Genomic DNA, 115,343 nt, shown 5'->3' on the forward strand with positions numbered 1-115,343 from the left:
ACCCGAACAGTGCGCCGTCCTGGAACAGCACTCCGAACAGCGTGCGGATCTCGTAGAGCTCCTTGGCCGAACACTGCAGGATGTCGGTGCCGTCGATGACGATCGAGCCGCGCTCGGGCCGCAACAGGCCGATCAGCGACTTCAGGAACACCGACTTGCCGGTACCGGACGGTCCCAGCAGGACGCTGACCTCTCCGGCGGGAATGGTCAGCGAGACGTCTTCCCAGATTCGTGCCGATCCGAAGGACTTCGTCAGATCCTGCACTTCGATGGCGACACCCATTGGTGGTCCTTCCGCAACGTCTGGTCGTAGCCACGTCTCCCCTGTGGCTTGGGCCACTGTAGCGCACCGGTGCGGCCCACATCGCCGGTCCGCCTCACTCCGCGGGCGTCCAATTACCGTGGAAACCCATCGGCACCCGCTGCGGCAAGTGCACGGTGGCCACCTGCTCACAGGTTGCGGCGTCCAGGATCAGTAATTGGCCCTCGTCAGCGCCGCGATGGTGGCCCATTCCGATCAGAATGCCGTCATCCTCGTCGCGACCGCCGGGGCGCGGCACGAACGACATCTCGCCGAGCACCAGCTCAGGGTCGAGCGGCGCGGTGATGCTCGAGCCGGTGGCGTAGTCCTGTTTGTAGAGCGTGGTCGACATCTCCGACTGGCCGCCGCCGACGAACCCGCCGTCGATCCCGACGGTGTAGCCGAAGCGGTGTTTGGCGCCCAGCAGCGCCTCGTTGATCCGGGGAAACTCCTGCGGGCGGTCGTCGCGGGCCTCGGTGCTCACCGCGCCGGTGTCCAGGTTGATCGTCCACCGGTGCAGGACGGGCGGGGCGTCACCGGGCCCGCGCCGGTCGGCGTCGAAGACCTTCGCGTAGCGCACCACGTCGAGCACCAACAGTTCCTGGCCGGTCGCCGAGACGTCGGAGTAGGCGTTGAGCGGGTGGAAGACGTAACACGGTTCGATGTCGAACCAGCGCACCGTCGGCTCCCCCTCGCGCGGCATCACCCCGATGCGCGCGGGATAGCCGGGGTTCCACCCGTACGGCAGCCCGGCCGGGGGCCGGCTGTCGCGGTTGACCATCGCGGTGAGGGGGCTCGGCATCCGGACCTTGCCCACCAGGCTGTTCAGCACCAAACGAGCCGGCGCGCTGAGCCAGCGGGGCAGGTTCATCGGCAACACCTGGATCGGGTCGAAGGTGACCGGCAGGTCGTAGACCACCACGTACTTCTCGGTCAGCGAGAAGTCGTGCATCATCGGCGCACCGGTCACCTCGATGTCGACGGTGCGACGAGCCCGCCCGGTGTTGTCGATCACGGAGTACTGGACGCGGTTGCCCCGGGCGAACGAGTACGACACGGCGTGCAGTTCGCCGGTGGCCGGATCGCGGTGCGGGTGCGCGGTGTAGCCGCCCGTCAGCGTGCCGTCAAAGTCGCAGGTGCCCACCGTGTCGAGCTCGTCGGTGAGTTCGTAGTTGGCGACGCCGCCTTCCACCAGCGCCAGTGTCTTGCCGGCATGGCCGAGCACGTTGGTGTTGGGCCCGACGGACTGCATCCCGGCCCGGACGTCGATCCGCGCCGGCAACGGTTCGCCCAGCGCGGCGCAGACCGCCGGGGTGCGCACCCAGCGGTTGCGGTACCAGTGGGCCCGGCCGTCGCCCAGCGCCACGCCGTGCACCATCGGGTCGCCGGTGAACCAGTGGTAGGTGGTCGGATCGACCTCGGCGACGGGATTGGGTCCGTTGCGCAGGTAGCGGCCGTCGAGGTAGTCGGGGATCTGCCCGGTGACCCGCAGGTCGGTGGCGGTGATTTCGGCGTCCACCGGCGCCAGAAAGCCTTCCAGGTACGGGTTCGCCGCGGGCACCGCCTCGCCGGTGGACTTGATGACCATGAACACTCCTATAACAATGTTATTTCAACGTTATAGCTACCGTACGTCAGCTGTGCGACGATGACAACCGTGACTTCGCAGCCCGATCACAGCGTGCGCGACGACCTGCTGAACGCCGCGCTGGGACTGCTCGACGAGCACGGGCCCGACGCGCTGCAGACCCGCAAGATCGCGGCCGCGGCAAGCACATCGACGATGGCGGTCTACACCCACTTCGGCGGCATGGCCCAACTGATCGCGGCGATCGCCGAGGAGGGGCTGCGCCGGTTCGACGCGGCGCTGAGTCTCCCGGAGACCGACGATCCAGTGGCGGACCTGCTGGCCACCGGCATCGCTTACCGGGAATTCGCGATCGGCCGCCCGCACCTCTACCGACTGATGTTCGGCAGCACCAGCGCACACGGCATCAACGCGCCGACGCAGAACATGCTGACGTTGGGCCTGGCCGAGATCGACGTCCACTTCCCCAGCTTCGCCCACCTGGTGCGCGGCGTACACCGTTCTATGCAGGCCGGCCGGATCGCGCTGGGCTCGAACGACGCAGACGCCGACGGCTCGGATGCTCACGTGGTGGCGATTGCGGCGCAGTTCTGGACGATGATGCACGGCTTCGTGATGCTGGAGCTGGCCGGGTTCTTCGGCGGGACGGGCGCGTCGGTGGCCGCGGCGGGACCGGTACTGCGGCCGATGGCCACCGGCCTGCTGGTCGCCCTCGGCGACACCCCCGAGCGGGTGGCGCAGTCACTGGCTGCGGTGACCGCCCGGCCCTGAACAGCCGAAACCCCCGGACCTCGCGGGTTCCGGGGGTTTGGGCTGTAGTACGAACTACTTGACGGTGACGGTGGCGCCGGCAGCCTCGAGCTTGGTCTTGGCCTCCTCGGCAGCCTCCTTGGCGACCTTCTCCAGCAGCGGCTTGGGAGCACCGTCGACCAGGTCCTTGGCCTCCTTGAGGCCCAGGCCGGACACGATCTCCCGGACCACCTTGATGACGCCGATCTTCTTGTCGCCGGCGGCCTCCAGGATGACGTCGAACTCGGACTGCTCCTCGGCGGCCTCGGCGGCAGCCGGGGCAGCGCCACCGGCAGCGGCGACGGCGACCGGAGCAGCAGCGGTGACCTCGAAGGTCTCCTCGAACTGCTTCACGAACTCCGACAGCTCCAGCAGGGTCATCTCTTTGAAGACGTCGAGCAGCTCTTCGGTGGACATTTTGGCCATGATTTCGGTCCTTTCTGATTCCGGTTAAGGAAGTCGGGGTTGGGGTTATGCCGGGTTATTCGGCAGCCTCGGCCGGAGCCTCGGCGGTGTCGGCGGAAGCCTCGGCGTCGGCCGGGGCCTCGGTCGCTGCGGGAGCCTCGGCAACCGGCGCCTCGGCGGCAGCGGGAGCGTCGGCCGGTTTCTTCTCCTGCAGCGCAGCGGCCAGGCGGGCCAGCTGCGAGGCCGGAGCGGCGAACAGGCCGGCCGCCTTGGACAGGTTGCCCTTCATGGCACCCGCCAGCTTGGCCAGCAGCACCTCGCGCGACTCCAGGTCGGCGATGCGCTCCACCTCGGCCACGGTCAGCGCGTGGCCGTCCATGTAGCCGCCCTTGATGACCAACGCCTTGTGGTCCTTGGCGAACTTCTTGATGGCCTTGGCGGCGTCGACCGGCTCGCCCCGGACGAACGCGATCGCCGTCGGGCCGACGAACAGCTCGTCGAGGCCCTCGATACCGGCCTCGGATGCAGCGCGCTTGACCAGTGTGTTCTTGGCCACCGTGTAGGTGGCCGAGCCGCCGAGGGAACGCCGCAGCTCCGCCAGGTTCGCAACGGTCAGACCGCGGTACTCGGTGATCACGGTGGCGGTCGAGTCGTTGAACTGCTCGACGATGTCCGCGACGGCGGCGGTCTTGTCAGCCCGCGCCATGCATACCTCCTCGGGGTCGCTGTAAGTGTCCGTGCGATCCGCCTCGGAAACCGCCCCGGAAACGACGAACGCCCCGGCGCAGGAAGCGGTCGGGGCGTCACAACTACGTGCCGGCGGGGCCGGTGCCTCGTCCTCCTGCGTGGGCCGCCGGGATGTTCCCGGACCTTCAACCGATTGCTCGGTGACCGACGGTCTTCGGTGGATCGGCACACACCATAGCGCGACCGGTGGCGATCAGCCAAAACGGCCCTCGCCGGTTACGTGCCCGCGACGACCACCACGACGAGCGCTGCCCCCAGCAGCGCCACCCGCACCCAGTGCAGCCGGTCCCAGCGCGCCGCCAGCGGGCGCGGCACCTCACCGGCGGCGATGCGGTTGTTGATCGGCACCAGCATCGTCACCGACAGCAGCGCGACGACCGCCATCAGGCCCGCCCCGGCACCGATCAGCCAACGCTGCGGGCCGGCGCCGAGGGCAGCGGCGATCACCAGCAGCGCCAGCGTGCCCAGGTACCAGAACGGCATCACCCGCCCCAGCAACCGAGCACTCGCGCTGCGAGCGGCCCGAAACGCCTCCTCGGGCAGGCGCCCGACGATCGGGTTGAAGAACGCCGCCACCGCGAACTCCGAGCCGGCCAGGGCACCTACCACCGCTACCGCAACGATTCCGATCATCATCGCATCGACTATGGGCGGTATGCTGACAAAAAACAAGGTACTGACAAATTAGTCACTATAGGAGCCGCTGGTGGCGGTATCGAAGAAAGAAATCGGCGAGTGCCCGATCGACGCCGCGCTGTCGGTCATCGACGGCCGCTGGAAGGGCACCATCCTGTGGCGACTGGCCGACGGGCCGATGCGCACCGCGGAATTGCGGCGCAGCATTCCGGGCATCACCGAGCGGATGCTCATCCGCCACCTGCACGAACTGGTGGACGACGGCATCATCGACCGCCACGACGCCGGCACGGTGCCGCCGTGTGTGCATTATTCGATCTCCGCCTACGGCGCGACGCTGGCCCCGGTGCTGCAGGCGCTCTGCGACTGGGGACGCAGGCACCTGGCTCGTTGATGCTGCACCCAGGGCGCACCGCACTCGCAGTTCGTCGCCCTAGGCTCAGCATCAACGCGGAGTAGCCAGCATCAACGCAGGGTGGCCAGCGCCGCCGCGCCCACCAGCCCGGCGTCGCCACCAAGTTCGGCGGGCACCACTCGCAGCCCGGTCAGAAAGTCCAGCCGGGCGTGCTCGGCCAGCGCGGCCCGCAGCGGATCGAACAGCAGCGCACCGGATTTCGCGACGCCGCCGCCGATCACCACCAGATTCAGATCGCACACGGCGGCCACCGAGGCGATCATCGCCGCCAGCGCATCGGCGCCGCGCCGGAATGCGCGCAGCGCCACCGGGTCACCGGCCTCGGCAGCGGCACCGAGCGCTTTGGCATCAGCGTCGGGACCCATCGGGCTCCACCCGTTGGTCAGCGCCCAGCGCACCATCGACGGCCCGGAGGAGATGGTCTCCACACAGCCGCGCCCGCCACACCGGCACGGTTGGCCGCCGGGGTCGACGACGACGTGCCCGACGTGCCCGGCGTTGCCGGTGCGGCCGTGAAACGGTGCGCCGTCGAGCACCAGACCGCCACCCACCCCGGTGGAGACCACCATGCCGAGCATCGACCGGGTGCCGCGCCCGGCGCCGTGCCGGTGTTCGCCCAGCGCCATGCAGACGCCGTCGCCGCCCAACACCACCGGTACTCCCGGCACCGCTTCGGCCACCCGGTCACGCAGGCCGAACCCCCGCCAACCGGGAATGTTGATCGGGCTGACCGTGCCGGCGTTGACGTCCACCGGTCCGGCCGAGCCGATCCCGACCGCGCCCACCCGCCCGCCGGCCTTCGCCAGGACGTCGTCGAGCAGCTCGGCCACCACCGCCCACACCACCTCGGCGTCCTGGTCGCCGCGGGTGGGCCGAACCGCGGTGTAGGTCAGGGCTCCGTCGGCGTCGACCAGGCCGGCGGCGATCTTGGTGCCGCCGACGTCGAGTGCCAGCACGGCGGCCATCAGTCGAGCCCGCTCGTGCCGGGCGCCAGCACCACCAGCCGCACCGCCGGTGAGTACACCAGCGCGCCCGCCCCGCCGACCCGTACCAGCGCCCACCACGTCCCGGGCGGTGCCCATACCGGCGGGCGCAGCGTGAACTCGACGTCAACGCTGCCGCGAGCCGGGACCACCGCACCCACCGCAGCCGGCCCCGACCATTCCCAGGTGCCCCACGGGCTGATCAGATGCGCCTCCACCGGCAGATCGGCGTGCGCGTCGGTGCCGACGGTGACACGCAGTCGCGCGGATTGCCCGGCGCTGACCTCGACCGCGCCGGGCCCGTCGATGGACAGCAGCCGGTCGGCGCCGGGATCGCCGACGCGCACCACCGCGATGTCCTCCACCGGCTGGCGCCAGGACGGCGGTACGTCACCGGTGAGGTCGAGGCGGGCGCGGATCGGGTAGAGCCCGGGCGGGGCGTCGGCCGGCACCGTCAGCCCTATCGGGACGCCGGTATACCCCCCGGCATCCACCTGCACCGGATGCCCGGCCCGCGCTGCCTTCCAGCCCGCCGGACACGCCAGCGTCACCGCACCGGCCAGTTCCGCATCGATGCTGTCGCTGGCCACGGTGAGGTCCAGGCTCAACTGCGCACCCGGGTCGGCGTCGAGCCGGTGTGGATGCAGCGCCGGGGTCACCGGCATGCCGCCCAGCGGCGCCGGCCCGCGGTTGTGCAGCCAGTAGCGGGCGTACAGCGGCTGGGCGGTCTCGGCCTCGGGCGCCAACGGGCCGGCGGCACCCAGGCGTTCGACGTCGAGCCGGGCGGTGACGGTGGCGATCTCGTAGCCGTGCAACCGCTGCGGGTCCGGGTGCTCGCGGGCCTGCTCCAGCAGGTCGGCGCGACCCAGCACGCTCACCGTCCCGACATCGCTGCGCAGTGTCACGGCGGCATCGGCGCCGCGCGTCTCCACCAGCCGCAGCGTGATGGTCCTGGGGTCGACGGGTTGTGCGCTGGCCCGTGCGGTCGGGTTGCCGGCGGCTTTGAGCGCGCCCAGGCCGACCGCGCCGGCGGAGTCGATGCGCAATAGCGAGCCTGTCGCCGGCAGCGCCCCGGAGCCCTCGGTCACCGGGACGGCCAGCAGCGGGTCGGCGAACTCCGCGCTGCGCGCCGGGATGCCGGCTTGGCGCCAGTCGCCGTCACCGGCCACCAGGGCGTAGTCGAAGGTGTGCGTCCAGTGCATCAGCTGGAAGGCGCTGCCGTCGGGTGCGGTCCGTCGCGGCTGGTCTTCCCAGGCCGCCGACGGCCAGCTGGTGCAGGATCGCAGCAGTGCGGTGTGCAGCGTGCCGGCGGTGTCGACGGCGAAGCTGGGCACGCCGCGGTTGATCAGCGCGACGGTGCGCGCCTCGAACGGCTCCAGGTCAGCGCGGGCGCTCTGTTCGACGCTGATCTCGTTGTCGGCCAGTTCCTCGGTGACCCGGGCGATCTCCGAGGCCAGTGCGGCCTCGTCACCGGCGGCGATCACCAGTACCGGCAGGGCACGCGGACCGGTCAGGTCGGCTCCGGGCACCCAGACCTCCGCGAGCGGTTTGGCCGCGGGCACCCAGACCCGGGCCCGGCCGTGCCGCTGCAGCTGGCGGTCCAGGTCGGCGGCGTAGGCCGGATCGGCGGCATCCAGCACCGTCCGGGTGAAGGCGTTGCAGTCCGGCCCACCGAGGCTGATCCGGATGTCGGGCAGGTTGGAGTCGACGTCGAGGTCGCCGTAGCGGGACCCGGCCGCCGAGCAGCTGGCGGTGACACCGGCGCGCACCAGCGCCACCAGCAGCTCCCGCGGTGCCGCACGGTCGTCCGGAGTGACGATCTCGGCCACCGAGACCGCCCTGCTGCCGTCACCAACACGGATGCGGACCGTCGCCGACAGCCCGAACCAGCGGTTGGCCGGGGTGTCGAGGGTCCGCGGGAACTGCGCGGTGTCCACCGAGCGTCCGGTGGGCTCGTGCAACAGCGCGAAGCCGCGGCCGATCACGGCGTCGGCCACCTCGGCGACCGGCATCGCACCGGGAACCGGGCACGGCCAGCGCAACCGCAGCAGGTGATCGGCGCCGGTGAACTCGTCGATGGTGGTGGAGCATTCCACCCGGTCCACGCCGTGCCACAGCGTCAGGGTCTGGGTGTAGGCCAGCACATCCCGGATCCGCCCCGAGACGACCAGCCGCTCCCCCAGCGGGCCGCGGTAGGCCTGCACGGTGACGGCGGTGGCCACCGCCGAGGTGAACAGGTTGCCGCTGGGCACCAGATGCCACGGCCCCTCACCGGATTGCGGGTGTTTGGGGTATTCGTCGTAGACGGCCAGCTGGTTGCCCAGCCCGCCTTCGATGATCATTTCGCGCCCGTCGCAGCGCCACGAGGTGATGCCGCCGCCGCGGCCGGGGTCGGCGGTCAGCCGGTGGTGCTCGTTGGAGATCCGGGTGCCGGGCATCGGGGCCCAGCCCTGCGGGCCCGCGTCGGGGATCAGCCGGTAGGCCTGCCAGCCCAGCGACGGCACGTCGCGAGCCAGCCAGCTCACGGATCGGCCGCCGTGCTCGACGTGGGCGGGCAGTTCGGTGCCGTCGGAATCGAATACCCGCACACCGGCCGCCGGCGGCGGGTCCAGGCGCACGGTGACCACGTCGGTGCGGTCGGCAGCCACCGGGTTCCACACCACCGTGGTCTGGCCGGCCCCGGAACCGGCGTCGACCAAGCCCGATAGCATCGCCAGCGCGGCGTCGCGGGCATCGGCACCCAACTGCCAGGCGTCGCGCCAGCCGGTCAGCAGATCCAGGTACACCTGGTCGGCCTCCGACCCGGTGATCGCGTCGTGGTGGGCGCCGTAACACAGCTGCGCCCACGCCTTGGCCAGCGCCGCCTCCGGGTAGCCGGCCCCGGTCAGTGCCGAGGCGAACACCCCGAAGGTTTCGGCGGACAGCAGCGCCCGCTCGGCCGCCCGGTTGGCCTGCTTGGTGTCGATGTAGGAGACGTGGCAGCCGGTGTAGATCGGGTTCATGTCGCGGGTCTGCGGGGATGGGCTCTCGCCGCGCTCGGCCAGTTCGGCGCTTACCGCGGCGAAGAATTCGCGCGGCAGCCCGCAGACGAACTTCGGCCAGGTGTAGCGGGCGTTCCAGTCCCGGTGGATCTGCACCACCCAGCGGTTGGGCGGGGTGAAGTCGGTCCCCACCGGCAGCAGCACGTTGCGGGTGGCGGCAACCTTCTTCATCTCGAGGAACAGCTGGTACACCTCGTCCTCGGCGTCGGCCAGCGTCTCCCGAGCGTCCATCCACCAGCCCGCGGCGTAATGGGCGGGCATGTAGTGGGTCAGCAGGCCGCGTCCGGACGGTGAGATCCATTCGAACTCGGAGGCGAACTGCATCCGGCTCGGATCCCCGCCGCCAGCCATCGGCCCCCACTGGTGAAACGGCCCGCGCGCCCACGCACTGGAGGTCAGCCCGGTGTCGGCGACCATCCCGGGGAACTGCGGGTCGTGGCCGAACACGTCGAGCTGCCAGGCCGTAGCGGGATCGGCTCCCATGATGTCGCGCTGAAAACCCATCCCGGCCACCAGGTTCCGGATCGTCGTCTCGGCGTCGGTGAGGTTGGTCGAGGGCTCGTTGTAGGTGCCGCCCATCACCTCGACACGGCCCTGGGCCAGCAGCCGGCGCAGTTCGGCGCGGTCGGCCGGGTGGGTGTCCCAGTACGGCTTGAGGTAGTCGACCTCGGCCATGACGAACTTGTACTCGGGGTGCTCGCTTGCCCAGTCCAGGTGGTCGCGCACCAGGTTGATGCCGTTGGTCTGGCGGCACGCGCCCAGCGGATGCTCGGTCCACGCGCTGGTGTAGTTGGCCTGGGTGTTCCACCACACCGGGTCGTAGTGGAAGTGCCCGACCATGAACATCGTCCAGCCCGGCTCGGCCACGGTGAAGGTGAAACCGGTGCCGTTGGCCCGCGCGGCGCGCTGCCGGCCCGGCACCGGGTCTGCGACGGTCACCGGCACCTCGACGACGCCGCTGCCCGGCTCGGCGACGGCTTCCCCTACTAGGCCGTCACCGTCCACCCGCACCGGTGTCGGCGCGGTGGCACCGGTGTACTCGACCCGGACCAGCTGCACGGGGGCGTCGACCGGCCCGACGAACTTCTCGGTCGATTCGACGTCGAGGATCCGCATTCCCCAAACGTACGGATGCGCTGCCCACCGAGCGGAGTCTTTCGGCGACCGCTTGTTCTGGAGTGCACGCGTGGGAATTGTCCGACCCGGCTGGCAGGCTCGGATCATGCCCGTTTCACGTGACCTGTTGGCCGACCAGCTCGACTGGCACTGGCAGAACCAGCTGCGCCCGCGGCTGGACGGCCTCACCGATGACGAGTACCTGTGGGAGGCGGTGACCGGCTGCTGGTCCGTTCGCCGCGACGGCATCGACTTTGCGTTGCCGCCGCCCGAGCCGGCGCCGTTCACCACCATCGCCTGGCGGATGGCGCACGTCATCGTCGGCGTGTTCGCCATGCGCAACCATCACCACTTCGGCGGGCCGCCGGCCGATTACCAGAGCTGGCCTTATGCCCTCGATGCCGCCACCGCGCTGCGCCAGCTCGACGACGCCTACGCGGGCTGGCTCGCCGGGGTACGTGGCCTCGATGAGTCCGCGTTGGACCGGCCCATCGGCGCCGCGGAGGGGCCGTGGGCCGACCGCACCATGGCGGAGCTGGTCTTGCACATCAACCGCGAAGTCATCCATCACGGCGCCGAAATCGCGTGCCTGCGCGACCTGTACGCGCACCGACTCGATCGAAAGGACTAGACCATGCCCGGGCTTGCACCACCGGTGACCGACGAACGCGACGCCCTGCGCCAATTCGTGGCCTATCACCAAAGCGCCTACTTCGCGGTGGCCTACGGCCTCACCGATGAGCAGGCCCGTGCCACCCCGACCGCCAGTTCCCTGTCGATCGGCGCGTTGATCAAGCACGCCACCGGGATGCAACGCAGCTGGATGTCCCGCGTCGCCGCCGCGCCGGCCGCACCGGCCGCGGACAGCCGACCGGGCGAGCAGAGGGCCCGCGAATACCAGGACCAGTACGTACTGCGCCAGGACGAAAGCCTGGCCGGGGCACTGGAGGCGTTCGCGGCGCAAAACGCCGAGACGCTGCGCCTGTTGGAGTCCGCCGACCTCGACGCCGCGGTGCCGGTGCCGCGCGACGCACCGTGGTTCCCCGCCGACGTCGACGCGTGGACGGTGCGCTGGGTGTTCCACCACGTGATCAACGAGCTGGCGCGGCACGCCGGGCACGCCGACATCATCCGGGAAAGCATCGACGATGCCACCATGTACGAACTGATCGCCGGGTTCGAGGGCTGGGAACCGACCGCATGGCTGACCCCCTGGCGACCAGGCGCCACGGCGTAGCACGGTGCGCTGGCGGAGAACTTCCGCCGGTGATTTGGCAGACTGCAGCAATGAGTTCGACCCCACCCCGCCAGGTGGCCCGGCTGGACCGGGTGCCACTGCCGGTCGAGGCCGCCCGCATCGGCGCCACCGGGTGGCAGCTCACCCGCGCCGCCACCCGGGTCTTCACCCGGCTGCTCGAGCCGGGCCCCATCCAGCAGAAGGTGATCCGGGAACTGCCGCAGACCTTCGCCGACCTGGGACCCACCTACGTCAAGTTCGGCCAGATCATCGCCTCGAGCCCCGGGGCGTTCGGCGAGCCGCTGTCGCGCGAATTCCGCGGCCTGCTGGACTCGGTTCCCCCGGCCGACCCGGCAGCGGTGCACAAGCTGCTTGTCGAAGAACTGGGCGCCGAACCGCAGCAGCTGTTCGCGAAGTTCGACGAGACCCCGATCGCGTCGGCGTCCATCGCCCAGGTCCACTTCGCCACACTGCACAGCGGCGAGGACGTCGTCGTCAAGATCCAGCGCCCGGGCATCCGCCGCCGGGTGGCCGCCGACCTGCAGATCCTCAAACGGTTCGCGCAACTCGTCGAGCTGGCCAAGCTGGGCCGCCGACTGTCGGCGCAGGACGTCGTCGCCGACTTCTCCGACAACCTCGCCGAGGAGCTGGACTTCCGCATCGAGGCGCAGTCCATGCAGACCTGGGTGTCGCACCTGCACGCCTCACCGCTGGGCCGCAACATCAAGGTGCCCGACGTGCACTGGGACTTCACCAGCGAGCGGGTGCTCACCATGGAGCGGGTCTCCGGCGTGCGCATCGACGACGCCCCGGCCATCCGCAAGGCCGGCTTCGACGGCGTGGAGTTGGTCAAGGCGCTGCTGTTCTCCACCTTCGAGGGCGGGCTGCGACACGGCCTGTTCCACGGTGACCTGCACGCCGGCAACCTGCTCGTCGACGACCAGGGGCGCGTGGTATTCCTGGACTTCGGGATCATGGGCCGCATCGACCCGCGCACCCGGTGGCTGCTGCGCGAACTGGTGTATGCGCTGCTGGTCAAAAAGGACCACGCCGCGGCCGGCAAGATCGTGGTGCTGATGGGCGCGGTCGGCACGATGAAGCCCGAGGCGCAGGCCGCCAAGGATCTGGAGGCGTTCTCCACCCCGTTGACCATGAAGACCCTCGGCGACCTGTCTTACGCCGAGATCGGCCGGCAACTCGGCGCGCTGGCCGACGCCTACGACGTCAAGCTGCCACGCGAGCTGGTGTTGATCGGCAAGCAGTTCCTCTATGTGGAGCGCTACATGAAGCTGCTGGCGCCGCGCTGGCAGATGATGTCCGATCCACAACTGACCGGCTACTTCGCCAACTTCATGGTCGACGTCAGCCGTGAACACAACGAAGCACCGGAGGTGTAGCCGTGGAGGTGCGCAGCGGCACCGCTCGCTCCGGCGAACTGGAGATCTTCTACGAGGACATGGGCAGCCCGGACGACCCGCCGGTGCTGCTGGTGATGGGCCTGGGGGCGCAGCTGCTGCTGTGGCGCACCGGCTTCTGCGAGAAGCTGGTAGCCCAGGGGCTGCGGGTGATCCGCTACGACAACCGGGATGTGGGTCTTTCCAGCAAGTTGGGCCGCAAGCATGCCCGCGGCGCACTGGTGCCCCGGATGGCGCGATTCTGGCTGGGCAAGCCCGGCTCAGCGGTCTACACCCTGGAGGACATGGCCGACGACGCCGCCGCGCTGCTGGATCACCTGGGCATCGACAGGGCTCACGTGGTCGGCGCCTCGATGGGCGGAATGATCGCCCAGGTGTTCGCGGCCCGGTTCGCCGAGCGGACCCGGTCGCTGGGCGTGATCTTCTCCAGCAACAACCGCCGGTTCCTGCCCCCGCCGGCGCCGCGCGCGTTGCTGGCGCTGCTGTCCGGGCCACCGCCGGACTCGCCGCGGGAGGTGATCATCGACAACGCGGTGCGGGCCAGCCGGATCATCGGCAGCCCCGGCTACCCGACCCCGGAGGAGCAGTTGCGGGCCAATGTCATCGAGGCCTACGAACGCAGCTACTACCCGTGGGGCATCGCCCGCCAGTTCGGCGCCATTCTGGCCAGCGGGAGCCTGGCCGCCTACAACCAACTGATCACCGCGCCGACGGTGGTCATCCACGGCCTGGCCGACAAGTTGATGCGGCCATCGGGCGGGCGGGCGATCGCCGATGCCATCGACCGGGCCCGGCTGGTGCTGTTCGAAGGCATGGGACATGACCTTCCCGAGGAGCTGTGGGATCCGGTGATCACCGAGTTGACCACCACGTTTGCCGCCGGCCACTAGCTAATTGTTGTCCGGCTAACACCAGACGGTACGATGTCGGGGCCTCCTCCTATCCCCCAGAAGATCGTGAGTAAACCGAACCATGCCGAAATTGGAACCCAAGTACGAAGAACTGCAGTCGATCTACGACATCTCCAATGAGTTCTTCGAGTTGTTCCTGGGCCCGACCATGGGCTACACCTGCGGGTACTACGAACGTGCCGACACCACCCGCGACGAGGCCCAGATCGCCAAGTTCGACCTGGCGTTGGGCAAACTGGATCTGCGTCCGGGCATGACATTGCTCGACGTCGGCTGCGGCTGGGGGGGCGGCATGCAGCGGGCGTTGGAGAAGTTCGACGTCAACGTCATCGGGCTCACGCTGTCGGAGGAGCAGCGCGAGTACGCCATCAAGAAACTGTCGCAGGCGGAGACCAACCGCGACTTCGAGGTGCGGCTGCAGGGGTGGGAGGAGTTCACCGACAAGGTGGACCGGATCGTGTCGATCGGCTCATTCGAGCACTACGGCCGCAAGCGCTGGCCGGACTTCTTCGAGATCACCTACAACGCGCTGCCCGACGGCGGCCGGATGCTGCTGCACACCATCACCGCCATCAGCGGCCAGGACGAAGCGCAGCGCAAGGGCATCCCGCTGACCATGGACCTGGCCAAGTTCACCTTGTTCATCATGAAGGAGATCTTCCCGGGCGGTCAGCTGCCGTCGGCGGAGATGCCGCGGCTCTACGCCGCCGAGGCCGGGTTCCGTTGCACCCGCGACGACGAGATCGGGCCCAACTACGCGCCGACCCTTCGCGACTGGGCCGAGGCGTTGGCCGCCCGCAAGGAAGAGGCCTTGGCCCTGCAGGGCCAGGAGGTCTACGACCGCTACGAAAAGTACCTCAACGGCTGCATCAAGCTGTTCCGCGAGGGCTACAACAGCGTCCACCAGTACACGCTGGAGAAATAGCGGGGGATCCGCCTGCCGTGGGGGCTACGGCTTGGCTACATTTCACGTCAACCGATTCACCCTCAACCCGCTAAGCTGCAACAGTTGACCGGCACGGACCAGACGGCAACCGCCAGGTCCGGTCACGACGGGTTACATCAGGAAGGCAACCAGTCACAAATGGTGGACAAACAGATGGTGGACAAGGCCAAACGCGCCGCGGGGATGCGTCCGAAGTTCGAGAACATCCAGGCCCACTACGACCTGTCCGACGACTTCTTCGCGCTATTCCAGGACCCGAGCCGGACCTACAGCTGCGCGTACTTCGAGCCGCCGGGCATCTCGTTGGAGGAGGCGCAGGTCGCCAAGGTCGACCTGAACCTGGACAAGCTGAACCTGCGGCCCGGGATGACGCTGCTCGACATCGGCTGCGGCTGGGGCGGGACCATGAAGCGCGCCGTCGAGAAGTACGACGTCAACGTGATCGGGCTGACGCTGAGCAAAAACCAGCACGTCTACTCCCAGCGCCTGCTCGACGAGATCGACACCGAGCGTTCCCGCCGGGTGCTGCTGCAGGGCTGGGAGGAGTTCAACGAGCCGGTGGATCGGATCGTCTCGATCGAGGCGTTCGAGCATTTCGGCTTCGAGAACTATGACGACTTCTTCAAGAATTGTTTCGAGATCATGCCGGCCGACGGCCGGATGGCCATCCAGAGCAGTGTCAGCTTCCATCCGTATGACCTCAACGCGCGCGGCAAGAAGCTGACGTTCGAGACGGCCCGGTTCATCAAGTTCATCCTCACCGAGATCTTCCCGGGCGGGCGGCTGCCCACCACCGACATGATGGTGGAGCACGGCGAGAAGGCCGGTTTCACTGTGCCCGAAGCGCTTTCACTCCGGTCGCACTACATCAAGACCCTGCGGATCTGGGGTGACGCGCTGGAGGCGCACCACGACGAAGCGGTCGCGATCCAGTCCGAAGAGGTCTACCAGCGCTACATGAAGTATCTGCGTGGCTGCGAGTACTACTTCACCGACGAGGCCCTGGACGTCAGCCTGGTCAGCTACGTCAAGCAAGCGGCCTGAGCCAGATCACGTAGAAAAGCCCCCGTCACGCGCAAGCGGGCGGGGGCTTTTCCAGTGCGTGCCTACTCAGCCGTGAAGTTGCGGGTGACGGCCGGGTCCACCGGAATGCCGGGGCCGGTCGTCGTCGAGATCACGATCTTCTTGAGGTAACGGCCCTTCGACGACGACGGCTTGAGCCGCAGCACCTCATCGAGGGCGGCGCCGTAGTTCTCCGCCAGCTTGGACTCGTCAAACGAGGCCTTGCCGATGACGAAGTGCAGGTTGGCCTGCTTGTCCACCCGGAAGTTGATCTTGCCGCCCTTGATGTCGGAGACGGCCTTGGCGACGTCGGGGGTGACGGTGCCGGTCTTGGGGTTGGGCATCAGGCCGCGCGGGCCCAGCACGCGGGCGATGCGACCGACCTTGGCCATCTGGTCGGGGGTGGCGATCGCGGCGTCGAAGTCGAGGAAACCACCCTGGATCTTCTCGATCAGGTCGTCGCTACCGACCACGTCGGCGCCGGCGGCGGTGGCCTGCTCGGCCTTCTCGCCGACCGCGAACACCGCGACCCGGGCGGTCTTACCGGTGCCGTGCGGCAGGTTCACGGTGCCGCGGACCATCTGGTCGGCCTTACGCGGGTCCACGCCGAGCCGGATGGCCACCTCGACGGTGGCGTCCTGCTTGGTCGACGACGTCTCCTTGGCCAGCTTGGCGGCCTGCAACGGGGTGTAGAGGTTGTCGCGGTCCACCTTCTCGGCGGCGGCGCGGTAGACCTTGCTGTTCTTGCTCATCGGTTATCCAATCTCGTGGTTGGTTGTGGTTTGCGGGCCGAAGCTGGCCCTCCCACGTACTTGTTTCTCGCCGAATGCTCCCTCGCATTCCCTCGCTGGGGCTCGTTCCTCGCCCCGCTCGGTCGTGCTCGGTCGATTCGTCGAGGGGTACTACTCGACGGTGATGCCCATGGAGCGGGCGGTGCCGGCGATGATCTTGGCTCCGGCCTCGACGTCGTTGGCGTTGAGGTCGGCCTTCTTGGTCTCGGCGATCTCGCGGACCTGGTCCCAGCTCACCTTGGCGACCTTCGTTTTGTGCGGCTCGGCCGAACCCTTGGCGATGCCGGCAGCCTTGAGCAGCAACCGGGCGGCCGGCGGGGTCTTGAGCGCGAAGGTGAAGCTGCGGTCCTCGTAGACGGTGATCTCCACCGGGACGACGTTGCCGCGCTGGTTCTCCGTGGCGGCGTTGTACGCCTTGCAGAACTCCATGATGTTGACGCCGTGCTGACCGAGCGCGGGTCCCACCGGCGGCGCGGGATTGGCCTGGCCGGCTTCGATCTGCAGCTTGATCAGACCGACGACCTTCTTCTTCGGGGCCATGAGTGTTGGTGTTCCTTTCGCTACTACTTAGATCTTGGAGACCTGGTTGAAGGTCAGTTCCACAGGTGTCTCGCGACCGAAGATGGACACCAGCACCTTGAGCTTCTGCTGCTCGGCGTTGACCTCGGAAATCGAGGCGGGCAGCGTCGCGAACGGGCCGTCCATGACGGTGACCGACTCGCCGACCTCGTAGTCGACCTCGATGACCGGCCGCTCCAGACCGCCGTCGTGCGTGGTCGCCGTGGCCGCCGCGGCGCCGCGCCCCTGCTTCTTGGCCGCGCCCTGCGGCAGCAGGAACTTGACCACGTCGTCCAGCGGCAGCGAGGTCGGGCGCGACGTGGCGCCGACGAACCCGGTGACACCCGGGGTGTTGCGCACCGCCGACCAGGAGTCGTCGGTCAGGTCCATCCGTACCAGGATGTAGCCCGGCAGCACCTTGCGGTTGACCTGCTTGCGCTGGCCGTTCTTGATCTCGGTGACCTCTTCGGTGGGCACCTCCACCTGGAAGATGTAGTCGCCGACGTCGAGGTTCTGCACGCGGGTCTCGAGGTTGGCCTTCACCTTGTTCTCGTAGCCGGCGTAGGAGTGGATGACGTACCAGTCGCCCGGCTTGGTGCGCAGCTCCGCCTTCAGGGCCGCCGCGGGGTCGAGCTCCTCCGCCGGCTCGGCTTCGGCCGGCTCGGCTTCGGCCGGCTCGGCGCCCTCCGCGGTCTCAGCGGCGTCAGCAGCCGCAACGGTCTCTTCAGCCGGGGCCTCGGCAGGCGCCTCGGTCGTCTCCGCCACGTCGACCGGCTCGCCCGCGGGCGTATCGCCGTCGAAGGTAGTCACGGTTGTCAGTCCTTCCCTAATTACTTCACTCGCCGAACACCAGCAGGATCAGCTTGGCGAATCCGTAGTCCGCCCCGGCGACCAGAGCCACCATGAAGACCAGGAACGCCAGCACCACCGCGGTGTAGGTGACCATCTGCTTGCGGTTCGGCCAGATCACCTTGCGAAGCTCGCCGACGACCTGCTTGAGATAGTTCAAAACGAAAACGAACGGATTGCGCGACGGCCCGTCCGCCTTCTTCTTGGCCTTCTTGGCCTTCTTGACGCCGGTGTCGTCCGTGCCCAGCTCCGTCGCCGTCGACTCCGGCTCGGCGGCGTCGCCATCGGCGGCCCCACGGCGCCGGGAGCGCTTACCGGTGGGCCGCAGCGGCACGCCGACCTGCATGCTCGCCACGGCCGTGCGACCGCGGCCGGTGGAGTCGGCCTCGCTGTCGCCGCCGGCTGCGGCGTCGGGACGGTCGAGCTCGTCGGTCACCGCATGCTCCTTCGTTCTTCTCGCTTACGTATTGCCGTACCGTGCCCGGCAGTGTCCAGTGTCCACTGTCCACCATGGCACGTCAGCAGGGGCGACAGGACTTGAACCTGCAACCTGCGGTTTTGGAGACCGCTGCTCTGCCAGTTGAGCTACGCCCCTTCGCGGTTGGCAGGCCAACCTGCGCGTTCCGAGCTTCACCTGTGCACCGTGTCCGGCCCACACAATTCGCGCGCTCCCCGTTCGCTCACGGAAAGCGCGCTAGTGCTGGGAAAACCCCGAGATTCGAGTGTACCTCGCCGCCCGGGTCAGTTACTAATCAGGCTGTTCGGCGAGGCTCACCGGAGTCGGCCCGAAGGGACGGCGGAGGTGAGCCGAAGCCGGGACAGCCGCAACTAATCAGGCCGTTCGGACGACCTGACCGGATTCGGCGTCCCACTTCAGGCTGACCGAATCGTCGCCCTCATGGCCCATCATCGTGGTGAACGCCTCCAACACGACGTCGCCGTCGGGGTCGGTCAAGATGTTGCGGGTGGTGACGATGTCAGCGCCGAAGCGTTCGTTGACCGACGCGATCTCCATCCGGGCGTAGAGGACGTCGCCGGCCTTGATCGGCCGGTGGAAGGTGAACCCCTGGTCGACCTGCACCATCTGCATGGTGGTGTAGCCGGTGTCGACGTTGCGGAAGAAGTCCGACTGCACCAGCTTGGCCAGGATCGCCACATAGGTCAGCGGCGCCAGCAGCGCGTCGTAGCCCAGTTCGGCCGCCGCCTTCTCGTCGTAGCAGGCGGGGTCCTCGGCCTTGATCGCGTTGGCGAACTCGCGGATCTTCTCGCGGCCCACCACGAACGGCTCGGGGTAGCGCCAGATCAGCCCTCGGATGTCGGTTTTAATCGCCATCGTTTTCCCCTAGGCGAGCTTCGCCGAGGCGACCGCCCGTCCGAAGATCTTCTTGTCCGCGTTGGTGCTGGCAGTGGCGGTCAGCGCGACCGTCACCGACTTCGTTTCGGGGTCGACCGACTTCACCCGGCCGCTGAAGGTGATCTCGGCGCCCTTGCCGTCGTTGGGCACCGGCACCACGGAGGTGAAGCGGACGTTGTACTCGGTCACCGCGCCCGGGTCACCCACCCAGGCGGTGACGTAGCCGCCGCCGAGACCCATGGTCAGCATGCCGTGGGCGATCGCGGTGTCCAGGCCGACCTGCTGGGCGATCTCGTCGTCCCAGTGGATCGGGTTCAGGTCGCCGGATACGCCGGCGTAGTTCACCAGGTCCTGCCGGGTGAGCGGGATGACCCGTTCCGGCAGCTGATCGCCGACCTTGACCGAACTGAACTCACGCAACGCCATCGGTGAAACCCTTTTCTCCCTCGCCGGCGCGGCCCGCCAGCGTCGTGTATGTCTCCTGCACGGTCTCACCGGCAGCGTTGGTGACCACCTGCCTGGTCATGATGATGTCGGTGCCGTGTGCGCGGCGAACCGATTCGACCGAGACGTCGCAGTAGAGCCGATCGCCTTCCTTGATCGGCTGGTGAAACTCCAGCTTCTGGTCGACCTGGACGATCTGGGCGTCATCGACGGCGACACCGACGTGCTCGAAGAACGACGAGATCGCCTTGTGCCCGAACACCGAGATGTAGGTCAGCGGGGCTACCAGGCCCTCGTAGCCGAGGCCCGCGGCCGCCCGCAGGTCGAAACTGGCCGGGTCCACGGCCTTGACCGCGCGAGCGTATTCACGGATCTTCTCCCGCTCCACCTCGTAGTGGTCGGGGTAGCGGTAGTGCGCCCCGGCGAGGCGCTCGGCCAACGACACGGTTCGCGCTACCTAGCGTGATTCGCGGTGAGACTGGTGCTTGCCGCAGTTGGGGCAGAACTTCTTCAGCTCCAGCCGGTCGGGGTCGTTGCGGCGGTTCTTCTTGGTGATGTAGTTGCGGTGCTTGCACACCTCACAGGCCAAGGTGATCTTCGGCCGCACATCGGTGCTGGAGGCCACGTCAGCTGCCCTCTTTCGTCTGTTGTTGCGCTGGTTGTCGTTGTAGCGATGGCCGGACTTGAACCGGCGACCTAACGATTATGAGTCGTTCGCTCTAACCAACTGAGCTACATCGCCGCGGGTAATACACCTGCCAGCAGGCCCGGCGTCCACCGAGCCCCCTAACGGAATCGAACCGTTGACCTTTTCCTTACCATGGAAACGCTCTGCCGACTGAGCTAAGGGGGCCTCGCCCACGGCGGCGTTGCGGCGCCGTAAGCCTGTAGAAGGTTACAACCTCGGCCATGAGGTCACCAAACCGCAGTGGCCGGTAGCCCCTGCGCCCGGCTCCGCCGCAGTTGCAATCGACTGCTTTAGGGTGGAGGGCGTGCCCGAATCCGACAGGCTGTATTTCCGCCAGTTGCTCTCCGGACGCGATTTCGCGGTCGGGGACCCGATGGCCGCCCAGATGCGCAATTTCGCGTACCTGATCGGTGACCGGCAGACCGGCGACGCCGTGGTAGTCGACCCGGCCTACGCCGCCGGCGACCTGCTCGACACGGTGGAGACCGACGACATGCGGCTGTCGGGGGTGCTGGTGACCCATCACCATCCCGATCACGTGGGCGGCTCGATGATGGGCTTCGAACTGAAGGGCCTCGCCGAGCTGCTGGAGCGGGTCAGCGTCCCGGTTCACGTGAACACCCATGAGGCCCAGTGGGTTTCGCGGATCACCGGGATTGCGATGGCGGACCTGACCTCGCATGAACACGGCGACAAGGTCAGTGTCGGCGACATCGAGATCGAGCTGCTGCACACCCCCGGGCACACCCCGGGCAGTCAGTGTTTCCTGCTCGGGTCCGGTCGAGAAGGCCGGCTGGTCGCCGGGGACACGTTGTTCCTGGACGGCTGCGGGCGCACCGATTTCCCGGGCGGGGACTCCGATGAGATGTATCGCAGCCTGCAGCAGCTGGCCGCCCTGCCCGGCGACCCGACGGTGTTTCCCGGCCATTGGTATTCCGCTGACCCGAGCGCCGCACTCTCGGAGGTGAAGCGATCCAACTACGTGTTTCGCGCCGACAGCCTGGACCGGTGGCGCATGCTGATGGGCGGATGAGGGGATAGCCGATGGGATCAGTAGAGGATCGCTGGTACGACATCACGCATGCGGGGCCGGAGGCGTGGCTGGCGTTTGCCGCGTGGCTGGCGATCGGGATCACCGTGCTGGCGCTGATCTACCTGAACCGACAGCTGCAGCGCAACCGGCGGGCGGCCGCCGAGCAGACCCGCCCGCACGTGGCGATGTTCATGGAGCCGCACGCCGCGGACTGGCACGTCATCGAGCTGGTGGTGCGCAACTTCGGCAAGACCGCCGCCTACGACATCGGGTTCTCGTTCGTCCAGCCGCCCACGGTGGCGCGCTACGAGACGGCCTCGGACGGCTACGCCGACGTGGTGGCCTTGCAGTTGCCCGAGGAGCTGACGGTGCTGGCGCCCAACCAGGAGTGGCGCACGGTGTGGGACTCGGCGATCGACCGGGCTGAACTCGGCGAGGGCATCGAGTCGCGGTTCACCGGGACGGTCAGCTACTACGACACCCCCGAGGAGCCCAAAGGCTGGTTCGGGCGCGGCAAGCGCACCCGCTACGAGAACAAGGTGACGCTCGACTGGGGTGACCTGCCCCCGGTGCGGCGGGTCGAGTTGATGACGACGCACGACCTGGCCAAGCGGGAGAAGCAGAAGCTGGAGCTGCTGCGCAGCCTGCTCAGCTACTTCCACTACGCGTCCAAGGAGACCCGCCCGGACGTGTTCCGCGCCGAGATCGAGCGGATCAACGGGGCGGCCCGCGAGATCCAGGACCGGCTGCGGGGCCGCGAGCAGCTGGATGGCGCCGGCAACACCGACATCACGGTGCGACTCGGTGACGCCAGCGCGGAGCTGGGCAAGCACCGCCACTGAGGCGGCATCACTCCGGGCGGGCCGGACCGCCGCCGGGGTAGTGGGTGACCCGGAACTGCTCCAGGTAGGCCGGCCAGTCCCAGGTCGCCAGGAAGTCCTGCGTTGCGGTGTAGCCGTTATTGAAGAGCTCTTCGAGCCGGTCGCGGGAGATCCCGAAGTCCAGCACGCCGACGTCGGTCGGGTTGACCTTGATGGCGCGCACGCTGACCCACGGTTGGTTCAGGTAGGTCTGGTCGTGGCCGATCAGCAGCGTGCTGATCAGGTTCTCCAGCAGCCGCGACTGCCCGAACATGCGCAGTGGGCGCAGCCCGGGGACCATGTCGCCGATCTCGCCGCCGGACAGCTCGGGCACCACCGTCACCCCGAAGGTGGGCCACAGCGGTACCCGGCCGTCGAGCCGGTCGAAGGTGTAGATCGGGAAGTTCGACAGCACTCCGCCGTCGACCAGGGTGGAGCGTCGCCCGTCGGCGCTGGTCAGCGTCATCGGGCGGTAGAAGAACGGCACCGACATCGAGGCGCGGACCGCGTCGGCGACGGACTGTTCGTCGGGATCGAGTCCGTAGACCCGCCGGTAGTCCCACGGCAGTCGGACCAGCTGGCCGGTGGTCACGTCGGTCACCGTGACCACCGCCCGGTAGCGCCGCTCGGCCAGCAGGTTGTCATGGTCGTAGGCCAGGTCACCCCAGGTGCGCACGCCCAGGTTCGCCAGCTCACCGCGAATCCAGTCGTGGGCGACGTCGCCGCGGTACAGACCGCTGTCGCGCAGGAACCCGTAGGCCGCCCCCAGCAGCGGGACCGGTAGGTCGGTGTCACGCCAGGTGTCCAGGGGCACCGACAGCGCCAACTCCTTGATCTGCGCCGCGGTCAGCTGATCGCCTTGTGCGGCCGCGGCCAGGATGGTGCCGACCACCGAGCCGCCGGACACCCCGGAGATGCGCTGCACCGAGTAACCGGCGTCCATCAGCGCGACCACCGAACCGACCAGCCCGATGAACCGGACTCCCCCGCCGGACAGCACCAGGTCAGCGGTCAGCGGGGCGGTCGTGCCGGATCGGCGGGCGGCCATCGGACTCAGTCCGCTGAATTCCACTCGTAGGGCAGGAATTTGCCGTCGAAAGTGATGACCACCCGGTCACCGCCGGGATGCTGCTTCTTGTCGATGTCCACGCTGAAATTGATCGCGCTCATGATGCCGTCGCCGAACTGCTCGTGGATCAGTTCCTTGATCGCCGGGCCGTAGACGCTCACCGCCTCGTGCAGCCGGTAGATCGTCGGGTCGGCAGGGACCGCGCCGGGCGACCCGCCGCGTATCGGCACCGCGGCCAGCACCGGCACCACGGCGCGATCCAATCCCAGCAGGCCGACCACGATCTCGCCCAGCTCGGCGGGGATGGGTTGCTGGCCCAGCAGCGCCGACGTCGTCCACACCACCGGCCGGTTGATCGCGTCGGCCAGCTCCTGCCAGCTCAGGCCCTTGGCCAGCCGGGCGGCCACGATCTGCTCGGTGATCTCGCTTCGGTTCATGGCTTCCAGCATGCCCGGGTCGCTCAATCTGCGAAATGGCGCCGCAGGTTCTCCCACATCGCGGCGTGCGAGGCGCCGCCGTCGCGCAGCACGGTGTTCATCAACAGTCGGGGCGCGGTGATGTCGACGTGTTCGCGCAACCGGCTGCCGGCGCCGTGCGGGCGCACCGTCACCGTCGACCACATCTCGATGCCGGGCCGCTGCCGGGTGTGGCTCACGATGTCGCCGGGGCCGTCGGTGCGCAGCTCCACCCGGCAGGTGAAGCGGATCGGCACGCCGTAGAGACGCATGCGGTGCGGGGCGAGATAGCGGGTGGCCCCGTCGGTGCCACCGGGAATCCGACGCACGTCCACCAGCATCGGATGCAGGGCTTCGTAGTTGACCAGGTCGGCCAGGAACGCGGCGACGGCTTCGGGTGCCGCGGCGATGTCGGCGGTGTGTTCCAGACGTCCGCGGGCCATGCGAGCGACCTTAGTCCGGCAGCACCCGATGGCATACTCGGCGACATGCCCCCTGCCAAGACTCCTGGACTTCGCCTGCTCACGTTCCTGCTGTCGGCGGTGCTGCTGGTTGCCGGCTGCGGTTCCCGGACGCCGGCCGAGGGCACCCAGCTGGACTTCACCGCGCAGACCCTCGACGGCCGGCCGTTCTCCGGCGCGAGCCTGGCCGGCAGGCCCGCGGTGCTGTGGTTCTGGGCGCCGTGGTGTCCCACGTGCCAGAAGGATGCACCGCTGGTCGCGCGAGTGGCCGCGGCGAACCCGGCGGTGACGTTCGTCGGCGTCGGCGCCCGTGATCAGCCGGACGCGCTGCGGGAGTTCACCGCCAAGTACGGCGTCGACGGCTTCACCGAGCTGGCGGACACCGACGCGGCGGTGTGGGCCCGCTTCGGGGTGACCCGCCAGCCGGCGTATGCCTTCATCAGCCCGGGCGGCGAAGTCGAGGTGGTGAAGGGTTCGTTGTCCGAGGCCGACCTGAGTGCGCGGGTGCAGGCGCTGAAGAATTCATGATCGACACCGCCACACTGAGTTTCGCCCTCGGCGCGGGACTGGTTGCGGCGCTCAACCCGTGCGGGTTCGCGTTTCTGCCGGGGTATCTGGGGCTGGTGATCGCCGGTAGTCGGGACACGTCGCGCCCGGCCGCGCTGGTCCGGGCCGGCGCGGCGACGGTGACGATGTCGGCCGGGTTCCTGACGGTCTTCGGGATCTTCGGCCTGGCGGTGTCGCCGTTGATCGCTTCGGCGCAGAAGTATCTGCCGTTCGCCACCGTGGTCATCGGCGTGCTGCTGCTGGCGATGGGCGCCTGGCTGCTTTCCGGCCGGGACATCGCGGTGCTGCTGCCGGCGGCCGGCGGGACGCCGACCGCGCGGCTGGCGTCGATGTACGGCTACGGCGTGGGCTATGCGGTCGCGTCGCTGTCGTGCACGATCGCACCGTTTCTCGCGGTGATCAGCACCACCTTCCAGCAGGGTTCGGCGCTGGCCGGCGTGCTGGCGTTCGTCGCCTACGCCGCCGGCATGAGCATCACCGTCGGGGTGGCGGCCCTGGCGGTGGCGCTGGCCGGGTCGTCGGCCACCTCGGCGCTGCGGCGGGTGCTGCCGTACGTGGGCCGGATCGCCGGGGTGATCGTGTTGTTGACCGGGCTGTACGTCATCTACTACGGCTACTACGAGATCCGGCTGTACTTCGCCGGTGCTGAAGCCGATGATCCGGTGATCCATGCGGCCGGCGCCGTGCAGTCCTGGCTGGCAGATCGAGTCGACGCGCTGGGCGTCTGGCCCCTGCTGGGCGCGACCGTAGCACTAGTGTTGGTTTCGATTGTTTCAATTAGGCGCACTCGCGGGTAGCATGGACGCATGCCCACCGCCGCACCGATCGCCCGCCAGGTCGCCGAGCGCGCCCGCACCGATGCCGGGTTCGCCCAGGTGCTCGATGTCCTGTTAGAGGCGCCGACGGCGCCGCAGGGCACCCTGGAGCGCATCGCCGCCCACGCGCTGAACGACCAGCGCCGCGCCGCGCTCATCGACGACTTCGTCGCCGGCGCACTGCCCACCCCCAAGGTCCAGGAGTTGCTGCGACTCGGCACGCCACAGGCGGTGCACCGGCTGCGGAGCCGGGGCAAGCTGACCGGAGCGGCCGTGGGAAACCAGACCTGGTTCCCGGCTTGGCAATTCGACGACGCCCGGGTGCGCGCCGACCTCCCCGAGATCCTGGAGCTGCTGGGGCGGTTCACCTCCGACCCGCTGGCCGCCGACCGCATCATGCGGCTCACCCACGATGAGTTGGGCGGCGTCTCGATCGCCGAGGCGCTGCGCCACCCCGAGACCGCGCCGGCCGCCCGGCGGATGCTGACCTCGCTCGGTGCCTGAGCTTCCCGCCGGGTACCGGGCCGCGCTGCCGCAGGCCCGGCCGATCGGGCTACGCCGCCGCCGGATCACCGCCGGGACGCAGCTGTGGCGGCTGGACGCCGAGCACCCGGACGCCTGGACGTGGCAAGGGTTCGACGAGCCGCGCTACCGGTTCGACCCGCCCTCGGGGGCGTTCCGCACCCGTTACGGCGCAACCGATCTGCTCGGGGCGTTCCGGGAGCGCTACCGGCTGACCGGGCTGATGATCCCGGCCGACCACGCCGGCCACCACCTGGTGCGACTGACCGCCGCGAGGCATCTGCGGGTGCTGGATCTGCGCACCGAACGCAATCTGGACGCCCTGGCGGTCGATGACCAGATCAGCACCGGTCAGCACGACGCGGTGTGGGCCACCTGCCAGTGCCTGGCCGACGCGGTGCGGCGCTGGTGGCCCGAGCCCGACGAGTGCCCGGACGCCATCGTCTACCGGTCGCGCACCACCCCGGAGACCTCGGTCAACTACGCGTTCTTCGCCGTCGAGGCTTTCGAGGTCGAGTCGTGGCCGCTGTCGGAGCGCCCCGAGGTGACCGCGGATCTGGTACTGCGGCACGGGTTCACGGTCGGGTATTGACGCCTTCTCACCCAGCTCGTTCACCATCGGCCCCACCCGTTGCGGCACCATCGGCCCCACCCGTTGCGGCGCCAGGGGAATGTGGCTGTTGCCCGCCTCCGAGCGACAACGGCCCATCGCGCCCGGCCCACGTGCCCGGCCCACGTGCCCGGCCCATCGCAACCCGGCCCATCGCGCCGGCTCGCGCACCCGGCCATCGCACCCGGCCATCGCGCCCCGCCCGCACCCGGCCATCGCGCCCCGCCCGCACCCGGCCCGCGCACCTGACATAACGTTGGTTGTCGCTCGGAGGTGGGCACATACCTCATGCCGATGTCCCCGTGGCACGACGAGAGTCGGGCCCGAACGCGAAGATGCGCGCAGCTCCGGTGCGCAGCTCAGCCCGGCTTCGTCGCGGTCACCAGCCGGGTTGCGGTCCACGGCCCGCCGTACCACATCCGCCATCCCAGGTTGCGCCATCGCACGTCACCCCAACCGATTTCACGCAGTTGGGCGGCGTGCGCACGCACCTCCCACAGGTCGGCGATCGCCAGCCGGCCGCCGGGCCGCAGCACCCGGGCCGCCTCGGCCACAGCGCGGCGACGGCCATCGCGGCTCGGGATGTTGTGGATCGCCAGGTTCGACACCACCACGTCGACACTGGCGTCGGCCAGCGGCAGCGCGGTCATGTCACCGGTGCGCACCTCGACCCGCTCGGCCACCCCCTCCAGTGCGGCGTTGGCCAGGGTGGCGTCGGCGGAGTTGCCGGTCTGGTCGGCGTGCCACAGGTCGACGCCGATCGCCCGGCCCGCCGGCAGCCGCTTGGCCGCGGCGCAGAGCACCGCACCGCGCCCGCAACCCATGTCCAGCACCCTTTCGTCGCCGCGCAGCCGCAGGCCGTCGAGGATGCGTTCCCACACCGTGAACTTGCCGGCCCGGGTGGCGTGCCAGTACAGCCCGACCTGGGCGAGGATGCCGGCGTCGAGCACCAATGCCACCACGCCGGCCCAGGCCGGTCCCCGGGCCAAGGCGATGCCGGCGTAGATCGCCAGCGCGCTGCACCCCAGCGCCAGCCCGGCGACCTGCCCGCCGAGCGGCACCCGCTTGAACGACCCGTCGACGCCGTAGTCGCCGCCACGCGGTTCCCGCTCAGCCATCGGCGAGGCCTTCATCGCCGAACCGGATGCCCATGTCCCGGGCGGTCTGGATCGCATCGCAGTCCAGCGGAACGGTTTTCTGCCGGCTGGTGGCCTCGGCCAGCGGCACGTAGTCCACCGTCGGCGGGTTGAGCGCCACCATCACGCCGCGGCGGCCCTCGTCGAGGGCCCGCACCGCCGCCGCCCCGAACCGCAATCCCAGCAGCCGGTCCAGCGCCGTCGGCGAGCCGCCGCGCAGCAGGTGGCCGAGCACCACGGACCGCGACTCGCGGCCGGCCATCGCCTCGAGCTCGGTGGCCACCTTCTGGCCGATGCCGCCCAGCCGCTCGGCCTGGCCCACCGCCCTGGCGGCCACCGTGTGCTCGCCGCCCACCGGCTTGGCGCCTTCGGCCACGCACACCATCGAGTAGGTCGAACCGCGTTGGGCGCGTTCACGAATCAGTTCGGCGACGGGCTCCAGCCGGTAGGGAATCTCCGGGATCAGGATGGCGTGCACCCCGGAGGCCATGCCGGCGTGCAGCGCGATCCAGCCGGCATAGCGGCCCATCACCTCCACCACGATGATCCGGCTGTGCGAGGTCGCGGTGGAGAACAGCCGGTCGATGCATTCGGAGGCGAACCCGACGGCACTGTCGAAACCGAACGTCGCGGCGGTGCGGTCCAAGTCGTTGTCGATGGTCTTGGGCACCCCGACCAGCGGCAGCCCGGCGTCGTGCAGATGGTTGGCAATCGTCAGGGAGCCGTCCCCGCCAACGGTGATCAGCGCATCGATCCCGCGCTCGGCGAACCGCCCGAGCAGCTCGTCGGTGCGGTCGACCGCGATCCAGCTGCCGTCGGGCTGCTGCACCGGGTAGGCGATCGGGTTGCCGCTGTTGGTGCTGCCCAGGATGGTGCCGCCCTGGTGGATGATGCCGCGCACCCGGTTGCGGGTCAGCTCGATCACACCGCCGTCGGGGTAGTCGTCACCGAACAGCATCCCGTTGAAGCCGTCGCGGATCCCGACGACCTCCCACCCGCGGTTGTCGGCGGCCAACGTCGCGGCATAGATGACGGCGTTGAGGCCGGGTGCGTCGCCGCCGCCGGTGTTGATCGCGACGCGTTTGATCCCCGAGGTCATGCCACCTCCTGCAACGGGCTCTGCGGATCGATCAGGATCTTGGCGTGCCGCGCCGGATCGGCCAGCGCGTCGAAGGCGTTCGCCACCCCGCCGAGCCCGACGGTCCCGGTGATCAGCGGTGTGACGTCGACCTTGCCCTCGGCGATCATGTACAGCGTATCCCGGAATTCCATTGGGGTGTAACCGAAGACGAACCGCAGGTCGGTCTCCTTGTTGATCGCCATCGCCGGGCGGATGGTGTCATTGCCCATGCATACCCCGACCACCACGACCCGGGAGAACAGCGGGGCGCCGGCGATGATCCCGTCGATCACTCCCGGGACGCCGACGCACTCGAAGATCACCGGGCGTTTGGGGGTGGCAGCGCCGACGGCCTCGGCGGCCCGCCAGACATGCCACCAGGGCAGCCGCGCCTTGTAGAGCTTCTCCACGGTGCCCACCGCGACACCGAACGCATCCGCGGATCCCGTGAGATGACCGTGCCCGGCGGCCGCGTCGTACGGCGAGCCCTGCGCCGGGTCGACGACGACATCGGCGCCGCAACGGGCGGCCAGCGCGCGCCGGCCGGGCGAGAAGTCGCTGGCGATCACCGTGCGCACCCCGCTCGCCTTGAGCATGCACACCACCGCCAGGCCGATCGGCCCGCAGCCGATCACGATCGCCACGTCACGTTTGCGCACCTCACCGCGCCGGACGGCGTGCCAGGCGACCGCCATCGGCTCGGTCAGCGCCGCCGCCTCCGCCGACAGCCCGTTGGGGACCGGCAACGTCAGCGACTGCTCGACCACCAGTTGTTCGGCGTAGGAGCCCGGCGCCGCCGCCGACAGCCCGACGGGGTGGATGCCGTCGGCGCGTCGTACCAGCGGCACCGAGACCACCCGGGTGCCGGCGCGGGGCGCCTTGCGGGTGCGGGGGCCGTGGTCGAGCACCTCGCCGCAGAATTCGTGGCCGAGCACCACCTGCTGGTGCGAGCGCATGAAACCGTCGTAGCCGGTCTCGGCCGCCGCCTCGGCCACCTCGTCGCAGTGGTGGCGGGCGTGCAGGTCCGACCCGCAGATCCCGGAGCGCAGCACCCCGAGCAGCAGTTGGCCTTTGGCGGGCGCCGGTGTCGGCAGGTCGATGACGTCGAGTTGGGCACTACTGCAGCTGACCGCTTTCACGCGACCCAGCCTACGAGGCACCCCTGTCGGTGGCGCGGTTTATGGTGGCCGCGATGGGACTGCAGCTGCACCGCGCCGAACGCACCGACGCCCTCGTCGACGGGCTGGGCGCGCTGCTGGCGACACCGCCGGCTGACCCGTTCGCGCTGGACCTGGTGCTGGTCCCGGCCCGCGGCGTGGAGCGCTGGCTGTCCCAGCGGCTGTCGCATGTGCTCGGCGCCGGTTCGGGGGGCGACGGGGTGTGCGCGGGGGTGGAGTTTCGCAATCCGGCGTCGCTGATCGCCGAGATCACCGGGATCGCCGATGAGGACCCGTGGTCGCCGGACGCGATGAGCTGGCCGCTGCTGTCGGTGATCGACACCAGCCTCGACGAGGACTGGTGCCGCACGTTGGCAACGCATTTGGGCCATTTTCACGACGGTGACGACGCGCAGGTGCGACGTGGCCGGCGCTACGCGGTGGCGCGGCGGCTGGCCGGGCTGTTCGCCTCCTACGCCCGGCAGCGGCCCGAGATGCTGGCGGACTGGCTCGACGGCGGGCGCGGCGACGGCGCGGGTGGGCAGTTGGATCCCGACCTGGCCTGGCAGCCGCCGCTGTGGCGGGCGCTGGCCGCGGCCATTCCGGCCGATCCCCCCCACGTTCGGCACCGCCGGGCCGTCGACCGGCTCCGCGGCGCATCCGCCGACACGCTGCCGGCCCGGCTGAGCCTGTTCGGGCATACCCGGCTGTCGTGCACCGACATCGAGTTGCTCGACGCCCTGGCCACCCACCACGAGCTGCACCTGTGGCTGCCGCACCCCTCCGATGCGCTGTGGCAGGCGCTGCGCGGCGTGCACGGGGCGGTGCCGCGCACCGACGACGACAGCCGCGACCGCGCTACGCATCCGCTGCTGCAGACCCTGGGCCGTGATCTGCGGGAACTGCAGCGCGCCCTGCCCGCGACGCCGGCCGGCGATGACTACCTCGGCGCCGCGGCCCAACCGGGCACCCTGCTGGGCTGGCTGCAGGCCGACATCGCCGCCAATGCGGTGCGGCCCGACGGGCGTTGCGCCACACCGGCGGACCGTTCGGTGCAGGTGCACGCCTGCCACGGCCCGGCCCGCCAGGTCGACGTGCTGCGCGAGGTGTTGCTCGGCCTGCTCGAAGACGACCCGACGCTGCAGCCGCGCGACATCGTGGTGATGTGCCCGGACATCGAGACCTATGCGCCGCTGATCGTCGCCGGCTTCGGGCTCGGTGAGCTGGCCGGCGAGAGCCATCCCGCGCACTCACTGCGGGTGCAGCTGGCCGACCGGGCGCTGACCCAGACCAACCCGCTGCTGGGGGTGGCCGAGCAACTGTTGGGTATCGCCGACAGCCGCGCCACCGCCAGTGCGGTGCTCAACCTGGCGCAGGCGGCACCGGTGCGGGCCCGGTTCGCGTTCACCGACGACGACCTGGAGGACATCACCTCCTGGGTGCAGCAGGCCAACGTCCGGTGGAGCTTCGACGCCGCGCATCGGGAGCCGTACGGGCTCAAGACCATTCAGCACAACACCTGGCGGTTCGGGCTGGACCGGATCCTGACCGGGGTGGCGATGTCGGAGGATTCCCGGGCCTGGCTGGGCACCGCGCTGCCGCTCGACGACGTCGGCAGCAACCGGGTGGAGCTGGCCGGGCGGCTGGCCGAGTTCGTGGCACGACTGCAGACCGCCGCCGATGCGCTCACCGGGTCACGGCCGCTCAGCGAGTGGGTCGCCGCGTTGATCGACGGCGTGACCGCGCTGACCCGGGTCTCGATCGACGACGGTTGGCAGACCGGCCAGTTGCAGCGCGAACTGGCCGATGTGGTGGTGCAGGCCGGTTCGCACGCCCAGACCGCGCTGCAGCTCTCCGACGTGCGTGCCCTGCTGGCCGGGCAGCTGGCCGGGCGGCCCACCCGGGCCAACTTCCGCACCGGCGGCCTGACGGTGTGCACCATGGTGCCGATGCGATCGGTGCCGCACCGGGTGGTGTGTCTGGTCGGCCTCGACGACGGGGTGTTCCCGCGGGCGGATCACATCGACGGCGACGACGTGTTGTGCCGGCGCCCGTTGACCGGGGAACGCGACGTGCGGTCCGAGGACCGGCAGCTGCTGCTGGATGCGGTGTGCGCGGCCACCGAGACGCTGGTGATCACCTACGCCGGCGCCGATGAGAGCACCGGCAAGCTGCGCCCGCCGGCGGTGCCGCTCGCCGAGCTGCTCGACGCGCTCGACATCGCCACCGAGGCGCCGGTCCGCGATCACGTCGTGGTGCGGCACCCGTTGCAGCCCTTCGACATCCGCAATGTCGAGCCGGGCGCACTGGGGGTGCCGGGCCGGCCGTTCACCTTCGACCCGACGGCGCTGACCGCCGCCGAGGCCGCCGCCGGGAAACGCACCGAACCGACCGACACCTTCGCCGCGTTGTTGCCGCCGCCACCGGCCACCGACGTGGAACTCGAAGAGCTGACCCGATTCTTCAAGGATCCGGTCAAGGGGTATTTCCGGGCACTGGATTACACGCTGCCCTGGGACGTCGAGGGCGTCCAGGACGCCATGCCCGTCGAGATCGAGGGCCTGGCGCAGTGGGCGGTCGGTGATCGGATGCTCTCCGACATGCTCGCCGGCATGCACCCCGACGACGCCGCGAACGCCGAGTGGCGTCGCGGCACCCTGCCGCCGGGGCGGCTCGGCATGCGCACCGCCTGCGAGATCCGCGACCTGTCCCGGGCATTGGCCGAGGCCGCGTTCGCCCACCGGGTCGGGGACCCGGACGCCTACGACATCGACGTCGACCTGCGAGGGCGCCGGCTCACCGGCACGGTGTCCGGGGTGTACGGCAGCCGCACCGTGTCGGTGGTCTACTCGCGGCTGGCACCCAAGCATGTGCTGGCGGCCTGGATTCCGTTGCTGGCGTTGGCCGCCCAATACCCCGACACCCAGTGGAGCGCGCTGTGCATCGGGCGGGGCGTGGGCCGCAGCCACATCCGGCAGCGGCTTTTCGTGCCGCCACCGGACCCGATCGCGGTGCTCGATGACCTGGTGGCGATCTACGACGCGGGCCGGCGGGAGCCGCTGCCGCTGCCGCTGGCGACGTCGTGCGCCTGGGCGGCGGCCCGCCGCGAGAAGGAGGACCCGATCGGCGCCGCCCGGGGCGCCTGGGGCGGCAGGTTCGGCGAGTCCACCGACGCCGCCCACATCAAGGTGTGGGGACAAAACGCCGGGCTGGACACCCTGCTCGACGTCCCCCGTCCCGGCGAGGAGGTCACCGGCGAGGGCACCCGGCTGGGAGCGCTGGCGGTACGGCTGTGGGCGCCACTGCTGAGCGCGGAGGTGCTCTCGTGACGCATCGCTTCGAGCTGCTGGGTCCGCTGCCCGCCGAGCGGTCCACCGTGGTGCTGGAGGCCAGCGCCGGAACCGGTAAGACCTTCACGCTGGCCGGCCTGGTCACCCGCTATCTGGCCGACGGGGTCGCCCGTGTCGACCAGCTGCTGCTGATCACCTTCGGCCGGGTGGCCAGCCGGGAGCTGCGGGAACGGGTGCGCGGCCAGATCGGTGACGCGCTGGCGGTGCTGGAGGGTCGCCGCGAGCCCGGCAACGATCTGGAGCACCATCTGCTCACCACCGGCGAGGCCGGGCAGGCGTGCGCCCGGCTGCGCAACGCGCTGACCGACTTCGACGCCGCGACGATCGTCACGATTCACCAGTTCTGTGCCATGGTGCTGAAATCGCTTGGCGTGGCCGGTGATACGTCTTCCACCGCGACACTGGTGGAAAGCCTGACCGATCTGGTCACCGAGATCGTCGATGACCACTACCTGGCGCATTTCGGCAACGACGAGAACAAGCCGCCGATGACGCGCAACGAAGCGCTCGAGTTGGCCGGCAGGGTCGTGGAAGACCCGGCCGCGCAACTGCGCCCGCAGCACCCGGACCCCGAATCCGAGGCAGGCGTGCGACGGGCGTTCGCCGAGGCGGTGCTCGACGAGCTCGAGCGCCGCAAGCGCCGGCTGGGGGTGCTCGGCTACAACGACCTGCTGACCCGGCTGGCCGAAGCCCTGCGCCGCAGCGGATCCGACGCCGCGGAACGAATGCGCCGGCGCTGGCCGATCGTGATGGTCGACGAATTTCAGGACACCGACCCGGTGCAGTGGGAGGTGATCGAGCGCGCCTTCAGCGGGCATTCCACGCTGGTGCTCATCGGTGACCCCAAGCAGGCAATCTACGGTTTCCGCGGCGGCGACATCTACACCTACCTGGCCGCGGTCCGCGCCGCCGCCGACCGGCGCACCCTGGCCACCAACTACCGCAGCGACAAGGCACTGGTCGACAGCCTGCAGACCGTGCTCGGCGGCGCCCAGCTGGGCCACCCGGGGATCGTCGTGCCACCCATCGAGGCCCACCACACCGGCCATCGGCTCAGCGGGGCGCCGCACAACGCCCCGTTCCGGCTGCGGGTCGTCAAACGGCCCACGCTGGGCAAGGGCGGCCTCGACAGCCTGCTGATCGGCCCACTACGCGAACACATTCCGGCTGATCTGGCAGCTGACGTCGGCGCCCTGCTCAACTCCGGCGCCCGCTACGGCGACCGGCCGGTGCGCGCCGGTGACATCGCGATCCTGGTCGAGCAGCACCAGGATGCGGCGTTGTGCCGGGACGCGCTGACCAAACTGGGTATCCCGGTGGTCTACACCGGCGACGCCGACGTGTTCGCCTCCCGGGCCGCCGAGGACTGGCTGTGCCTGTTGGAGGCCCTCGACCAGCCGGGCCGCACCGGGCTGGTGCGCGCGGCGGCCTGCACGATGTTCTTCGGCGAGTCCGCGGAATCGCTGGCCCGCGGCGGCGACTCGCTGACCGACCGGGTCACCCAGACGCTGCGCGAGTGGGCCGACCATGTCCGGTTGCGTGGCGTCGCTGCGGTGTTCGAGGCCGCGCAGCTCGCCGGGATGGGGCGGCGGGTGCTCAGTCAACGTGGCGGCGAGCGGCACCTGACCGACCTGGCCCACATCGGTGAGCTGCTGCACGAGGCCGCGCACGCCGACCGGCTCGGCCTGCCGGCGCTGCGGGATTGGTTGCGCCGCCAGCGTGAGGACCGCACCGGTGCGGTGGAGCGCAATCGCCGGCTCGACAGTGACGCCGGTGCCGTGCAGATCATGACGGTGTTCGCGGCCAAGGGGCTGCAGTTCCCGATCGTGTACCTGCCCTTCATGTTTCGCCGTTACATCGCCGCCGAGGGCAACCTGCTCTATCACGAGCCGGGCGCCGACGGCGCCGAGGTCCGCTGCCTGCACATCGGCGGGTCCCGCAGCCCTGGGATGGCGGCGGTCAAGGAGTTGCATCGGCGGGAGGAAGCGCTCGACCACATCCGGATCACCTATGTCGCACTGACCCGGGCCCAGTCGCAGGTGATCGCCTGGTGGGCGCCGGCCGGCGACGAGATCAACGGCGGATTGTCGCGGCTGCTGCGCGGGCGGGCGCCCGGGCATGCCGAGGTGCCCGACCGGTGTGAGTCGCGGATCTCCGACGACGACGCCTGGGCGGTGTTCACCGGCTGGCAGGAGCGGGGTGGGCCGGTGGTGGAGGAGTCGGTGATCGGTCCGCCGACGGCGCCGGTTCGGCGCGAGGCGCCCGGTGAGCTGGCGGTGCGTCACTTCCACCGCCACATCGACGCCGGTTGGCGGCGCACCTCTTATTCGGCGCTGCTCCGCGGCGCCCAGGAGCAGGCGGAGAGTGGGGTGCACTCCGAACCCGATGCCCACACCCGTGACGACGAGTCCGAGGATGTCACGGTCACCGGGGCGGCCGCCGCCGACGGCGTCGAGTTGCGCTCACCGATGGCGGATCTGCCCGGCGGCAAGACGTTCGGGTCGCTGGTGCACGGGGTGTTGGAGACCGCCGACCCGTTCACCGCGGACCTGGTCGCCGAACTGGCCGAGCAGGTGCGGGTGCACGAACCGTGGTGGCCGATCGGCGTCGACGCCGAGACGCTGGCCGCGGCGCTGGTGCCGATGCACGACACCCCGCTGGGCCCGCTGGCCGACGGCTTGACGTTGCGGCAGATCGGCTTACCGGACCGGTTGCGGGAGCTGGACTTCGAGATTCCACTGGCCGGCGGCGACACCGCCGGCGCCGCGACGCAGCTGCGGGTCGCCGACGTGGGCGCACTGCTGCGTGATCACCTGCCTTCCGAGGATCCGTTCGCGGTCTACGCCGACCGGTTGCTGTCCGAGGCGCTCGGCGGCCAGTCGCTGCGCGGCTACCTGTCCGGCTCGCTGGACGTGGTGTTGCGGTTGCCCGATCAGCGGTATCTGGTGGTCGACTACAAGACCAACAACCTCGGCGAAACAGCCGCCGACTACAGCCCCGCCCGGATGGCCGAGGCCATGCTGCACTCGGACTACCCGTTGCAGGCGCTGCTGTATACCGCGGTGTTGCACCGGTTTCTGCGCTGGCGCCAACCGGACTATGACCCGGAGCGGCAGCTGGGCGGGGTGCTGTATCTGTTCGTGCGCGGCATGTGCGGGCCGGACACCCCGATTCTGGGCGGCTATCCGGCCGGGGTGTTCAGCTGGCGCCCGCCGGCCGCGCTGGTGGTGGCGCTGTCGGACCTGCTGCGGCAGGGGGTGGCGGCATGAGCACCGAGCTCGATCCGCTGTCGTGGCGGGTGGCTCGTGGCGCCACCGGCATCCTGCGGGAGTTCAACGAGGCCGGGCTGCTGGAAGCCGCGGATGTGCACACCGCGCAACGGATCTGCGCGCTGGGCGCAGAAGCCGACGAGACGGTGGCATTGGCGGTGGCGCTGGCGGTGCGGGCGTTGCGCACCGGTTCGGTCTGTGTGGAGCTGGCCACCGTGGCCGACGGCACCGAGTCTCCGGAGCTGAGTTGGCCGGAGCCGGCGGCCTGGCTGGCGGCGGTGCGTGGAAGTTCGCTGGTCGCCAAGCAGGTGTTGCGCATCTATGACAACGATTCGGGCGGGCTGCTGTATCTGGACCGCTATTGGCGTGAGGAGGAGCAGGTCTGCGCGGACCTGCTGGCGCTGTCGACGCCGCAGGACGGGCCGGTCGAGCTGCCCGGACTCGAGCGGCTGTTCCCGCCGGACCACGACGACCAGCGCGCCGCCGCCGAGATCGCGTTGACGCAGGCGGTCACGGTGCTCACCGGCGGCCCGGGAACCGGCAAGACCACCACGGTCGCCCGGTTGCTGGCACTGCTGGCCGAACAGGCCGAGGCATCCGGGCGGCGACCGTTGCGGGTTGCGCTGGCCGCCCCGACCGGCAAGGCCGCGGCACGGCTGACCGAGGCGGTCGCCGGGGTGGTAGCCGGGCTCGAGCCGGTGGATCAGGCCCGGCTGGCCGGGCTGCAGGCCAGCACGTTGCACTCACTGCTGGGCTCGCGACCGGGATCGGCGCGGTTCAAGCACAATCGCGGCAACCGGCTGCCGCATGACGTGATCGTGGTCGACGAGACGTCGATGGTGTCGCTGACGCTGATGGCCCGGCTGTTGGAGGCGGTGCGGCCCACCGCCCGGCTGATCCTGGTGGGCGACCCCGACCAGTTGGCGTCGGTGGAGGCCGGTGCAGTGCTGGCCGACCTGGTGGACGGCTTGGCCGCCCGCCCGGGCACCCGGGTGGCGACGCTGGCGACCGCGCACCGCTACAAGAAGGCGATCGGTGAGCTGGCCGCGGCGATCCGCGCCGGCGACGGTGACACTGTGATCGAGCTGTTGGGCTCCGGTGACGAGCACCGGGAATGGCTCGACGTGTCGACCCCCGCCGCGCTGGCCGACCAGCTGGCGGCGATCGCGGTGCCGCACGCGTTGCGGGTGCGCCAGGCGGCGCTGCTCGGCGACGCCGGCGAGGCGTTGCGCAACCTCGACGAGCACCGGCTGTTGTGCGCACACCGCGACGGCCCGCACGGCGCCAACCACTGGAACCACCAGATTCGGCGGTGGGTGTCCGAGCAGACCGGGGATCCGGTGTGGGCAGACTGGTACGCCGGGCGGCCGCTGCTGGTCACCGCCAACGACTACGGGCTGGGCGTGCGCAACGGCGACACCGGGGTGGTCGTGGCGCGCAGCGAGGGGGTGCGGGCGGTGATCGCGACGGCGTCCGGTCCGGTGGATTTCGCCACCGGCCGGCTCTCCGATGTCGACAGCATGTACGCGATGACCATCCACAAGAGCCAGGGCAGCGAGGCCGACGTGGTGACCGTGCTGATGCCGCCGGTGGAGTCGCGGCTGCTGACCCGCGAGCTGTTCTACACCGCGGTGACCCGCGCCAAACACCAGGTGCGGGTGATCGGCTCCGAGGCGGAGATCCGGGCCGCGCTGGATCGGCGTGCGGTGCGTGCGTCCGGGCTGGCGTTGCGGCTGCGCGAGGCGTGACGGGCTGTCGGTCCCCCCGGCCGCTGAGATCCCGCTCTGTCACACCCTGCTTCTATCGTGTCGGTTATGAGCAGCAGCAGCGGGTCGGGGGGCGGCGGATCGGTGTTCGCCGTCCTGCTGTTGCTCGCGCTGCTGTGGTGGCTGCGCTGGCTCATCCTCGCCGGCGCCGTGATCACCCTGGCGGTGCTCGTCACGCGCTGGTTGATGCGCAGCTACGCCGAGCACCGCGCCGCCGAGCACAGCCGGCTGGCGGCGATTCGGCACCGCGCCGAGATGCAGAACGCCCAGGTGCTGCGCGGTGACCCGCGGGGGTTCTTCGGCCAGTACCCGCTGCCGGATCCGGAGTTGATTCCGCGGTGGTACCGGCCGGGTTGACGGTGCCGACGGCCCGGACCATATGGATAGTTGCCCGGCTCTCAGCGACAAATCGCATCGGGCCCACCCCGCGTCAGCAGTTGTCGCTCAGAGCCGGGCAACTACCCCATTCCCACCAAGCCGCTACGGATGTGGCCGGTGGTGCCACACTGTCACCATGACGCAATCCGGCGACACCAGGGTCGCGGTCTACATCGACTTCGACAACATCGTGATCTCGCGCTATGACCAGGTCAACGGACGCAACTCGTTCCAGAAGGACAAAGCAAAGGGTCTGGCCAAGCATCCGGATCGGCTGGCCCGGGCCACCATCGACGTCGGGGCGATCATCGACTTCGCGTCGTCGTTCGGCACGCTGGTGCTCACCCGCGCCTACGCCGACTGGTCGGCCGAGGTCAACACCGGCTACCGCCAACAGCTGGTGGCCCGCGCGGTCGATCTGGTGCAGTTGTTCCCGGCGGCCGCCTACGGCAAGAACGGCGCGGACATCCGGTTGGCCGTCGATGCGGTCGAGGACATGTTCCGGCTGCCGGATCTGACCCATGTGGTGATCGTGGCCGGCGACTCCGACTACATCCCGCTGGCGCAGCGCTGTAAACGGTTGGGCCGCTATGTGGTCGGCATCGGGGTGGCCGGATCGACCAGCCGGGCGCTGGCCGCGGCCTGCGACGACTTCATCAGCTACGACGCGCTACCCGGGGTGCCGGTGTTCGAGCCCGCACCGCCCGACGCCGACGCCGACGCCGAACCGAAGCGGCGCACCCGCCAGCCCAAGCAGCAGCCCGAAGAACCGCCGGAGCCGGATCCGGCGGACACCGCCACCGCGCTGCTCACCCGCGCGCTGCAGATCGGCCTGGAGAAGGACGACGTCGAGTGGTTGCACAACTCGGCGGTCAAAGCGCAGATGAAGCGGATGGATCCGTCGTTCAGCGAGAAAGAGTTGGGCTACAAGTCTTTCAGTGATTTCCTGCGGTCCTACTCCGACCTGGTCGAGCTCGATGAGAGTTCGACGACGCGAATGGTGCGGCTGCGCAACTGATCCAGCGGTCCCGGCTATTCGTCGGCGGCCACCAAGGACCGCAGCTGTATATCGGGGTTGTCGCGTTGGAAGCCTTGCAGCCGCCAGCTGTTGGAGAACAGTGCCAGGTGCACCCCGTCGCTACGGGTCATGACCTCGGTCAACGACTGCCTGGCGACGAAGTCGACGTCGCCGGGGTCCACGATCCGCGCGACCTGGTAGGGCAGTGACTCCAGTGAGATGGCCGCGCCGATCTCGGTGGCCATCCGGTGGGCCGCCACCTCGAACTGCATCGGGCCGACCGCGGCGAGCACCGGCGCCTGGTCACCGCGCCGATCGGAGCGCAGCACCTGCACGACGCCCTCCTGGTCCAACTGCTCGATGCCGCGCCGGAACTGCTTGTGCTTGCTGGGGTCGACGTTGCGGGCCACCGAGAAATGCTCGGGCGAGAAGCTCGGTATCGGCGGATACTGCACGGGCACATCGCAGTACAGTGTGTCGCCCGGGCGCAGGGCGGCGGCGTTGGCCAGCCCGATCACGTCGCCGGGCCAGGCGGTGTCCAGCGTGGAGCGTTGCTGGCCGAACACCGATTGGGCGTACTTGGTCACAAACGGCTTGCCGGTCGCGGCGTGGGTGAGCACGTCGCCGCGTTCGAAGGTGCCGGAGTACACCCGCGCATAGGCGATGCGGTCGCGGTGCGCGGAGTCCATGCCGGCCTGCACCTTGAAGACGAAGGCGCTGAACGGCGCGTCGGTGGCGCGCCGGACGCCGTCGATGTCGAGCGCCCCGCCGGGCGCCGGCGCCAGCTCGGTGAGCACGTCGAGCAGCTGGTTGACCCCGAAGTTCAGCGCCGCCGAGGTGAACAGCACCGGTGATGCGGTGCAGTCGAGGAACGCCTCGCGGTCGAAGTCGGATCCGTCGGCGCTCAGCAGTTCGCACTCTTCGACCGCGGTGTCCCAGTCGGCACCGGCCGCCTCGTGCGCGTCGGCGGCGGGGATGTGTTCCTCGGGTGCCGCGGTGGCGCCGCCGGCGGTCCGGGTGAATCGGATGAAGTTCCCCGAGCGGCGGTCGAGCACCCCCTGGAAGTCTCCGGCGATGCCGACCGGCCAGGTCAACGGGGTGGGCCGCAGCCCGATCCGGGTCTGTATCTCGTCCATCAATTCCAGGGCGTGGCGGCCGGGGCGGTCCCATTTGTTGATCACGGTGATGATCGGGATCCGGCGGTGGCGGCACACCTGGAACAGTTTGAGGGTTTGCGGCTCAAGGCCTTTCGCGGCGTCGATGAGCATGACTGCGGAGTCGACTGCAGTCAGCACCCGGTAGGTGTCTTCGGAGAAGTCGGCGTGGCCGGGGGTGTCGAGCAGGTTGATGACGCAGTCCTGTCCCCGCGCGGTGCGGTAGCCGAACTGCAGCGCCGTCGACGTGATGGAGATGCCGCGGGCCTTCTCCATCTCCATCCAGTCCGACACGGTGGCGCGGCGACCGGATTTGCCGTGCACCGCGCCGGCCTCGGTGATGGCCTTGGCGTGCAGCACCAGCGCCTCGGTCAGGGTGGATTTGCCGGCGTCGGGGTGGCTGATGACTGCGAAGGTCCTGCGGCGGCCCGCTTCGGAGTGCACGGCGTTGTCGGTCATGGCGCCAGAAAGTGTATGGGCGCTGGTGCCCAGATCGACAATCGGGCGGGCACGGCTAGTACAGCGGCCCGCCGCCGAACAGTTCCCGGTGCGAGTCGGGCTGGTTGCCGTCGATATCGGTGACGGAGTAGTCCAGGGCGGTCTCGGCGGTGATCAGGGTGTGCCCGCTGCGTGCGGCGATATCGGGGTCGGCGGCCAGCGCGGCGATCACCCGGCCGATGAACTCCGGGGTTTCGGCGTTGGCCAGCGCGAAGCCCTGGAAGTTGTCCAGGCCGCGGTCCATGAAGCCTTGCATGACTTCGTTTTTCACCAGCCCGGGCCACACCGATATCGCGCTCACCCCGGTGCCGGCCAGTTCGACGGCCATGTCGGCGGCCATCTTGTCCAGCCCGGCTTTGGATATGCCGTAGAGCACCGAGTGCAGGTGGCCGCGGGTGCCGAACGAGGAGATGTTGACGATCAGGCCCGACCCGCGGTCCACCATGAGCTGCGCGGCGTGCACGGAGCCGACGTAGTGGGCGCGCAACCCCACCCCGATCAGGGAGTCCCAGTCCGACAGCGGGCGCTGCCAGAACTTCTCGGTGAACCCGGCGAATCCTTTGGGTGCCGCCCACACGTTGTTGACCAGTAGGTCCAGCCGGCCGTGCTGGTCGTCGGCGATGCGGGCGAACAGCGCGGCGATCTGGGCGTCGTCGCGGTGGTCACACTGCACGGCAATGCCGCGCCCGCCGCGGTCGCCGACAGCCGCGGCGGTCTCATCCAGCGGCCCACCGGTTCCGCCCTCGCGCCGCGCGGTGACATAGACGGTCCAGCCGGCCGAGCCCAGCGCCAGCGCGATGCCCTTGCCGACGCTGCGGCTGGCACCGGTGACCAGGGCGATTCGGGCGTCGTTCATCTCAGGCCTCCACCACGGCGTCGCCCAGTGGGCGGGTGACCACCCAGAGTTGCCGGAAATGGCTGCGGGCCATCTTCCACGCCCCGTCCTCGATGACGTAGTCATCGTCGTATTCGCCGGTGAGCAGGCGTTCGGTGCGGTCAATCAGGTTGAGCTGCCGGAACTTCAGCGTCCAGTGTCCGGTGGCGGTGCTCGGGCCGGTGATGGTGATGTCGGGGTGCATGCCGTGGTGCATGTCCAGGATCACCGGTTTGCCGTCGACTTTGTGCAGCGCGATGCGGGTGAACACCTCCGCGATCTGATCGGCATCGTCGAAGCCGCCCAGCGGGCCGTAGTGCACGTCGGCGCCCTGGGCGATGAAGCAGGCCCGGAAGGTGACGGGGTCTTTGGCGTCGCAGGCCCGGAAGTAGCGGTGCTTGAGGGCTTTGATGGCCTCGATCTGCTCAAGGGCTGCCAGTCGCTGCTCGACGGTCATCGTCCGACGATAGTTGTCGGTACCCCGTGCCACGGTGGGGACATGAGATACCTGCTTGCCGCGCTGGCGGTGTCCGGGCTGGGCCTGGGTGTTCCGGTGGTCGCGTGGGCCCAGTCGCCACCACCGTGCGCGGCCTACGACACCTGCCAGTACATGCCCAACCCGTACTACGACGGCCCGCTGCTGCCGACCTGGAACGTGCCGGGCACCTACGGCGGCTGGACCACACTGCCGGTGATGTGCGACCCGGTCACCTATTCGTGCCAGACCTACGTTCCGGGAATGCGGTGACGATGGAACGCTACACTTGTAGCATGGCCGCTACAGTTCCAGCTCGCGATCTCCGGAACCACACCGCGCAGATTCTGCGCCGGGTCGCCGCTGGTGAACAGATCGAGGTGCTCAAAGACAACCGCCCGGTGGCGCTGATCAGTCCGGTTTCGCGACGACGCCAGTGGCGGCCCGCCGCGGAAGTGCTCGGCGAACTGGCGCGATTGGGCCCAGATAGCACCGGCATGCGTCAAGAACTGCGCGAGATTCTCGCGCAGACCACCGACGACCTGCCCGACTGAGCGGTCATGAGTCTGCAGCGAGCGCTGGCGGACACGTCAGTCTTCATCGGCCTTGAAGCGCAACGTATCGACACAGACAGGTTTGCAGCGTTCGAGTGGGGCGTGTCAGCCATCACGCTCGGAGAGCTCCGACTAGCGGTGTTGCAAGCCTCCGCTCCCGAGGCCGCAGCGCGCCGGCTATCCACCTACCAAATCGCGCAGCGCTTCGAACCGTTGAGCGTCGATGAAAGAGTCTCCGAAGCGTGGGCCTTGTTGGTCTCACAGCTACACGTCGCCGGCCGGAAGGTCCCGATCAACGACAGTTGGATTGCGGCAACGGCTTTGACTCACAATGTCCCGGTCGTGACCCAGGACACCGACTACTCGGCGATGCCCGACGTCACCGTCATCCAGCTCTGACGATCCCAGATCGAAGCCCTAACCGATTCCCAACTTCCGCGCCAGCGCCGGTCCGCCCACCTCGGCGATGAAATCCGGATCACCGCAGACCACGAGCTGATCCCGGGCCCGGGACAACCCGACGTAGAGGCGTTCCCGGGCCAGTTCGACCGGGCCGCTGGCGTCGACGACGAGCACGACGGCGCGGCGCTCTAATCCCTTGAAGCCCCGCACATGTCCGTAGAACACCTGCTCGGCGTCCCAGAAACTGTCCCAATAGGCCTCGGTGCCCTGTTGCTGGCGGGCGACCTGTTCGGGGTGACGGCTGCCGGTGGTCAGCAGCGCGACGTCTTCGGGCCGCCAGCCGTCGTCGAGCAGCCGCTCGACTTCGTCATCGCCGGTTTCAACGGCGGTCTCCTTGCGGCACGGCACGAACCGCACCTCCGGCCCGTCGGCGCCCAGGAACCGGATCGGGTGATCGACCAGCGGCCGGAAGGTGGCGGCGATCTGGCGGGTGTTGCGCAGGTTGCGGTCGAGTACCAGCGACACCAACGGCACCGGCGGCGTGCCCTGCCGGTCGAAGACCCGCTGGCCTTCGTCGCTGAACACGAACAGCCCGCCCTCCTCGTCGTCGCGCAACGACTCCAGCAGCGGGTCCCACCAGGCGTCGGCGAAGTCCTGCGCCTCGTCGACCACGATCGCGTCGAACCGTTGGCCGTGGTCGAGGTTTTCGGCCAGCGCCAGCATCTGCTGCGGCAGCTGCTCCTCAAAGAACACCGAGTCGTCTGGGTGGCCCGCCCCGTCGGGGGCACCCCACATCACGCCCAGCGAGTGGAACTCGCCGACGTAGGCGGGCTGCTGGCGGCGTTTCCACGCCCCGGTGAGCCGTTTGAGGTAGGAGGCCAATCCGTGCGAGTAGCACAGCAGCGCAACGCGTTTCCCGTCGGAGGCGAGCCGGCGGGCCTGCTCCACGGCCAGGTAGGTCTTGCCGCTGCCGGCGCTGCCGCGCACCTGCACCCGGTTGAGCAGCCGGATGGCCTCCAGGATCACGGCTTGCTGTTCGGTGAGGGCGTCGGCGGCGCTGTCGTTGGCCAGGGCGCGGGCGACCACGTCGCGCTGCGGCAGCCCGCGCCCGGCAAGGGCGGTGCGGAACTGGTCGATGCCGTCGGCGGTCAGCAGCGGCCGGTCGAGTTCCTGGCGGATCAGCACGTGGCGCAGCCGAGACACCAACTGCGGCAGGTCGTTGCGGTCGATCACCTTCCAGCGCGGGCAGTCGGGCAGTTCGAAGTCGTCGGGCAGCTCGGTGTGCGGCAAGGCCACCACGTGATCCCAGCGCAGTCGGCCCTGTTTCCAGCGCGGATCGTGCTCGATGTAGTCCCGCAGCGCGTAGCAGGCGTCGCGCGCCTGGCGCACGGGATGGATACGGCGCTCCTTGGCCCCGGCCCGCTGCCGCCACCCGGATCCGTCGTGCCAGATCTCGCCGCCCTTGACCTCGATGCAGATGATGCCGGCGCCCTCGATCGCGACGACGAAGTCGATCTCGTGGTCTTTGAGGTGATCGGTGACGCGCTGACCGGAGACGATCAGGTCGCCGTCCTGGAGTTGGTCGATCAGCGCCTGATAGACGTGGCGTTCAGAGGAGCTGGCGAAGCGTGGTTCGTCGGGCAGCGAGATCGGCACGCCGACGAGACTGCCATGGCCTACCGACGGCAGCGTGCGTTTCGCGTGCGAATCAGCAGAGTCGGCCGGCGAAGAATGCCGATGACACCAGGCCGACGCACAACGCCACCGTGGTCTGGCCCATCATGCCGGCGCCGATGGTTGCGGTGGCCGCAGTGATACCCAAGGCGCTCAAGAAAGCGGTCATGGCAGCAGCTCCTGTGTTCAGGGTCACATCTGTTTTTTAACGTGGTCTACACCACATCATATGTCAGATCGAAAAGCCAGTCCATGCCGACGCACCCGTGGTCGTCGGGGTCAAAGAAGCCGCGTGACCTGTACGTTCAGCCCGTCACGGGGCTGCAGGGCCGCATAACCGCCGGCGCGTATGCGCTGGTCGGCAAGGCTGAGCTCGGTTCTGGCCAGCAGCCGGGCCAGCATCACCGTCAGCTCAGCGGTCGCAAAGGTCGACCCGATGCAGCGGTGCGTGCCGCCGCCGAACGGCAGGAATTCGTACGGGGCCGCCCGCCGGTAGCCCGGCCAGGCGGGATCCCAGCGACGCGGTTCGAAGCGCAGCGGGTCGGGCCACAGCTCGGGTAGCCGGTGGGTGACGTACGGGCTGAACACCAGCGTGCGTCCGGCCCGGATGCGCCGTCCGGCGAACGACAGGTCGCGGGTGACCTTGCGCGCGGAGATCACCGCCGGCGGGTAGAGCCGCAGCGTCTCGTGCACGACGCCGTTGAGGTAGGTCAGGTCCTTCAAGTCGGCGGCGGCTGGGGCGCGGCCGTTGAGGACATCGCGGATCTCCACGACCGCGGTCTCCCACACCCCGGGGTTGGCGAGCAGGTTGTAGACCGCCCAGCCCATCGCCGCGCTGGTGGTTTCGTAGCCGGCGGCGATCAGCGAGACGATCTGGTCGCGGATCTCGTCGTCGCGCAACGACGCGCCGTCGTCGGTGCGTCCGTCGATCAACGTGGCCAGCACGTTGTCGTCGGGGCTGGGATGGGTTCGGGCGCGGGCGATCTCGGCGTAGATCAGCTCGTCGACGCGGGCTCTGGCGGCCATGGCGCGCCGCCAGGCCGGGGAGCGCAGCAGCTGTTCGGCGCGTAGCACCTGCGGCAGCCGGTGGGTCAGGTCGATCAGCGGTTGCAGTTGCTCGCCGAGGAAATCGGTGTGGCCGGCCATCGCCTGCCCGAACAGCGATTCGATGGCGCTGCGCCGGATCGCCGAGCGCAATGCGGCGAAGACGTCGACGGTGGCGCCGCGGTGCCAGGTGTCGATGACGCTGTCGGCGTTGGCAGTCATGACTTGCAGATAGTTGGCGATGTGGCGGTGGTGAAACGCCGGCTGGACCAGGCTGCGGCGGCGACGATGGTCGGCGCCGTCGCTGACGATCAACGCGGTGGGTCCGTCGACGGGCACCAGCACCTGGAAGGCGTCCCACCAGTTGAAGGCGTCGGAGTTGGCGAAGACGAACTTGTTGGCATCGGCCCCGAACACATAGACGTAGCCGTGGCGGCCGATCCCGGCGTCGATCATCGGGCCGCGGCGGCGGTGCAGCGCGGCCAGCGCGTCGCCGGGTCGGTAGCGCACGGGGTGGGTCATTTGACGCTGAGGGTAGTGCCCGTCGTCGGCCGCCGAGCGAATTCCGGTGTGGCGTGGCAGCGGTCGATCGCGATGTCAGCGCGATGCGGGCTTTCCGTCGGGCGAGGGTCGCGAGCCTCAACGCGTTGCGCGCTGCACCCGAGGACCGCCGACCCTAAGGTGTCATCCGTGACCGATTCCTCCGAGGCGGTACCGGCCCTTGCGGCGATCCTGACCGAACACGGCGCGCTGGCCGCCGAGGACATCGAGCTGCGGCTGCGCGAGGCCGGTGTCACCGACCCGGACGCCGTCATCGAAGAACTGCTCAACGACTACAGCTGCCCGGCCCGACCGCTGCCCGACGATCGGTGGGTGTGGTTGCCGGCGCTGCTGGCCGGGCGGGTCTTCACCCACCGAATCACCGCCGAAGAACTCACCCACGACGTGGTGGCGGTCAGCCCGGATCTGGATCCGATTGTCGAACTGTGCAATCACGACGACTACGCCGAGCTTGCCGACGGCGCACCGGTGGCGGTGGTACTGCCTGGTTACGACGACGAGCTGCTGGCGGAGCGCGGCATCCCGGTCGAGCTGATCGCTGAGTCCGGCGCGCTGCTGCTGAAGCCGGGCGCGTTGGCCGGTCTGGGGTTGGCCGCCGGCGATCTGCTCGGGCTGCGGTTGACCGACGGCGGGATCGCGCTGGAGCCAGTCGCCGCGACCACGGACACGACGCTCGGTGATCGGCTGGCCGCTCTGCTCGACGCCGACGAGCCGTCCTATTTCGCCGCCGTGGTGTGGGCGGTGTGCACGGCGGACCCCGCCCTGTTCACCACGCCGCTGGCCCCGCTCGGCGAGATCGCCGACGAGCACGGGCTGGCTCACAGCGGGGACTCGCTGGCGCCGGCCGGATTCGACTTCGAGCGGTGGCGCTTCGAGCGCAAATGTGCTCGGCTGGCCGACCGGTACGGCCTGGATGACGACGATGCCTTCGTGCTGACCACGCTGGTCGAGATTCATGCACAGATGGCCCAAGTGCTCGACATCGCCATGGCCGACACGGGCGACGACGAGGTCGAAGCGCCCGCCGAAACCGAGTCCGCCGACGGCCAATACGCAGACGTGCTCGGCGAACTGGGTGCCGCACTGGCCGATCCGGTGCTGGCGCTGTCGTTCATGGAGGAGGCGACCCGTGAGGGCCGGGCGGGTGCTGCTGCCCTGGGCATGCTCGCCGAGTCGCTGGAGTCGAAGGTGCCGCGCTCGGCGCGGGTGGCCACCCGCTGGCTGCAGGCGATGGCGTGCGAGGGGCTCGGCGACGTCGCCGGGGCCGAACGCGAGCTGTTGGCCGCCGAATCATTGGACCCGGAGTGGCCGCTGCCGTTGCTGACGCTGGCCCGGATCGCCTCCGATCGCGGCGACGCCGAGGCCGGTTTGGGGCTGTTGCATCGCGCCGGTGTCGGATCGGATCACCCGCTGGTGCGTCTGCTGGAAGGGCATCGGACGCAGCCGCGTACCGACGTCGGCCGCAACGAGCCGTGCTGGTGCGGGTCGGGCCGCAAGTACAAGAAGTGCCATCTGGGTAATGAGCAGTTGTCGCTGCCGGAGCGGGTGGGCTGGCTCTACGCCAAGGCCCACCAGCAGCTGCTCGGCGGCGAGTGGGCCGAGTTGTTGATGCTGGCGGGCTACGAACGCATCCGCCACGTCGAGGATGAGATCGACGATCTGCTGGCGGCCGCCAAGACCGACCCGCTGGCGATCGACACCATGCTGTTCGAGGGCGGGGCGTTCGCCGAATTTCTGGAACTACGTGGCGCATTGCTGCCCGACGACGAGCGGCAGCTGGCCGAGCAGTGGCTGCAAGTGCCGCGCGCGGTGTTCGAGATCGAGCAGGTCCGGCCCGGCCACAGCGTCACCGTGCGCGACGTGCGCATCGGCGAGGTGCTCGAGGTCACCACGCGGAGTCGCGCGCTGGAGCCGGGGCAGCTGATCTGCTCACGGGCGCTGCCGACCGGCGAGGGTTTCGCGTTCTTCGGCGGCATCGACCCGGTCGAGCCAGATGAGCGCGATGAGCTGCTCGCGCTGCTTGACGACGAGCCGGATCCGGTGGAGCTGGTGGAGTTTCTGAGCCGGTGGCTCGCAGTGTCGGACGTCTTCGATGAGTCCGCGGAACCGGCGGAGAGCGACTGGTCCGGCTGACTTGCCGACGTCGCCGTGCTGAACTACGACGACGCGTTGTGGTGATTGCCCGCCTCTGCGCGACACCGCACGTTATGTCGGGTCCAAGAGCGAACTCCGCGGACGCTTCTGCACACCGCCCGGTCTGGTGAAGTGCAGCCGCCCGGCCTCGTCCCTACCCTGACCGCCATGACCGAGCCGTTCGATCCCGTCAGGCTACTGTCGACGATTCTCACCGAGCACGGCCCGCTGCACGAAGCCGACATCGCCGAGCACCTCCGGGGCGCTCGGGTGACCGACCCCGCCCGTGTCCTGCGGCGGCTACGACTCGGAATCGAAATCCCGGTAGGGCAATTGGCCGACGGACGTTGGGCATGGTTGCCCGCCGTGCTGGCCGGCCGGGGGTTCACCCGACGGGTCACCGAGGCCGAGGTGGACTTCGATGTGCTCACCGTCGGCCCGGATCTCGCCCCTATCGCCTTGCTCTGCGACTGCGCGCTCTATCAACGGCTGGCCGATGGATCCGCCGTCCACCTTCTGCGGCCCGGCGATGATCGCCTGCTGTCCGAGTGGGACATTCCGGAGTGGTTGCTCAGCAACGGAAGTGTGCTCGCGCTTGAGGTAGGAACGTTCGAGGCACTCAAGGTCGATGACGGTGATCTGGTCGGCCTGCGGCTAAGCGAGGCGGGCCTGGTGGTCGAACGAGTCACCGCGGCGCTCACAACGACGGCGGACTCACAGCTGGCGGCACTGCTCGGCACGCAGCCGGAGTGCATCGACGCGCTGGCATGGACGGTGTGCGTAGCCGATCCGGCACTCTTCACCGAGCCGGTAGCGCCGTTGTCGGAACTGACCGAGAAGCGTGGCCTGGCTCGACGTGGCGAATGGCTGGCACCGCCGGGTTTCGACTTCTCCCCCTGGGTTTTCGAGCGGGAAAGTGAGCGGCTCGCGCGACGCCATCGTCTGACCGGCGATGCGGCGGAGATGCTGAACATACTGCTGCGACTGTATGGGCTGCTGGCGGTGTACCAACTGCGCGAGCGTCCCGTCGCCGACGCGGCCGAGTCTGCGGTGAACGCGGTCGACGACATCATGGATGACGTCGGCAATGCACTGGCCGATCCGGTGATCGCGGAGGCGCTGGCGGCTGAGACCGTGCGGGACGGCCGATTCAGCGCGGGCGGGTTGCGGTTGCTGGCGGACGCGTTGTCGCCGCGGGTGGCGCCGCAGTCGCGGGTGGCCTGCCAATGGCTACGTGCAGTCGCGTGCGAACGCGACGGCGACATCGCCGGCTTCGAACGTGACCTGCTGCAGGCGGAGGAGATGGACGACAGCTGGCCACTGCCGCTGGTCGACTTGGCTCGCCTCGCCTCTGACCGCGGCGACGCCGAGGCCGGCCTGGCGCTGCTGCGACGCGCCCGAGCCAAGGCAGATCATCCGCTGCACTACCTGCTGCGGCTCCATCGCCCACAGCAGCGAAACGATCTGGGCCGCAACGCCCCGTGCTGGTGCGGATCGCGACGCAAGTACAAGAAATGTCATCTGGGCAAGCTGCCGTTGTGCGACCGGGCGGGCTGGCTGTACCACAAGGCGATTCAGCACGTGCTGTCCGGCGACTGGACCGATCTGCGCTACGCGGTTGCCTATGAACGGTGTCGCTCGGTCATCGTCGACGACGTGGACGCGTTCAATGCGGCACTGGCCGACCCGGTGGTGATCGACACCGTGCTGTTCGAAGGCGGCGGATTCGAGGAATTCCTGATGGTGCGCGGCATGCTGCTGCCCGAGGACGAACAGGGGCTGGCCGAGCAGTGGGTGCGGGCGCCTCGTTCGGTGTTTGAGATCGAGCGCGTGCAGCACGGCAAGGGTGTCGCCGTATGCGACGTACGCACCGGCGAACGACACGGGGCCGTGGCGTACACGGCCGACTACACGCTGTACCCCGGGCAGCTGGTCTGCGCCCGTATGGCGCCCGACGGCGTCGGCATGCGGTTCTTCGCGCTGGAGCCGGTTTCGGTGCAGCAGCGTGATCGACTGATCGCACTGCTCAACGGCTGGTCTGACCCGGTGGAACTGGTGGCGCTGCTTAGCCGCGGTACGGAATCGACTCGCGCCTCGGCGTGGTAGACACCTCGTGATCCGATGGGACGAGGCCCACGTCAACGAACGCACCCAAGCTGAAGAGAGGATCCGCAGCACAATTGCCGTCGTCACCTCGGCGAAGCGAGACCCTGCATGTTCGCGAAGTTGCCTAGTCGTCGGCCGCCGAGCGAATTCCGGTGTGCTTGAAGTCATCACCTTTCCACAGCAACGGTTCCCGCAGATCGGTCGCCAGCGCGTAGGCAAGGCAGTCCCCGAAGTTCAGGCCAGCGGGATGGCCGCTGCCCTTTCCGAAGTCCGCGTGGGCCTGTCTGGCCAGGCGTGCTTGTCGCTCGGACACCGGCTCGACGACAAAGCCGGCTTCGTCGAGAAATTCATCCAACGCTCGGCTGATCACCGGATCGCGTTGGGAGCCCATGACAATGCCGCATTGAGGTAGGACGCCGCGGACAACCTGCGTGACGTTGCGTTGGCGATGGCTCGCGCGTATCGCGCCGCGTCGTCTTCGTCACGAAGGATCGCAACGATCGCCGACGTGCCGGCGATCATGCCGGCAGTCCCCGCTCGTCGTAGAGATACGCCCCGTCGTCGAGCCGCTTGGTCTCCGAGGTCATCCGGACTGCGGTCCGGCGCCCGATGGCGAGCAGACGATCGGCAAGGCCATCCGCCTGCAGTTGGGCCAGCCGCTGACGCACCGCACCGGCGACTGCCTGCGCTTGGGACTCACCGGTCATCTTGGCGATCTGTTTGATCGCCTCATGCACGGATGGATCTTTGATGTTCAACGCCATGGTTGGTACCTTTCTACCCCGACAATGGGACCCGTCGGAATGATGTCCGCAGCGGTCACCGGCCCGCCGGCGCCAACGACCGGATGCCGGCGAAGGCCTTGTCCAGCAGCCCGTTGCTGTCGTTGACTTCCAACATGATCGGGTCCATCTCGATGTAGCCGCGCGCATAGCGCAGTAGTTCGGGAAATTCGCCGACGCGTTCGACGAACTCATCGATGAATCTGCGGTAGCCCTCTAGCGGGGCATCGAACACCCGGGCGCAGTCGCGGACCACGTCGGCGTGGTCGCTCGGCGCGTCGATGCCACGGCAGCGTTCGGCCAGCGTGAGCACCCGCTCGTGCAGATCCATCAGCCGGTTCGCGGCATGCACGATCGCGTCGGCGTCGGCGCTGTCACCGTCGGTCGGATCGCCGAACATCCGGGTGAACCCCGAGCTGAGCATCAACTGCTCGATCTGGTCCATCAGCGCCAACAATTGCTCAAGTAGCTCAAACAGGTGTTGCGCCAGCTTGAATCCGGTGTGGATGCGGGTGCTCCGGCTCGGAGCGTAGCCCAGCTCTTGATCGCGCAGACGTGGTTGCAGCTCCGCACGCCGCTGCACCAGCACAGAAGCGAAGGCCGCGTAGCGCCAGCAGGCGGGCTTGTCGGCGATCAGCGTGGCCAGGGCTTCGGGGGTGTAGGCCACTGCGGCGGCTGGAGGATCGTCGTCGGGATCGTCGAGGCTATCCGCTGTCGAGTCGGCCTCGATGCGGCGCATCAGCTCGGCGCCGTCGGGCCCGTAGAGGCCTCTACTGTCGCCGCGCAACACCCAATGGTGCTGTCGATCGGCACGCTCGCGAACCTCTTTGCGGTAACGCACTGCAAGGGTCCGCTGCTCATCGAGGTAGGGCATCACTAGGTAGCCGACGAACACGAGCGCTGCCAGCACCATGGTCGCGATGACCCACCCGGCCGATCCGAACAGCGAGACAACAAGCAGTACGGCGGCGACCGGACCGATGCCGGCACGCAGTGCCGCGCCGGCCCGGTCCGTCACCGTGTTCATGGCCTAGAGGCTACGAGGGGGGTGTGACAGTTCGTCCTACGTCGGGGGAAGCTCCGGGCCCATATGGGAGACAATCGGCGCCGGCGGCCGACAGCCACCACCGTTGGACGAACCCGCCCCGCTCGCGACGCTTCCGTTCCGCAGCGACAACCAGGTCCTCGAAGCTCAGGCCGTGCAACGCGGCCATCGCAGCGAGCACCTCCAACACGTCGGCGATCTCGGCGAGCACCTCGGTCGTGGTCACTGCCTCTTTTAGTTCGGCCGCCTCCTCGAGGAGCTTGTCGTGCAAGGCCTCGCGGTAGGCTGTCTCATCGAGCACCCGAACATCCGGGGTGCGCCCCGACGCGCGGATCAAGTCGGGGATCTTGTCTCGCACGAGCTTGCCCTTAGACATCGACACCTCCTGCCATACTGCGTCTCGTGTCTTTCTACCGCCGGCTTCCGACAGCGCAGCCTGTGCGACGGTGCTCCGATGCGGAGACGTGCGGTGGCTGACGGGCTTATCGACCCGCTGCTGCTCGGCCAGCAGGTGGTCGCAATTCTGGAGACCGGCTTGCGGACTGCCACCTACAAGCTCGCCACGATCACCGCGCTGATTGACCACTGCATCGAGCACCTTCCCGATGATCCGGACGCGCCGCTGACCGTGCCGATACCCGAGCTGGCGCACCGTGTTTTGGAGATCTACTGGCGCCAGGTGCGCCCCTTCGATGGCCACGAGCTTCGTCAGTCAACGCAGCCGCGCGCCCGGATCCTCGCCGCCACCACCAGGTTCCGCGAGGAGTCCGGTGCCGGCCACCGCGGTTCGGCACTCGCGATCGCGATGCAAGGCGCCCCGCAGGCCTACCGCACGGCGATCGACGAGATCACCCTGTGTCTGGCCCAGCAGCCCTTGCACCGGCTGCAGCATCTGCCGGGTGGCGCCGCCGGCGACCGGTTTCTCTACGACGATTCATTTCTGCACGATCACGTCTCGCGGGCCACCCTGCGCGCCCACGGTGATGCCATCGAACTCAAGCCGGGGGTCGCCCACGGGTTGGCGCGACTGGCCGGGCTGCTCAAGCCGGCGCTGGAGATCATGTGGGTCGATGACGTACGGCGGATGAACAAGTTCCTCGACGCCGAGGTACCCGACGTGAGCGGCCACCTGTTCGGGCGGGAACGGATCTCGTTGGCCGCGGTGCGCGAACCGTTCAAAGACGTATTCGGCGCGCGATGCTTCTACTGCGACACCGCGTTACGGTCCGACAATCCGGTCGATCATGTGCTGCCCTGGTCGCTGGTCGGGATCGATGGGCTGGCCAACCTGGTCCTAGCCTGCCCGCGGTGCAACGGTGACAAGCGGCACGCCTTGCCGTCGCTGCAGATCGTGGACCGCGTGCTCGGCCGCGACCGCACCGTGCTGGAGCAGATCGCCAGCGAAATCGGCTGGCCGACCCAGTATGAGCGGGTGGTCGCGGCCGCCCGTGGGCTCTACCGCGGCCAAGCACCCGGAGTGCCGACGTGGTCGGGGTACCAGCAGAGCATCCGGCTGGATATCAGCCATCCGCAGTGGTGGATTCGGGTTGGCGTTGGTGCGGGGCAGGGCGAGTGCCATCACGGTCCCGGCCCAAGAACGTAGGCAGTTCGCAAAACGGTATCGCAGGCGCTATCCGAGACCTACGCCACCGCCACGCTCGACGCCTGAAACACCTCCGCCGGCATCGGCTGGTGCAGCCGCCAAGTGATCGCCATCGGTTTCTCGCCCTCGTGTGAGACGTAGTCGGCCGGTCCAAGGAACACATACGGCGCCGCGCCGAGCGCGTTGGATTTGGCAGCCCGTACGAACAACAGGATGTGTGAGCCGTTTTCGCGGTGATGGATGTAGCGCTGCCCAGTCGGCGAGGCTGCCGAGGTGGTGGACTGCGACTCCCAGTGAAACAGCCGGTCGCTGAGCGCGAAGTCGCGGTACATAGTGGTCGGCGAGTAGTCGGTCTCGGACTTCTTCAGCGTGATCAGGAACGCGTCGGTGTTGAGCTCTGGGCGCCATACGACACCCTCACGCATGGTGCTCGGGGTGCGGTTTTGAGCCGCGTAGTCCAATGCGGCCAAGATTTCCTCGCGCGAGTAGGTGGCGTGCACTTGCAGCGGAACCTCGGCCAGCGACGGAACGAGAACACCCAGGTCGTAGGTGGTGCGCCTGGCGGTATCGAAGGCGATATCAATGACCTGGCGCATTTCGTCGACGATGGGTTCTCCGGCCAGGGCACCGAGTCCGGCTGCGACATCAGCGAAGCCGCCGCCGTTGGGGAACAGCGAGTAGAACAGCATCGCGGCCAGTCGTCGTTCGGCCGGGCCGCTCAGGTCGATAGCCCCATCAAGACAGGCCCGATAGCTCTGCCAGCGCAGTCGATCGTCCGTGTGCGCGAGGGCACGGACGCGTTTGACCAGGTGCGTCTCTCGGGGGCCGGCTTCAAGGGCCAGCTTCCCGGCCTCGCGGCACAACGTAGTCCAGGACCGGTTGTTCTTCAGGATGTCGGGAAGACCCCGACCGTAGGCGTCGAGGTAGGCCGCCAGCCGGTCGTCGGGGTGAGATCGCACTTCGGAGACGAGCGCCACCCAACGGGGCGCCACTTGTTGTTTGATGTTGTCCAACACCAGTTTTTGCGCGACCCGGTCGAGCACGATCTGGCTTCCCGACGGTAGAAATGGGAAGCCTTGCTCGACCTGGTGTTGCAGCGCCTTGCCGCCCGTTCCGGTCAGGGCCCGGAAGCGTTGGTCGAAGCGGAATTCCCGGCGCTGGTGGCCGACGAAGTCGAGCGCGGTCAGCACGGTCTTGCCGTGAGTGAGTCGCAGCCCGCGTCCCAATTGCTGCAGGAAGACGGTGGCGCTTTCGGTGGGGCGCAAGAACAGCACGGTGTCGACCTCGGGGATGTCGAGGCCCTCGTTGAATAGGTCGACGGCGAAGATGATGTTGATGTCGCGGTTGCGCAGCGCGGCCAGGGCAGCGCGGCGCTCATCGGCGGGTGTGTCGCCCGAGACGGCCAGGGCAGGAATGCCGGCGTCGTTGAAGCACTGGGCCATATAGCGGGCGTGGTCGACGCTGACGCAAAACCCCAGCCCGCGCATGGCTGCGACGTCACCGACCTTGTCGTGCAGTTGTTTGAGCACGATGCGGGTTCGGGCGTCGTTACCGGTGTAGACAGTACTCAGCGCGGCCAGATCGTAGCCGCCGCGCTTCCATTGGACGGTTTCCAAGTCGGTGCCGTCGTGAATACCGAAGTAGTGGAACGGGCAGAGCAAGGTTTGCTCGAGGGCCTCCCACAGCCGCAGTTCGGCGGCGATGCGGCCGTCGAAGAAGGCGCGCACGTCCACACCGTCGGCGCGCTCCGGGGTGGCGGTCAGCCCGAGCAATTCAATCGGCTGCACATAATCGAGCAGTCGGCGATAGGACGCGGCTTCGGCGTGGTGGAACTCATCGACCACGACGACGTCGAAGTGGCCGGGGGTAATGTCGGCCAGCCGGCCCGCCGACAGCGATTGAATGCTGGCGAACACGTGGCGCCACTTGGTCGGCTGCTGGCCGTCGACGAGGAGTTCCCCGAAGGTGGCATCGGTGAGGACTTCCCGGTACATGCGTTGGGCTTGACCGAGGATTTCCTTGCGGTGCGCGACAAACAGCAGGCTGAGGTCGCGGCCGTGAATGTCGCGGGCCAGCCGACGATAGTCCAGGGCGGCCATGACGGTTTTGCCGGTACCGGTGGCAGCGACAATCAGGTTTCGGTGCCGGTCGTGCAGGGTGCGTTCGGCGTCGAGTTGCTCGAGCATCTCGGCCTGAAAGGGCTTGGGGCGCACTTCCAGGCCGGACAGGGTGACCGCCAGCGGGTCGCGCTTGCGGTCTCCGGATGCGGTTTGGAGGGCCTGGCGGAGCCGATCACCGTCTTGGCCGGGACGGTATGACTCGAAATCGCGGTTCTCCCAGTAGGAATCGAAGGTAGCCCGGAATTTCTCAAGCAGATGCGGGGTGGCGATCGCCGAAAGGCGCACGTTCCATTCCAGCCCGTCGACCAGGGCAGCGTGCGAAAGGTTACTGGAGCCGACGTAGGCGGTGTGGAAGCCGGTGTTGCGCCGCAGCAGCCATGCCTTAGCGTGCAAGCGGGTGATGGTGGTGTCGTAGTTGACCCGGACCTCGGCGCCGAACTCATTCACCAGGGCGTCCAGGGCGCGTGCGTCGGTGGCGCCCAGGTAGGTGGTGGTGATGACGCGCAGCGGGATGTTGCGCTCGCGTAGCTCGGTGAGCTCCTTTTCTAGCAGCCGCAGGCCCTGCCATTTGACGAACGCGCATAGCAAATCGACCCGGTCAGCGCTGGCAAGCTCAGCCCGCAGCTCGGCGGCGAGGGTGGGCTCGCCGCGACCGTTGGTCATTAGCGCGGCATCGGAGAACGGGGTGGCCGGGCGAGGGAGCCTGTTGTCGGCCAGGGCCTGAGCGCGGCGCACCTCGTCGAGGCGGGTGATCTTGCCCGGGTCGTCCGTGTGCAGGGCGGCGCCCTCGGCGTAGGTGTCGGGTAGTGCGTCCAGGATGCGGTGCGTCAGGGCCACCCGGTCTTCGACGGTGCGCGCAGCCTGCAGGGACCGTTCGATGATCGGTGCAAGGTAGTGCGCGATGGCCGATGCGTGCTCGGCGTCGTCGACGGTGCCGTAGTCAGGATGCAGGTCAGTGTGGTGCGCGAGCTGGACAGCCAATTGCTCGGTGAGCAGGGTTTCGTAGACGCCCGTGTCCATGGGGTGGAGGCTATTCGCTAAGTCCGACATTCGGCGCCCCGCCGACCACCTTCGGTCTCGGAAGTCGGTTCTCTGACACCCATTTGCACCTGAGCGACTTCGATCCCAGCCTCAACCACGTGTGGGTCCGACACCGTAGTGCGATCCGGTGAAGCCCGCGGTCAGTAAGGCAGCCCAATCAGTCGCGTCCGTCTCGTTTCGATGATGTAAGCGGCTATACCCAGCGCCACTAGGGCAAACGCAAGTATGCAGCTCCCAACCAAGCCGATAGCCGGTGAAAAATCGGCGCTGGCCAAGTCGGGCGGATCACCGAAGGTGCTGCGGAGATCGAAGAAATAGCTGGCGCAAAGCGCCCCCACGATACTTCCAACGACGGCCACCACTGTCGCGACGGCCTTGCGGTGGTTCGACCACAGATAGGCGGAACCAGCGATCAGCGCAACGATACCGAGCAGCAACGTTATCCAGCCCGGATGCGTGTTGACCAGAAGCGATGACGGATCACTCACATTCAGATTTGCATTGGCTGTGTTGTCGGAGTAGGTGACCGCGATGGTGGGATCACCGACGCCGGGGAACGAGTAGGTCTCCGAGGCCAGTGCGCCCTTGTAGGTGGCAACGATCCTTGCCTTCCCCCACACAGCGAAGGATGCGGCGATCAACGCGACACCGGCCCCGGCGATGGAGAGTCCCATCGTCCGGTGGATACCGCCAGCCATTCCGGCTCGCAACCGCGTCACCAGCAGTTGCTCGGAACCGCCGAAAGGAGGCATCGCACCGTAGCTCCCGGGGGGCGGCGGCAGAGGTGCACCGTACGGTCCATTGGGCGCGGCAGGGACGGAAGGACCGTGGCCGTCAAGCTGCATCGGCGGGGGCGGCGGCCCGTACGGACCGGCAGGTCCGGCGTGAATTGGAGCGCCGTAGCCATCCCTCGGCGTGGAGGCCCAAGGCGAATGGGTAGCGGGCGCACCCTGGTTGGGTGGAGCATAGGTAGGGTCTGCGGCTGCCATAGGATGGTGTGGTGTGGGGGGCTGGGTAGGTCGACGGTGCATCGATTGCTTCCGCCGCCGCTGTGGCGTCCAGTCTTGGCCGTCGTGGTAACGCTCCGCATCCTGCGCCTGCGGGTCGTCATACCAGCCGGGAGAGTTTGGCGTCGTCATCGGCGACTCCTCCGTTTTCTGACTGCTCTCTATGCTCGGACAATAACGCGACCGGTCGTCGACGGGTGTGCCAATGCGGGTACTCATGTCGCGAAGCGGGTTTCATACCTTAACGCGGGTGTCCGCGCCTGACGTTTGGCGGATCCGGTGAGCCCTTTCCCCGGCGGCTGATTGCGAGCGCGTGGGCAACCCGGGACCGGCTGAACGGTACTGCCGCCCCGCCTCATTCACCGCGGTCAGTCATATCGCGGCCCTAAGCATTAGGTGCCGCCGCGAATATGGCATTTGCTTCCCGGAGGCGCACCGCAATGCTAGCGTGACCCGGAACCGCGGTCCTTTACGGTAACTGCGACCGGGTGTCGACGACGGCGTCGACCCACGAGGTAGGAGTGCTGCAGGCGTGGAGCCCAAAGGATCAATTTTGCTGGTCTACTTCGTCGCCGACGAGTCTGGGTCGATGGGGCCAAACGTCGGTGACCTCAATGAAGGTCTGATCACATTGCAAGATGAGCTGCAGCGGCAACCGTTTGCGGCTGCTCGGGTTCGGTTTTCAGTGATCGGATTCTCCACCACGGCGTTTACTCACCTTGAAGCCGCGGACTTGCGGTCGACCACCTGGAGGCCGACATTGAGCGCTCAGGGGCTGACGTCTTACGCTGCCGCGTTCGAACAGCTCGGTTACCGCATATCCGTGGATGTTCCCCACCTGAAGCAGCAGGGATTCTCGGTGCTTCGTCCGGCAGTGTTTTTCTTGACTGACGGACTGCCAAACAAGAAGGAAGACTGGCGGGCAGCTCGGTCGCGATTATTAGCCACACCGACCAGACCCAACATCATTGCGTTCGGAATCGGCGATGCGGACGCCGCGGTAGTGTGCGAGCTGGCGACCGACGAGAAATACGCCTTCCAGGCCGCACGTGGGGCAGATACCGGGGCGGCCCTGTCGGAGTTTCTGACCTCGTTGACGCAGTCGGTCATCAGCTCCGGCCAGGCGGTCGCCGCCGGACGGGGCGAATTGCAGTTTGACCGCCCCGAAGGCTTCACCCTGGCAGTTGACGTCATCTAACCGAACGCCATGAGCTCCATGAGATGGGGTCGACGACGCCGTAGGACTCGTCACCAACCCGAACCGATTCAGGAAACTAGCTGGCGTAGGCGACGCGCAGATGCCCGGCCGGTCGATGACAGGGCACTCTACGGCCATGCAGTCCCCATGGTTGCCCGTGGCCCTTGGATGCCGACATCTTTCGATCCCACCCCCGCGGCACCTCACGACTGGGTCGGGACGACCAAGGTGATCGGCCCGCTTGCTATCCCGCAAATAAGCGTCGGGACACCTTCACCTTCGGGTGAGCCCGTCGCGATCAGCGCCGAGTTCCGGTCGTTCCCGTTTCGGCCTGACGTCGTCCTTGATGGGTGGTCGACCGACACGGTGACCATTCGCGGCGTCTCGCAGCGCGGACACATGCACCGCCACAACGGTGCACCACGCCAAGACGATTTTGCGATCCACCAACTGCCCGGCCGACGTGTCATCGCCGTTGTTGCCGATGGGGTCTCTGGGGCGCGACAGTCACACGTCGGCGCTGGAACCGCCGTCAGATATGCTGCCGACTGGCTGCGGTCAAATCTCGGCGACGATGTCGCACATACCGATTGGCAGTTGCTGTATAAGAACGTTGCGTGGGCGCTCGCCGAGCAAGCCAAGATCTCATACGGGTTGGACGAACCCGACCCGTTGCGCGCCGAGGAAGAATTCGCCACCACTCTCGTCTGCGCAGTGATCGAGCCCGCGATAACAGGGGGACTGCGCGCATACCTGACCGGTGTCGGAGATTCAGGAGCGTGGTTGCTCTCTTCGGGCATGTTCACCGAACTGCTCGGCGGTAAAGCGATATCAGAGACCGGGCTTACCTCGGCAACCGTGACAGCATTACCGCAGGTGCCAACTGACCCACTGGAGCCCACGGTGGTCGACATCGCCAGCAACGAGGTGCTGCTAATTGGCACCGACGGTATCGGTGATCCACTCGGCGATGGACGCGGTGGAGTCGGCAACCTACTGCGCGAGCTCCTGGCTAAACCTTCCCCACCGTCGCTGGTGGAGTTCGCCCACCTAGTGGATTTCAGTCGCGAGCTGTTCGACGATGATAGAACCCTGGTCGCCATCTGGGCGATACAGCCAGCGAACAGCGACCCGGCGCAATCACCTCGGCCCGAGGACAGGGCAAGATGATGCGTGCCGCAAAGCAACGAAATCAGTTGGGGCAGTTAACCAAGGTCGGCCAGGGTGGCCAGGGGGTAGTGTATCGGACATCGGCGGCTCGAACATCATTCACCGACGCCATGGTCTACAAGGAGTACAAGTCCGACACTCGTACCGATGTGGATTTCACTGCGTTGGCGGCGATGCCGACACTGGTGGAACAGTCGATGCCACGCCAGGAGGGTGAGCGGCTCATTTCGATCGCGGCGTGGCCGTGTGAGCTTGTCGAAGATGACGGGGTGCCGACCGGATTTTTGATGCCGGAGATCCCCGATGCGTTTACCGTATCGCTAACAACCCTGAAGGGGGTGTCGGACGGTCTCGCGGAGTTTCAACACCTGTTGAACCCGCAGGCGGTTCTGGATGCTCGCGGCATCGTCATCGATGAGGTGCAGCGCTACGAACTGCTGCGTGAGGTCGCCTCAGCCATGGCGTTTTTGCACAGGCACGCGGTGTGTATCGGCGACATGTCGCCGAAGAACCTGCTGTTTTCGCTGAAACCTCGGGCGGCGGTCTACTTCGTTGACTGTGATGGGATGCGGATCGACGGGATGTCAGTGTTGCCGCAGATGGAGACACCCGGCTGGGCGGTGCCGACGGGTGAAGAGTTGGCCACCGTGTATTCCGATGCCTACAAACTTGGGTTGCTCGCACTGCGGCTGATCGTCGGTAGCCAGATCACCACCAGGCCCGATGATCTTCCGACGGACACCCCGACGATGCTGCACCAGATCATCGCCGACACCCTCTGCCACGAGCCAGAACGGCGCCCACTGCCCGCGGCCTGGACCTACATCCTCAACAACGCCATCGAAGAAGCCCAACATCGCAAGAACACTCCCCTTCCAGCGCCGACATCGCCTGCCCCGGTTCCATCGACAAGCACAGCGCCACAGCCGGCACCACCATCCCGCTCAGTAGATTCGACGTGGGCTTCGGTCGCTAAGTGGGCGGCTGTCCTCACCGGGGCTAGCCTGGTGGCCATCTTGCTTGTCAGCGTCCTGTCGGCCGTTGTTGGCAACTTTGGTTCGCCGTCAAGTTCATCGAGCACTCCGTCAACAACGCGCGCCCATCGCACTACCGGGCCGAGCAACTCACCGAACTATTCATCACCAACGTCCTCTCCACCGACCTACTCATCCTCGACATCACCGCCTGCAGCGCAGGAGCCTCGGCAGATGGCCCTGCCGCCGTTGGTCAGTGGGCCGGATGGCAGCAGCCAGCGTCAAACTTGCGACGGCGGTTACCAGATGAACTCACGGACCGGTTGGGGGACCCGGTCGGGGCGCGGCACGCTAGAGACATCATGTCGATTTGCTCAGCAGGTGCTTGAAGCCTATTGGGCAACGTATGGCAACGTGAGCCCCGAACGACGAACGGTCGTAGCGGCGGGTAGCGTTCCGTGTCGTAGCACGTCCGGAGCCGAGTGTTCTGGGTCGAGATTCGTAGTGCACTGTGTTGCGTACGCCTCTAACTGGATCACCTGCAGGGGCGGCAACAATGCAGTGGTCTACTTGTACTAGACATTTCACCGGCAAGCCGAAATCCCGGTCCACTTTGGCCTGCCAACGGGGCCCTAGGGCAATGACCTAATCCACGTCAGCGCCAATTATCGCCGCCGCAAGGGCCAAGTCCGGCTTATCGGTCCATGACGACCTGGTGGCTGTTGTCGACGACAGAGGCTGGATGCGCCATGAATTCGCTGCACCGAGGTCAACCAGGCCCGGCTGGCCGACATCACCGAACCGCCCACCGCCGAAGGCAACCTGCGTGAGCACCACCATAACCGATGTTGGACACTATGTATCCTTCAAGGCCCCGGCAACCTCACCGGCATCCGTCTCCCCCAACCGAAAAACCGTGAACCCCTCCCTGGCCAACGAGGCGTCACGTTCGGCATCAACCCCATCGACGACGACGGCCTTCTGCTTTCTCCACACCGCCTCGATCGGCCAGTAGTACTCGCCCAATTCGACACCGACCTCCGGCTCCGGCAGGCCCAGGGTCGCCAATTCGGAGAGCAAGGCTTCGAGGAGATCCGTGGCAAGGTCTAGCGCGACCCCCCATTCGTCACTCATGCCACTCCGCAGACCATCGATGCCCAAAGACTCCAGCACCTGCAGCGCACCGACCCGCGACAGCTTGTCGTGATACCGCCCATTCCGGTACGACCGCAGGCAGCCGTAGCAAGACGTTTCCGGCCCGCAGTCGCAGGTGTTCACGCGGTCAAGGGCGGCCTTCAGAACCAGTTCGACCTTCTCGGCGATCTTCATTGCCGCTCCGGCCCCACCGGGGACGGTGTCGAACAAGACGATGCTGCGTAGCCCGTCGCTGTTCCAGGCAAGCGCCCCGTCGATGTCGTCGCGGCTGATCTCCAATGCCTCGGAAGCACCCCCGAGCAGTGCGTAGAGTGTTGAGAGCCAGCTCTCCTCCGAAATACCCAGGAACCGGGTGTCTTTGAAGGTGAATTCGGCAACGTCGGTCTGGTAGCGATGGCCCAGCGCGAACACCGAAAGTGGCCCGGTACATTCCTGACCGGTCGTCGGGCGTTCGTGTTTGCGAGGCAGTTTCGAGCGCCCGTAGACGTCGGCCCAACCGCACCAGGAACAAACGCAGAAACCACCGCCCGCACCTTCCGAGATGACGGCCATCGTGGCACGTTTACCGGCTCGAGCAGCAACCTCGACTCCCGAAGGCGCCCTCATCACCAGGGTGTTGATCTCATCACCGACGTCAACGACGTAACTGGCCCCGAACCAACGCCGCTCCGGCGGTGCGGTGCCGACATCGTGCACCTTGGAATCGGCGACGAAGCCGAACTCCGGTATGAGGTACTTGCGGATCGTCCCGAATCCTTCACCGCAGCCCGGGCACGGCTCCCCGGAATCCAGCAACCGCGCGGTTTGAAATCGCTTGCATGCCGGACAGATCCGATACTGGAATTCCTCCAGCTCGCGGCCCGGCATCCGATGCAGACCGCGAGAGGTGAAGACTTTCCCGCCGGCCACCACCTCGTTACCGGGGGCGTACTCGTAGATCGCCAAGCTCAGGTCACGGTCGAGCTCAAGCTTCGCTCCAGAACGGTCCGCGCAGTGCACTGTGCGCAGCTCGACGGTATCCACCGGGAAGCCGTACTTCGGCAGGATGTTCCGGTTTGCCAAAAACCCGAGCAGTTGGCGCCTTTCGACGGTTGCGCGCGTCCTCTTGAGCCGCTCCATCAACCAACCATTCTTGGCGTCAGCGGCCTTGTCGATGGCCTCGGTGAGCTCCTTGATGTCCGAGCTCACACCGTCGCGCACTCGATCCAGCAGGTCGCACAGTTTCGGCACCCAATGATCGTCGGCAACGCCCAGTTCGTCGGCAATGGGCTTCGGCAGCGCCTCGTGCAGTGCCGCCTTGATCCCGGCCGGGACCGGCGTCAGGTAGTTCCGCACACGCGACGCCGGCGGTTCTTGGCCGTCTTCGGGAGCGAAGAATTCGCCGGCGTACTTCCACTGGGAACCGTCGGTTTCATAGCTATCCCGGAAAAACGCGGCGAGCGCAACGGAATGTGCGTGGCGCCGCGCGATTCGCACATTGTCGATCGGCACCCATGGCACCCGCATCTGCCCGTTGATCATCGACTCGGGCTGCTGATACTTCGCAAGGTCATGCGAGGTGCGCTTGGCGTAGGTCAACACCAGCGCGGCGGAGGCTGCCCGACGGCCGGCCCGGCCGGCGCGCTGAATGTAGTTGGCAGTTTTGGGCGGCATGTTGCGCATGACCACCGATTGCAGTTCGCCGACGTCGACGCCGAGCTCAAAGGTGGTCGAGCAAGACAACACATTGACCTGGCCGCGGATGAATTCGTCCTGGATGGTGGCAGCTTCCCGTGCGCTCCACTGGGCGGTGTGTTCCCGTGCGGACAGCGGTGCGGTGGTCATCGTCTGGTAGATCACCCGGTAGTGATTGGTGTCCGACGCCGCCGGCGGGATGGTGCGCTCGATCAGCTTGCCGTCACAGGTGTTGTTGGGGCAGACGCCACGCACCGAGAAGGCGGTGGTGCGCCGGCACACATCGCAGCGATACCAATCGCAGTCCAAGCCATTGCGCACCATCAGCTTTTCGTGGTTGACCTGGTATACATCACTCGATGTCTTGTCGGGCACCACGGTGACATAGCCCTTGTCGCAGAGGAAACGCCAGCATCCGTCGAGCACCTTGCGGGGGTCGGCGTTCGATGCAACGGCCGCCAATACCTTCTTGGTGAAGGTGATTCGCCGGTTGGTGGTGCCGGGGCGGCCGCTGGGCAGCCAGCTGAGGACCTTCTTCGGGGCATCCGAACCATCGGAACGGATCCGAACGGTGACGTTGCGGGGCTCGAATCGCTCGGATTTGATGTCGACCTCGTCGAGCAGCGTCATTGCGCCCTGCATCCGAGCAGATTTCACCAGCTCATCCAGTAGCGCCCAGCCCTCGTCCTCGCTTAGCCCCAGCGAAGACAGCCCGCGTGGCAATGATTCACCGCGCGGGCGTTTGAGTGCCACCCGCATCAGACCAAGGCCTTCGAGGGACTGGCGGGTATCCATGGTCAGTAACTCGCCAACGACCCATTCGTTGGCGGCCTTTTCCTCAGCGACACGGCCGGCGCCTTCCGGGAAGTGCCCGGCCGCCCTAGCCTTCTTGCGCGCAACGATGGCTAGATCTTCAACAGTGAGGTCGTCATCTGCGTATTTCGGGTCTTGGAGAGCCTGGGTCAGATAGCGGCGCTCCAGCAGCCTGCCGTAGGTGCGGTCCAGATACGGCGCCGCAAATGCCGCCGCCTGCCGAGAGTCGGAGAACATCAGCAGCTTTCGGCCACCGCCAACATGATCAGCTGATTCATCTTCTGCCTCGGGCAACTCCTGATACAGCGCCGTCGTGATGACCGCGGGTGCGGCGTTGGTGTCGGTACGCAGCCGGCGAATCACCTGGCGGGCTAACGCACCGCATTCGGTGCACTTGCTCATCACGCTGGTGGTGTTCGGGTGTTCACGAACGAGTTTCATCGGCCCGCCGGGGCAACCCGGCCCTGAGCAGGCGGTCTCCCCCGATCTAGTCAGATAGCCGCAGCCTACGCAGAGCCAGCGCAGTGTGGCGTCGCCCGCAAACCGCTGGTCACCCAGCGTGACTTCGTCCTCGTCGATCAGAGTCTCCTCGGCGCCATCGACGAGGACTAGCCAGTTCACCGCCCCTTCGGTCTTGGTAGACGGGCGAAAGTGCTGGCGGCCGTCGTGCTGTTCGACGTCTCCCGCCAGGTGCACCGCACCGCAACGCTGGCAGGTGCCGAATTCGAAGACCGCCCGCCGAGTGTCGGGGTCGATTTCGTGTCGGCCGAGGAAGATTCGCGGTCCGTCGTCGCCAAAGCTGACAAATGCACCTTCGGTGGCCCGCACGAACATGTGGTAGCGAGCCGAGAGCACCGGGTTTCCGGAAGAATCGCAAACTCGACTACCCAGTGCGACAAGCGCCGCCAGTTTCTCCGCCGATTGCGGGTCTTCCGGCCACAGTTTGGATTGCAGCTTGCGTACCCCGACTGGTCCCCCAGCAAGTGCGGCCTTTAGGTCCGCCGTGAGCCTCTCGCCGTGCAGCGCCTCAGCCGGGTCGTCAACCCCACCCAGCGTCGCCAACTCGGATTCATCACCAGCGCCGAGTCGCAACAGCTGCTCACCACTCAACGACCAGGTGGGTTTAGGGCGATGCGGCTCCCTGGTGGCGGTCACCAGATCCTGGCGGTTCGGATCGGAATCGACATACTCGAACGGCGCATCAAACAGATCGCGGGCGAACTTCATCGCCTCGGCCGGCGCGTTCGCCGACGAGGTGCCGGTCAGCGAGGCGGAGGTGGCGATGCACTGCAATGCTTTGCCGCTGGCCACCCGTTGCCGTAGCCGGCGCAGCAACATCGCGACCTCGGAGCCTTGGGCTCCGTCGTAGACGTGTGCCTCGTCGAGCACCAGGAATCGCCAGGTTCCGGTGTGCGGGCCGCTGAACAGGTCCATGTCGGCTGGGCGCAGCAGCAGGTACTCAAGCATCGCGTAGTTGGTCAGCAGAATGTGCGGCGGTGTCCGGCGCATCTCTTCGCGGCTGATCAGTTCGTTAGGCAGGCGCTTCTGGCCGCGGTTAGTGGCGTGGAACTCGGCCAGCGCTGAAACATCGGTTTCTTTAGTCTCGCCTGTGTAGCGGCCGAAGGTGATCTCCGGGGTGCTGGCGAGCAGACCGCGCAGACGTTTGAGTTGGTCGTTGGCCAACGCGTTCATCGGGTACAGCAGCAGTGCCCGCACCCCCGGACACAAAGTGCCGGCAGCTGCCTCAGCGGCCAGTGAGTTCAGGATCGGCAGCAGGAAACTTTCGGTCTTACCAGATCCAGTCCCGGTGCTCACCACCAGATTTCGCCCCGACAAGACCTTGCGGATCGCGGTTTCCTGGTGCACGTACAGCGGCTGCTCGTCAGGAAAATTGATCCGCCGTAGCCCAGGATGCAGCAGCCCCTCGTCGATCAGCTGGTTAATCGACGACCCGCGGGCGTAGGGCGGGGTCAGCTCCAGCAGCGGTCCCTTCGTCAGCAGCTGCGAGCCATCGACCTCGGCATCGAAGGCCCGGGACAGCGCCGGGTCACGCGGTGACAGCAGGGTTTTGAGGTAGCGCTTGTAGGTTTCTTCGATCTGCCGGCCAACGGCAAGCGCATCAAGGGGTTTGGTCACGATTCGTCTCCAATGAGGTCGCCATGGCAGTAGTGGACGACCAGGGCTTCAGCGATCAACAGATCGGTGGCCACCAATCGGGGCGCAAGCTCAGCCAGCCGGGCCCAGGTCGCCAGCATTCCGGAATTCAGATACTGCCCGGCGATGCGGTTGTGGGCCTCCAGCCGGGCCAGAACTGCCAGGGTCAGCGATTGCAGTGTCAACAGCATCCACGGAAGGTGCTCGATATCAAGGCCGTCGAGCATGGCGTTGCGCAGTCCGATCACGTCGTGGGCCAGCGGGCAGGCGCGCCGGATCGGGGTCATCACATAGGAAAGCTGGGCGGCGAAACCCTCCGACCAACCCGACGCTACCCAGTCCGCACGTTGGCGGAACGCCTCGACAGCGGCCGCCATCCGGCTACCTGATCCCAGCAGGGCTCCAGGCACCAGCCGCAGCTGGTCAATGATTGCGTCGACCTGGTCGGCCGACATACCGTCCATCGCTACCACGTTCCTAGCAAAGCTGCCTTCGCGGACGTAGTCGAACTTGCCGACCCGCAGGCTTTCGATCAATAGCTCGCCGCCCTTGTCCTTCAGGTAGCCGAGTGTCTGGGCGCGTTCGGCGCGTTTCTTGTCGCGGTCGCGGTGCAGCGCGGCCAAATCGGAGAGTTCCACCATGCAGCCAAACCACGGGTCGGCATGCAGTTCGTTCAAGGTGAAGTCAGCAGCGAACGAGCAGTTGACCAACTCGGTGCGGATTAACAGCGCCATCTTGTCTTCCAACGCAATGGTGCTGTTGCCCAGCGCTTCTAACGCCGCGCGCGGCTCCGTGCGCAAGATTCTGGTCAGTGCGGATTCGATGCGCTGGCTGCTCACGCCGTCGGCGGCGGGGAAACACAGCGCCGACCAAACTTCGGGCATCGCGCTCACCGAGTCAGGAGTCGGGCCGTCGCCAGCAAGGAACCGAGAAAGAGTGGCCGACGTACCTTCGGAGACCCAGCCCGGCTGGTCGACGCGGATCGCGTTGGGGCCAGGCCAGCGGGGTGGTTCAACCGCGGTCCACGGGTCGTCGACGAACACTTCGCACAGCAGTGGGCCGGCCTCGATCAGCTCTGCTGGTAGCACCGCGCGGTCGCCGTCGAGCGGGATGGCCCGCGGCTCCAGCCACGGCGCGGTGCTGCACCAGATGTTGACGGCCAGGTCGTCGGCGGTGAGCAGGTTGTGGAAGACCAGCTCGCCATCGGCCAGGTGCGCTCCCGAGCAGAACGTGGGCGGCCGAACCGCAATAACCGTGACATCGACCAGCTTGCCTTCGCCGCTAATGATGCGGGCGATGATCCGCCCGGTGGCTGCGTTGCGCGCGGTATCAACGAAACGCCTCGTCGAAACCTCGTACACCTCGCCGGCTTTGCGACGCGGCTGCGTCTCAGTTTGGGTTACAACCCCGACCGAGTTCAGGAACGCGAACTGCACCGAGGAGACTCCCGGAGCGCGGATCGCAACGAATCGGTCTTCACCAAGCGCATCAGGGGTGTAGGCCTCGGCGCTGCTGCGCCAAGGTGCCGGCTGGCCCACTAGACCGGTGCGGATGTCGACGCTCGGCGGCTGAATCACCAGCTCGACGGAATCGGCCCCGTCGCTGACGGTGATGGTGCGGTTGCGGTCACCACGATCGAACTCCAGCCAGGAGTCCGAGACCGTCAGTTCAAACTCGGAGGTGATCATCGCGGCACTCGGTGAGAGTCCGCCGGCCACCGGAAAGCGCGGCGGATTGTCGAAGTCGACTGTCAACCCCTCCGCGACGAACACCACTGCGCGGATGTCAGCGCCCAACGGCCCAGAGACTACGATCTCGAACAGGCCAAGCTGGGTGTCGGCTGATTCGTCGAACGGGTCAACGCAGGTGGTCTCCTCGGCGGAATCCCACGAGTCATCCACGATCCAGTCGGTGCTGTCGAATCGGCGGGTCCGAATCCGCCAGGACGCTGGCTGTGGCGATGGGTCTGCCGGCAGCATGACCCACGGCCGACTCGAGTACACCTTGCGGCCGTCGACAGTGAGGCATCCCGCGATCAGCTCGCCGAGCTCAAATGTCGGGGTGGTGTCCCGGCGGACCGACCGGGCCCGGCCGACGAAGTCGCCGGCCCGGCGCAGCTGAATCGAATCAACGGTTTCCAGGTCGACCAGTGCGCTGCACCAGCCCCGCCAACCGGTCGGTGCTCCAATCACCGCCGAGGCCACGGGTTTACCGGAGCGCGGGTCGACCAGCTCGCTAGACGAGGGGTAGATCGCCCACACGGTGCCGCGTTTCAGCAGCTCGCGCTTGGGGATCCATGCACCGTCGGCGGTAAACACCAGCAGCGGATCGGCTTTGTCGACCGTCGACAGTGTGAAGCTTTGCTCGCTGCCCGAGTGCCACAGCAGGATTTCGCGCACCGGCTCGGGGATCGGCGCCAAGGTGGGCGGTTGGTCCTGGGAGGTGACGCCCCAGCCGCGCTGGGCGTAGACCTGGCGGACCTTGCCGTCGAACGACACCCGCCACGGCGAGTCCGAGCTGCTCCGCGGATAGGGGATGGCGACCAGCAGCTGGTCGTCGTCCACCGCGTAATGCAGCACGGGCCGGCGCTGCAGACCGGCCCGGGTGGCACGCCGCCCCTGCCAGCCCAGCGGGTTGTCGCGGAGCTGTTTTATCAGTTCGTCGACGATGATGTCCGGCAGCCCGGTCGTTGATGAATCCAAGCCGCTGTCCAGCAGTGCAGGGTTGGTCAGCGTCGCGTCGACAACTTCGATGATCCGGTCGAGGATGTCGATGGCGAACGTGCCGCCGTAGTGGATGAAGTTGCGCACCGGCACGTCCAGGGAGAAGGTGCGGTATTCCTTGCCGGGTTCGTCGAGCCATTCGATCAGCGCGGCGCCGCTGGCGTCGCGGCCCTGGGTCAGGTGGTCGTCGACGACACGCAGCAGGTCGGCCAGGCAGTGCACCGGGATGCCGGCGTGCATGGCGAACGTCATCACGTACTGGTTCTGGTCTTCCAGGCTGGGAAAGCGAGCCAGCTTGAATTTGTCGAGCAGGTCGGTCAGTGCGTGGCGTAGGGCATTCTCGAAATTCAGATCGCGAGGGCGGCCAAGTTCGGCGAAGAACTCGTCCCAGTACTTGCCCTCCCGGTAGGCAATCGCGGCGTGCCCTACCAGAGCGGTCAGTGTCAACGCTGGATATTTCCTGATGATGTCGCGGTGGTAATAGCCCTGCCGGAGAAGTGCGGTGGCGGCTTGGCCGTACCGGTACTGGATTTGGCTGATCTCGTCGGCGCTGAAGTTGCTCTCTACAACCAGCGACACCGGCTCAAGCGCCTGGCGACACCGGTGCTCCTCGTCGCTCATCCACTCCGACAACGAGCGCTGATCAGGCATTACCCGTAGCTCCTGCGTCCCATGACAGCGGCCCCGTTGCCGCCATAAGTGAACTTAGAGCACGTCACCGACAGAGTGGAAGAGTGGCTACCTGCCCAGCAGTTCTGACCGCTTTCCAGTCCAAGTGACGCGGACTGGCATTTGCGCAAGCCCTACCACCTGTATGCTCGCAGCCCGAGATCGTTGACGCACGGACTTGCGAGGAACACACGTGCCTGCCGGAACCTATGAAGAGCTCCTGCCCTGTACGGGAAAATTGCGTGTCCGGTCTCAAGATTGGGAGATCGAGTACTACTTTCCGGGGCCGGACCACCGGTACAAGGGGACCTTCGTGCGCATACCCGCCGCGTCCGTTGGCGAGTACGTGACTGCATTTGCTGACAACTGGCGCGAGTACGCGCGGTTAAAAGCGGCGATCCCACCCGGCGGTGAGTTTACCAAGTCGGGAAGCTGCGGCATGACCATCCGAATCGGCGGCTTTCGGCAGGGCGTCTGCCTCCGGGACTACCACATGCCCATCGAATCTGAAGCACAACTTGAAAAGGTTGTTAGCGGTTACAAATACGCAGCGGACCGCGCACCACAGATTCAGCGGTTTCTCGCGGCGCTCTGATGGGTAGTGCGACCAGCTCGTCAAGCACCGATAGTAGCCACCAGCTCATCAGCGTTGGTCTCGGCCACGGCTATGGCCGCGTCGCTCTCCATTAACGAAATCGGTGTCGTAGAACGGCGAACGAGGTCTTGAGTCGAGCTCCTTGCGTGCGTTTCCCGTCCGTTGCGCCTTATTGCTTCCCTTGTTCACGGCGTTCCGCAGCGCAGCGCTGGCGTCCGCGGCGGATCCACCATCGGTTGCGAGCACCCGACTGATACTTGGCTCAGCCCGCACAGCGAGCCTCTTGGCTGCCAAGATGGCGTTGCGCGCTTCCGCCGTCAGCAGGGTGATGCCCAGAAGTTGAGCGATTCGTCGAAGCAGTTCGCCGTCGGAGAGCGGCCTGCTAGCGGACACGACCCGGCAGTACTGCGCCAACTCAGTGGGTGGCACGACACTGATGGTTCGCGGCCCCAGTTCGCGCGCAATTTCCGACGACTGAGTTGATAGCCTGAAAGTCCTTGGCTTGTTGCCTGTCTGGTTGTAAGGGTTTTCCGCTACGATCAGCTTACGTCTCTCGGCGGCGGAGATTGCACTGTTGAGAAGTCGGGAGAATTCGTCGCGCGACTCGCGGCCGGTTGAGCAGTTCTTATAGACCTCATGTATGCGCCAACCTGTTATTGGCCCTTCGGCTAAGACGATTCGCGCCACGATGCCCGCAACCTGGTTAGTCGGAATTTCCGAGACTGGTGGCAGCACTTCGGAGAACACGGGATACGGCAGCAATTCGGGATGCCGCGGGGAGCTCACGCGATCAGCAGCGCGTACCTGCTCAACCTCATCCGTCTTGGGTTCTGCAACTCGCTCTAGCTTCGCCGTGATGATGTCGGCGGCCGCTAGCGGCGATGCGTTCGGGGTTGGCTTAAATCCGTTGGTCTGCGGTGCGGGCGAGGACTCCTGAACCGCCCCCGAATCGGGTCGCTGCGGGACTGGAAGGTTCTCCCGGTTGTCCGTCTTCGGCCCAGTAGGCGGCGTGACCGGCGCGCCCCGTCCGAATAATCGCTCGCGCTCTGCGGCGATGACTTGCCTTGCCAGTTCGTTCTCTGAAATGTCGTAGGCTTCCGGCGCGCTCTCTGCAATATCGCCGCGGCGGGCGAAGTCTTCGAAGAGCTCGCTCTTGCGCTCCAACATTCGGCACAGGCGTTCGTCGACACCTTCTTCTGACAGGAGTCGGTGCACCTGGACAGATTGCACTTGCCCCATCCGGTGTGCCCGAGCGATCGCCTGCCACTCAGTCGTCGGCTTCAACTGCGGCTCGCAGATGATCACCACCGATGCGGCCTGAATGTTCAGGCCTACCCCGCCGGCGCTGATCTGCGCCACAAGGACCGCACCGTGCTGCGCATCGGAAAAATCGTCGATCATCTTCTGGCGCTTCACTGCTGGCACAGCGCCGGTCAGTGGGCCGAAGACCCGCCCAGGCAAGGCCGCCGCAACCTGTTGAAGCACATCAAGAAAGTAGGAGAACACGACGACGCGGCGGCCGTTGTCTTCGGCTTCCTCGACGATCTCGCAGAGTCTCTGCAGCTTTACCGACTTCGCGCCGTGCATCATGGCGGCTCGACGCATCGCCATGAAGTTCCCCTCCGCGACGGCGGTCCGGTAGGCGCCAAAGTCCTCCTGCGACATCTCAAGCCACTCATCCACCTCGACCAACTCGGGCAGCTCGGTGAGCACGTCTTCTTGGTTGCGCCGCAGATAGGCCGGTGCAACCTGGCGGCGGAACTTGGTGGGCGCGAACTCAGTCGCATCCACTACCAGGTCTGGCCGCAGGTATCCTACGAGGTTTCGGAACTCGTCGAGCCGGTTCTCGAGTGGAGTTCCCGTCAACAGGACCGCACGGCTACACGCCTCGATGATCCGGGCGGCGCGTTGCGTCCGCAGGGCCGATGGATTCTTGATGTAGTGCGCCTCATCGACGACGACGCAACCGATGTCGGGAAGCGGACCGACGTGGGTCGTCAACCATTTCAGGGTTTCGAAGGTGGTGACAGCGACCCCGCCCCGACGCACCCAATCGGCGCCCGCCCAGGTCCGATCCGGGCCATGCAGACGGTGCGCCGTCAGCTTCGACTTGCTCTGTACCTCCCGCATCCAGTTTGTGACGACTGCTGCCGGGCAGATCACCAGCGTGTGCTGTGATCCCGTCGCGCGTAGGTGCGCCAAGACCGCCAGGGCCTCGACGGTCTTTCCGAGGCCCATCTCATCGCCGATGATGACCTTGCGTTGTACCAGGGCGAATCGCGCGCCGAAACTCTGGTAGCCGCGTAGTGAAACGTTGAGGTAGTCGATTTTGAGCTCGAACGCCCGGACCGCTTCGATGATCTCCTCGGACAGATCCCCGTGCGTTTTCTCCTCGTCTTCGAGGATGAAGCCGAGTTCGGCGAGCAAGGCGAAGTAATCCGCCGGCCGGGCGAGAAAGTCGTTCCACGGGTCCTCGGACTGTGCGGCATCGCGGGCGTCGGCAATCTGCCGGGCGCACCGCACTACGGTCTGGATCGACTCCTTGAGCTCATCGGAACCCGCCGTCGAGGGGCAAGAAACGACTACACACACAACGTCTTTTTCCAGTGCAGCAGCCAGATCGGCAAGTTCGCGTACACGTCGGAGGTCGTCGGGTGCTGCGCGGGCTTTGCGCGTCGCGTCCCATCCGCGTAGGCAGCGCAGTAGCGCAGTGTGTTCGGCCGACCGGTTCCGTATGTCGATACGCATCGGCATCTCTTCGAACGTCGACTGCATGATCGTCCGGGCAGCACCGCGGATGTACGTCGCGGACATCTCGCCAATCCCGGGCAAGAACTCAAGCTCGTTCCCCCGCTTGATCACCTCAAGAACGGTGGCGATGCCGTTGTCTAGAAGGGCGCCAACTCTGATGCGGTCGCGGGTCGCCTCTTTCAACCGGTCGACGGGCATCTCAGCCAGAAGACGGGCAGTCTCTGCGCGACGGACTTCGTTGCCGGCTTCCAGCGCGGCGGCCCGCTGCGCAGCTTCTTCATGGGCGGCCCGCTGAATGAGCTTCATCGCATTCGGCAGCAACGCGAACGTGCGGGCCGGTTCCAGCGTGGTTGTCGCGGCGGCCATGTCGAGCCGTGACGCCAGGCCGATCTTGGTGTCCAGCGCATCCGCAAGAAGAACGCCTGTTGCGGCGGAGTCGTCCGGCTCCAGGCGGGCGAACGCGGCGTCCATCTTGCGGCGCCGGTACCACGCCCGATACTCGGTGAGCTCCTTTGCCGCGTTCTCACCATTCGCGCGACGGCCACCGAAGGCGAAGAATCGTTGAAAGCCCGTGACAGCACGCACCGAGTCGGTGGCGCTGCCGATAGTTGTAGCGAGCCGTTCCAGTTCACGGTGAACGTCCGCGGTTGCCTCCGGCAGCAGAGCCTGCCGGGCTACGTCACGAACATGTTCGAGGTTCGCGGGGCGCAGCGGCAACACCTGCCAGAGGACTTGGCCGTTTCGGCGCACCGAGACGGTGGCCCCGCGTAGCGCGTCGATCGCTGCATCGCCGGCCTCAGTGATACGTGCCCGCGCCGCCAACGTCTCGCGGCCAGCGTCGACCCAGCCCCTGACCTCGTCGGCAATCTCGGCTACGGACGGCTGCTCGTGGCTCGACATCGACCCTTCATTCGTTCTCGGATAATTGCGAAGATTAGCCGAGCCATCCGACGATGCGAGGGTTAGCCCGCGAATTGTCGGACCGCTCAGCTACGGTGCAACCGCTGTCTACCTCGGAGGAAACGTGCTGCTGGAAGAGCTAAAGCCGGGGCTACGGATCGACGGACTGATCCCGGCTCAACCAGTCACCGTGATCGCCGCTCAATGGCACGGCACCGAGGCGTTGGAGCTGACCTACAAAACCAACGACGGAAGCCTCGGCCAACAAGTCGTGTTCCGAAAAGGCGAAGGTGAGCTCAGCGTCGCACAAACCGGCAGCCGCCCCTTTGATGCCGACGCCTCGGACTTCAAGCTGGTCGCCGAAGCCCAGCGCATCACGCTGGCCGGCTTGTTCGACCCGATGCTCGCGGTCGCCACCAGCGACGTGCGCCCCCTGCCCCATCAGATTCGTGCCGTCTACGGCGAGCTGCTTCCCCGCACCCCGCTGCGCTTCCTACTCGCCGATGACCCCGGCGCCGGCAAAACCATCATGGCCGGCCTGTACGTCAAGGAGCTGATCCTGCGCGACGACGTCAAACGGTGCCTGATCGTCGCCCCGGGCGGGCTGGTCGAGCAGTGGCAGGACGAGTTGTTCTTCAAGTTCGGACTGCGGTTCGACCTGCTGACCAATCAGCTCATCGACGCCAACATCAACCTCAACGCCTTCGACACCCACCCGCTCCTCATCGCCCGGATGGATCAGCTCTCCCGCAACGAGGATCTGCAAGCCCAGCTCAAAGAGATCGAATGGGACTTGGTGATCGTCGACGAGGCCCACCGGATGGGCGCGCACTACTTCGGCGGAAAGCTGGAGAAGACCAAGCGCTTCCAGCTCGGTGAGCTGCTCGGGAAGACCACCCGTCATCTGCTGCTGATGACCGCGACCCCACACTCCGGCAAGGAAGAAGACTTCCAGCTTTTCCTGACCTTGCTAGACCGGGACCGTTTCGAAGGCAAGAACACCAAGACCGCCAACACCGACGGCATCATGCGCCGCATGGTCAAGGAGGACCTGCTGACATTCGACGGGAAGAAACTCTTCCCCGAACGCCGAGCTGAGACAGTGCCCTACGAACTGACTGCCGGAGAGTACGACCTGTACGACCACGTCACCGAGTACGTCCGAGAGGGTATGAACCGCGCTGATCGGGTCGGCGGCAAACGCAAGAACACCGTCGGGTTCGCGCTAACCGTCCTGCAGCGGCGCCTAGCGTCCAGCCCGGAGGCTATCTACAAGAGCCTGGTGCGCCGCAGCGAGCGACTGGAACGCAAAAAACAGGAAATCCTCAACGGCACCTACGTCGAGAAAGAACCTCGGATCAACCTTGGCGATCTTGACGACGACGACTTCAACGCCGAAGAAATCGAGGAACTCGAAGAAGAACTGATGGATGCGGCCACCGCCGCGCAGACCGTCGAGGAACTCAACGCCGAACTGTGGGAACTAGCCGCGCTCACCAAGATCGCCAAACAGGTCCGCGACGCCGGCACCGACCGCAAGTGGACCGAGCTGAGCCGCATCCTGCAGGACCACGCACTGACCACAGACTGCAACGGCTGGCCACGCAAGTTCATCATCTTCACCGAGCATCGCGACACCCTTGATTACCTTGCAGCGAAAATCCGATCCCTGCTCGGAAAGCCGACAGCAGTACAGACGATTCACGGTGGAGTCCGCCGCAAGGATCGTCGCGTGATCACCGAGGAGTTCACCAAGAACCGGGACTGCCAGATTTTGATCGCCACCGACGCCGCCGGTGAGGGTTTGAACCTGCAGGCCGCACATCTAATGGTCAACTACGACCTGCCGTGGAACCCCAATCGCATTGAGCAGCGGTTTGGCCGCATCCACCGGATCGGCCAGGAAGACGTGTGCCGGCTCTGGAACCTCGTCGCCACCAATACCCGTGAGGGTGACGTGTTCGCCCGGCTGCTGGAAAAGATCGAAGAGCAACGTAAGGCCTACGGCGGCAAGGTCTTCGACGTGCTCGGTGAGGCATTTACCGGCACCCCGCTCCGGGATCTGCTGATGGATGCAATCCGCTACGGGGACCTCCCCGAAGTCAAGGCCAAGATGCACGAAGTCATCGACGACCAGGTCGCCACGGGCCTCAAAGAGCTGCTCGCGGAGCGCGCGCTGGCGTCCGAACACCTCGCCGACGCCGATCTCGCAGCGTTGCGGGCAGCGATGGATGAGGCGCGCGCCCGACGCCTGCAGCCGCACTACATCGAGCTGGCGTTCAAGGCGGCCTTCGCCCGGCTGGGCGGGCGCATCGCCAAACGTGAACGGGGCCGCTACGAGATCGCCAACGTGCCCGCCGTCATCCGGGCCAGCAAGCACCAGCCGATCGCCACCAAATACGACCGAGTCACCTTCGACCTCGCCCATATTGAAGGCGACGCCATGTCACATGCCGACCTGCTGGCCCCCGGCCACCCGTTGCATGATGCGGTCATGGACGAGGCCGCCCGTCAGCTGGGTGGCACCCTCAACAGCGGCACCGTACTGGTCTCGGCGACGCTAGAGGAACCGCACTTGCTGGTCGGCGTAATCGAGGAAGTGACCGACGCTACCGGCGCCAGTGTGGCGCGCCGATTTGGCTACGCCTACGTCGATAGCTTCGGCGCCGTAACGCCGGCCGGGCCGGCCCCCTACCTGGACTGCGTTGCGGCACCGGACGTGCAAGTAGTCGCTGACGCTCGCCGGCTGCCGTGGCTGGCCGAAGCCGAGAATCGCGCCACCAGCTGGATCATCGCGCATCAACTGCCCGAGTATCTCGCTGAAGTGCAACCTCGCCGCACCGCCGAGCTGACCAAGACCCGCCAGCTGGTGACTGCCCGGCTGGAAAGCGAGCGGGACAGGCTGCTGCTGGATGCCGCGGTCGCCTCGGAGAAAGAGCACGCCGGGGAGAAGCCGAAGGAATCATCGGACAGCCTCAACCGCAAGGCCGTCGAGATCGACATGCGTCTGCGCAAGCGCCTGGAACTGCTCGACCAGCAAATGCTGATGTCCACCAAGCCACCACGCATCCTGACCGCAGCACTGGTGCTGCCATTGGCGATGCTGGAATCCGACCTGCCGGCCAACGCGCCGATGCACGCCAAGGAGACTAAGGAGGTCGAGCGCCGCGGTGTCGACCTGGTGCTCGCGCGGGAGAATGACTTGGGCCGCAAACCCGTTGAGCAATCGTTCACCAACAAGGGTTTCGACATTCTGTCCACCGCCGCCAACGGCGACACCTACCGGATCGAGGTGAAGGCCCGACTGGCCGGCGCCAACGATTTCTTCATCACCCACAACGAGGTGATGACCGGCAAGAACGCCGTCCCCCGGTATCGACTGGCACTAGTCAAAGTCGACCCGCGTGGCGCACAGTACGACGAGGTCCGCTACCTCGATGACCCGTTCGCCACCACCGACCTGGGCGATTTTGCCGCCACCGGTATCCGCGGCGACTGGAACAGGATGTGGGCCAAAGGTAAGCAACCGTTCTGACCGGTGCCCTGCCAGCCACCGGATCGGTTACGGTTCGCAATCACCAGCGGAGAGAGTTGAGGACATACGTGCAGAAGCGGAAGTTGATCGAGGTCGCGCTGCCGCTGGAGGCAATCAACCGCGAGTCGGCCCGAGAGAAGTCGATCCGCCACGGCCACCCCTCGACTTTGCACTTGTGGTGGGCGCGCCGTCCCCTGGCCGCCGCTCGGGCGGTGCTGTTCGCCCAGCTGGTCGACGATCCATCCTCGCTGCCCGAGGAATTCCCGACCGAGGAACTCCAACGCAAGGAGCGCGAGCGGCTGCACAAGATCATTGAGCGCCTCGTCGTCTGGGAGAACATTCAAGACGAGGTGCTGCTCGCTGACGCCCACGCGGAAATCATGAAATCCACCGACGGAAATCCGCCGCCGATCCTCGATCCGTTCGCCGGCGGCGGCACCATCCCACTGGAAGCGCAGCGACTCGGACTGGAAGCTCACGCCTCGGACCTCAACCCGGTAGCGGTGCTAATCAACAAGGCGCTCATCGAAATTCCGCCGAAGTTCGCGGGCCGCGCACCGGTATCCCCCGACGTGGCAGCCGATGAACTCGCACACCCGTGGCCCCGCGCCACCGGACTGGCCGAGGATGTGCGCCGCTACGGGCAGTGGATGCGTGACGAAGCCGAAAAACGGATCGGGCACCTCTACCCCAAAGCCACCCTGCCCGACGGATCGAAGGCCACCGTGATCGCCTGGATCTGGGCGCGCATTGTCACCTGCCCAAACCCCGCCTGCGGCATCGCCATGCCCCTGGTGCGCTCCTGGTGGCTGGGAAAGAAGAAGGGCAAAGAGGCCTATGTCGTGCCGTCCGTGGTCGACGGCAACGTCCACTTCGATATCGGGAATGACATCAAAGGCGCTCCCACCAAAGACAATGACGGCACCGTCAACCGAACCGGCGCAATCTGTATTGGCTGCGCGGCGGCCGTCGATCGTAATCACATCAAGGCTGAGGGCCAAGCCGGGCGGATGGGCTCGCAGTTGATGGCCACCGTCGCAGAAGGCAACCGCACCCGCATCTACCTAGCGCCGACACCTGAACACGAGGCCGCTGCAGACGTCCCTCGGCCCGCCGGCGTGCCAGATCAGGAACTCGGCTACCACCCGAAGGACATCTGGACGCCGCCATACGGGTTAACGACATTCGCTGACCTCTTCACGCCGCGGCAGCTCACTGCGCTCACCACCTTCAGTGACCTCGTCACCGAAGCCCGCGAGCGCATTCTCGCCGATGCCCGCGCCGCGGGCATGCCCGAAGGCGACCGCCTCGAAGCCGGTGGCTCCGAAGCCGCCGCCTACGCCGACGCTGTTGCGACGTATCTGGGCATGACCGCGAGCAAATTAGCAGACCTCAACTCAGTGATCGTCAATTGGTACGTCAGCCGCGAATCAACAAGCTCGACATTTGCTCGCCAAGCACTACCGATGACGTGGGACTTCGCCGAGGTTCTCGTCCTGGGGGAAAACACCGGTTCCTTCCACAATGCACTGAAGATGCTGGTCGGCTCGTTGGCATGCTGTACCGACGGGCCAGTTGGCGCTGTTCAGCAAGGGTCAGCCCTGTCACTTGATCTTGCCGGTGCGTTGCTTTCGACGGACCCCCCGTACTACGACAACATCGGCTATTCGGACCTGTCAGATTTCTTCTACGTCTGGCTGCGCCGCTCCCTGCGTTCGATCCAACCTGGCCTGTTGTCCACGATGCTGGTACCCAAGGCCGAGGAACTGGTCGCCAACCCCTACCGCCACGACGGTAAGGCCGGCGCTCACAGGTTTTTTGAAGACGGCTTCCGCGAGGTATTCCGCAGAGCGCGTCAGACAGCGCTGCCAGATTTCCCGATCGCCGTCTACTACGCATTCAAGCAGTCGGAAACCACCGAGATCGGTGAGGCATCCACTGGCTGGGAAACTTTGCTGGAAGGGATGATCCGCTCAGGTTGGGCAGTTACAGCAACTTGGCCGATGCGTAGTGAGCGCACGGGGCGGTCCATCAGCCAGGAAACCAATGCACTCGCCTCCTCAATTGTCCTGGCGTTGCGCCCTCGCCCGCACGATGCGCCACGGACCGACCGGCGCGAATTCGTCGAGACTCTCAAGGCGGAACTTCCAGGCGCACTCAAAGATCTTCAGCAGGGCGCGATTGCTCCGGTTGATTTGCCGCAAGCTGCGATTGGACCGGGTATGGCGGTGTTCTCTCGGTATTCGGCCGTCTTGGAGCCCGATGGCTCGAAGATGTCGGTGCGCTCTGCCCTTGCACGCATCAACGAGATTCTTGATCAAGTACTCAACGAGCAGGAGGGCGATTTCGTCGCCGCAACACGGTTCGCAATCGCCTGGTACCGCCAGCACGGTTACGGCGTCGGCAAGTTCGGTGATGCCGACAACCTCGCTCGTGCACGCAACACCAGCGTCGGCGCGATGGAGCGGGAGGGTATCTTGACATCTCGCGCCAGCAAAGTGCAGCTGATCAAGCCTGCTGCTTTAAGTTGGGATTACGACGTGGTCACCGACCCCGACATCAGCGGCTGGGAAGTGCTGCACCACCTCATCAAAATTCTGGAGCGTGACGGCATCGCACCGGCGGGTGACTTCCTCGGGGCTGCGCTGGGCCGCACCGACGGCGCTGTGGATGCCGATCGGATAAAGGAGTTGGCGCACCTGTTGTTCCGCATCGCCGAAGGCAACGGGTGGACGAAAGATGCACTCGCCTTCAACACGCTGGTGACCAGCTGGCCGGAAATCATGGACGCGGCCCGGAGTGTAAACGCGCAACCGGTCAGTGAGCAAAGCTCATTCGAGTTCGACGAGGAGGACGACTGACGTGGGGTTCTTGACTCCAATGTACGAGCTGGGCGAGTACCTAAAGTGGACCCGCTCGGGGGAGATCCAGCTGCCAGACTTCCAACGCGGCTACAAGTGGGAAGACGAACGGATACGTCAACTGCTGGTGACCGTGCTGCGCGGACACCCACTCGGCGCGGTCATGCTACTCAAGACCGGAAACGCGCAAGTGAGGTTCAAGCCCCGGGCCATTGAGGGTGTTGAGCTGTCAACCGGCACCGAAGCGAAATTCCTCCTGCTCGATGGTCAGCAGCGCCTCACCTCGCTGACCCAGGCTCTCAGCGGGGATGGCGCCGTGGCGACGAAAGACAGCCGCGGCCGGCTGCTGGACCGGCGTTACCTAATACACATGGAAACCGCCCTGAGTGATCCGAACCAGGTCGATGAGGCGATTATCTCCATCCCGGCTGATGGGGTGGTTCGCTCCAACTTCGGCAAGGACATTGACCTCGATCTGAGTGACCACGACAAGCAGCGCTCGCAGGGCTACTTCCCGCTACACCTGCTCTACGGCGACTACATGAGCTGGATTCTGGAGCTCACGGACCGCGAGTTGGGCAAGCAGTTCCACGAAGCCTTTATCAAACCCGCCACCACCTACGACATCCCGGCGATCGTGCTGGACGAGAACACCGACAAGGCAGCGGTGGCCACCGTCTTCGAAAAGGTCAATATCGGCGGCCTGCCACTCAACGTGTTCGAGTTGCTCACCGCGGTTTTCGCCGGTGACGCCGATTACTATCAGCAGTCCGGCGAGGACTTCCGGTTGAACGACGACTGGAAGGAAACACAACTCAAATGGGCGGCGTACCCGGTCTTAGCCGGTGTAGAGAACACCGACTTTCTGCAGGCCGCAACGATGTTGGCCACCCGCGAACGCCATCTCGCCGACACATCCGATCGGCCGCCGGCAATTTCGGCCAAGCGTGAGGACGTGTTGAAACTGACGCTGAGCGACTACCTGAAGTGGCGCGACCCGCTGCGTGAGGCTTTTGTCTGGGCGTCAACTTTTCTGGCGGATCTACACATCTTCGCCCACCGCGATGTGCCCTATCCCAAACAGCTGGTTCCACTCGCCGCCATCAAGGTAGTGCTCGGCATGGATGCGGATCTTATCGGTGTGCGTGAACGTCTCGCCCGGTGGTACTGGTGCGGTGTGCTTGGCGAGCTTTACGGTGGTGCAATCGAATCCCGGTTCGTTCGGGATATCGAGCGTGTTCCGGCGTGGGCTACCGATGAGACGCAACCGACGCCGCGGACCATCCAGGACGCCAACTTCGTTGAATCGCGCCTGCACTCCCTGCGCACCCGCAACGCGGCAGCTTACAAAGGCATCGCTGCGCTTATCCTTGCCGGCGGTGCGCGAGACTGGATGGAGGACAAGGCGCTCGACAAAATCCAGTATGTCGATCTCGCGGTCGACATCCATCACATCTTCCCGCAGAAGTGGTGCGACAACAACGGCGTCGACAATGAGCATCGAGACAGCATCGTCAACAAGACAGCCATCAGCGCACGAACCAATCGGACCATCGGCGGGGCGGCACCGTCGTCGTACCTATCCGTCATCGAATCCCGCGCACAGGTCGATGCTGGGCGACTCGACGAACTGCTGGCCACTCATCTCGTTCCCGCCGAGCACTTACGCACCGACGACTTCGAGACCTACTTCCGAACCCGTCGCGAGTCACTGTGCACGCTGGTTGAATCCGCAATCGGCAAGACCGTGCAGCGCGACATTGATGAAGGGTTTGCCAACGAGGACTCGGCCCAGTTCGAGCCGGACGAATTTGCCGCCGATGTAAGTCTGGAGGACGATTGACATGGCCTTGAGCAATAGGGATCGCATCAACAAGATGTTCGAGATCATCGCCCCCCCGCTGGATGACTTCATCTCGTTAGTGATCGGACAGGGCGACCCAGAGCTCGGTGCGGCGTGGCCGAAACTCGTGCAGGCCAAAGACGGGGCGTCGAGTTCCAAAACGTACAGCGCTCACGACCCGCAGATGCAGTTCCGAATCCTGACCGAGTCGAACATCACCGCTGGGTTCAAGAAGGGCTGGTATCCGTTCACCAAGACCTTGGGCAAGGCTGGTGAATCATTCGCCATCGAGCTCCGCGAGGTCCGAAACAACTGGGCACACAACGGGACTTTCACCGATGACGACGCCTACCGTGCCCTCGACACCGGCGAGCGGCTGCTCAAGTTGATCAACGCCACCGCCGAGGCGGCTGAGTTGCAGGCGATCCGGCTCAACCTGCGCCGCGTCACCGCCGACAAGGACGACAAGAAAGCGCTCAAGGCCGCCGTCGACAACCCTGCAGCCGCCGGGCTCAAGCCGTGGCGCGAGGTGCTCCCTCCCCACGACGACGTCGCTACCGGCAACTTCGCCGCCTCCGAATTTGCCGCCGACCTGTACAAGGTGGCCTTTGGCGGCGAGCACGACTCCGGTTACGCCAATCCAGTCGAGTTCTTTCGTCGCACCTATCTCACTGAAGGTCTGAGCGATCTAATCGGGCGTGCCGTGCGTCGGTTGTCTGGCGATGACAACGCACCGCCGGTGATCAACCTGCAAACCAACTTCGGTGGCGGCAAGACCCACTCAATGCTCGCCCTGTGGCATGTTGCGTGCGGACTCCCGATCGGAGAGTTTCCACAGGACACCCAAGAACTACTGGCCGCCAACGGCTACGCGGGTGTCAGAACCAACCGGGTGGCGATCGTCGGTAATCACATCAGCCCATCCGGGATGGTCAAAGACGACGGCACCAAAGTAAACACCATTTGGGGGGAGCTGGCCTGGCAGCTCGGCGGCAAGGCTGGCTACGACCTGGTCGCGACCGCCGACGCCAACCGCACCCACCCTGGCGAGGCGCTGCATGAGCTGCTGGCCAAGTACTCCCCCGCAGTCATCCTGATCGATGAATGGGTGGCCTACGCCCGCTCACTGGTCGCCCGTGACGACCTGGCGGGCGGCACCTTCGATGACCAGTTCACGTTCGCACAGTTGTTGACCGAATCGGCCAAGGGCACTTCCGGCGTGCTGCTGGTGATTTCGATCCCTGCATCCGAAACCGGCGATAGCGGCGACAAAGTCGTCGCCGGCAACGCCGAAGAAGTTGGCGGCGCACACGGCTTGGAGGCGCTGAGACGGCTGCAGAACGTGGTGCGCAGGGTCGCCGAGCAGTGGCGCCCAGCATCATCTGTCGAGGCGTACCAGATCGTGCGGCAGCGACTGTTCAAGCAAGCCGATGCGTCGGCACTCGCCTCTATAGGCGCCACCGCGCGGGCCTACGTCGACATGTACCGCAAATACACCGACGACTTCCCACGCGAGTCCCGCGACACCGCCTACGAGGATCGGATCAAGCAGACCTACCCGATCCACCCGGAGTTGTTCGACCGACTCTACGAGCAGTGGTCATCGCTGGAGCGGTTCCAGCGCACCCGCGGTGTGCTGCGGCTGATGAGTACCGTCATCCACGCCCTATGGATCGGTGAAGACGCGTCGCCGCTGATCATGCCAGGGTCGATCCCGCTAGCCACATCAAATGTGAACTCCGAACTCACCCAGTATCTGCAAGATTCGTGGAAGGCGATCATCGACGCCGACGTCGACGGGCCCAACTCCGAGCCTGCGCGCATCGACGTCGAGAAGCCGTTGTTCGGGCAACGCTCTCTCACCAAGCGCTTGGCGCGCACGGTATTCTTCGGGGCCGCTCCCACGATCGGCTCGGCCCACAAGGGACTGGAAACCCAGCGAGTGTTCCTCGGCACCGCCGTGCCCGGGGATGTGCCGGGCAACTTCCATGCCGCGCTGACCCAGCTCGCCGACCGAGCCACCTACTTCTACTCCGGGTCCGGCAAATACTGGTACGACTTACAGGCCAACATCACCCGCACCGCGCGCGATCAGGCCGACCGGCTGCACAAAGAAGATGTGTGGGCCGAGATCATTCGCCGGTTGCAAGGACAGGCCCGCACCCGCGGCGATTTCGCCGGGGTGCATGTCTGCCCGGAGACCAATGCCGACATCCCCGACACCGAGGAGGCTCGGCTGGTGATCCTTCACCCAAAGGTGGCGCACAAACGCGACACCGACTCGGCGGCTCAGGAGTTCGCACACAAAGCTACCGAGAACCGGGGTACCGCCATCCGCACCAACCGCAACATGTTGGTCTACCTAGCTGCCGACGAAACGCGCCTGCAAGAGCTCGACAACGCAACCCGCGACTACCTCGGTTGGACTCACGTTCTGGCCAACGAAGCCGACCTGGACCTCACCCAGAACCAGAAAAACCAGGCCACTCAACGCCAGGCCCAGGCCGATCAGACTGTTACTGGCCGGCTACTACAGACCTTCACCTGGGCGTTGATCCCCTCCCAGCCGGATCCGGGTGCCCCGTTCGTGATTCGGGAGACCAAGGTCGAAGGCCAATCCGAGTCCCTGGCCGATCGGGTATCCCGCCGGCTTGGCAGCGACGGTGACCTCTCCACCCGTCAGGCGGCGAGCACGATCCGGCTGGCGATCGGCAAGGTGCCGAAAATCTGGGAGGGCGGCCATGTCTCGCTCGGTGCACTGTGGGGGCTGTACTGCCAGTACCCGTACATGCCGCGGCTTCGGGATCGCCGGGTACTCGATCACGGCATCGTGGATCTGCCGATGATCTGGCAGACCGATGCGTTCGCTTTGGCCACCAACTACGACGAGGTCGCTGAGCGGTACGTTGGGCTGTGGACTCCGGATGACACGGCCGCCCCTCCCCCTGCGACGGATTCGTTGCTGCTGGTGCGGCCGGATGTCGCCGCCAAACAGCTTGAAAATGAACCGCCGCCTGGCCCCAAAACGCAACCCCCACCCGGCCCGCCGGAACCTCCTGGCCCCCCGAAACCTCCGATCGACATCGCGTTCCCGACACGGTTCTACGGTGTCAAGACCCTCAGCGCCGACAAGATCGCGTTAGACTTCAAAAACATCGCCGACGAGGTGATCACCCACCTACGCGAGCAGGGCGTCAACCTCACCGTGCGGATCGAGATCGAAGCAACCGATGCCGGCGGGTTTGACGAGAACAAGATCCGGACGGTGTCAGAAAATGCGAAGACCTTGAAGTTTGATCAATCGGGTTTTGAAGTGACCTGAGAAACTCAGCCAACCGATGGCCGCTATCCAAGATCGATCGAGCAGGATTATCGTCTATCGGCCAACTTGCCCTTCAAGAACTCACCTATCTCTGTGAACGTTGACTCATCGGCCGACGAAGCGTATACACGACATGCTTCAGTGGAGATATAACTGGCATCTAGCATCAATTTCTTCGCGACAGCTCCGATGTAACTGTGGTGATCATCCACGCCACTAATGGTCTCAGAAACGCTGATACCGTGCTCCGCCTTGAAGTGCTGCTCCACCGCCGGGCAATTGAACACCACCTTCTCAGGAGCGACGTCACCCGGCAAACCCCCAACGAACTCCTTCACCGGCAGCGGAATTTTCATAGCCGTTCGGTCAATATCTCCATCATAAAGACCGACCGCCCTTAGCTGAGCCTTTTTAAGTAATTCAACTGCCGCCGCGATGTTCTGAGCGCATCCAACGCCAAGAACCTGGCACCCTGACAGTAAATCACGGTCGCATCTGCGAACAATCTCGATCGCCAAAAGGCGTGAAAAATCATCCTCGACACAAATCATAGCTCGTTCGTTATCCCGAGAATCCCCGTGGAGATACGCGTCGATTTGATACGTACTCAGGCCTGGTACCGCATCAATCAACCCGTCAGGCTGTCGCTTGAGATAGATAACCGAATCACGTCCGAGTTCCATTAAGATCGCTGCACTGTGGGTAGTCAATACGATCTGATGCCCGCGACGCAGTGCGACGTCGACGAAGTATCTTGCCAGTCTGCGTTGCGCTTCACCATGCAGTGAAGTCTCTGGCTCCTCTAGGACAAACAGGCTCTGCGCCGGAGCACCCTCCATGGTGTTCACCATGTAGACCACACGGCCCTCACCGAAGCCCATGTGGTTTTCGGAATATCGCTTACCACCACGCGTAGCTACCGCAAGTTCCGTGGTACGGTTTGAATGCGTTACCTCCGTGAACCCTAATTCTTCATACGGCAATCCTAGAATTGTTGCGACACTGCCGGCAGCCTCCGCCGACAGCTCACGCGATGCTCCCACTTGAATCCGATGAGCACCATAGATTGAAAGATCGCGTCGTTCCACTTTAGGTATAAACTGGGTGAAACCGATATAATAGCAGGCGCGCTCTGGTTGCCTCTTGTATCCCGACCATTCTTTAGTTTGCCTACTCACGGTAACCCTTTGCGGATCAGCACCGCGCTCGACGCAATAAGAATACATAACCTGCGCGTCGTCAGTAAATGGCGTAGGGTCAATCGCGGATAACGGAAAGAAATCCCTTTATATAGTAGCGTTGCAGCGCGGCAGTTACCGCTTTGCGGTATCCACAACTTGTTAGCTGCGCTATCGTACTTTTACCCGTCCCATTCAGACCAGACAGAGCGGTGATGGGCGATTGGAACTCAAGCGTAAGTTCGGATATCCCCCTGAACCCTCGGATCTCAAGCGATTGAACCACTGGTCCAAAGTTGGTATAGCGATTATCAAGCCTGAATTTACCAGCCAATTTGCGAACGTTGTCATCATGGCTCATGTGTCAACGCGCCTTGCTCATGTGTCGATCCAAAACAGTCCCTTCCACCGCACTCAACCTGTCATGGTGAATCCTCGTGGCTTTTCGCTTGGGCACCGCGGAAAGTCGTCGGCCACTTCGAAAAAATCATAGCGCTATGAACTTGTCTGCTGGGGTCCCCGAGAGATCTGGTCCGGCACGGACTCGGCGACAGCGCAGGGTAGCTCGCAACAGCACGGTGACGCGCGAACGTCTCGCCTACGTCAGAGCGCTGGGCCTACGCTCCACCACGCCCGTTTACTCAAAAACCGCCGAGCGTTAGCGCTATGGCCTGAGATTTTTGCCGACAGCTAAAAGGCCACTCGTCGCGCTCAACAACTCCTTCTGGAGCGCCCTCTCCAACGCCTCCCCCAGCCGCGCCTCAATCCCCGCCGTCATCCGCTTTCCCCCGAACAACCCCAGCGCCTCCCGCTGGAGCTCCTCGGCCTCGATCCCGCCGGTCTGCTCCGCGATCACCAGCATGGCGTTGCCGATCTCGATCAGGCTGACCTCGTCGAGTGGCCGCACAACGCCCTCGGCCGGACAGCGCACCGCCCGCCAGGTCTCCGGGTCGATACCCGTCGGCCAGTAGAAGCCTTCGGGATCGGCGGAGCGTCGGCGATACTCGGCGGGCACCAGCTGCCGGATCGCCTTGCGGCGGCTCTCCGCCACCCGATTCAGCCCGAACGCCCCGGCCACCAGCTTGGCCAGCCGATCCGGGTGGATCGGACCCTCAGCGGCGATCACCGCCTCAATGACGGTGCGCACCTTCTGCTTTGCATGCTGCATCGCGATGTCGTCCAGCACACTGATATCACCGGCCACCACCGGTTCCCATTCGTGGAATGTCTGCAGCATCGGGTGCCGCCGCGAAACCGGCGCTGGTGCCACAACCGGTGCGGCCGGTGCTGACCGCAGCGGCGCCAGCTCGCGCGGCTCCTCGGCCACCGGCTCGGGTTCCGACACCACCGGCGCGACCGGCTCGGGCGGAGCCACAGCCTCGACCGGCGGCGCGACCTTGCGCTCCCGCGCCTCCTCCACCGCCCGCCGCAGCCGCGCCGCCGTCGCATCCCGGTTCTGCAACCACTCCGGCAGCCAGACCCGTTCTACCGCCGGCCATTTCAACAGTCCCGACAGCACATCGACCGGCAGGCCGTCCCGGTCGGCCACCGTGCGTCGCGAATACCAGCCCGGCCCGTCCAGCAGGACCGCTACCAGCGGCTCGTCGGGCGCCGCAGGATCGGAGAGCACCAGATCCACCCGGAAATCCGACAGTCCGACATCTGCGGCGACCGGCAACCCAGCAGACCGCAACGCCGCAGCGATATCGTCGCGGTGGTAGTCGAAGACCGGCTGGCGCCGGCCACCACCGCCCAGTGCGTCGACCCCTCGGGCGGCCATCTCCAGGTAGGCCTTCAAATGCTTCGTTCCGACCTGGCTGGTTTCCTCGGCGCGCAGCGCCGCCGGATCAAAACTGGAGTACAGCACCACTTCACGCCGGGCCCGGGTAATCGCCACATTCAAACGCCGCTCACCGCCGGGACGCGACAGCGGCCCGAAGTTCAGCGGCACCACGCCTTTGTCGTTGGCGCTGAATGCCACCGAGAACAAGATGGTGTCGCGTTCGTCGCCCTGAACGTTCTCCAGGTTTTTCACGAACAGCCCGTCGGGCTCGTCCAGCGCCGCCACCAACCGGTCATCACCGGAGTCACGCAGCAGGTTCTCGATGAAGTCGCGCTGCTGGGCGTTGAAGGTGACCACCCCCAGCGACGGTGCCACCGACGGCGACAACGCGAAGCGCTGGCGGATGTCGGCGACGATTCGCTCGGCCTCGACCCGATTGGTGCGCAGCGTCTTACCCTTGCCGGAACGCTCAAATACCCCGTCGACCCGGACCAGCGAGACCCCGTGTCCGGAATCGGAGCCGGCCCGCGGCGCCGGGAACGAGGCCAACCGCCCCTCGTAGTAGTTCTGGTTGGAGAACGCGATCAGGGCCTCGTCCTGGCTGCGGTAGTGCCAGGACAACCACTGACGCGGAACCTGGGATTGCACGCATTCGGTGAGGATCGACTCCTCGTCGACCACCAGGTCGGGGGCGTAGTCTTCGTCATCGCTGGTACCGACTTCGGCGAAGCTGGTGGGCGGCATCTGCTTGCTGTCGCCGACCACCACCACCGAAGCGCTGCGGCCCATCGCCCCCACGGCGTCGGCCACCCGCACCTGGGAGGCCTCGTCGAACACCACGACGTCGAACAGCCCGGGTTTGGCCGGGAAGAACCGGGCCACCGAATCCGGGCTCATCAGCGTGCAGGGCATGATCGCGGTGATCAGCTCACCGAAGTTGTCCAGCAGAGCCCGGATGCTCATCCCGCCGCGTTTGCGCTCTAGTTGCCGGCGCAGCCCACCCACCTGCCCACTCTCCGACCACGAGTCGAAGCGGCGCTCGGCCAGCAGCGCCGCCGGGATGGCCCGTGGCAGTTCCTCGCGGATGGCGCGGGTGGCGTAGGTGAAACGTTGGATGGTCTTGCCGTGGGCGGCCACATCGAAGCCGGCCAGTGCGTTGGCGTCGAGGCGTTCGGTAACCGACACGGCGGCCACCCCGCGCTCGAATGCCAACGCGGCGTCCTCGGCGGGCACCCCGCCGGTCAGGATCGCCGCACGTGCGGCGGTCATGCCGGCGGCGCGCAGCGGCTCGACGTGACCGATCAAGTCCACCCAACTCTCCAGCGCGGCAGGGGTGTCCAGCCGTCGCGCACTGCGGCCCGCCCACCACCGTTCGAAGAACGCACCGTCGGCCCAGGCGCGCTGCGTATCCGTCGTCACCCCAGTGGCCTGATTGAGCCCACTCCAGGCAGTACCGAGCCGCTCCAGCGGCCCGGCCATTGCCCCCACAGCTGTGCGGGTGTAGTAGTCGCGCAGGTCGGCGACGTGCGAACCATCCGTCGTCAGCACGGCGACCAGCCGGCGCAGCCAATCCAGCCCGAACGCCAGCTGCGCGGCGGTCTCGGGAACTAGCGGATTCCAGTCGCCGTCTAACAGGGTGACCGGCAGCCGGGATACCCGCTGGCGCAGATCAGTGACCAGAGCGTGGGTTTCGGCCATTGCGGCGGTGCCGGTCGACAGGCCCTTGAGGTCGATGCTCGCCGCATCGACCACCAGCACGTCGGCCAACTCGGCCAGCACGGCGTGGCGACGTTTCTTGCGCCCGAAGAACCCGGACTCGTCGGCGGCCAGCGCGGCGGCATGGATCGCCGGAATGTCCAGATCCATCGCCTGTGGTCCGGCGGTGTCCAGCCAGCCCGGGCGCTGCGCCGCCAACCTGGCCACAACCTGCCCGAGCGCGGTCAGTTCTGCAGCCCAGTCGGCGGTATTCAGCGCGTCGATACCGGCCATCGGATAGCGGGGTGCGCCGGCCAATCCCACCCAGCCCGCCAGCGCAGCCGGCTCACCGACTCGGTCGAGCTGCGCCAACCCGATGCCGTGGGGCTGCCCGTCGTCAAGGAGCCCGGCCAGCGCGGCATCGAATTCCACTGCGGCACGGTAGGTCCCGGACACATCGGCCGGGACCGCATCCAGGAACCCCCACGGGTGATCGGCGCTCGGCCGGGCCAGGTCAGCCACCGCCGGCAGCGCCCGCAGCAGCTCCCCGAGCTGCTGCAACGTTTCCGGGCTGGCAGCAGCCACCAGCTCACGAGGCACGTCCAGGGCCGGCACGTCTTGGTCGGCGGCGAGTTCTTTGGACCGGGCGGTGTAGGCCGACAGTCCGGCGGCGTTTTCGGCGTGTAGCCGCTCGGCGTAGCGAGCCAACGTGGTGCGGGCCGCGGCGGCGATCTGCTGGTTGGTGCGCAGCCGTTCGCTGTCGGCGGTGACCCGCAGTTCCAGCGCGGTCTTGATCTGTTCGCGCACCGCCGCCGGGCGGGCGGACTTGTCGTGCAAGTTCAGCGACAGCTCGCCCAGTCCGACGGCGTCCAGCCGCTTCTTGACCACGTCGAGAGCGGCCTTCTTCTCCGCGACGAACAGCACCCGCCGCCCGGATGCCATCGCGTGCGCGAGCAGGTTGGTGATGGTCTGCGATTTGCCGGTTCCCGGCGGGCCTTCCAGCACGAATGTCCGCCCGGCAACAGCTTCGGCAATCGCCTGCAGCTGCGAGGAGTCGGCGGGCACCGGCATGTGGGGCCGCAGTTCATTGAGATCGACACCGTCGGGTGCCGGCACCGGATCGGTGTAGGCGGCCAGCGGAGTATCGATCAGGTGGCGCACCAGGCTGTTGTCGGCCAGCGCCGCCCAGGACTCGTCGAGATCTTTCCAGAGCGGGAATTTCGCGAACTGCAGGATCGCCAGGGCCACGTTTTCCTCGACCCGGAAGGGCAGGCCGGCGGTGGCGATTGCGCGGCGCACCGCGTCGAAGGTGCCGGCGAGGTCGATGCCGGAGGCATCCTCGGCAGGGTTGGCCAGCTCGGGAATCTCCAAACCGCAACTGACCCGCAGCTTTTCGATCAGGCAATAGTTCGGGGTGGATATGCCGGCCTCGTCGATGGACAGCACATAGCGGTCACCGCGGTTGGTGGTGGACAGGCTCACCGGCACCAGCACCACCGGAGAGCGCAGCTCGCGATCACCCAAGCGCCAGTTGAGCATCCCGAACGCCAGGTAGAGATTGTTGGCGCCGGTCTCCTGGGTGATGGTCTTGGCTTTGTAGGCCAGGTTGCGCAGCCGGGATTTGTACGCCGCGGCGGTGACGTCGAGGTAGGCGCTGTGTTTGTCGGCCAGCAGCACTGTGCGCTCATCCTCGGGCAGCTCTCGGCCGTAGCGGATGCCGCGCGCCGCGTCCACGCTGCTGACTTCGTCGGAGGCCAGCAGCTTGATGCGGGCGCCGGCGTTGATGTCGTCTTCGAAGCGGGCTAGCGCCGGGCCTGGTATTGCCAGCGCGAATCCGGCCCGCTCGGTGTAGTTGATCAGCCGGTTACGCAGGCTCAAGTCCAGCAGCGCGTTCTTCCACTGCCGCACCCGCTCCGGCACTGTCTCCTGCGGCGTCTGGTGGACGGTCTCGGGGCGCACGTACGGGGCGATCGCAGGGCTGGCGCTCGGTTGATATTCGAAGACGGTGGTGTTGCCGTGCCGGTCGGTTGCGTGGCTGGGCAGCGGGTAGATCCGGGCGGCGCGGGCTTGCCGAATGTCGGTGATCCCGAGGATGTTCGACAGATCCGCAGATAGGTGCTTGGCTCGCGGGTTGGCGATCGCGGCGGTGAAGTCGGCGGCCTGCGCACCACCGGTGAGCATGGTGGTTTCTACGAGCCGGATCTGGTCCAAGTCGACCAGGTTCACAACGTCGATGGCCTCGGTGGTCGACACATCGGGCAGCGCGGAGTCCACGCGCCAATAGCCGAGGAACGCATGACCATGGAGCACCCAGATCGTCGAGTTGATCCCGGCCTGCTCCAAAACGGCGGCCATCGTCAGGGTGGTGTCCAGACAGGTGCCGAGCCGGCCCTCGAGCACCTCCGCGGGCGTGCGGACTTTCTGGCCGTCCAGACCCCAGCTGGCCGGCGGTTCGGCATAACGCACATCGCAGTCGCGGATGGTCTCGAACACCGCCCGGGCGATAGCGTCAACCCGGGCCGGGTCCTCACTTTGGTAACCGTCGAGGCCCGAGTTTCCGGTGAGCGCCATGAGGCGATCGGAGACCCTGAGCATCAGTGCGGTGACGGCGGCAGCGTTGGGTTGAACGTGGGCTGCCAGCATCTCCAGGGCCAGCTGCAGTGGGCGGGCCTTCCATTGGTTACCGGCCAGGATCGTGACGTCCTTTTCCGCCTCGGCGCGCACCGCGCCGTGAGCGTCGCACAGCACTGCGCGGATCGTGCCCGGCCGCGGCTCGTCGACGGCGAGCATCGAGGCCGGGTCGAGCAGCAGGGCGACGTCGCGCAGAACGGTGGGCGCATGGGCCGCGAGATCCAGATGAATCTCTTTTGGGCCGCCGTGGGAGCCGTTTGCGCTCATGACTTCGAGGTGGATTACCGCACCGCGTAGTTCGTCGCCGGCGTTGTCTATCGCGATGTGGTCGATCACCGGGATGCGGCAGTGCGCCATCGGGTAGCTCAGGTCGGAGACCGCGTGAATCGCGACGCTCGGCTCGTGCGGGGCCGGCTGGCCGGCGGCGACCAGCGGCTCCGGCTTGGCGTGCCGACCATTGGGCACCTGATCCGGCCGTGCGCTGTGGTCGAGATCGGTCACCATGAGCTCCTTGAGGCAAGGCGACACCAACGACCCCCGGTGTCGCATTGCCGAGCAGCTTAGAGGGAGGTGCCGACACCCCGATCAGGTCGTGCGTTGTCCCGGATCACCTAGTCGCTGGCGGTCCCCTGCGAGCTTGAGAAAGAGTTGATTTCAACGACGCCGGACAGCTCTTCACCTGGGTTTATGCGCAGCGAGAACCGGGCATGCTGCAAAACAACGCTTATTAGTCCCATTTTATAGAAATCGGGTGGACCGCAATGAGTAACAGCACCATCATTCTCATCGTTGTCGTCGCGATCGTGGCCGTCCTGGTCCTGATCGCTCTGGCCTTCATCGCGAGCAACAAGCGCACCGAGCGGCGTCGGCGCCAGGCCGAGGAGATCCGCGACAAAGCCGCCGAGCAGGCTCATGAGGTGGGACAGCGCGAAGCCCACGCCGAGCAGATCGCGGCCAAGAGCCGCGCCATGCGAGCCGAATCCGAAGCGCTGGCAGCACAAGCGGAAAACCTGGAACACCAGGCGCACCAACACCGCAGCGATGCGGCCACCGCGCGCAGCGAATTGGACTCCGAATACCAACGCGCCGACAAGCTCGATCCCGGCGCACCCACGTCCGACACCCCACCGGCCCGGTAACGCTCTCGAACTGGGCAGCAACGGACCTGATCGGCATTGCCGAACACGCCCCGTACCCTTACCAGGCGTGACCGGCATCGACCCGCAAAAACTCGCCACCTGCCTGCAGGTGCTCGCCGAGGTCGACGCGCTACCCCCCGAACACCCCGACGCGATCACCGTCCGCCGCGCCACCGCGCGGATGTTCAAGGCGCTCAAGAAGGAGCGCCGGACCGCCCGGCGCGACGCGGTGGCCGCTGCCGACAACGCCGTCATTGCCGCCACCGCCACCGGCGCCCCGGGCCGCATCGATGACGAGACTCAAGGCATTCCGCTGGTATCGGCCACTAAGGGCACGTCTGCGGGCACCCTGATTCGCTCGCGGCCGTGCTATATCTGCAAAACTCACTACGCGCAGGTGGACGCCTTCTATCACCAGCTCTGCCCGGACTGCGCCGCGATGAGTCGGGCCAAACGCGACGCCCGCACCGACCTGACCGGCCGCCGCGCCCTGCTCACCGGCGGGCGCGCCAAGATCGGCATGTACATCGCGCTGCGCCTGTTGCGCGACGGCGCCCACACCACCATCACGACGCGCTTCCCCAACGATGCGGTGCGCCGCTTCGCCGCGATGCCCGATCATGCCGACTGGCTGCACCGCCTGCAGGTGGTGGGCATCGACCTGCGCGACCCGGCCCAGGTCGTCGCGCTGGCCGACGCGGTGGCCAACCAAGGCCCGCTGGACATCCTGATCAACAATGCCGCGCAGACGGTGCGCCGCGCACCCGGCTCGTACGCCGCCCTGGTCGAGGCCGAACGCACCCCGGCAGCCGAGCTGGTCGACGTGATCACTTTCGATCACGTCAGCGACGCGCACCCGGCGGCGCTGGCCGGCAGCCTCGCCGAGCACCAGCAGCCGCACGCGCTGACCCAGCTGGCCCTCACCGCCCGCAGCGCCTCCCCGGCACGGATTGCCGCCGGCACCGCGATCGACGCCGGCGGGCTGCTGCCGGATACCGCCGCGACCAACAGCTGGACCCAACGGGTGCACGAGGTCGACGCCCTGGAGCTGCTCGAGGTGCAACTGTGCAATCAGACCGCGCCGTTCATCCTGGTCAGCCGGCTGCGCCCGGCGATGGCGGCATCGGCGGCCCGTCGTAAATATGTGGTGAACGTGTCGGCGATGGAGGGCCAGTTTTCCCGCCGCTACAAGGGCGCCGGGCATCCGCACACCAACATGGCCAAAGCCGCGCTGAACATGCTCACCCGCACCAGCGCCGCGGAGATGCTCGAGACCGACGGGATCCTGATGACCGCGGTGGACACCGGCTGGATCACCGACGAGCGCCCGCACCCCACCAAGCTGCGGCTGGCCGAGGAGGGCTTTCACGCCCCGCTAGATCTGGTCGACGGCGCCGCCCGGGTGTATGACCCGATCGTGCGCGGGGAGGCCGGCGAGGACCTGTTCGGGTGCTTCCTGAAGGATTACGCGCCGAGCAACTGGTAGCGGCTGGGCCAAAGGGCCCTCACGCCGCCCGAGGCAGGTCCCGCTTCGCGCTGTGCTCCCGTGGCTCCGTCCCGCTGGTCCCCGGCGCCCACCCGACATACGCCAGGTACAGCCCCAGCAGCGCAAACGCCACATAGACGACCCGCCATACGGTCACGGCCCCCATCCAGTCCGCCGGCAGCGACATCACGGTCGCCGGAAACGCCACCAGCAAAAATCCCTTAACCGCGGTCAGCCAGCCCAGCGCGGACACGCTAAATGCTGCGACACCGCGCCAGTACGGGTGCAAGGCGATCACCACCAGGCCGGCCAGCAAGGTGAACGCTCCGGCCACCCACGACCAGAGCGGATCGTTGGCGGCATCCGAGACGCGCGTCCATAGCTGCGGGCCCTGCACTGCGGCAGTCACGCAGAGCACGGCTAAGAACGGGCCGACCACCCTGGCAAACATCCGGGTGGTGTTCTGCGATTGAATCGAGGTGCTCATTGTTTCGTCCTTCCCGAGCGTCCCCCTGAACGCAATTGTCCGCTTGACTTCGCCTTCGTGCCGCGATCTGCCCAGCCCTCGGTACAGTCGGTGCATCCCACCGCCGACCATCCGGGAGCACACCTGATGGCTGCCTCCCGTAAACGTCCCCTCAGTGCCGTGATCACCCGGGTGGCCATTGCGGTCGTCGTCGTCGCGGTCATGGTGGGCACGGTGTGGACCAGTCGCACCCACCCGGCGGGCAATCCGATCCCGATTCCGGCGGCCAAGGCGATCGGACCCGGAATCGGTCTCAACGTCAGCCCCGCCGACGGCTCCGACAACATCAGCTGCACCGCGGGGTTCCTGGTGCGCACCAAAGATGACCAGCCCGGGCTGCTGTCGGCCGGGCACTGCAACAAACCCGGCGGGCCCGCCGCGGTGGCCATCCGCCACGGCGGGCTCTACAAATATCCGGTCGTCGGCACCTTCGCCGAAAGCATCTACGACGGCAACGACTGGAATGACTTCGACATCGGCCTGATCACGGTCGACCAGCCCGGCAAGATCCCACTGACCTCCGAGATCGACGGGCATCCGGTGGTGGGCCTGGCCGACCGGGTCGAAATCGGCCAGACGGTCTGCCATTTCGGGATCCGCAGCGGCGGCGCGATGTGCGGCCCGGTGGTCGCCAGCGAGGAGAACAAGATCCGGTTCGCCGCGACCGCCAAGTGCGGCGACTCCGGCGGGCCGGTCTATGCGATCCGGCCCGATGGCGCGATCGAGGCGATCGGGATCTTCACCGCGGTATCCAACGGCGACTACTCCGAGCCGTCCTGCGACGGCCCGCACATCTATTCCGTCGCGCAGCTGATCAAGCCGTGGCTCACCGCGTGGGAGCTGACGCTGGTCACCACGACACGGTAGCCACGCTCAGGTGCCGCAGAAGGTCCGGTAGTCACCGAATTCCGGCGGGGCCGGCGCGGCATAGGCCTCCAGACCGGGCCGCTGCCGGTAGGGCTCGCTGATGACGTCCAACAGCTTGCGCACCGGCGCGAGATCATCGCGCATCGCGGCGGTCAGGGCCTGCTCGACCAGGTGGTTGCGTGGGATGTAGACCGGGTTGACGCGGTCCATCGCGTCGACGTCGGGCCCCATGGCCTTCCAGCGCGCCAACCACTCATCGAAGACCGGTGACAGCGCCTCGGTGTCGCCGCGGCCTGCCCGCGCCAGGTTCCGGAAGAACGAGGTGTAGTCGACGGCGTTGTCTTTCATCAGCGCCAACGCCTGATCGATCAGCGCTGCCGCTTCCACGCTGCCGGTCAGCCCGAACTTGGCCAGCATCCCGGCCGACCAGAAGCCGTGATAGCGCGGCATGAAACCTTCCAACGTTTCCATCGCTACGTTCACCGCGGTCTCTTCGTCGTCGGCGAACAACGGCAGGATGGTTTCGGCGAAGCGAGCCAGGTTCCACTGCGCGACCAGCGGCTGGTTGCCGTAGGCGTAACGCCCGGCGTAGTCGATGGAGCTGAACACCGTCGCCGGGTCGTAGGCGTCCATGAACGCGCACGGCCCGTAGTCGATGGTCTCCCCGGAGATCGTCATGTTGTCGGTGTTCATCACCCCGTGCACGAACCCGACCAGCATCCATTTCGCGATCAGCGACGCTTGGGCTTCGAGCACCGCCTGAAACAGTGCCCGGTAAGGGTTTTCGGCCTGTGCGGCTTCGGGGTGGTGACGGGCGATGGCGTAGTCGGCCAGCCGGCGCAGCAAGCCCAGATCGTCGGTCGCGCGGGCCTGCTGGGCGACGAGCTGGAAGCTGCCCACCCGCAAGTGGCTGGCGGCGATGCGGGTCAGCACCGCCCCAGGCAGGGGCGCTTCACGTTGTACTTGTTCTCCGGTGGCGACCACAGCCAGTGACCGGGTGGTGGGGATCCCCAGGGCGTGCATGGCTTCGCTGATCACGTATTCGCGCAGCATCGGGCCGACCACCGCCAGGCCGTCGCCGCCGCGGGCGAATGGGGTGCGCCCGGAGCCCTTGAGGTGGATGTCGCGGCGGTGGTCGCCGGCCAGCTCGCCGAGCAGCAGGGCGCGGCCGTCACCGAGCAGCGGGACGTAGTTGCCGAACTGGTGTCCGGCGTAGGCCTGCGCCACCGGGGTGGCACCGTCGGGAACGTCGGTGCCGGTCAACAGCTTCAGGCCGTCCGGGCTGCGTAGCCAGTCGGGGTCGAGCCCGAGTTCTGCAGCCAGCTTTTCGTTGAGTATCAGCAGCTTCGGGTCGGGCGGGGTGGCCGCCTGCCAGGTCTGCGCGAGTTCGGGGAACTCGCGGGCGAAGTCGGCGGTCAGGAGCGGGGGTGCCACTCCGCCAGCCTACGGGCAGATCAGGTGGTGCCGAGTAGACCGGCGACGCCCGCCGCATCGGGCACGACGTGGGTGATCCCGGGGATATCGCTAAACCCACCGTCGGCCGAGACCAAAGTTGCTCCGGTGGACTTGGCCACCGCGGCCAGGACCGCGTCGAAGGCACCAATACTGGGGATCGTCTCGAACATCGTCAGGCCACGCTCAAGGTGATCAACGGTCACACTCACCAGCGGCAAGAGCACCTCAGAATAGCTTCGGCCCAGCGTAACGGCGTCCCGGCGATCGAGTCGGCGGGCACGAATATGCACAAACTCCTGGATCACCTCGGGGGTTGTCGTCGCTTCGATGTGCCCATCGATGATGGCCTGGAGCAAGTCCCGGCAGGGGTCTCGGAACCGGTGCTCGGAACCCTTGGCATAGACCAGTACCGTCGTGTCGAGCAGAATCATCCGCGTCGCCCACGCATCGCATCCAGCTCCTGCTTCAGTTCCGCCGGTTCGGGAACATCCATGTCGGGAGCATCGAGAATGTATTGCCCTGCGGCTTTGCGACGCTCGCTTGGGCCGGCGAGGCCACGATCGATAGCTTCGCGCACCACGGTTGCCACCGAAACACCGCGCTCACGTGCCGCCGCCGTGATACGGCGATGGCGTTCATCGTCGAGCAAGATCTGAAGCCGGTGCTCCAACGGAGACATGCACATACATTAGCATGTGTAGCTCTGCCTAGCCGCGGAACTTCCCACCGAGCTGGTGGTAGTTGTCGGGATTGATCTCGGTCTCCCCCGACCAGCAGTACGCGGTCAGCGCCCCGCCCTTGACTGCGCTGAAGTCCACGCAGGCGGTGCGTTGCGTCCAGGCAGTCCGGTACTCGGGTTGACCCTGCCGCCAGTAGTGGCCGTAGAACACCGGGGCCTGACCGGTGTAGACGTACGACTCCGCGCCGGTAAGCAATTCCAGCTCCGGCAATTCCGGGTAGGGGTCGCCATCGACAGTGGTGAAGCCGCCATCCATCACGGCGACATCGCGCAGCGTGCGTGCGTCACTGTTCCACCAGCGGGCGCGCGCCTTGTGGCGAGTGTTGTTGTCCTTGTCTTTGTAAGCAGTCTGGTCGTAATCGTCGACCAGGCTGATCTCCGGACCTTTGAGCAGGTTCTCGATCGCGTCGTACAGCGCGTGCCCCTTGGTGTTGGCGTCCACGAGGTGATCCCGGTCGGCGAACGGCGCCGTCGATCCGCACAGTTGCTGCACCACCGCGATCGACTCGTCATGCCAGCAGGCATGCACCACCCGCAGCCCACCCAAGTCCAGCCACAGCGGGAAGGTGGCGAACCAGTCCAGGTAGTAGCGCTGCTGGTCGGCGTCGAGTTGGGCGAGAAACTCCTGGTGTTGCCCGGTGTGCTTCGGTGAACGCGAGCGCAGATACTTACCGCTGCCCGCCGGCCATTCGGTGTGGTAGGCCAGTGCGTTGAACTCGTGGTTGCCCATCACGATCTGCGCGCTGCCGGCATCGATCATGGCTTTGACCACCTGCAGCACCCGCAGCTGTTCGTCGCCGCGGTCGATCAGGTCACCGACGAAGATCGCCTGCCGATGCGGGTGGCGGTATTCGCCTGTGCTGTCGTCGATCTCGTATCCCAGCTCGGTGAGCAGCGCTTCGAGCTGGCGCGCACAGCCGTGGATGTCACCGATGATGTCGTAGCCCTGCACTGTCGAATCAACCAATGTGGACCTCCCTTTCCCTTGCACCTGCATCCTTTCAACAGGCACCGACACGGTGGGCTCGTCGCCAAGCTTGCGCGACAGCACCTACTTTCGTCGCTCCTCAGCTTCGGCTACCTGCTGCAAGATCTCGCGGCGCCGCTGCTCGTGCGCCGCATGGATTTTGTCGGCACGCGCCGATGCATACGATCTGTGCCACTGTCGTGGCGGCTGAGGTTCACCGATCCAGCCGCGCTCGGTGCTCATTGGGCCTCACGCGGACTCGCCGGAAACCGGACGGCGTGCAGTCGTCGACGCTGTTCATCGGCCGCGATGAGATGCAGATATTTGAGCTCAAGCTGGCGCATCGCTTTTGCCGCCGCCAACGTCAGGTACGGGTTCCCGTATTTGCGCCTGGCGTAGGCCAGCAACTCGGCATCGCTGAGGCGACCGAGCCGGTCACGGTAGGCAGGCCGGACATACTTCACGTCCGCCCCGCTTTCGACAGGTGACGCCACCTGGTCCGCGTGGAACCCCCCGTCTCGTAGTGGTGGGCGTCGGCGTCGGCGCCGAACCCGGCCGCCAACTCTCGCAACAGTTCCCAGCCCAATTCGGGCATATCGCCTTCCCGGTGGTGCCGCGCCCGGGCAGCCACCCCTTGCACACTGACTGCGTGCCGGCTCTTCCCCTGGGGCACCGTGCGGTGGTGGCGCGGTTGCCGGGACGACGGGCCAGGTACCCGAACTGCCGTCCACTCGTGAGCTGCTGCAAGGATAGCCGAGCATGCCGACGTCGGCGATCCTGCGGCGGTGGCGTCGGCCAGGAGTGAACTGACCGATCCAGGTCAACGAGACTTCCCGACCACCGCCGCCCGAATCCCCCGCAGCATGTAATTCGTCGCGACAACGTGTAAGCGCGTCCCGATCACCAATGCCCGATACACACTCCCATGCAACCCCGGGAAAGCCGCGTAGGACCGGGCGTGCACACACGTACCACCACCCGGCGCGTCGCTCAGCTCGAATTCCAGCCGATACCGCGAAAACCGATGCCGTCCCGTCAAACTCAGCCGCTGCTCCTCAACACTCTCCGCCATGTCGAAACCGGCACGGGGTTGCGGGCCGAGCAGTGCGACAAGGGGATTGCGCTGCGCGCCGCGCAGCAGGGACTCCACGTACCGCCGCAGTCCAACCCACGCCGCCTTTCGCGACGCATCCACCCGAACCGTGTGCTCGTCGATGTAGGGCAGTTCATTGCTCATCGGTGATCACACCTCCCGTGTTGATTCCCCGTCTCCTCCCTAGACGATCCGGTGCCGCCGAATGTGACAACCGACCGTCACATTCCGCGACCGCCATCCGTCTTACACAGGGACATCCAACAGGGAGGAAGAAACCATGAACACTGCACTGTGGGCCGCCCAACTGACCTTGGCCGCGGTATTCGCCGCATCGGGGGCGGCCAAACTGACCATGGCGCGCGAGCGCTTGATCGCCACCGGCCAGACCGGGGTGGCGATGTTTCCCATGCCGGTGGTGCGTTTCACCGCGGCGATGGAGCTGCTGGCGGCGGTCGGACTGGTGGCGCCGGGGCTCACCGGGATCGGGACGGTGCTGACGCCGCTGGCCGCGCTGGGCTTGTGCGCGGTGATGATCGGCGCCGCCTGGGCGCATTCTCGGCTGCATGAGCCGCGGAGCGTGCTGATCAACGCGGTGATGTTCGGGCTGGCCGCCTTCGTCATCGTCGGCCGGCTGCTCTGAGTCAGCGCGGACGCTCAGACCACCAGCGTCTGCGTCGCCAGCCCCGCCGGCCCGGCGGAATCGAAGAACGTCGTCTGCGTGAAGGCGCCCTGCCCGGGCGTGACGAGGGTGCGCGAGTCCATTCCGACCCACTGCCCCACCGGATTCCGGTGCAGCACCACGGTGAAATCGCAGTTGATCGCCGGATGCTCGGCCGGTGGGGCGCAGGCGCTGATCCCGCTGCCGGAATCGCCCACCGTCAGCACCCGCTGCCACGGCGTCATCGCCTCACCGGCCACCAGCGCCACCTTCGGGCGCGCCCAGGCCCGCGCCGGGCCATCGGTGGCGAAACCGCCGTCCAGAAAACACCAGTCGATCGCCGACAGATACCCGCCGGCGTGCCAGCCGTCGGGAAAGGTGAACGCCTGGGCCACCGGCTCGACCCCGCCCAGCGCCGGCTCGGCGGCGTCCGCCGGGAAATCGGCTGAGGCCGCGGCGATGCGCCAGGCCCGCCCGATCAGCACGGTGCGCCCGCCGGCCTGCGCGGTTGCCTGCAGCAGCTGCACCCGTTTGCCGGTGCGGATCTCCGCCACGCTGATGCTCAGCGGCGCCACCGGCACCGGCGTCAGGATGTCGATGCTGACCCGCGCCAGCCGGTGCCTCTCGCGCGGCTGGTAGCGCTCCATCTCGCGGGCCAGCAGCGCCGACGGCGGCCCGCCGTGCTGACTGTCCGGGCTCCACGGCCCGGCGGTCAGCGCTGAGCTGTCGAACTGTCCGAGCCCGGTCTGGGTGTAGAACGCCTCGCCATGCACGGCTATCAGGCTAAACCGTGCGGCACCCTAGGCTTGAGGACCATGGCGAACGAGGAACAGCAGCAGTCCTGGGCAGCCCAAGGCGTGGACTGGGTCGATCACGCGGCGATCTTCGAGGCGGTGCTGGCGCCGTTCGCCGACGCGGTCATCCGGGCCGCCGACATCAGACCCGGCGCCAGGGTGCTCGACATCGGTTGCGGCTCCGGCACGTTACTGCAGCGGGCAGCAGCATTGGGGGCGACTCCCGTCGGGATCGATATCTCCGAGCCGATGGTGGACGCGGCGCGCCAACGGGTGCCCGAAGCCACCGTGCTGCTCGGCGACGCCCAGACACTTGATCTGCTGACAGCCGGGGCAGCATTCGACCGGATCATTTCGCGGTTCGGGGTGATGTTCTTCGACGACCCGGTGGCGGCGTTCACCAACATTCGCCGCGCGGCAGCACCTGGTGCCCGGCTGGCGTTCGTGTGCTGGCGCGAAGGCGACAACCCGATGTTCTCCATGGGAGTCGACATCCTGGCGGCGCGACTGGAATCACCGCCTGCACCAGCCGATCCCACCGAACCGGGCCCGCTGGCCTTCGGCAACGCCGAGCGGATACGCGAGATCCTGGCCGCCGCCGGCTGGAGCGACATCGCGGTGGAGGCGTTCGACGGGGTCTGCAACTTCAGCATCGACGGCAGCGACGGCGTCGAGGAACGCCTGACGATGATCCTGTCCAACCGCACCGGGCAGCAGGCCCGCACCGAGCTGGCGGACCGACTCGGCGAGGACGGCTGGGCCGCGCTCGTCGAGGAGCTGCGCGGCGAGCTACGCCGGCACCGCGTCGACGGGGTGGTGAAGTTCCCCGGACACACCTGGGTGGTCACCGCAACGTCACCGGTATGACCGTGGCCGGCCGGTATCAGTAACCGTAGAACTCCGCGGATTTGATGGCGGCGTCGTCGACACCGGCCTCCTGCAGCATGTCGAGCATCGCCAGCGTCATCGCGGGCGGCCCGGCCAGGTAATACACCGGGCTCATCAGGTCGTCGAGATGCCGGCGCAGCAACTCGACGCTGATCTCGCCGGTCTCCCCCGCCCACGGCTGCGCCGACGCGTGCGGCTCGGTCATCGTGGCGATCAGCCGGCAGTTCGGATTGGCCTGCTGCAGCTGTTCGAGTTCGGGCAGGAACGCCGCCAGTTCCCGACGCCAGTTGGAGTAGAAAAGGTGGATCGGGTGCTGCAGCGACGCGTGCACGGCGTGCCGTGCGATCGACAGGAACGGCGTGATGCCGATACCGCCGGCCAGCAACACCGCTGGGCGCGCGGCGTCGCGGTGCAACACCAGATCCCCATCGGCCTCGCTGATGGTGACCGGGGTCCCCGGCGGCGCTTCCTTGAGCAGCTCCTTGAACGCGGAGTCGCGCAGCCGCATCGCCACCATCAGCTCGTCTTGGTGGGGGGCGCTGGCGATGGTGAACTCACGCGTCGGGCCCTTGCTGTCGTCGGTGGGCGGCGGGTCGATCAAGGTCAGCTGGAATGACTGGCCGGGCTGGTAGTCATAGCCGTCGGGCTTGGCGAAGTAGAACGCCATGGTGCCCTCGGCGATCAGCTCACGGCGCACCAGGTGCGATTTGTAGAGGTCCATGAAACGCGGCTCAGGACGCGAAGCTGAACTCGGTCTGGGTCGACTGGCGTCCCCGGAACTGCAAGCCGTGCTCGGTGTCGGTCACCCGGTGCCGAACGACCTTGCCCGGGTACGTCAGGCTGCCGTAGACGTGGCCGAGCGCGGTGTTGTTCAGCGTGGTGTGCGAGCCGTCCTTGCCGCGGAACCCCTCCACCGTGGCCTCGAACACCCCCTCCACCTTGAACGTGCCGGTGCCCTTGTCGACGTCGAACTCGATGGGCGCGCGGGTCACTCCGACGATCTCTTTGACCAGGCCGGCCAGGTCGGCCAGCGGGCCGCCCGCCTGACCGGTGAACGCCGTGACCAGTGCCTCCTGCTGGGTGTCGTCGGCGCGGTCGTCGACGATGACGAATACCCGGGTGTTGACGTCGAAGATGTTGTCGGCGTGATGTCCCAGCAACCCCAGATTGAGCCCCGAGACGTCGACGTCGTCGACGTGGCCGCGATCGATGTGGAACACCCAGTTGAACCCGCAGTTGTTGCCGTCGGCGTTCTCACCGATGGTGCATGGGCACAACGACTTACAACTGCACACCTCGGCCATGCGACCGTTGAGCTGGTATCCCACGTTGTTCTCCTTTCAGGTTCACCGCCCCGTCAGTGCTGATGCGCACCGACCGGGGCGGTTAACGGCTCGTATAGTCCCCAGCCCGATAGGACATCGCCGAACAGCGCCACCGCGGCAGCCGCCACCAGCAGACCGATGCCCACCGGTATGACGAGACGCCGCCCCCAGCGGGCGGTCTTCTCGATCAGCATGACCGCGGTCAGCATCAGCATCACCAACACGTTGCCCAGGCCGGTGCCGACCATGATCAGCATCAGCGCCCAGCAACAGCCCAGACACGACACGCCGTGTCGCCAGCCGAGCAGCCAGCCGCCGCGAATCCCGCGCCGGTAGTGCGCGTACAGGAAGGCCCGCGGGTCGCGGCACTGGGTCAGGCACCGATCCTTGAGCGGGGCCAACTGGAACACCCCGGCCACACCGAGGACCGCGGCCAGCAACAGATTCGGCCGCTCCACCAACCAGGTCAGCCGGCCGGCCGCGGCTCCGGCCCGCAGAGCCGCGGCCGCACCCATTGCGGCCAGCGCGAAGACCATCCACAACGCCAGGTAGCCGGCCAGGAAAGCGGTGCGCACCATGGCCGTTCGCGGGGCGCGGGCCGTGACGACGTGAAACATCCGGACCATCGGAACGGTGGTCGGCAGCATCATCGCGGCGGTCATCTCCAGCCAGGCCCCGGCCAGCACCACCACCGACAGCACGAGTCCCGCGGTCGAGTGCAACGCGCTGTCTGCGATCACCGTGTCGTGGTGGTGCCCGACGGCCAGCAGTGCGACCCAGCAGGCCGCGGCTACCAGCCACAACTGCACACCGGGGTCACGTATCCACTCGCGCGGCGAAGCCCGGGTCGCACCGACCATCTCGTTGACTGCCACGTTCGGGCCCGTCCCCTTTTTTTGTCGCCGACCAGACAGTCAGATTACAGGAGCGTGTTGCGGTTTATTCAGTGATCTTCCGGACGTTAACGTGGTCAGAGCAACGGCCGTCGGTCGGCGCCGCCCGCGCCCGTCGACTGACCGCAGACATCCCTCCCATCCGCGAAGGATCCCCCGTGACCCCACACCCCTTCGACCGCGCCATACACCTGGAACCCGTCGATGCCGCGACGTACCGCGGAGCCACCGAACCGGCGTGGGCCAACATGGTCGGGCCGTTCGGCGGGATCACCGCGGCGGTGCTGCTGCGCGCCGTCGAGTCCCACCCCGACCGCATCGGTGACCCGCTGGCATTGACGGTCAACTACGCCGCCCCCATCGCCGACGGCGAGTTCGACATCGCGTTGCGGGCGCCGCGCACCAACCGCAGCAACCAGCACTGGATTCTGGAGCTGCGTCAGGGCGACGAGGTCAAGACCACCGCCACCGCGGTGTTTGGCCTGCACCGCGACACCTGGGCCGCCATCGAGGCTCTCCCGCCGAAAGCCCCTGCGCCCGAGGACCTCCCGCGCAGTGACTTCATCGAGTTCATCGTCTGGGCCAAGCGCTACGACATGCGCTTCACGCAAGGCCCGATTCCCGAGGAGGGGGTGCACAGCGACTCGTCGACCACCACGCTGTGGGTGCGGGACGCCGAGCAGCGGCCGCTGGATTTCGCCGCGCTGGCCGCGGTGTCCGACATCTTCTATCCGCGGGTGTTCCTGCGCCGCGGTGGCTTCCTCCCGGCCGGCACCATCTCGCTGACCACCTACTTCCACGCCGACAGGGCGCAGGTCGAGGCGGTGGGCGGCGATTTCGTGCTGGGTAGCGCCCACGCCAATGGCTTCTCGCGCGGCTACTTCGACCAGAGCGCACACCTGTGGTCACGCGACGGTGCGCTGCTGACCAGCAGCCATCAGCTGGTGTATTTCAAGGACTGAGCGTCGCGGGGTGAATACCGCGATCGGCCCGGTTGAACTAGCGTCCCCGAGTATGCCCGAGGAACTCGGTGCCCATGCCGATGCCGCGCGAGACCGTGAGGCCGCGCTGGCCACCCGGCTGCGCACGACGACGCAGCTGGACCGGGCGTTCGTCGCGACGCTGCGCGGTGCGGCGCAGGTGGCGCTGCGCGGGCGTCGACGCCTCGATGACATCGAGGCCCAGATCCGCGACGCGCTGGCCAATCAGCAAGCGCTGGCGCTGGATACGCCCGCCGGCGCCCGCCAGTTTCAACAGTTCCTGACCGTCAAGACCCGCGACATCCACCGGGTGATCGCCGACACCGTGGCCGACAGCCATGCCCGTGCGGCGGCGGTGCGGGCCCTGGGCGGCGGCTACACCGTCGAGGGGCCGCGTGCGCCCGGTGTCCAGGCCGTCGACCACACCGTCAAGAAATCCCCGAGCGGGGCCGGGGAACGTCGTCTCAACCAGATCGACGCCTTCCGGCAGATCTTCGGCCGCGACCCGGTCTCGGCCTCGGACTGGGCGACGGCTGCCGCCCTCGATCCGAGCACCTACGATCCCAAGTTCCAGGGCGTGGAATCCGAGATCCGGGTGGCACGCATCGATCCGGTACCCGGGCAGGGGGTGGTGCGCGCGTCGCAGTGGATCCCGCAACGCGACGTCACCAGTCTTCCGCCGTGGAAGCGTGACTTCGGCAATGAACGTGGCCCCGATCCGAACTTCGATCCCGAGGACACCAAGGTCACCACCTACATCGACTACGACAATGGCATCGTGGTGATGCGGCAGAATCCGTCCGTCGAGCTCAACGACAGCGGTGGCCCCGGGAGGGTGAAAGTCGGTGTCCCGCAGGGCAGTATCGCGCAGGCGCCGGACGGCTCGGTACGCATCAAGTACGACGCCGGCAACCCGTTGGTGCCCGCGTTCGTCACCGACGCCCATGGTCCACTGCGCGAAAACCGGCCCAGCGTCAACGGGGATCTGGTGTTCACCCCCGCGCACGGCGGTGTCTATGTCGACGGGACACGGACGAACTATCCGTCACTGGAGATCTATCAGGATCTGCCCGATGGCAGCACCCACACCGTGTTGATCGATCCGGCCCGCTCAGGACGCAGCCTCGGCCCGGCATTGAATCTGCCGGCCCATCACGAGATCGGTGTCGGTAGCTCCGCCTTCGCCCCGTTCGGCGACGCAGCCACTGACTTCGGACCGGTGTACGCGCCGCCGTCGGTCTCCTCGACATCCGGACCACACGGCTGAGCCTTCCAGCCGCTCCCGAAGGGATAACTTCTAGCCATGACCGCCCCGACCCCGACAGATCGCTACGGCCCGCGAAGCCTGGTCGCTGCGCTGGCCACCATCATGATCGTCGAGACCGCCACCTGGGTGTGGCTGCCGTTGTGGATCGCCAACCTGTTCTTCTTCGCAATCGCCTCGGCCGTTGTGGTGCCGATCGGGCTGTTCATGAGCCAGCTGCCCGATGAGATCGGGCAGGCCGGCCGGGGGATCCTCGCGGGCTACCTCGCGACACCGTTGACGATCGTGATCGCGCTCATCCCGGCCGGCGTGATCTACCTGCTACTGGACTGAGAGGCGCACAGGCATGCTCAATACGGTGTTCACTCGAATCCGGGTGCAGGACAGCGATGTTTGGCGGATCGCCACTCGATCATCACCGGTCGTCGTGCAGCCGGTCTTGGCGGTCTGGTTCGGTATCGGTTGGCTGCTGGGACAAACTCCGGTCGTCGACCACACTGGGGTTCCCATCCTGATAGCGGTCGCAGCCATACTGACGACCGCGGCCTCATTGCTGATCGGCGCGAGATTGCTGGGTAGCGACTCGCCTCGTCGGCGCGGTCTGGGCTTGGCGACCGGCGGGTGCGGCCTGGCCGTGTTGATCAGTGGATTGGTCTACGCCCTGATCTTCGTGCCGATCGTGTATCCCGGGTGATCACCCGGCTACGGCATCTGGCCTGACGTCCCCGGGCCGCCTCGGGTCGTCGTACTTGCCGGCCAGCAGCTTCGACACCGTGCCGGGTTTCCAGGGCCGACCGGTGGGGGTGCGCTGCCCCGCGGAGTTGAGCACCCGCGCGGTGGCCGCCTGGGTGACACCGCAGCCCTGCACCAGCCAGCCCGCGTACCGTTTGACCTGCCGCTTGCGCTCCGGCCACGGCACCGCCGGCGACGGCAGCATCGGCGGCACCGGGTGCATGGTCGCCCGGCCCCCGTCGGCCGTGCGCCGCACCGGCTCTCGACCGCCGGCCTTGACCAGCGCCAGCTCGATCTCCCGTCCCAGGCTCTTGACGCCCTCGGCGGCCAGCGCCGCCTGATCCAGGCTGTCGACGGCTTGAACCTCGCGCCGCAGCGCGAAGTCGATCTCGTTCATGCCGCCGTCGGTCGGCGCCGGGTACAGCCCCCGGGTCAGCCGCACGTTCAGGCCGTGACGCTGCAGCACCAGGCTCAGCCGCCGCAGGTGCTGTTCCCGAATGAAGTCCGGGCCCGGGAACGGCACCCAGACGTCCATCCGCCCGGCGATCGCGCAACCCAGCGCAGCGACCACGGCGTCGATTTCGGTCAGGTCATCGGTGCCGACGGGTTCTCCCTCGTCGAACCCGAACGCCTCGACGATGATGCAGTGCTGTTTGGCGGCCTCCCGGGCCAGCTCGGCCCGGTGGGCCGTGGTGTCGTTGTCCCCGAGCAGGACGACGCGGGTGACTGCCGACTGCGACATTGCTGACCTCCCGATATCTCAAGCCCCCGTGGGGAAGTGCTTACTTGACGACTCTATCGGCGGGTACCGACAAGTCTTGGCGCTCGAGTTACCCCCGAGGCAGCGTCACCCCCGGAGGCGGCGTGATATACGCAAACGAGCCGATGGTCGGCGCCTCATTGCGCACGATCACAATGGCCCCGGGCGTCCCGGCCGCGGATCTCGCCACGTCGAGCGACAGTGGCGGCGCGTCATCATCGAGGTCGATGTTCAGATACACCGACGACCGGCGCTCCCGGTGGCACCACTGGATCAATTGATTGGCGACATCGAGACCCTCGTCCCGGTACAACGGAAGGGCGCGGACGTCTCTGGGTAGGCCGTCCGCCTTCTCCATCAGCTCCAACGCCATCTGCTGCGGCCCCGTCACCAACAGCCCCGCCGCCCAGAACGGCAGCGGGACACCGTCCAGCCGATCAGCGAGCTTGGCTTCACATTCCTGGTTGTCGATGATGTAGTGCAGCACGAAGTCTCGGCGACTCAGCTCCTGCATGACCGCGCCCGTGGTGACGCGAATGTATTCTTCGGTGCCCGTTGACCACCAGAGTCCGTGGAAGATCGACTTGAACAGGTCCTCGACCATGAAGTAGGCCGTGTTGACCAGCGCGCCGTCCTCCATGCCACGCACCCTCGCAGTGACTTGGTCGACCAGAACGGTAAGACTCGCGGCCCGCTCCTCCGCGTCCAGAGCTTCGAGCCGGTCGCCGGCGGCATTGATCGCCCCGATCCGTGGGTCCCAGAGGCGGTCGACGTGAGGGAAGTCCCAGCCGGCGCTCATCGCGTCCCCCGATCCAGCCTGGCCAGCGCCGCCCGGAAGTCGGCGTTCGGCGACGAGCCCTGTAGCACCGCACGCACCTCGGCCAGCGCGTCGTCGGCGCTGATGCCGGCCACCCGGGCCCCGTAGAGCGCGGCGATGGTGGGGGTGCGGCTGTAGGCCTGCACGCAGTGCAGAAACACCGTGCGCCCCTCGCCGCGCAGCCGCTGAATCGCCCGCACGGTGTCGAGCAGCACGAAATCCAGGTTGGGATTCTCGCCCACCGCATCGATCAGCCGCACGTCGAGTTGCGGCGCCCCGGCCGGCAGATCACCGTCGCCGACCCGGCACAGCGACACCACCGCGTCGATCTCGCCGGGCAGCCGCCGCAGCGCGCCGACACCGCCGATCCACACCTTGTCGTCGCGGGGGTGCGCGACGAGATGACGGGCCTCGGGGTAACCGCCATAGCTGTAGTCGAACGCATCGGGGGCGCCCTTGGCGAGGATCCGGTCGGCCAGCTGGATCAGGTCGCGGGTTCGCAGTCCGGGCCAGCCGCTGAGCTGCAGCCGCCAGTGCGACGGCACCGCCGAGGCGCCGTGCAGCGCGCCCAGCACGCCGCCGGCGATCGCGGCGACCGTGTCGGTGTCGCCGCCACCACGCACCGCGGCCTCCAACGCCAGCCGCAGGTGATCGGCGCGGAACACCTCGGCGGCCGGGTCTTCGTCGGGAACCGGTGTCGTGGTGATCGCCGACCAGGCGCCCTGCAACGCGGCGACCACCCAGCCGTTGTTGTGCGAAAACGCACTCGGCTGGGCGTTTTCGGCCTCGTCGAGGCGCTGCGCCCAGAGTTGCCGGCGCGCCGGGTCGAGGTGGTGCAGCCCGATGCGCATGTCGAGCTGCCCGGTCAGCACCGCATGCCGGATCGTGGCGCACCACAGCACGCAGGCATCTCCGGCGTCCGGGTCGTAGTGGGTGAGCTCGCTGATGCTGCGGGCCGCCTCGACCAGCGCGGCTTCGTCATCGAGGAAGGCCAGCGCCACCGGCGCGGTGCGCATCAGCGACCCGTTGCCCGCGCTACGACCGGTGCGCTCATGCAGTTCGCGGGACTCCTGCCACGCGGTCTGCGCGCTGATGCCGCGCCGGCCGGCCGCCGAGAGCACCGAACGGGTCTGCACGCCGACGTCTTTGGCGCCGCGAGACCATTCCAGCCAGCGGGCGACGACGGCGTCCAGCGCGGCCGCGGAGCGCAGCTCGGCGCCGGTGGCCGCGACTTCGGCGATGGCGATGGCCATCGAGGTGTCGTCGGTCCACTCGCCGGGCGCAAACGGCCCGAGCCCACCGCCGATCATGTCGATCGGCTCGCCGGGCCCGCGGGGGCCGTCGAACTCATACCCGGCGCCCAAAGCGTCACCGGCGGCCGTGGCCAGCAGTACCCCGCAGGCCCGATCCCGTTGTGCAGCAGTAAGGCCCATGCCGCGCCCCTTTCATCCAGAACAGCTGACGACAGGCTATCGGGGGGTACCGACAACTCTGGTCTGCCGAACGATCGATAGTTATTGTCGGACCCCCTGGCTAAATTCCGGGCCATGGACGAACCACCCTTAGATTGGCCCGGCGTGTTGGAACCCTCCCTGCTTCCGGAGAACGCCATCACCGCCGGGCACCGCCTGGCCGATGCGGCCGAGGCCGGTGACTGGCCGGCGCTGTTCGAACTGCTGGACGCCACCCCGGCGCTCAGCGTCCACCAGTGGCGGCCCGGCGCCGCCGACTGGCTCACCCCGCTGCACCAGGCCGCCCGGCACGGCGCGCCGACCGAAGTCGTTGCCGCACTGCTGGAACGCGGTGCGCTGCGCTGCCTGCGCGACGCCCGGGGCTTCACGCCGTGCGACGTGGCCGACGACGCCGGGCACTCCGCGGAGCTGCTCGCCCAGCTGGCCCCGCAACCGTCGCCGCTGTCTGCCGAGCTGATCCGCGTCCTGGACGCCAACCTGCAGTGGGCGATCGACGGCACCATCCGCACCGCGGGACTGCTGGCGGGCTACCGCGATCAGGACCTGCGTCGGGCACTGCGCTATCCGCCGGTCGCGGTGCTGCACGAAGCGCCCGGCGCCGCGCTGCACACTGCGATCCCCGGCCTGCCCGGCGGCGTCCGCGTGGCGCTGCGGTATGGCTATCTGGAGACCGTGGCCGCCGGGCAGACGCGGGTGGTAACCCAGCGGGGTGTGGTGCTGACCACCGAAGGTGTCGGCTGACCGTCGCGTACCGTGACGACCATGGCTTTCCGACTCGCAGACACCCCGGATCAGCGCGGCCGCACCTTCGTAGTCACCGGCGCCAACGGCGGCCTGGGTGAGGTCGTCACCCGCACCCTGGCCGCCAACGGCGCCACCGTGGTGATGGCCTGCCGCAACACCGCCAAGGCCCAGCAGATCGCCGACGGCATCGACGGCGACGTGACGGTGGCGCCGCTGGATCTGGGCAGCCTGGCCTCGGTGCGCGACTTCGCCGCCCAACAGGGTGGCTTCGACGTGCTGGTCAACAACGCCGGGATCATGAACATCCCGCTGAAACGGACCGTCGACGGCTTCGAGATGCAGTTCGGCGTCAACCACCTCGGGCACTTCGCGCTGACCGGGCTGCTGCTGGACCGCATCGGCGACCGGGTGGTGACGGTGTCGAGCATCGCGCACAAGCAGACCCCGAAGTTCTGGATCGACGACCTCAACTACGAGAACCGGTTCTACCAGCGCAACCTGGCCTATGCGCAGTCCAAGCTGGCCAACCTGATGTTCGCCCGCGAGCTGCAGCGCCGGCTGCGCGCGGCCGGCTCGCCGCTGCGCTCCTACGCGGTACACCCCGGGGTGTCGGCCACCGAGTTGTTCGACAACGACAAGACGCTGCCCGGCCTGGTCGCCAAGTACGGCCTGGCGGTGCTGGGCCAGCGCCCCGAGCGGGCCGCCGAGTCGATCGTGTTTGCCGCCACCGTCGCCGACGCCGACCCGGACGCCTACTGGGGGCCGACGAAGCTCAACCAGTCCCGCGGCCCGATCGGCCCGTGCCCGTCGAACAAGCTGTCGCAGGACCAGCGGCTGTGGCGGCGGCTGTGGGAGGAGTCGGAGAAGATGACCGGGGTCAGCTACCCGGTGTGACCCGGCGCGCACCGCTGGGATCCGACGACGCGCCGATCACACCCCATTAGGCGGGCACACCTCATACCACTCCCCGGCGGTGACGGGAGTGACGCACGGGACACCGCCCGATCACGCGGCGGCGAGGCGGCAGACAAATTGGCCTTCCACCCCAGCTCACCGGTTAAGTTGTGGCGAGCCGCAAGCTGCGGCACCAGACGGACCGAAAGTGATCATGCGAGTTGATGGGCGCGACGTCGCCGTCACCGGCAACCTGCTGCAGCCGCTGACCCGACGCACCAACGACAT

The 115,343-nt window shown here is 67.0% G+C and carries 97 protein-coding genes, 3 tRNA genes, 2 pseudogenes and 1 riboswitch (2 of these 103 cut by a window edge); of the genes and pseudogenes, 45 read left to right on the forward strand and 57 right to left on the reverse strand.

Annotated features, from left to right (window positions below; genetic code table 11):
• A protein-coding gene (locus ACAG20_RS13490; protein ID WP_370492871.1) for an ABC transporter ATP-binding protein crosses the window boundary here: on the reverse strand, nt 1-283 show its 5' portion. It extends 770 nt beyond the left edge of the window; 283 of the gene's 1,053 nt are visible here — the first part of the coding sequence; it begins with the start codon at nt 281-283; its stop codon lies off the left edge, out of view.
• A 94-nt stretch (nt 284-377) separates the two neighbouring features.
• On the reverse strand, nt 378-1,889 hold the full coding sequence (locus tag ACAG20_RS13495; RefSeq protein ID WP_370492872.1) for a carotenoid oxygenase family protein: 1,512 nt from the start codon (nt 1,887-1,889) through the stop codon (nt 378-380).
• A gap of 60 nt (nt 1,890-1,949) precedes the next feature.
• On the opposite strand from ACAG20_RS13495, the gene ACAG20_RS13500 reads away from it, so the two are divergent.
• Nucleotides 1,950-2,660 carry a TetR/AcrR family transcriptional regulator gene (locus ACAG20_RS13500; protein ID WP_370492873.1) on the forward strand — a complete coding sequence of 237 codons (711 nt, stop codon included), beginning with the start codon at nt 1,950-1,952 and terminating at the stop codon, nt 2,658-2,660.
• A gap of 54 nt (nt 2,661-2,714) precedes the next feature.
• On the opposite strand, the gene rplL is transcribed toward ACAG20_RS13500, so the two are convergent.
• The 3 genes from rplL to ACAG20_RS13515 all read right to left on the reverse strand — a co-directional run bounded on the left by rplL (nt 2,715) and on the right by ACAG20_RS13515 (nt 4,466).
• On the reverse strand, nt 2,715-3,104 hold the full coding sequence (gene rplL / locus ACAG20_RS13505; protein ID WP_085084645.1) for a 50S ribosomal protein L7/L12: 390 nt from the start codon (nt 3,102-3,104) through the stop codon (nt 2,715-2,717).
• Nucleotides 3,105-3,159: 55 nt separating this feature from the next.
• Nucleotides 3,160-3,789 (reverse strand): 50S ribosomal protein L10, encoded by a 630-nt coding sequence (gene rplJ, locus ACAG20_RS13510; protein WP_112684491.1) that lies wholly within the window; start codon nt 3,787-3,789, stop codon nt 3,160-3,162.
• 257 nt (nt 3,790-4,046) lie between these two features.
• A complete protein-coding gene (locus ACAG20_RS13515; RefSeq protein WP_370492874.1) occupies nt 4,047-4,466 on the reverse strand; it encodes an anthrone oxygenase family protein in 420 nt (139 codons plus the stop codon).
• 70 nt (nt 4,467-4,536) lie between these two features.
• Here ACAG20_RS13515 and ACAG20_RS13520 point away from each other — a divergent pair, with 70 nt between their 5' ends.
• Nucleotides 4,537-4,860 (forward strand): helix-turn-helix domain-containing protein, encoded by a 324-nt coding sequence (locus ACAG20_RS13520; RefSeq protein ID WP_112684489.1) that lies wholly within the window; start codon nt 4,537-4,539, stop codon nt 4,858-4,860.
• A gap of 71 nt (nt 4,861-4,931) precedes the next feature.
• Here ACAG20_RS13520 and ACAG20_RS13525 read toward each other — a convergent pair whose 3' ends face one another.
• Nucleotides 4,932-5,846: an ROK family protein gene (locus ACAG20_RS13525; RefSeq protein ID WP_370492875.1), complete on the reverse strand. Its 915-nt coding sequence runs from the start codon at nt 5,844-5,846 to the stop codon at nt 4,932-4,934.
• On the reverse strand, nt 5,846-10,021 hold the full coding sequence (locus ACAG20_RS13530; protein ID WP_370492876.1) for an NEW3 domain-containing protein: 4,176 nt from the start codon (nt 10,019-10,021) through the stop codon (nt 5,846-5,848). Before ACAG20_RS13530 ends, ACAG20_RS13525 begins: the two co-directional genes overlap by 1 nt.
• A gap of 106 nt (nt 10,022-10,127) precedes the next feature.
• On the opposite strand from ACAG20_RS13530, the gene ACAG20_RS13535 reads away from it, so the two are divergent.
• The 6 genes from ACAG20_RS13535 (at nt 10,128) to ACAG20_RS13560 (ending at nt 15,574) form a co-directional block, all read left to right on the forward strand.
• Complete coding sequence (locus ACAG20_RS13535; RefSeq protein ID WP_085258890.1) at nt 10,128-10,652, forward strand: DinB family protein; 525 nt, start codon at nt 10,128-10,130, stop codon at nt 10,650-10,652.
• A 3-nt stretch (nt 10,653-10,655) separates the two neighbouring features.
• Nucleotides 10,656-11,258, forward strand: a complete 603-nt coding sequence (locus ACAG20_RS13540; protein WP_370492877.1) for a DinB family protein — start codon at nt 10,656-10,658, stop codon at nt 11,256-11,258.
• 50 nt (nt 11,259-11,308) lie between these two features.
• The gene (locus ACAG20_RS13545; RefSeq protein ID WP_370492878.1) at nt 11,309-12,655 is read left to right on the forward strand and encodes an ABC1 kinase family protein; all 1,347 of its coding nucleotides are present in this window, start codon (nt 11,309-11,311) and stop codon (nt 12,653-12,655) included.
• A 2-nt stretch (nt 12,656-12,657) separates the two neighbouring features.
• Nucleotides 12,658-13,563: an alpha/beta fold hydrolase gene (locus tag ACAG20_RS13550; RefSeq protein ID WP_370492879.1), complete on the forward strand. Its 906-nt coding sequence runs from the start codon at nt 12,658-12,660 to the stop codon at nt 13,561-13,563.
• A gap of 82 nt (nt 13,564-13,645) precedes the next feature.
• A complete protein-coding gene (locus ACAG20_RS13555) occupies nt 13,646-14,509 on the forward strand; it encodes a cyclopropane mycolic acid synthase family methyltransferase (RefSeq protein WP_370492880.1) in 864 nt (287 codons plus the stop codon).
• A 174-nt stretch (nt 14,510-14,683) separates the two neighbouring features.
• Nucleotides 14,684-15,574 (forward strand): cyclopropane mycolic acid synthase family methyltransferase, encoded by an 891-nt coding sequence (locus tag ACAG20_RS13560; RefSeq protein WP_370492965.1) that lies wholly within the window; start codon nt 14,684-14,686, stop codon nt 15,572-15,574.
• Between the two features lie 62 nt (nt 15,575-15,636).
• Here ACAG20_RS13560 and rplA read toward each other — a convergent pair whose 3' ends face one another.
• From rplA to ACAG20_RS13615, 11 genes are all read right to left on the reverse strand, one after another.
• A complete protein-coding gene (gene rplA / locus ACAG20_RS13565; RefSeq protein ID WP_112684482.1) occupies nt 15,637-16,344 on the reverse strand; it encodes a 50S ribosomal protein L1 in 708 nt (235 codons plus the stop codon).
• Nucleotides 16,345-16,494: 150 nt separating this feature from the next.
• Nucleotides 16,495-16,923 carry a 50S ribosomal protein L11 gene (gene rplK, locus ACAG20_RS13570; RefSeq protein ID WP_112684481.1) on the reverse strand — a complete coding sequence of 143 codons (429 nt, stop codon included), beginning with the start codon at nt 16,921-16,923 and terminating at the stop codon, nt 16,495-16,497.
• 27 nt (nt 16,924-16,950) lie between these two features.
• The gene (gene nusG, locus ACAG20_RS13575) at nt 16,951-17,751 is read right to left on the reverse strand and encodes a transcription termination/antitermination protein NusG (RefSeq protein ID WP_112684480.1); all 801 of its coding nucleotides are present in this window, start codon (nt 17,749-17,751) and stop codon (nt 16,951-16,953) included.
• Between the two features lie 25 nt (nt 17,752-17,776).
• Entirely contained in the window at nt 17,777-18,226 is a 450-nt protein-coding gene (secE, locus tag ACAG20_RS13580; protein ID WP_112684479.1) for a preprotein translocase subunit SecE, read from the reverse strand.
• Between the two features lie 86 nt (nt 18,227-18,312).
• A tRNA-Trp gene (locus tag ACAG20_RS13585) sits at nt 18,313-18,385 on the reverse strand.
• A gap of 237 nt (nt 18,386-18,622) precedes the next feature.
• Complete coding sequence (gene hadC / locus ACAG20_RS13590) at nt 18,623-19,123, reverse strand: (3R)-hydroxyacyl-ACP dehydratase subunit HadC (protein WP_112684478.1); 501 nt, start codon at nt 19,121-19,123, stop codon at nt 18,623-18,625.
• Nucleotides 19,124-19,132: 9 nt separating this feature from the next.
• A complete protein-coding gene (gene hadB, locus ACAG20_RS13595) occupies nt 19,133-19,570 on the reverse strand; it encodes a (3R)-hydroxyacyl-ACP dehydratase subunit HadB (RefSeq protein ID WP_013827601.1) in 438 nt (145 codons plus the stop codon).
• Nucleotides 19,557-20,033: a (3R)-hydroxyacyl-ACP dehydratase subunit HadA gene (gene hadA / locus ACAG20_RS13600; protein ID WP_112684477.1), complete on the reverse strand. Its 477-nt coding sequence runs from the start codon at nt 20,031-20,033 to the stop codon at nt 19,557-19,559. Before hadA ends, hadB begins: the two co-directional genes overlap by 14 nt.
• 12 nt (nt 20,034-20,045) lie before the next feature.
• Nucleotides 20,046-20,213, reverse strand: coding sequence for a 50S ribosomal protein L33 (gene rpmG, locus ACAG20_RS13605; RefSeq protein ID WP_013827599.1), 168 nt, complete (start codon nt 20,211-20,213; stop codon nt 20,046-20,048).
• Between the two features lie 43 nt (nt 20,214-20,256).
• Nucleotides 20,257-20,330, reverse strand: a tRNA-Met gene (locus tag ACAG20_RS13610).
• 38 nt (nt 20,331-20,368) lie between these two features.
• Nucleotides 20,369-20,441, reverse strand: a tRNA-Thr gene (locus ACAG20_RS13615).
• A 139-nt stretch (nt 20,442-20,580) separates the two neighbouring features.
• On the opposite strand from ACAG20_RS13615, the gene ACAG20_RS13620 reads away from it, so the two are divergent.
• Both ACAG20_RS13620 and ACAG20_RS13625 read left to right on the forward strand, forming a co-directional pair.
• Nucleotides 20,581-21,309, forward strand: a complete 729-nt coding sequence (locus tag ACAG20_RS13620; protein WP_370492881.1) for an MBL fold metallo-hydrolase — start codon at nt 20,581-20,583, stop codon at nt 21,307-21,309.
• Nucleotides 21,310-21,320: 11 nt separating this feature from the next.
• Entirely contained in the window at nt 21,321-22,151 is an 831-nt protein-coding gene (locus tag ACAG20_RS13625; RefSeq protein WP_370492882.1) for a hypothetical protein, read from the forward strand.
• A 7-nt stretch (nt 22,152-22,158) separates the two neighbouring features.
• On the opposite strand, the gene ACAG20_RS13630 is transcribed toward ACAG20_RS13625, so the two are convergent.
• The 3 genes from ACAG20_RS13630 to ACAG20_RS13640 are packed head-to-tail and all read right to left on the reverse strand — an operon-like array spanning nt 22,159 to nt 24,136.
• Nucleotides 22,159-23,217, reverse strand: a complete 1,059-nt coding sequence (locus ACAG20_RS13630) for a patatin-like phospholipase family protein (RefSeq protein WP_370492883.1) — start codon at nt 23,215-23,217, stop codon at nt 22,159-22,161.
• Between the two features lie 5 nt (nt 23,218-23,222).
• The gene (gene cynS, locus ACAG20_RS13635; protein ID WP_370492966.1) at nt 23,223-23,687 is read right to left on the reverse strand and encodes a cyanase; all 465 of its coding nucleotides are present in this window, start codon (nt 23,685-23,687) and stop codon (nt 23,223-23,225) included.
• A gap of 11 nt (nt 23,688-23,698) precedes the next feature.
• On the reverse strand, nt 23,699-24,136 hold the full coding sequence (locus ACAG20_RS13640; protein WP_370492884.1) for an SRPBCC family protein: 438 nt from the start codon (nt 24,134-24,136) through the stop codon (nt 23,699-23,701).
• A 45-nt stretch (nt 24,137-24,181) separates the two neighbouring features.
• Here ACAG20_RS13640 and ACAG20_RS13645 point away from each other — a divergent pair, with 45 nt between their 5' ends.
• From ACAG20_RS13645 to ACAG20_RS13660, 4 genes are read left to right on the forward strand one after another with little or no spacing between them, the layout of a single operon-like run.
• Nucleotides 24,182-24,682 (forward strand): redoxin family protein, encoded by a 501-nt coding sequence (locus tag ACAG20_RS13645; RefSeq protein WP_370492885.1) that lies wholly within the window; start codon nt 24,182-24,184, stop codon nt 24,680-24,682.
• Complete coding sequence (locus ACAG20_RS13650; RefSeq protein ID WP_370492886.1) at nt 24,679-25,518, forward strand: cytochrome c biogenesis CcdA family protein; 840 nt, start codon at nt 24,679-24,681, stop codon at nt 25,516-25,518. The genes ACAG20_RS13645 and ACAG20_RS13650 overlap by 4 nt, the downstream gene beginning before the upstream one ends.
• A gap of 9 nt (nt 25,519-25,527) precedes the next feature.
• Entirely contained in the window at nt 25,528-26,040 is a 513-nt protein-coding gene (locus ACAG20_RS13655; protein ID WP_370492887.1) for a hypothetical protein, read from the forward strand.
• Nucleotides 26,033-26,650 carry an RES family NAD+ phosphorylase gene (locus ACAG20_RS13660; protein ID WP_370492888.1) on the forward strand — a complete coding sequence of 206 codons (618 nt, stop codon included), beginning with the start codon at nt 26,033-26,035 and terminating at the stop codon, nt 26,648-26,650. Before ACAG20_RS13655 ends, ACAG20_RS13660 begins: the two co-directional genes overlap by 8 nt.
• Before the next feature lie 377 nt (nt 26,651-27,027).
• Here the strand turns inward: ACAG20_RS13660 and ACAG20_RS13665 are convergent, their stop codons facing one another.
• From ACAG20_RS13665 to ACAG20_RS13675, 3 genes are read right to left on the reverse strand one after another with little or no spacing between them, the layout of a single operon-like run.
• The gene (locus ACAG20_RS13665; RefSeq protein WP_370492889.1) at nt 27,028-27,786 is read right to left on the reverse strand and encodes a class I SAM-dependent methyltransferase; all 759 of its coding nucleotides are present in this window, start codon (nt 27,784-27,786) and stop codon (nt 27,028-27,030) included.
• Complete coding sequence (locus tag ACAG20_RS13670) at nt 27,779-28,903, reverse strand: 6-phosphofructokinase (protein ID WP_370492890.1); 1,125 nt, start codon at nt 28,901-28,903, stop codon at nt 27,779-27,781. Before ACAG20_RS13670 ends, ACAG20_RS13665 begins: the two co-directional genes overlap by 8 nt.
• On the reverse strand, nt 28,900-30,063 hold the full coding sequence (locus tag ACAG20_RS13675) for a zinc-binding dehydrogenase (RefSeq protein ID WP_370492891.1): 1,164 nt from the start codon (nt 30,061-30,063) through the stop codon (nt 28,900-28,902). The genes ACAG20_RS13670 and ACAG20_RS13675 overlap by 4 nt, the downstream gene beginning before the upstream one ends.
• 53 nt (nt 30,064-30,116) lie before the next feature.
• On the opposite strand from ACAG20_RS13675, the gene recC reads away from it, so the two are divergent.
• The 5 genes from recC to ACAG20_RS13700 all read left to right on the forward strand — a co-directional run bounded on the left by recC (nt 30,117) and on the right by ACAG20_RS13700 (nt 39,862).
• Nucleotides 30,117-33,410: an exodeoxyribonuclease V subunit gamma gene (gene recC / locus ACAG20_RS13680; RefSeq protein WP_370492892.1), complete on the forward strand. Its 3,294-nt coding sequence runs from the start codon at nt 30,117-30,119 to the stop codon at nt 33,408-33,410.
• Complete coding sequence (gene recB, locus ACAG20_RS13685) at nt 33,407-36,700, forward strand: exodeoxyribonuclease V subunit beta (protein WP_370492893.1); 3,294 nt, start codon at nt 33,407-33,409, stop codon at nt 36,698-36,700. Before recC ends, recB begins: the two co-directional genes overlap by 4 nt.
• Entirely contained in the window at nt 36,697-38,448 is a 1,752-nt protein-coding gene (gene recD / locus ACAG20_RS13690; RefSeq protein WP_370492894.1) for an exodeoxyribonuclease V subunit alpha, read from the forward strand. Before recB ends, recD begins: the two co-directional genes overlap by 4 nt.
• A gap of 66 nt (nt 38,449-38,514) precedes the next feature.
• Nucleotides 38,515-38,823: a hypothetical protein gene (locus ACAG20_RS13695; RefSeq protein ID WP_234825570.1), complete on the forward strand. Its 309-nt coding sequence runs from the start codon at nt 38,515-38,517 to the stop codon at nt 38,821-38,823.
• Nucleotides 38,824-38,980: 157 nt separating this feature from the next.
• Nucleotides 38,981-39,862, forward strand: a complete 882-nt coding sequence (locus ACAG20_RS13700; protein WP_112684733.1) for an NYN domain-containing protein — start codon at nt 38,981-38,983, stop codon at nt 39,860-39,862.
• A gap of 14 nt (nt 39,863-39,876) precedes the next feature.
• Here the strand turns inward: ACAG20_RS13700 and ACAG20_RS13705 are convergent, their stop codons facing one another.
• Genes ACAG20_RS13705 through ACAG20_RS13715 form a run of 3 tightly spaced genes read right to left on the reverse strand, consistent with a single transcriptional unit; the run spans nt 39,877 to nt 42,845 of the window.
• The gene (locus ACAG20_RS13705; RefSeq protein WP_370492895.1) at nt 39,877-41,475 is read right to left on the reverse strand and encodes a peptide chain release factor 3; all 1,599 of its coding nucleotides are present in this window, start codon (nt 41,473-41,475) and stop codon (nt 39,877-39,879) included.
• Nucleotides 41,476-41,530: 55 nt separating this feature from the next.
• Complete coding sequence (locus tag ACAG20_RS13710; RefSeq protein ID WP_370492896.1) at nt 41,531-42,370, reverse strand: SDR family NAD(P)-dependent oxidoreductase; 840 nt, start codon at nt 42,368-42,370, stop codon at nt 41,531-41,533.
• Nucleotide 42,371: 1 nt separating this feature from the next.
• A complete protein-coding gene (locus ACAG20_RS13715) occupies nt 42,372-42,845 on the reverse strand; it encodes a nuclear transport factor 2 family protein (protein WP_370492897.1) in 474 nt (157 codons plus the stop codon).
• Between the two features lie 42 nt (nt 42,846-42,887).
• Here ACAG20_RS13715 and ACAG20_RS13720 point away from each other — a divergent pair, with 42 nt between their 5' ends.
• Genes ACAG20_RS13720 through ACAG20_RS13730 form a run of 3 tightly spaced genes read left to right on the forward strand, consistent with a single transcriptional unit; the run spans nt 42,888 to nt 43,816 of the window.
• Entirely contained in the window at nt 42,888-43,136 is a 249-nt protein-coding gene (locus ACAG20_RS13720) for a hypothetical protein (protein ID WP_370492898.1), read from the forward strand.
• A gap of 23 nt (nt 43,137-43,159) precedes the next feature.
• Nucleotides 43,160-43,417, forward strand: a complete 258-nt coding sequence (locus ACAG20_RS13725; RefSeq protein ID WP_370492899.1) for a type II toxin-antitoxin system Phd/YefM family antitoxin — start codon at nt 43,160-43,162, stop codon at nt 43,415-43,417.
• Nucleotides 43,418-43,423: 6 nt separating this feature from the next.
• A complete protein-coding gene (locus ACAG20_RS13730) occupies nt 43,424-43,816 on the forward strand; it encodes a type II toxin-antitoxin system VapC family toxin (protein ID WP_370492900.1) in 393 nt (130 codons plus the stop codon).
• Between the two features lie 18 nt (nt 43,817-43,834).
• Here the strand turns inward: ACAG20_RS13730 and ACAG20_RS13735 are convergent, their stop codons facing one another.
• The 3 genes from ACAG20_RS13735 to ACAG20_RS13745 form a co-directional block, all read right to left on the reverse strand.
• On the reverse strand, nt 43,835-45,475 hold the full coding sequence (locus tag ACAG20_RS13735) for an NERD domain-containing protein (protein ID WP_370492901.1): 1,641 nt from the start codon (nt 45,473-45,475) through the stop codon (nt 43,835-43,837).
• Nucleotides 45,476-45,527: 52 nt separating this feature from the next.
• On the reverse strand, nt 45,528-45,662 hold the full coding sequence (locus tag ACAG20_RS13740; protein ID WP_286167728.1) for a hypothetical protein: 135 nt from the start codon (nt 45,660-45,662) through the stop codon (nt 45,528-45,530).
• A 110-nt stretch (nt 45,663-45,772) separates the two neighbouring features.
• Nucleotides 45,773-47,047, reverse strand: coding sequence for a cytochrome P450 (locus tag ACAG20_RS13745; RefSeq protein WP_370492967.1), 1,275 nt, complete (start codon nt 47,045-47,047; stop codon nt 45,773-45,775).
• A 180-nt stretch (nt 47,048-47,227) separates the two neighbouring features.
• Here ACAG20_RS13745 and ACAG20_RS13750 point away from each other — a divergent pair, with 180 nt between their 5' ends.
• Complete coding sequence (locus ACAG20_RS13750) at nt 47,228-49,231, forward strand: SEC-C domain-containing protein (RefSeq protein WP_370492902.1); 2,004 nt, start codon at nt 47,228-47,230, stop codon at nt 49,229-49,231.
• A gap of 168 nt (nt 49,232-49,399) precedes the next feature.
• Nucleotides 49,400-51,337, forward strand: coding sequence for an SEC-C domain-containing protein (locus ACAG20_RS13755; RefSeq protein ID WP_370492903.1), 1,938 nt, complete (start codon nt 49,400-49,402; stop codon nt 51,335-51,337).
• A gap of 124 nt (nt 51,338-51,461) precedes the next feature.
• Here ACAG20_RS13755 and ACAG20_RS13760 read toward each other — a convergent pair.
• The 4 genes and pseudogenes from ACAG20_RS13760 to ACAG20_RS13775 all read right to left on the reverse strand — a co-directional run bounded on the left by ACAG20_RS13760 (nt 51,462) and on the right by ACAG20_RS13775 (nt 53,540).
• Nucleotides 51,462-51,859 (reverse strand): annotated as a pseudogene (locus ACAG20_RS13760) (type II toxin-antitoxin system VapC family toxin).
• The gene (locus ACAG20_RS13765; RefSeq protein WP_370492904.1) at nt 51,856-52,101 is read right to left on the reverse strand and encodes a type II toxin-antitoxin system VapB family antitoxin; all 246 of its coding nucleotides are present in this window, start codon (nt 52,099-52,101) and stop codon (nt 51,856-51,858) included. The pseudogene ACAG20_RS13760 and the gene ACAG20_RS13765 overlap by 4 nt, the downstream one beginning before the upstream one ends.
• A gap of 55 nt (nt 52,102-52,156) precedes the next feature.
• A complete protein-coding gene (locus tag ACAG20_RS13770; protein WP_370492905.1) occupies nt 52,157-53,146 on the reverse strand; it encodes a hypothetical protein in 990 nt (329 codons plus the stop codon).
• Between the two features lie 10 nt (nt 53,147-53,156).
• Nucleotides 53,157-53,540, reverse strand: coding sequence for a nucleoside triphosphate pyrophosphohydrolase (locus ACAG20_RS13775; protein WP_370492906.1), 384 nt, complete (start codon nt 53,538-53,540; stop codon nt 53,157-53,159).
• Between the two features lie 93 nt (nt 53,541-53,633).
• Here ACAG20_RS13775 and ACAG20_RS13780 point away from each other — a divergent pair, with 93 nt between their 5' ends.
• Nucleotides 53,634-54,767 carry an HNH endonuclease gene (locus ACAG20_RS13780; RefSeq protein WP_370492907.1) on the forward strand — a complete coding sequence of 378 codons (1,134 nt, stop codon included), beginning with the start codon at nt 53,634-53,636 and terminating at the stop codon, nt 54,765-54,767.
• Nucleotides 54,768-54,805: 38 nt separating this feature from the next.
• Here ACAG20_RS13780 and ACAG20_RS13785 read toward each other — a convergent pair whose 3' ends face one another.
• The 3 genes and pseudogenes from ACAG20_RS13785 to ACAG20_RS13795 all read right to left on the reverse strand — a co-directional run.
• Nucleotides 54,806-57,907 carry a DUF3427 domain-containing protein gene (locus tag ACAG20_RS13785; protein ID WP_370492908.1) on the reverse strand — a complete coding sequence of 1,034 codons (3,102 nt, stop codon included), beginning with the start codon at nt 57,905-57,907 and terminating at the stop codon, nt 54,806-54,808.
• Between the two features lie 161 nt (nt 57,908-58,068).
• The gene (locus ACAG20_RS13790; RefSeq protein ID WP_370492969.1) at nt 58,069-58,680 is read right to left on the reverse strand and encodes a hypothetical protein; all 612 of its coding nucleotides are present in this window, start codon (nt 58,678-58,680) and stop codon (nt 58,069-58,071) included.
• Between the two features lie 291 nt (nt 58,681-58,971).
• A pseudogene (locus ACAG20_RS13795) lies at nt 58,972-59,154 on the reverse strand (DUF2510 domain-containing protein); the annotation flags it as partial.
• A gap of 334 nt (nt 59,155-59,488) precedes the next feature.
• Between ACAG20_RS13795 and ACAG20_RS13800 the strand changes: the two are divergent.
• The 3 genes from ACAG20_RS13800 to ACAG20_RS13810 all read left to right on the forward strand — a co-directional run bounded on the left by ACAG20_RS13800 (nt 59,489) and on the right by ACAG20_RS13810 (nt 62,856).
• Complete coding sequence (locus ACAG20_RS13800) at nt 59,489-60,133, forward strand: hypothetical protein (protein WP_370492909.1); 645 nt, start codon at nt 59,489-59,491, stop codon at nt 60,131-60,133.
• 147 nt (nt 60,134-60,280) lie between these two features.
• The gene (locus ACAG20_RS13805) at nt 60,281-61,303 is read left to right on the forward strand and encodes a protein phosphatase 2C domain-containing protein (protein WP_370492910.1); all 1,023 of its coding nucleotides are present in this window, start codon (nt 60,281-60,283) and stop codon (nt 61,301-61,303) included.
• On the forward strand, nt 61,300-62,856 hold the full coding sequence (locus ACAG20_RS13810) for a hypothetical protein (RefSeq protein ID WP_370492911.1): 1,557 nt from the start codon (nt 61,300-61,302) through the stop codon (nt 62,854-62,856). The genes ACAG20_RS13805 and ACAG20_RS13810 overlap by 4 nt, the downstream gene beginning before the upstream one ends.
• Nucleotides 62,857-63,132: 276 nt before the next feature.
• Here ACAG20_RS13810 and ACAG20_RS13815 read toward each other — a convergent pair whose 3' ends face one another.
• Both ACAG20_RS13815 and ACAG20_RS13820 read right to left on the reverse strand, forming a co-directional pair.
• Nucleotides 63,133-68,055, reverse strand: coding sequence for a DEAD/DEAH box helicase (locus tag ACAG20_RS13815; protein WP_370492912.1), 4,923 nt, complete (start codon nt 68,053-68,055; stop codon nt 63,133-63,135).
• Complete coding sequence (locus ACAG20_RS13820; protein ID WP_370492913.1) at nt 68,052-71,447, reverse strand: hypothetical protein; 3,396 nt, start codon at nt 71,445-71,447, stop codon at nt 68,052-68,054. The genes ACAG20_RS13815 and ACAG20_RS13820 overlap by 4 nt, the downstream gene beginning before the upstream one ends.
• Before the next feature lie 211 nt (nt 71,448-71,658).
• On the opposite strand from ACAG20_RS13820, the gene ACAG20_RS13825 reads away from it, so the two are divergent.
• On the forward strand, nt 71,659-72,060 hold the full coding sequence (locus tag ACAG20_RS13825; protein ID WP_370492914.1) for a hypothetical protein: 402 nt from the start codon (nt 71,659-71,661) through the stop codon (nt 72,058-72,060).
• Nucleotides 72,061-72,108: 48 nt separating this feature from the next.
• On the opposite strand, the gene ACAG20_RS13830 is transcribed toward ACAG20_RS13825, so the two are convergent.
• Nucleotides 72,109-75,711 carry a DEAD/DEAH box helicase gene (locus ACAG20_RS13830; RefSeq protein ID WP_370492915.1) on the reverse strand — a complete coding sequence of 1,201 codons (3,603 nt, stop codon included), beginning with the start codon at nt 75,709-75,711 and terminating at the stop codon, nt 72,109-72,111.
• A 124-nt stretch (nt 75,712-75,835) separates the two neighbouring features.
• Between ACAG20_RS13830 and ACAG20_RS13835 the strand changes: the two genes are divergently transcribed.
• The 4 genes from ACAG20_RS13835 (at nt 75,836) to ACAG20_RS13850 (ending at nt 87,272) form a co-directional block, all read left to right on the forward strand.
• Complete coding sequence (locus ACAG20_RS13835; RefSeq protein WP_370492916.1) at nt 75,836-79,246, forward strand: helicase-related protein; 3,411 nt, start codon at nt 75,836-75,838, stop codon at nt 79,244-79,246.
• Between the two features lie 68 nt (nt 79,247-79,314).
• Nucleotides 79,315-82,107, forward strand: a complete 2,793-nt coding sequence (locus ACAG20_RS13840) for a DUF1156 domain-containing protein (protein WP_370492917.1) — start codon at nt 79,315-79,317, stop codon at nt 82,105-82,107.
• Between the two features lie 19 nt (nt 82,108-82,126).
• Nucleotides 82,127-83,950, forward strand: a complete 1,824-nt coding sequence (locus tag ACAG20_RS13845) for a DUF262 domain-containing protein (protein WP_370492918.1) — start codon at nt 82,127-82,129, stop codon at nt 83,948-83,950.
• A 1-nt stretch (nt 83,951) separates the two neighbouring features.
• Complete coding sequence (locus ACAG20_RS13850; protein WP_370492919.1) at nt 83,952-87,272, forward strand: DUF499 domain-containing protein; 3,321 nt, start codon at nt 83,952-83,954, stop codon at nt 87,270-87,272.
• A gap of 47 nt (nt 87,273-87,319) precedes the next feature.
• Here the strand turns inward: ACAG20_RS13850 and ACAG20_RS13855 are convergent, their stop codons facing one another.
• From ACAG20_RS13855 to ACAG20_RS13865, 3 genes are all read right to left on the reverse strand, one after another.
• Complete coding sequence (locus ACAG20_RS13855) at nt 87,320-88,450, reverse strand: ATP-dependent endonuclease (RefSeq protein ID WP_370492920.1); 1,131 nt, start codon at nt 88,448-88,450, stop codon at nt 87,320-87,322.
• A 79-nt stretch (nt 88,451-88,529) separates the two neighbouring features.
• Nucleotides 88,530-88,811 (reverse strand): AAA family ATPase, encoded by a 282-nt coding sequence (locus ACAG20_RS13860; protein WP_370492921.1) that lies wholly within the window; start codon nt 88,809-88,811, stop codon nt 88,530-88,532.
• A 303-nt stretch (nt 88,812-89,114) separates the two neighbouring features.
• Entirely contained in the window at nt 89,115-95,060 is a 5,946-nt protein-coding gene (locus ACAG20_RS13865) for a DUF3320 domain-containing protein (RefSeq protein WP_370492922.1), read from the reverse strand.
• 260 nt (nt 95,061-95,320) lie between these two features.
• Here ACAG20_RS13865 and ACAG20_RS13870 point away from each other — a divergent pair, with 260 nt between their 5' ends.
• Nucleotides 95,321-95,698, forward strand: a complete 378-nt coding sequence (locus tag ACAG20_RS13870; protein WP_370492923.1) for a hypothetical protein — start codon at nt 95,321-95,323, stop codon at nt 95,696-95,698.
• 67 nt (nt 95,699-95,765) lie between these two features.
• The gene (locus ACAG20_RS13875) at nt 95,766-97,184 is read left to right on the forward strand and encodes an SDR family NAD(P)-dependent oxidoreductase (RefSeq protein ID WP_370492924.1); all 1,419 of its coding nucleotides are present in this window, start codon (nt 95,766-95,768) and stop codon (nt 97,182-97,184) included.
• 19 nt (nt 97,185-97,203) lie between these two features.
• Here the strand turns inward: ACAG20_RS13875 and ACAG20_RS13880 are convergent, their stop codons facing one another.
• On the reverse strand, nt 97,204-97,671 hold the full coding sequence (locus tag ACAG20_RS13880) for a hypothetical protein (RefSeq protein ID WP_370492925.1): 468 nt from the start codon (nt 97,669-97,671) through the stop codon (nt 97,204-97,206).
• Between the two features lie 126 nt (nt 97,672-97,797).
• On the opposite strand from ACAG20_RS13880, the gene ACAG20_RS13885 reads away from it, so the two are divergent.
• A complete protein-coding gene (locus ACAG20_RS13885) occupies nt 97,798-98,577 on the forward strand; it encodes a S1 family peptidase (RefSeq protein ID WP_370492926.1) in 780 nt (259 codons plus the stop codon).
• Nucleotides 98,578-98,583: 6 nt separating this feature from the next.
• Here the strand turns inward: ACAG20_RS13885 and ACAG20_RS13890 are convergent, their stop codons facing one another.
• The 6 genes from ACAG20_RS13890 to ACAG20_RS13915 all read right to left on the reverse strand — a co-directional run bounded on the left by ACAG20_RS13890 (nt 98,584) and on the right by ACAG20_RS13915 (nt 102,975).
• Complete coding sequence (locus tag ACAG20_RS13890; protein WP_370492927.1) at nt 98,584-100,011, reverse strand: YdiU family protein; 1,428 nt, start codon at nt 100,009-100,011, stop codon at nt 98,584-98,586.
• A gap of 20 nt (nt 100,012-100,031) precedes the next feature.
• Nucleotides 100,032-100,463, reverse strand: coding sequence for a type II toxin-antitoxin system VapC family toxin (locus ACAG20_RS13895; RefSeq protein ID WP_370492928.1), 432 nt, complete (start codon nt 100,461-100,463; stop codon nt 100,032-100,034).
• Nucleotides 100,460-100,711, reverse strand: a complete 252-nt coding sequence (locus ACAG20_RS13900) for a CopG family transcriptional regulator (protein ID WP_370492929.1) — start codon at nt 100,709-100,711, stop codon at nt 100,460-100,462. The genes ACAG20_RS13895 and ACAG20_RS13900 overlap by 4 nt, the downstream gene beginning before the upstream one ends.
• A gap of 28 nt (nt 100,712-100,739) precedes the next feature.
• Nucleotides 100,740-101,738 (reverse strand): metallophosphoesterase, encoded by a 999-nt coding sequence (locus ACAG20_RS13905; protein WP_370492930.1) that lies wholly within the window; start codon nt 101,736-101,738, stop codon nt 100,740-100,742.
• 239 nt (nt 101,739-101,977) lie between these two features.
• Complete coding sequence (locus ACAG20_RS13910) at nt 101,978-102,232, reverse strand: hypothetical protein (protein WP_370492931.1); 255 nt, start codon at nt 102,230-102,232, stop codon at nt 101,978-101,980.
• 131 nt (nt 102,233-102,363) lie between these two features.
• Nucleotides 102,364-102,477, reverse strand: a riboswitch (SAM riboswitch).
• 81 nt (nt 102,478-102,558) lie between these two features.
• Nucleotides 102,559-102,975, reverse strand: a complete 417-nt coding sequence (locus ACAG20_RS13915; RefSeq protein WP_370492932.1) for a hypothetical protein — start codon at nt 102,973-102,975, stop codon at nt 102,559-102,561.
• A 136-nt stretch (nt 102,976-103,111) separates the two neighbouring features.
• Between ACAG20_RS13915 and ACAG20_RS13920 the strand changes: the two genes are divergently transcribed.
• Nucleotides 103,112-103,474: a DoxX family protein gene (locus ACAG20_RS13920; protein WP_370492933.1), complete on the forward strand. Its 363-nt coding sequence runs from the start codon at nt 103,112-103,114 to the stop codon at nt 103,472-103,474.
• A 14-nt stretch (nt 103,475-103,488) separates the two neighbouring features.
• Here the strand turns inward: ACAG20_RS13920 and ACAG20_RS13925 are convergent, their stop codons facing one another.
• Complete coding sequence (locus tag ACAG20_RS13925; protein WP_370492934.1) at nt 103,489-104,265, reverse strand: thioesterase family protein; 777 nt, start codon at nt 104,263-104,265, stop codon at nt 103,489-103,491.
• A 42-nt stretch (nt 104,266-104,307) separates the two neighbouring features.
• On the opposite strand from ACAG20_RS13925, the gene ACAG20_RS13930 reads away from it, so the two are divergent.
• Nucleotides 104,308-105,153 (forward strand): class I SAM-dependent methyltransferase, encoded by an 846-nt coding sequence (locus ACAG20_RS13930; RefSeq protein WP_370492935.1) that lies wholly within the window; start codon nt 104,308-104,310, stop codon nt 105,151-105,153.
• Nucleotides 105,154-105,169: 16 nt separating this feature from the next.
• Here the strand turns inward: ACAG20_RS13930 and ACAG20_RS13935 are convergent, their stop codons facing one another.
• Genes ACAG20_RS13935 through ACAG20_RS13945 form a run of 3 tightly spaced genes read right to left on the reverse strand, consistent with a single transcriptional unit; the run spans nt 105,170 to nt 107,374 of the window.
• Nucleotides 105,170-105,895 carry a ferredoxin--NADP reductase gene (locus ACAG20_RS13935; RefSeq protein ID WP_370492936.1) on the reverse strand — a complete coding sequence of 242 codons (726 nt, stop codon included), beginning with the start codon at nt 105,893-105,895 and terminating at the stop codon, nt 105,170-105,172.
• A gap of 10 nt (nt 105,896-105,905) precedes the next feature.
• Nucleotides 105,906-106,502 carry a DUF1326 domain-containing protein gene (locus ACAG20_RS13940; RefSeq protein WP_370492937.1) on the reverse strand — a complete coding sequence of 199 codons (597 nt, stop codon included), beginning with the start codon at nt 106,500-106,502 and terminating at the stop codon, nt 105,906-105,908.
• 29 nt (nt 106,503-106,531) lie between these two features.
• Nucleotides 106,532-107,374 (reverse strand): DUF2182 domain-containing protein, encoded by an 843-nt coding sequence (locus ACAG20_RS13945; protein WP_370492938.1) that lies wholly within the window; start codon nt 107,372-107,374, stop codon nt 106,532-106,534.
• Between the two features lie 176 nt (nt 107,375-107,550).
• Between ACAG20_RS13945 and ACAG20_RS13950 the strand changes: the two genes are divergently transcribed.
• The 4 genes from ACAG20_RS13950 to ACAG20_RS13965 are packed head-to-tail and all read left to right on the forward strand — an operon-like array spanning nt 107,551 to nt 110,330.
• Nucleotides 107,551-108,354, forward strand: coding sequence for an acyl-CoA thioesterase (locus ACAG20_RS13950; RefSeq protein WP_370492939.1), 804 nt, complete (start codon nt 107,551-107,553; stop codon nt 108,352-108,354).
• Between the two features lie 52 nt (nt 108,355-108,406).
• On the forward strand, nt 108,407-109,639 hold the full coding sequence (locus ACAG20_RS13955) for a DUF4226 domain-containing protein (protein WP_370492940.1): 1,233 nt from the start codon (nt 108,407-108,409) through the stop codon (nt 109,637-109,639).
• 36 nt (nt 109,640-109,675) lie between these two features.
• Nucleotides 109,676-109,969 carry a hypothetical protein gene (locus ACAG20_RS13960; RefSeq protein ID WP_370492941.1) on the forward strand — a complete coding sequence of 98 codons (294 nt, stop codon included), beginning with the start codon at nt 109,676-109,678 and terminating at the stop codon, nt 109,967-109,969.
• A 13-nt stretch (nt 109,970-109,982) separates the two neighbouring features.
• Nucleotides 109,983-110,330 (forward strand): hypothetical protein, encoded by a 348-nt coding sequence (locus ACAG20_RS13965; protein ID WP_370492942.1) that lies wholly within the window; start codon nt 109,983-109,985, stop codon nt 110,328-110,330.
• Here the strand turns inward: ACAG20_RS13965 and ACAG20_RS13970 are convergent, their stop codons facing one another.
• From ACAG20_RS13970 to ACAG20_RS13980, 3 genes are all read right to left on the reverse strand, one after another.
• Nucleotides 110,331-111,110: a hypothetical protein gene (locus tag ACAG20_RS13970; RefSeq protein WP_370492943.1), complete on the reverse strand. Its 780-nt coding sequence runs from the start codon at nt 111,108-111,110 to the stop codon at nt 110,331-110,333. It abuts the gene before it with no gap.
• Nucleotides 111,111-111,198: 88 nt separating this feature from the next.
• Nucleotides 111,199-111,927: a hypothetical protein gene (locus tag ACAG20_RS13975; RefSeq protein ID WP_370492944.1), complete on the reverse strand. Its 729-nt coding sequence runs from the start codon at nt 111,925-111,927 to the stop codon at nt 111,199-111,201.
• On the reverse strand, nt 111,924-113,378 hold the full coding sequence (locus tag ACAG20_RS13980; RefSeq protein WP_370492945.1) for an ADP-ribosylglycohydrolase family protein: 1,455 nt from the start codon (nt 113,376-113,378) through the stop codon (nt 111,924-111,926). The genes ACAG20_RS13975 and ACAG20_RS13980 overlap by 4 nt, the downstream gene beginning before the upstream one ends.
• 144 nt (nt 113,379-113,522) lie before the next feature.
• Here ACAG20_RS13980 and ACAG20_RS13985 point away from each other — a divergent pair, with 144 nt between their 5' ends.
• From ACAG20_RS13985 to ACAG20_RS13995, 3 genes are all read left to right on the forward strand, one after another.
• Nucleotides 113,523-114,158, forward strand: a complete 636-nt coding sequence (locus ACAG20_RS13985; protein WP_370492946.1) for an ankyrin repeat domain-containing protein — start codon at nt 113,523-113,525, stop codon at nt 114,156-114,158.
• Nucleotides 114,159-114,179: 21 nt separating this feature from the next.
• Nucleotides 114,180-115,055, forward strand: a complete 876-nt coding sequence (locus tag ACAG20_RS13990; RefSeq protein WP_370492947.1) for an oxidoreductase — start codon at nt 114,180-114,182, stop codon at nt 115,053-115,055.
• A gap of 214 nt (nt 115,056-115,269) precedes the next feature.
• Nucleotides 115,270-115,343, forward strand: partial view of a lysylphosphatidylglycerol synthase domain-containing protein gene (locus tag ACAG20_RS13995; RefSeq protein ID WP_370492948.1) — the 5' portion only. It continues 2,293 nt past the right edge of the window; the window shows 74 of its 2,367 coding nt (coding positions 1-74); its start codon is at nt 115,270-115,272; the stop codon falls past the right edge of the window.

It is taken from the genome of Mycobacterium sp. pW045, from assembly GCF_041287085.1.
GTDB lineage: Bacteria > Actinomycetota > Actinomycetes > Mycobacteriales > Mycobacteriaceae > Mycobacterium > Mycobacterium algericum_A.

Bases quoted from the DNA above. Each gene is read 5' to 3' on its own strand.
- ACAG20_RS13495 (WP_370492872.1), bottom strand. From the start codon at position 1,889: ATGGTCATCAAGTCCACCGGCGAGGCGGTGCCCGCGGCGAACCCGTAC.
- ACAG20_RS13500 (WP_370492873.1), top strand. From the start codon at position 1,950: ATGACAACCGTGACTTCGCAGCCCGATCACAGCGTGCGCGACGACCTG.
- rplL (WP_085084645.1), bottom strand. From the start codon at position 3,104: ATGGCCAAAATGTCCACCGAAGAGCTGCTCGACGTCTTCAAAGAGATG.
- rplJ (WP_112684491.1), bottom strand. From the start codon at position 3,789: ATGGCGCGGGCTGACAAGACCGCCGCCGTCGCGGACATCGTCGAGCAG.
- ACAG20_RS13515 (WP_370492874.1), bottom strand. From the start codon at position 4,466: ATGATGATCGGAATCGTTGCGGTAGCGGTGGTAGGTGCCCTGGCCGGC.
- ACAG20_RS13525 (WP_370492875.1), bottom strand. From the start codon at position 5,846: ATGGCCGCCGTGCTGGCACTCGACGTCGGCGGCACCAAGATCGCCGCC.
- ACAG20_RS13530 (WP_370492876.1), bottom strand. From the start codon at position 10,021: ATGCGGATCCTCGACGTCGAATCGACCGAGAAGTTCGTCGGGCCGGTC.
- ACAG20_RS13535 (WP_085258890.1), top strand. From the start codon at position 10,128: ATGCCCGTTTCACGTGACCTGTTGGCCGACCAGCTCGACTGGCACTGG.
- ACAG20_RS13540 (WP_370492877.1), top strand. From the start codon at position 10,656: ATGCCCGGGCTTGCACCACCGGTGACCGACGAACGCGACGCCCTGCGC.
- ACAG20_RS13545 (WP_370492878.1), top strand. From the start codon at position 11,309: ATGAGTTCGACCCCACCCCGCCAGGTGGCCCGGCTGGACCGGGTGCCA.
- ACAG20_RS13555 (WP_370492880.1), top strand. From the start codon at position 13,646: ATGCCGAAATTGGAACCCAAGTACGAAGAACTGCAGTCGATCTACGAC.
- ACAG20_RS13560 (WP_370492965.1), top strand. From the start codon at position 14,684: ATGGTGGACAAGGCCAAACGCGCCGCGGGGATGCGTCCGAAGTTCGAG.
- rplA (WP_112684482.1), bottom strand. From the start codon at position 16,344: ATGAGCAAGAACAGCAAGGTCTACCGCGCCGCCGCCGAGAAGGTGGAC.
- rplK (WP_112684481.1), bottom strand. From the start codon at position 16,923: ATGGCCCCGAAGAAGAAGGTCGTCGGTCTGATCAAGCTGCAGATCGAA.
- hadC (WP_112684478.1), bottom strand. From the start codon at position 19,123: ATGGCGATTAAAACCGACATCCGAGGGCTGATCTGGCGCTACCCCGAG.
- hadB (WP_013827601.1), bottom strand. From the start codon at position 19,570: ATGGCGTTGCGTGAGTTCAGTTCGGTCAAGGTCGGCGATCAGCTGCCG.
- ACAG20_RS13625 (WP_370492882.1), top strand. From the start codon at position 21,321: ATGGGATCAGTAGAGGATCGCTGGTACGACATCACGCATGCGGGGCCG.
- ACAG20_RS13630 (WP_370492883.1), bottom strand. From the start codon at position 23,217: ATGGCCGCCCGCCGATCCGGCACGACCGCCCCGCTGACCGCTGACCTG.
- cynS (WP_370492966.1), bottom strand. From the start codon at position 23,687: ATGCTGGAAGCCATGAACCGAAGCGAGATCACCGAGCAGATCGTGGCC.
- ACAG20_RS13640 (WP_370492884.1), bottom strand. From the start codon at position 24,136: ATGGCCCGCGGACGTCTGGAACACACCGCCGACATCGCCGCGGCACCC.
- ACAG20_RS13645 (WP_370492885.1), top strand. From the start codon at position 24,182: ATGCCCCCTGCCAAGACTCCTGGACTTCGCCTGCTCACGTTCCTGCTG.
- ACAG20_RS13650 (WP_370492886.1), top strand. From the start codon at position 24,679: ATGATCGACACCGCCACACTGAGTTTCGCCCTCGGCGCGGGACTGGTT.
- ACAG20_RS13655 (WP_370492887.1), top strand. From the start codon at position 25,528: ATGCCCACCGCCGCACCGATCGCCCGCCAGGTCGCCGAGCGCGCCCGC.
- ACAG20_RS13665 (WP_370492889.1), bottom strand. From the start codon at position 27,786: ATGGCTGAGCGGGAACCGCGTGGCGGCGACTACGGCGTCGACGGGTCG.
- ACAG20_RS13670 (WP_370492890.1), bottom strand. From the start codon at position 28,903: ATGACCTCGGGGATCAAACGCGTCGCGATCAACACCGGCGGCGGCGAC.
- recC (WP_370492892.1), top strand. From the start codon at position 30,117: ATGGGACTGCAGCTGCACCGCGCCGAACGCACCGACGCCCTCGTCGAC.
- recD (WP_370492894.1), top strand. From the start codon at position 36,697: ATGAGCACCGAGCTCGATCCGCTGTCGTGGCGGGTGGCTCGTGGCGCC.
- ACAG20_RS13695 (WP_234825570.1), top strand. From the start codon at position 38,515: ATGAGCAGCAGCAGCGGGTCGGGGGGCGGCGGATCGGTGTTCGCCGTC.
- ACAG20_RS13700 (WP_112684733.1), top strand. From the start codon at position 38,981: ATGACGCAATCCGGCGACACCAGGGTCGCGGTCTACATCGACTTCGAC.
- ACAG20_RS13705 (WP_370492895.1), bottom strand. From the start codon at position 41,475: ATGACCGACAACGCCGTGCACTCCGAAGCGGGCCGCCGCAGGACCTTC.
- ACAG20_RS13710 (WP_370492896.1), bottom strand. From the start codon at position 42,370: ATGAACGACGCCCGAATCGCCCTGGTCACCGGTGCCAGCCGCAGCGTC.
- ACAG20_RS13715 (WP_370492897.1), bottom strand. From the start codon at position 42,845: ATGACCGTCGAGCAGCGACTGGCAGCCCTTGAGCAGATCGAGGCCATC.
- ACAG20_RS13720 (WP_370492898.1), top strand. From the start codon at position 42,888: ATGAGATACCTGCTTGCCGCGCTGGCGGTGTCCGGGCTGGGCCTGGGT.
- ACAG20_RS13725 (WP_370492899.1), top strand. From the start codon at position 43,160: ATGGCCGCTACAGTTCCAGCTCGCGATCTCCGGAACCACACCGCGCAG.
- ACAG20_RS13730 (WP_370492900.1), top strand. From the start codon at position 43,424: ATGAGTCTGCAGCGAGCGCTGGCGGACACGTCAGTCTTCATCGGCCTT.
- ACAG20_RS13740 (WP_286167728.1), bottom strand. From the start codon at position 45,662: ATGACCGCTTTCTTGAGCGCCTTGGGTATCACTGCGGCCACCGCAACC.
- ACAG20_RS13755 (WP_370492903.1), top strand. From the start codon at position 49,400: ATGACCGAGCCGTTCGATCCCGTCAGGCTACTGTCGACGATTCTCACC.
- ACAG20_RS13765 (WP_370492904.1), bottom strand. From the start codon at position 52,101: ATGGCGTTGAACATCAAAGATCCATCCGTGCATGAGGCGATCAAACAG.
- ACAG20_RS13770 (WP_370492905.1), bottom strand. From the start codon at position 53,146: ATGAACACGGTGACGGACCGGGCCGGCGCGGCACTGCGTGCCGGCATC.
- ACAG20_RS13775 (WP_370492906.1), bottom strand. From the start codon at position 53,540: ATGTCTAAGGGCAAGCTCGTGCGAGACAAGATCCCCGACTTGATCCGC.
- ACAG20_RS13785 (WP_370492908.1), bottom strand. From the start codon at position 57,907: ATGGACACGGGCGTCTACGAAACCCTGCTCACCGAGCAATTGGCTGTC.
- ACAG20_RS13790 (WP_370492969.1), bottom strand. From the start codon at position 58,680: ATGCCTCCTTTCGGCGGTTCCGAGCAACTGCTGGTGACGCGGTTGCGA.
- ACAG20_RS13805 (WP_370492910.1), top strand. From the start codon at position 60,281: ATGGTTGCCCGTGGCCCTTGGATGCCGACATCTTTCGATCCCACCCCC.
- ACAG20_RS13810 (WP_370492911.1), top strand. From the start codon at position 61,300: ATGATGCGTGCCGCAAAGCAACGAAATCAGTTGGGGCAGTTAACCAAG.
- ACAG20_RS13820 (WP_370492913.1), bottom strand. From the start codon at position 71,447: ATGCCTGATCAGCGCTCGTTGTCGGAGTGGATGAGCGACGAGGAGCAC.
- ACAG20_RS13830 (WP_370492915.1), bottom strand. From the start codon at position 75,711: ATGTCGAGCCACGAGCAGCCGTCCGTAGCCGAGATTGCCGACGAGGTC.
- ACAG20_RS13845 (WP_370492918.1), top strand. From the start codon at position 82,127: ATGTACGAGCTGGGCGAGTACCTAAAGTGGACCCGCTCGGGGGAGATC.
- ACAG20_RS13850 (WP_370492919.1), top strand. From the start codon at position 83,952: ATGGCCTTGAGCAATAGGGATCGCATCAACAAGATGTTCGAGATCATC.
- ACAG20_RS13860 (WP_370492921.1), bottom strand. From the start codon at position 88,811: ATGAGCCATGATGACAACGTTCGCAAATTGGCTGGTAAATTCAGGCTT.
- ACAG20_RS13870 (WP_370492923.1), top strand. From the start codon at position 95,321: ATGAGTAACAGCACCATCATTCTCATCGTTGTCGTCGCGATCGTGGCC.
- ACAG20_RS13880 (WP_370492925.1), bottom strand. From the start codon at position 97,671: ATGAGCACCTCGATTCAATCGCAGAACACCACCCGGATGTTTGCCAGG.
- ACAG20_RS13885 (WP_370492926.1), top strand. From the start codon at position 97,798: ATGGCTGCCTCCCGTAAACGTCCCCTCAGTGCCGTGATCACCCGGGTG.
- ACAG20_RS13895 (WP_370492928.1), bottom strand. From the start codon at position 100,463: ATGATTCTGCTCGACACGACGGTACTGGTCTATGCCAAGGGTTCCGAG.
- ACAG20_RS13900 (WP_370492929.1), bottom strand. From the start codon at position 100,711: ATGTCTCCGTTGGAGCACCGGCTTCAGATCTTGCTCGACGATGAACGC.
- ACAG20_RS13915 (WP_370492932.1), bottom strand. From the start codon at position 102,975: ATGAGCAATGAACTGCCCTACATCGACGAGCACACGGTTCGGGTGGAT.
- ACAG20_RS13920 (WP_370492933.1), top strand. From the start codon at position 103,112: ATGAACACTGCACTGTGGGCCGCCCAACTGACCTTGGCCGCGGTATTC.
- ACAG20_RS13930 (WP_370492935.1), top strand. From the start codon at position 104,308: ATGGCGAACGAGGAACAGCAGCAGTCCTGGGCAGCCCAAGGCGTGGAC.
- ACAG20_RS13935 (WP_370492936.1), bottom strand. From the start codon at position 105,895: ATGGACCTCTACAAATCGCACCTGGTGCGCCGTGAGCTGATCGCCGAG.
- ACAG20_RS13955 (WP_370492940.1), top strand. From the start codon at position 108,407: ATGCCCGAGGAACTCGGTGCCCATGCCGATGCCGCGCGAGACCGTGAG.
- ACAG20_RS13960 (WP_370492941.1), top strand. From the start codon at position 109,676: ATGACCGCCCCGACCCCGACAGATCGCTACGGCCCGCGAAGCCTGGTC.
- ACAG20_RS13965 (WP_370492942.1), top strand. From the start codon at position 109,983: ATGCTCAATACGGTGTTCACTCGAATCCGGGTGCAGGACAGCGATGTT.
- ACAG20_RS13970 (WP_370492943.1), bottom strand. From the start codon at position 111,110: ATGTCGCAGTCGGCAGTCACCCGCGTCGTCCTGCTCGGGGACAACGAC.
- ACAG20_RS13975 (WP_370492944.1), bottom strand. From the start codon at position 111,927: ATGAGCGCCGGCTGGGACTTCCCTCACGTCGACCGCCTCTGGGACCCA.
- ACAG20_RS13980 (WP_370492945.1), bottom strand. From the start codon at position 113,378: ATGGGCCTTACTGCTGCACAACGGGATCGGGCCTGCGGGGTACTGCTG.
- ACAG20_RS13990 (WP_370492947.1), top strand. From the start codon at position 114,180: ATGGCTTTCCGACTCGCAGACACCCCGGATCAGCGCGGCCGCACCTTC.